This window comes from Rhodopila sp. (assembly GCF_965276935.1).
Lineage (GTDB): Bacteria > Pseudomonadota > Alphaproteobacteria > Acetobacterales > Acetobacteraceae > Rhodopila.
The window spans coordinates 739,631-854,352 of the sequence record NZ_CBDIBS010000004.1; the positions used below are offsets into that span (position 1 = coordinate 739,631).

Here is a 114,722-nt window from a genome sequence, read left to right on the forward strand (position 1 = left end):
CGAGATCGGGCCGATCTACGGCGACGCTACGGTGTTCCTGAACAAGGCGCGCCTGATCGCCTGCGCCATCGCGATCATTGTAGCGATCACGCTTTACCTAACCTTGGAATATACCCGCCTGGGCAAGGCGCTGCGCGCCGCGGCCGACAACCCGACGGCGGCCACCTACATGGGCATCGACGTCGAGCGCACCTATCGTATTGCCTTCGGCCTGGGCAGCGGCATCACCGCCATCGCCGGCGGCCTGATGGCGACCTATCTGTCTTTCGGGCCTTTTATTGGCCTGGACTACGTGATCATCATGTATTCTGGCGTTGTGCTGGGCGGCATGGGCAGCATCCTCGGCGCCTTCTGGGGTGGGCTGACCGTCGGCTTCGTGCAGCAGTGCTCCGCGCTGGTGTTGCCGCCGCAACTGCAGAACGCGGCGATCTTCGTCGTCTTCCTGCTGATCGTGTTGCTGCGCCCGCAAGGCCTGTTCGGCCGGTCGGCGGAGCGCGCCTGATGCGCCCGTGCGTCGCAGAGCGCGCATAAATGCGGTATGGCTCTGTCCCGCGCCTAAAGCGCGACCTGATCGCCCTTGGCATCGTCGCCGCCTTGTACCTGGCGCTGTCGAGCATTGTGACCAACAGCTACTATCAGTTGATCATGACCTTGGTGCCGATCTGGGCGGTGTTCGGCGTGTCGTGGAATATCCTGTCCGGTTACGGCGGACAGTTGTCGTTTGGCCATGCCGCGTTCTTCGGCATCGGCGCCTACGTTGTGACGCTGGCGCTGGTCTACTGGAACCTGACACCCTGGCTGGGCATTCCGCTCGGCATGGTCGTCGCCGGCATTGCCGCAGTGCTGATCGGCCTGCCCACCTTCCGGCTGCGCGGCCATTACTTCGCCCTGGCTATGCTCGCCTATCCGCTGGCGATACTTTACTTCATGCAATATCTCGGGTTCCAGGAAGTCTCGATGCCAATGCACCGGGACCATCCGGCGGCATTCCTGGAATTCACCAATCCAAGGCTCTATACGCTGGTCTCCGTCGGTCTGCTGGTCTGCGGCGTCCTGGTCTGCATGATCGTGGAGAATTCGCGCTTCGGGCTGGCGTTGCTGGCGGTCCGACAGAATGAACTGGCCGCCGAGGCGGCTGGCATCAACGCGCGTCTGTGGAAGATCCGGGCGCTGGTCGTCTCCGGCATGATCGCCGCCGCGGCGGGCGGTTTCTATGCCTGCGTGCTGCTGATCGTCACGCCGGACTCCGTTTTTGGCATGCTGGTATCCGCGCAGGCGGTGGTGGTGACCTTGTTCGGCGGCGTTGCCTCGATCTGGGGGCCGGTGATTGGTGCGGCGATCCTGGTGCCGCTGGCAGAATCGCTGAACGCTGAGCTGGGGAATATCCTGCCGGGTATCCAGGGCGTGGTGTATGGCGTGGCGATGATCGCCATCATGCTTGCCTCGCCGGACGGTCTGTTCTGGACCATTCGCGACCGGTTTTTCCGTCCACGGCCGGCGCCGTCGCTTCCGGCATTGGTGCCACTGCCTCGGCGGCCGGTTGCCGCGACCGCCGTTCCGCTGCTGACGGTCGTCAACCTGTCACGGTCATTCGGCGGCCTGCGCGCTGTCAGCCAGATCAGCTTCGAGGTCGCTGCCGGCGAGATCCTCGGCGTCATAGGTCCCAACGGCGCCGGCAAGACCACCCTGTTCAACCTGCTGAACGGCGTGCTGACCGCGGACGAAGGCACCGCCATGATCGCCGGCCACGACATGACCGGCCGCAAGGTGCATCAGATCGCCCGGCTGGGCGTTGGCCGCACCTTCCAGGTGGTGCGCAGCTTCCCCAGGCTGCCGCTGTTGGACAACGTCATCATTGGAGCCTACGGCGCCGGCCTGTCGGACGCCGATGCCATCGCCTCCGCCGTCCAGGCACTGCACCGCGTCGGCTTGGCCGCCCAGGCCGGGGTCGCCGCCGGGCAACTGACCAACAAGCAGCTTCGCCTGATGGAACTCGCCCGTGCCCTGGCCGGTAATCCACGGCTGCTGCTGCTGGACGAGACATTGGCGGGCCTTGGCCGCGACGAGTGCGATGACGTGCTGGCGGTGCTGGAACGGCTGCGCGAGGAGGGCACGACGGTAATCATCATCGAGCACACCATGCACGCCATGATGCGCATCGCTGACCGCTTCGTGGTGCTGGACCACGGCCGCGTGCTGACCAGCGGCTTGCCTCGTCAGGTGGTCGAGGACCGTAGTGTCATCGAGGCCTACCTCGGCAAGAAATGGGCGGCGAGACAGCATGCTTGAGGTCGCCGGCCTGTCTGTCGCCTACGGCGGCCTGCGCGCCCTGACGGACGTGTCGCTGGTGGTCAAGGAGGGCCAGTTCGTCACCGTCGTCGGACCGAACGGCGCCGGCAAATCAACCCTTTTCAAGACCATTTCAGGCATCGTCCCGCCAACTGGCGGGCAGATCAGCTTCATGGGCCAGAACCTGTCTCGCCTTTCCGCCGCACGCCGAGCGCACCTGGGCATTGCCCACGTACCCGAAGGCCGTCAGGTGTTCAAGACATTGACAGTACGGGAAAACCTGGAGATGGGCGCCTATCAGAAAGCCGGTCGCAAGGCCTGGCACCACACGCTGGACCGCATCCATGCCCTGTTTCCCATCCTGTCCGAGCGCGCCACGCAGTTCGCTGGCACCTTGTCGGGCGGCGAGCAGCAGATGGTGGCCATCGGCCGCGGCCTGGCCAGTGTGCCGCGCCTGCTGATGCTGGACGAGCCATCGATGGGCCTCGCCCCCACCGTCGCCGATACGATCTTCGAGCGCGTCTCGCAGATCCACCGGGAAGACGGCGTCACCATCCTGCTGGTCGAACAACGCGTCGCCGAGGCGCTGGAACTGTCCGATCACGGCTACGTCCTGGAAACCGGCCGCATGGTGCTGGACGGCAACTACGAGACGCTGCTGCGCGACGATCGCGTGCGGCGGTCGTATCTTGGGGTCGCTGATGGTTGAGCAAGGCGGGGACTCCGCCCCTCGACCCCGCCAAGGGCTGACACCCTTGGAACCCATTAAGGGGTTGGGAGGAGAGGGGGCCGCTCATTCGTTGCAACTGCCTCGGTCGCCCCCTCTCCTCCCAACCCCTGGACGGGGATCAAAGGGGCATCCGCCCCCTTTGCGGGTCCAGGGCAGCGCCCTGGCCTTCCTCAACTGTCGGAGAACCCCCATGAAACTGACCCGTCGCGCTGTGCTTGGCGCCACTGCGCTGCCTGTGATCCAGGCCCGTGCGCAGGCGTCGGCGGAGGTCAAGATCGCCATGCTGGTGCCGTTGTCCGGGCCTTGGGCCAGACAAGGGATCCTGGAGCAGATGGGTGCGCGGATGGCGGTGGACGACGTCAACAATGCCGGCGGCATCAAGTCGATGGGCGGTGCCCGTCTGAAGCTGATTGAGTACGATACCCAGGACAGTGCCGAAAAGGCCAAGGACGCGGCGCAACGTATGATCGCGCAGGAGCCTGACCTGGTCGGTGGCTTCGGTTGCTGGCTGTCCACCTTCACCTTGGCGGCGACCGAGGTAACCGAGCGGGCTGAACTACCTTGGTTGACGCTGTCATACTCCGACCTGATCACCGGGCGGGGGTTTCAGCACGTCTTTCAATCCTCGCCCACCGCCGCTCAGCAGGCGGAGGAGGAACTGCCGATGGTGGCGGAGCTGGCGCAGAAAGCCATTGGCAAGAAGCCGACGAAGATCGCCATCATCGGCGACAACACTGCGGCCTCGGTCAGCTTCATGAAGCCGATCCACGATCATGTCGTCAAGGACCTGGGCATGACGATCGTCGCCGACGAAGTCTTTACGCCGCCGTTAACGGACGCCACGACAATGATCCAGCACATCCGCTCTGGGCGGCCGGACCTCGTCCTGCTGCAAACCACCAATGTGCCCGACGACAAACTGCTGGCGGACAAGTTCGCCGAGTTCAACCTGCGCAGCGACCGGTTGCCGAAGATCGGCAACGGCGGCGCCTTCGCGGTGCCGGAGCTGCTGAACGTTGTCGGTGCCGAGAATCTTGAAGGTATTATGGTCGGACTGGCGAACTGGCCCGGCAAGCGGCAGGTGGACCTGGAAAAACGTTTCATGGCGAGGACAAAGGAGCCATGGCTCGGGCATGACTCGATCTTCGCCTATGTCCACGTGTTGATCCTGAAGGAGGCGCTGGAGCGCTGCGGCGTTGCCGATCGGCGGAAGGTCAACGCCGCGCTACATGCCTTGGACATGACAGACGGTCCCGCCCTTTTCTTTCCTGACGGCCATCTGAAATACGATGAGAAGGGCCGCCGCGTCGGCGCGAAGTTATGCGTTGTGCAATGGCGCGGCGGCCGGCCCGTACCGGTCTATCCGCTGTCGATCGCCACGCACGAGGTGATTTGGCCGAAGACATGAGGGCGGTTGCGGCCATCCTGCCGCGTTCAATGGTGCGGACAAAGCGGCTGCTGGTTCAGTCCGAAGAGCCGCCCTTGAAGCCCAGCGCCACGACATAAAGCTCACTGGATTCCTTGCGACTGGCCGGCGGCTTGGCATGGCGGACGTTGGTAAAATTCCGCTTCAGCGTATCGAGCATGCCACGCTCCGAGCCGCCTTGAAACACTTTCGCGACAAAGCCGCCGCCCGGCGCCAGAATTCGTTCGGCGAAATCCAGCGCCATCTCGGCCAGCCCAACGATCCGGATATGGTCTGTCGCGGCATGGCCCGTGGTGTTTGGCGCCATGTCCGACAACACCAAGTCCGCCGGCCCGCCCAGCGCCACTGTCAGGCGTCGCGGCATGTCGGGATCTGTGAAATCGCCCTGCATGATCACCGCGCCGTGGATTGGATCGATCGGCAGCAAGTCCAGGGCCAGCACCGAGCCGGCGTCCCGCCTCACTGTTACCTGGGTCCAACCGCCTGGCGCCGCGCCCAGGTCCAGCACGCGGGCGCCAGGCCGGATCAGCTTGAACCTGTTATCCAGTTCCAGCAGCTTGAACGCCGCACGCGATCGCCAACCCTGCTGCCGGGCGGCGGCCACATAAGGATCATTAAGCTGGCGTGCCAGCCAGCGCTGCGAGGCGGCGGTGCGGCTTTTCGCCGTCTTCACCGCAACGGACAGCCCGCGCGACGGCGGCACGACGGGGCGGGTCATAGCCGGCAAGGATCCCACCGCCGCCCATCATGACGTGCCTGACGCAGCTTGTCGGCCCGCATCAGGCGCAGCAGTACACCCTCACGCAGGCCCCGATCGGCGACGATCACGTGCGGCGCCGGCCATAGCCGGGTGATCGCGGCAAACACGGCACAGCCCGGCAGCACGAACTCGACCCGCTCCGGGCCAACACACGGGTGCCGCATTAGTCCAGTTCGCCCCAGCGCATGCAGCGACGCCACCGCATCAGAGGCTTCCCGGCTGGTAAGTTCAACGCCATCCACTGCTAGGCGGCGGTACCGCTCCAGGTTCAGCACCACGCTGGCCAGGGTGGTTACGGTCCCGCTAGTACCCAGCAGGCGGACCCCGCCGTTGCGAATTTCCCGGCCTATGCAATGCACCCGCTCGAACGGGCGGAGACGGTCGACGATGTCGTCCACCATCGCCTCGAACCCGGCCGGGGAGAAGCCAGCGTCACCCCAACGTTCCGACAGCGTCACCACGCCCATGGGCAGCGAGTCGAAACCGATCAGCTCGGGTCGGCCGTTCGTCATCCGCACCCAGGCCAGCTCGGTCGAGCCCCCGCCGATGTCGAACAGCAAGGCACGCCGCCCATCGCAAGGCAACAGCGATGCGCAGGACTCCAGGGCCAGTTCGGCTTCCTCCCGGCCGGTGATGATGCCGAAGTCGAAGCCGGTTTCCCGCTTCACGCGATCCAGAAACTCCAGGCCATTGGTCGCGCGCCGGCAGGCCTCGGTGGCGATGGCGCGCACCTGGCGGACGGGCCGTCGAAGCAGACGGACAGCGCAGTCGTCGAGGGCAGCGATCGCGCGGTCCATCGCCGCGACACTCAGGCGACCGGTGCCATGCAGCCCCTCTCCCAGGCGGACGATGCGGGAGAAGCTGTCCAGCACCCGGAACCCGTCGCCAAGCGGCGCAGCAACCAGCATGCGGCAGTTGTTGGTGCCGAGATCGAGGGCGGCGAAGGTCGGTCCAAAAGCCCGGCGCGGTGGCTCCGGCCGCGCCGAATCTAACAGCGCGGCGGCGTCAAGCACTGCGGGGGCATGCACCGGCAACATATTCAGATTGTTAACCGAGCGGGACCAAGGGGCAAGGGCTGAATGCAAAGGTATTGAGAGTTGTCAGTTTTTTCATGCCGGCGGATCAGATCGCCGGGAAAGGCTTGTCGGATGCGATACGCGCCAGCCACCCTGGCCCTTGACCTCTCGCGCCGCCCTGCGCGCCCGGCCGAGCAGGCTGCGCACAGTCTCCCTGCTGCCAAGACGGCGGCTGGCGATGCCAATCGCGACGGTCACCGTCTGGCCCGGGGGCAGCTCGGGAAACCGCATATGGGCACAGAGCGCATCGGCGCGTTCGGCGGCCGTCAAGTGGTCCATGCCATTCTGCCAGACGGCAAACTCCTCGCCGCCCACCCGTGCCAGGAGGTCGCCCGGGCGGATCGTGGCGCGAAGCTGGTTGCCCAGTTGCGCCAGCAGACGATTGGCATGATCGCGGCGGCCAAGCAGGGCGTTAAGCCGCCGGAGATCGTCGATGTCGACGAGGCAGAGCGTGCCGACCTGATCATCCAGGTCCAGGCGATCGATGTGCCGGTCCACCTCATCGAGAAACCATCGCCGATTTGGCAGGCCGGTCTGCCGATCGATGCCGATCTGGCCCGTGTCGCGGCTGATCAACGTCCGTAGCGAAACCGCCAGCGCCGCCGCCAGGCCTTGATCCGCTTGCGCCCATGGGCAGCCGCACTGTTTTCGCCAAAGCAGCAGTCCGCCGGGCGATCCGGGCGGGAGCACCCAGGGACAGGCCATGATGGATCGCTTGTCCAGCGCCATTGTATAGGTGGGGCCCGCCGAATTCGCTACCAGCAAGCCATGGCCGAGAGCAACGGTGTCCAAGCCGCCAACGCCGACACTGGCGGAGACAAAATATCCATCCTTCTCCTGGTTCAGCTCCAGGATTGCCACGCCCTCCAAGTCGGATGCGTCACGTACATCCTGCAAAAGCGCAACGATCGAACTGTCATAGCTCGTGTTGTTCAGCACATCGTCCTCTTTCTTGTACGGTAGCGTGTCGAGAATACCCGACAATGACCGTATACGCCAGGAAATCACAACCTGAAGTAGTATGGGTCGTGTGCGCTTGTCGCCGCGATTGGCAGTCTTCCAGCATTCCGCCATCTGGCATTCCGCCATAGAGTGAGCGATGACGAAGGAGGAGACATCTCATGCGTGCTGCATGGTACGATCGGCAGGGGCCGGCGGGTGAGGTCATCGTCACCGGCGAACTGGCGACACCGGAACCGGGACCTGGTCAGGTGCGGGTGCGGCTGGAGGCATCGGGGGTCAACCCAGCCGACACCTATCGCCGGCGCGGCGCGGTTCCGGCTGAGTATCCGCGCGTTATCCCGAACAGCGACGGCGCCGGCGTTGTCGACATGGTCGGCGAGGCGGTGGACAGCAACTGGATGGGCAAGCGGGTCTGGCTTTACAACGGTCAGCGCAATGGACGCTGGATGGGCACCGCGGCTGAGTTCATCGCGCTGGACGTGGACCTGGTGAGTGAACTTCCCGATCACATCTCGTTCGCCGAGGGCGCGACCTTAGGGATCCCGTGCATGACCGCGCATGGCTGCGTCTTTGCCGCCGGCGCCGTGCAGGGACGGACATTGCTGATCACCGGTGGCGCGGGCGCAGTGGGTCATTACGCGGTCCAGCTTGCCGCCTGGGCGGGTGCGCGGGTGATCTCCACGGTCAGTTCCGCGGCCAAGGCCGACCGGGCGCTGCGCGGCGGCGCGGAATGGGTCATCAACTACCGCTCGGAGGATGTGGCGGCACGGGTTGCGGCGATGACCGGGGGAGCCGGCGTGGATCACGTCGTCGACGTTGACCTCGGTGGCAACCTCGCGGCGGTGCTTGGCTCGGTGCGGGAGAATGGCAGCATTGCCTACTACGCCACCAATGGAGCGTTGGAACCGGCGGTCAACCTGCGCGCGCTCATGGGCCGCAATCTGACAGTGCGGGGTTTCGTGCTGCCGACCAGCCCGCACCCCAACCGTAAGCGGGCGCAAGCCGACATTGCCAGCTTCATTAAGGCGCCAAACCGGATCCTCGCAGTGGCCGAACGTTTCGCGCTTTGTGAGACAGCCGCCGCTCATGCTTGCGTGGAGACGGGCGGCAAGATTGGTACGGTCGTCGTGGAGTGCGCCCGCTAACGACCGACGGCACCCTTACGCCCCTTATTCGAGCAATGCCCGAATAAGGGGTTAAAAACCAGCTAGACCTCCACCTCCTGCTCCCGGTCGGCATCGCCATCGGGATCGCCTTCCGGCTTCGGTAAAACCGGCGCCGATGCCTCAGTGATCTCGAAGTCTAGCTTGTTGTCCTTGAGCGTCACCTTCACCGCGCCGCCCTTGACCAGCTTGCCAAATAACAATTCCTCGGCCAACGGCTTCTTGATGTGCTCCTGGATGACGCGGCCCAACGGACGGGCACCATACAGCCTATCATAGCCACGTTCCGCCAGCCATTCCTTGGCGGCCGAGGACAGTTCGATCGTCACGTTCCGGTCCGCAAGCTGGGCTTCCAGTTGCATGACGAACTTTTCCACGACACGGCCGACAATCTCCGGCGTCAGGCCAGCAAAGGTGATCGTGGCGTCCAGGCGATTGCGGAATTCCGGTGTGAACAGCCGCTTGATCGCGTCATCATCCTCGCCCTGGCGAACCTCCCGGCCGAAACCGATCGCCTCCTTGGCCATGTCGGATGCACCGGCGTTCGTGGTCATGATCAAGATGATGTTGCGAAAATCCACCGTTTTGCCGTTGTGGTCGGTCAGCTTTCCGTGGTCCATGACCTGCAGCAGGATGTTGAACAGGTCCGGGTGGGCCTTTTCAATCTCATCCAGCAGCAGCACGGCATGCGGATGCTGATCGATCGCGTCGGTCAGCATGCCGCCCTGGTCGAAGCCGACATAGCCCGGCGGCGCACCGATCAGGCGGGAGACGCTGTGCCGCTCCATGTACTCGGACATGTCGAAGCGGATCAACTCGATGCCCATGGTGGCGGCCAACTGGCGCGCCACCTCGGTCTTGCCGACGCCGGTCGGGCCGGAGAACAGGTAGTTGCCAATCGGCTTTTCCGGTTCACGCAGTCCGGCGCGGGCCAGCTTGATCGCGGCCGACAGCGCCTCGATCGCCTTGTCCTGACCAAACACCATTGACTTCAAATCGCGTTCCAGATTGCGCAGCGTTTCCTTGTCGTCGGCGGAAACGGACTTAGGCGGGATGCGGGCGATCTTGGCGACGATCTCCTCGACGTCCTTCAAGGTGACGGTCTTGCGGCGCTTGTGCTCCGGCAGCAGCATTCGGGAAGCGCCGACTTCATCAATGACGTCGATGGCCTTGTCCGGCAGCTTGCGGTCGTGAATGTATTTCGCCGACAGCTCTACTGCGGCGCGGATCGCCTCATCCGTATAGCGGACCTTGTGGTGCTTCTCGTAGTTAAGCTTAAGGCCACGCAGGATCTTCACGCTGTCTTCCAGCGAAGGTTCATTCACGTCGATCTTCTGAAAGCGGCGGACCAGGGCGCGGTCCTTCTCGAAGTAGTTGCGGAACTCCTTGTACGTGGTGCTGCCGATGCAGCGCAGGGTGCCGGACGCCAGGGCCGGCTTCAGCAGGTTAGAGGCATCCATGGCGCCCCCGCTGGTGGCACCCGCGCCAATCACGGTATGGATCTCGTCGATAAATAGGATGGCGCCAGGCTGGCTTTCCAGCTCGTTCACCACCGCCTTCAGGCGTTCCTCGAAGTCGCCACGGTAGCGGGTGCCGGCTAGCAGCGCGCCCATGTCCAGCGCGAAGATGGTGGACTTGGCCAGCACTTCCGGCACATCGCCCTCGACGATGCGCTTCGCCAAGCCTTCGGCGATGGCGGTCTTGCCGACGCCGGGATCGCCAACATACAACGGGTTGTTCTTGGTGCGGCGGCAGAGGATCTGGATAGTCCGTTCGATCTCCGAGTCGCGGCCGATCAGCGGGTCGATCTTTCCGGCGATCGCCTTCTTGTTCAGGTTGACGCAGTAGTTCGACAGCGCATCTTGATTGCGACGGCTGGGCTTTTCCTCGCGCTCCTGCTCCGGCGGAGTTTCCGGCTGCTGCGCATTGGTGCCGGTGACGGGGCGCTGAGCGGATCGTCCGGGCGCCTTGGCGATACCATGGCTAATAAAGTTGACCGCGTCCAGTCGTGTCATGTCTTGCAGTTGCAGGAAATAGACGGCGTGGCTTTCCCGCTCGCTGAATAGGGCGACCAGCACGTTGGCGCCGCTGACCTCATCCCGGCCGGATGACTGCACGTGGATGGCGGCGCGCTGCACCACGCGCTGGAAGCCGGCAGTGGGTTTCGGATCGCCCGGCCGGTCGGTCGCGAGGCCGGCAAGATCCTTGTCGAGGAATTCCGTCAGGTCGCTGCGCAGCTTGTCGAGGTCGACGCCGCAGGCGCGCAGCACGGTCGCGGCATCGGTATCGTCCGCGAGGCCCAGCAAAAGATGTTCCAGAGTTGCATACTCGTGTCGCCGCTCACTGGCGAGCGACAAGGCGCGGTGAAGCGTCTGTTCGAGGTTCCGTGACAGCATATTCGACGCTCCTACACACTAAGGTCCGGTCTGGACCCGATCATCACCGAACGGCGCCACCGTTCAGGCCTTCTGACGACTAATCCCGGTCTGGCGGTGCCGGAACCCCTTCGTCATTCCTTCTCAATAGTACATTGCAGAGGATGCTGATTTTGGCGTGCCAAGTCCATGACCTGAGTCACTTTTGTTTCAGCCACCTCATATGTGTACACCCCGCATACCCCGACACCCCGGCGATGGACGTGCAGCATGATCCGGGTTGCCTCTTCGCGGTTCTTCTGAAAGAACCGTTCCAGCACGTGAACGACAAACTCCATCGGTGTGTAATCGTCGTTCAGCATCAAAACCTTGTACATCGCCGGCTTGCGTGTTTTCGGACGGGTCTTGACCACGACCCCGGTGTTGGGACCTTCCGTCGTGCCGCCGCCACGTTTGTCGCTGTCGCTCATGGTATTCGCACCCAATTCATCGTCCCGCGCCCAACCGATCCATGACCAGCCGACCTGTGAAAGGCCCGCCCGCGGTCCGCCCGCTGCTTTGCGTCCTTGCATTCGCTACCCGAACCGTTCGGGCAGGACTTCATCGGTAATCCAGTCTTCCGCCTTCGTATCATGCCGGCCGGCATCCCTGCCTGCTTGTTTGATCAAGCCCGAACATAGTGGAAGGCCGAGCGGTGATGAAAGAGCCTTGCATTGCCGTCAGATGACGATTGCGCTGACTGGGCGCCGCCGCAAGAGGGCAATGGCCTCACGAGAATGGGATTTTTCTATTTCCGATGTCAGAAGGCTGTCAAATTGCTAATGTCTAAATGGGGCGGTAGGCCAGACAGCAAAGGCCCGGACAATTGCCCGGGCCTTTTTTCAGTCGCTGGATAAATTCGCTGGCAATCCTGCCGAACCGGAAGCCGCGGCAGAATGACCTTTGGCGGGTTGAATCAGGCCGCCTTGCCGAACGTCTCAACCGCCAGCGTGACGCGTGCGGTGATCGGCGCCAGGGCCTGCTCGGTCAATTTCATGGACGCATCGGTTAGCTTGCCAGACTCCGACATCGTCTTCTCAAAAGCGGACCGGGCGAACGCGGCCTGCAGTTCGAACACGTCCTTCAACGACTTCACTGCGGTGAAGGCCTTGAAGGTGGAGACGGTTTCCGCCAGGCTGTTTTGTGCCGTGGCGGCAACATGCTTGGACAGGTCCTGCATCCCGGCGGTCCAGATCTGACCGGACTTCACCACCGCTTCGACATTCCCCTGGCCGAACGTAACCATTTCTTCTGCTGTCTTCATAGCCTTTTCCATTCCTTCCTTGACTTTGGCCTGGGTTGTTTCAAACCCCGCGGTCGCCTTGGCCACGCCTTCCTTCAGGTTAGACACCGTGGCATCGATGGCTTTCTCGGAGGTGGCCGAGGCGGCTTCCATCGGCGGGGCGATTTCGGTCAGCTTTGTTTTCATGTCAGTCTCTCCTTTGAAGGCGCGAGCACGTCACGCCGGAAATCCCTGCGGCAGGCGGAGCTTTCGCTGCACTGCAACACAAAATTGATATAGAAGTGCGATTTGCCGATGGCAAGCGGTTTTTGTGCAGTGCACAAAATTTCTCGGCCCCATTTTGGCCTGCCTCGGACCGTTGCTATTTCGGCTTAATCGGCGCCACGTTAGGTTCGTCACGTAACGTCCTCACATTTTGCGTTTTTTCCGGATTTTCGTCTGGACATTTGACGTTGGGGAAACATAAAGTCTCGGCATCGCACGGAAAGGGATGTGAATGGCTGGCTTTTCGTTGCAAAGTCTCAGAAAATTGCCGAACTGGCGGTTGCTCTCCTGGGCTTTGTCGGCTGCCGCTCTCCTATCCATTTTCCTCGTCCGGCCGGCGCACGCCCAGATTGGGTCGGCGCGCTACAGTTCGATCATCGTGGACGCCGCCTCGGGCGACGTGCTGGAGGACGTGAATGCGGATCAGCCGCGGCATCCCGCCAGCCTGACCAAGATGATGACCCTGTATCTGACGTTTGAAGCTATGCGCGACCGCCGGATCACGCTTGATCAAGCCGTTCCCGTGTCGGGTCATGCCGCATCAATGGAGCCGACCAAGCTGGGCATTCTCCCCGGCTCCAGGCTGACGGTCCAACAGGCGATCCTGGGCTTGGTGACGAAATCGGCGAACGACGCCGCCGCGGCGCTGGGCGAACTGCTTGGCGGCAGTGAAGATCGGTTCGCCCAGATGATGACGCTCCGTGCCCGGTCGTTGGGCATGACCCATACCACTTTCCAGAACGCGTCCGGCCTGCCGGACCCCGAACAGTGGACAACGGCGCGCGACCTGGCGGTCCTCAGCCGGCACCTGATAACGGATTTCCCCGCCTATTATGGATACTTCTCCACGCCGAGCTTCGCCTGGCACCGGCAGATTATCTTCAACCACGACATGATGCTGCGGTCTTATCCCGGCGCCGACGGATTGAAGACCGGCTACACCGAGGCATCCGGCCATAATCTGGTCACCAGCGCCGTTCGCGGCGGCGTACGGCTGGTGGGCGTCGTGCTGGGCGCGGCCTCTAACGGCGAACGCGACATCCACATGGCCTCGCTGCTCGACCATGGCTTTGAGCAAATGGATGTGCCGATCGCCCACAAGCCTGTGCCGCTCGTCCCCCGGATCATGCTGATCTCCTCCGCACACGCCGCGGAACTGCCACGGCCGCTTGCTGGTATGCGCCTGCGGATCGCCGCGTCGAACTGGGCCATCCAGGTTGGCAGCTATACAACTGAACAGGCGGCCCGCGCGGCGGCCATTGCCGCCAGGCGGACGGTGGAGGACGGCGATATCAGGGTGGAACCCGCGGCCGTGCGTCGCAGAACCGTGTGGCGCGCACAGATCGCCGGACTGCGCAGCACCGAGGCTCAGGAAGCCTGCGCCAGCCTGAGCCATCGCCGCGGTCAGTGCATGGTGATCCGGCCCGATACGCACGTTCTGGCCAGCCGGTAGTACCAGGTAGCGAAAGTCTCGATCCTCCGCCGCGCATTAGTCATGCGGATGAAGGTCGGCAAGACGGGCGAACACGGTGGCAATTGGTCAGGCCCTGCGAGCCGTTCGCTCGGCAATGCGTCAACCGATCCTGCGCACGCCGCGCCGTTACATCGCATTCCGCCGGGCGAGGTCGCCTTTTAGAAAGTCGATGTGCCTGTCGATGGGGTCTGTCCAAAGATGCCGCGAAACACCGGCCACGAAAGCACGTTGACCTTGCGCCGCGGAAGCCGGTTGCGCATGTTACAGCGGGATTGAAGCCGAAAAAGGGTTCAGGGCGGAGCAGGACGATGGACGGCGGGACAGACTCAAGGCGCATTACCATTCACACGCCGGAGGATTTCGCCGGTATGCGCGCTGCCGGCCGTCTTGCGGCCGAGACTCTGGACATGATCGTGCCGCATGTGAAGCCTGGCGTGTCAACCGGCATCCTGGACCAGCTTTGCCATGACTTCATCTTGCAGCATGGCGCGACTCCGGCGCCGTTGAATTACCGCGGCTATCCCAAGTCGATCTGCACGTCGATCAACCATGTCGTCTGCCACGGTATTCCCAGTGACCGCAAGTTGGAGAACGGCGACATCCTGAATATCGATATCACGGTGATCCTGGATGGCTGGCACGGCGACTCTTCACGCATGTATGCCGCCGGGGTGCCGAATACCCGGGCCCGCAACCTGATCGAGGTGACCTACGAGTCCCTGCTGCGCGGCCTGCGGGCGGTCAAACCGGGTGCGACACTCGGCGATGTCGGCCACGCCATTCAGACCTTTGTTGAAGGCCACCGCTTCAGCGTGGTGCGTGATTTCTGCGGCCACGGCATTGGCCGCCGCTTCCACGAGCCGCCCAACGTGCTGCATTTCGGCCGGCCCGGCGACGGTCCCATCCTGCGCGCCGGCATGTTCTTCACCATCGAGCCGATGGTGAACGCCGGCCGGCCGGAGGTGAAGGTCCTTGATGATGGCTGGACCGCCGTCACCCGGGATCGCAGCCTGTCCGCGCAGTTCGAGCACATGATCGGCGTGACCGACAGCGGCTGCGAGATTTTCACGCTGTCCCCGGCCGGCCTGGACAAGCCGCCCTTCGCCGTTAGCTGATTAGCAATCATTTCGGCATAGCTTCGGCGGCGACCTGTTGCCGCGAGTGTGCATGACGAAACGCCCGAGATCGAATTGTATGGCGGACGAGGCTGCCCTGCCCGGCCTGCTGCCCAGTGACGCAATCGACGACAACGCCATCGGCGCCGACGGTCACCGCATGCGCATGCGGCAGCGGCTGCTGAAGACCGGCCCGGACTCGTTGGCGGATCACGAGATGCTGGAGATGGTGCTGTTCCTGGCGCTGCCTCGACGTGACACCAAGCCGATCGGCAAAGCCCTGCTGGCGAAGTTCGGGGACTTTGGCGCGGTCATCGGTGCGCCGGTGCCGGAACTGGCAACGGTTGAGGGACTGGGGGAGGCCGGAGCGGCGGCATTGAAGCTGGTGCAAGGCGCGGCGCTGCGCCTGTTGCGGCAAGAGGCCGCGGCGACACCCGTGCTGGCGAGCTGGGACCGGCTGATCGCATACCTGTCGGCCAGCATGGTGCATGAACGGATCGAGCAGTTCCGCGTGCTGTTCCTCGACACGCGCAACCGGCTGATCGCCGACGAGGTGCAAAGCCGCGGCTCAATCAACCACACGCCGGCGTATCCGCGGGAGGTGGTGCGACGCTGCCTGGAGCTGCACGCCAACGCGGTGATCCTGGCGCATAACCATCCCAGCGGCGAGCCCACGCCATCGCGGGAGGACGTAACGATGACCGCCGACATCCAGCGCGCGCTGGCGACGATGGGGATCGCCGTACATGACCACATCATTGTCGGCCGTTCGAAGTGTGTCAGCTTCCGTGAGGCCAAGCTGCTGTGAAGGGCGGCGTAGGCTTCACGTCCATCAGGATTCGGGCGATAGAGGTGTCGGCTCGGGGCGGCATGCGGCGCCCGCGGGTCGTTTGGGATTGGCCACCACGATCACCGCCAAGCGCGGCTTAGAAGAGCGTCCAGCGCGTTAATGATCCGGACATCCTCGCTGACGAGCGACATGACCGGCGTTAGGGCCGGCGTCCAGTCATTAGGCGGCTCGGCGCGGCAGGAAGCCGCGGCCGCCGTCGGGGCTGTAGACAAGCCCACCGACGCGAACAAGCGCGGCCAGCACGGCCTCGATCTGCGGCAGGATTCTGCGGCCCTGGCGGAAGCGGACGGCGAGGTCGGTGGCGCTGAGCGGCGCGGTGGCCGAGGCGAGGGCCGACAGCACGGCGGCGGTCTGTTCCAGTTCGCTGGTCGGAAAGGCTGGTTTCGGGCCGCTGACGGCAGCCTCGGCGGCCTGGTTCATCGCCCCGCCGGTCAGGCTGAGTTTTTCTTTTGAACTGCCGAAGCGAGGAATTTGGTAGTCGGGGCGAAGCCAGCGGACGTGGCCGGCGGCTTCCTCCCGCACCCGTTCCTGGTTGAGCGCGACCAGACGGGCCAGGATGTCGTTGTCGCTCAGGTCGGCGGCCCAGCCATAGGCGACGGCAACGGCGGCATCCAGTTCGTCGTGGTATTCCTTCAGGATCAGCACCAGGCCATCGTCGAAGATGCGGCGGTCGTCGGGAGCGAGGGCACTGGGCGCGGTGCCGGCGCGGAGCTTTTCCAGCACGTTGTAGAGGCCGGTCAGCGTGAGGTGCGGGTGCTCGGCCAGCACGCGCTTGCGGTGGGCGTCAAGGTTTTCGGCAACGACCCGAATGCGGTGTTTCTGGAGGTCGTCGGGAGCGGGAAAGGGAAAGGGATCGAAGCAACGGGTTTTTACGTAAACAGGATCATTGCCTATTCCAAGCCAACTCCCGGCGCGTGTAGCCCATGTCGTATGACTTCTCGAAGATAGTATGCCCAACAGGCAAGCGTCGTCACTTCCGATAGCAATAAGTTTGTTGTCTGGACAAATTGATGCTTCGAGGAACTGAAAAACACGATATTTCGCGGTTTCAACTGTGGCTGTATATCGTGGCAGCCGATCCAACGCAGGCCGCAGTTCCCGGCGAGGTTCACCGAAGACCCACCAATTCTGCCTGTAGGTCTCACGGTTATTAAGATCACGTTCCGGCTTCACAGTTGCGGCGACGTGCTGATAAACTTCCGGAAAGTTGCGCCGGACGTCTTCAATGCCCAAGCCGAATAGGTCGATTACCATGACCCCGCGCGGCCGAGCAGTCAGGTCACGGCCGTTGCGGTAGTTGCGAATGTGCTCTTCCAGTCCTGGACGTCGGCCAAGCCCTAGGTGTGCAGCGACATCTGGCGTGACGATAAAGCCAGCACCGTGAAGAGACATGCCGCGAGAGGACAAACCTTCGTTCGCCAGCAGTGGCAAACTTTCAGATACATTCACGCCGACCGTAAGGTCCGAATTAACTACCCCGCGAAACTCCCTGAACTCGATCACTGGCGCATCCGTATCCAGTCCAGCTTCGCGCACGACCTCCCGCAGCACCCCTTCCCGCGGTCCAGCCTCAACAACCGTCATGGCGATACGCACCGCCGCCGCGTCTCGTGTTGCCTTGGTCCAAGGATGGTCCGGAACGGCCATCACCAACGAAATCGGCGCCTTGGCAAGCAGGTGCCGCTCCATGACGCGGCGCTGGAACACCTGAGTGATGGAATTAGTCGTCACCAAGCCAAATCGGCGCAACACGGTGCCCTTGCGGGCCAGCAGGCCGGCAGCATGATTCCACCAGTACATCACGAAATCGGCCGACTCGTTCATGTCTGGATGGGCGGCCCAAAGCGCCTCCGTCCATTCGTCGCCCAGGCGCGCGCGAATGTCCTTGCCGCCGATAAACGGCGGGTTGCCGACAATGAACTCCGCCGCCGGCCAATCCGGCTTGTGCGGGTTGGTGTGGTGGTAAACCTCCGTCACCGACCCATCGCGCCCGCGCCTCGTCAGCGGCACACCGTGCGCATCGCGAGCCAGACTCACGTCCGCCGCCAGCACCGCGTCGAACCGGCCTTGGATATTATGGAACGCATGCAGGATTGGCTCCCCCGGCATCCCACCCTTGATCCGGAAGTGCCACTGCAAATACCCGATCCACAGCACCAGCTCGGCGATCGCCGCCGCCCGAGGGTTGATCTCCAGCCCCAGGAACTGGTGCGGGTCGACTGTGTGCCCCGCCAGCCCGGTCAGCGCCTCCTGCCCGCCCAGCGACGCCAGCGCCTCCAGCACCTCGCCCTCCAGCCGCTTCAGCAACTCCAGCGAGACGTACAGGAAGTTCCCGGTGCCGCAGGCCGGGTCCAGGATGCGGGTCCGGCACAGCGTGTCGTGGAACGCCCGCACCGTCGCCACCGCTTCCTTCGCTCGCCCGGCCGACTTCTGCCGCTCCGCCGTGGACAGCGCCTGCTCCCAATCTTCGCGCAGCGGCTCGATCACCGTGGCGACGACCAGCCGCTCCACATACGCCCGCGGCGTGTAGTGCGCGCCGAGCCGCCGGCGCTCGGCCTTGTCGAGCGCCTGTTCCAGCAGGGTGCCGAAGATCGAGGGATCGACTTCCTTCCAGTCGAACGACGCGGCGCGACGCAATTCGCCGATTTCCTCGCGGCCCAGCGGCAGGACGGTGCGGGTGCGGAAGAACTCGCCGTTGAAGCGGCGTACCTTGGCTTCCAATGCGAAGGCGAAGGCGCCGGTGTCCATCGCCTCCCACAACTGCCCGACCAGGTGGACGAAGCGCGACGGGTCCGCCTCGCAGCGTTGCAGCAGATCGCGAAACCCGTGCTCCGGCAGCAGCTCGATCCCCGGTGAGCAGGCGAACATGGTGAACAGGCAGCGCATCAGGAACATCGCCACCGCCTCCGGGTCGTGCTTCTGCTCTTCCAGCGCCTTCGACACCGAAGCCAGCCGCTCGGCGATCCCGCGCGTGACGCGCGCCGTCTCCCGCGCCGGGTCCAGGTGCATCGGCTCGGTCCAGATGCGTGCCAGCCGGTCGCGGATCTCCGGCCGGCGCAGGTCCTCCAGGTAGATGCGGAAGGACTGGCGGTCGGGGAACTGCGCGTAGTTCTTGCCCTGGCCGGAGAAGTCGGCATAGGTCTCGATCACGTGGCCGACGTCGCAGACCAGGATGAACGGCGGCCAGCCGTGGTCGGTCGGCAGCGCCCGCGCATAGCCCTCGGCCTGGCGGCGGGCGTTCAGCATCAGCACGTCCCAGGTCCGGCTGGCATCGCGCACGCCGCGCTTCGGCGGCTCCAGGCCCGGCAGATACTGGACCGCGAGTTCCTTCGCCCCGCCCGCCTGCCGTGACTGCTTGGCTTCCAGAACGAAGCAGTTGCGCTTGTAAAGGTCGATGCGGCCGAGGCCCTGGGTGCCGTCGGTAGCCTGTCGCTTGACCGCGCGCTCGAACACGTAGTCGTTGTCCTCGGTGTTCGCGGCCGCCGGTTCCGGGCGGCGTACGCCAAGCACGTCGCATAACTCGGTCAGGAACAGGGCATAGTTGGCACGCTCCTGGCCGCCTTCCTGGCCTTGCCAGCGAGCGATGAAGCGGTCGACCGGTGCGGAGTCGCTGGTCATGTGGCGTGATGAGCCAGGAGAATCATTACAGGAGCATAGAGGACAGGCGCCGCGCGGGCAACGCGGTTGTAAGGTTGAACCTACGCCTCGTATCGTGACGTGATTTCCAGAAACCTGTCGTACTGCAAGGTGCCGGAGAAGCGCGACCTTATCGCGCTGGGTGCCTAAAAGGACTAGGATGCTCATATCCGACGAGGAACAGCGCGAAGATCACCAGCGCAGGATGGACCAGATGGCTTTGAACATTGAGAAAATGCGGTCGGGTATGGCGTGGGAGGCGGCAAGTTCCTCGTCTCCACGGTGCTTGCTGCCGCGGCTCTCATTGGCGCCGGCGTGGCGATGGCAACTATCTTGGTCGACAACCGCCGCCCCCAGTACCGCGCCAGGTCATCTTTCAGCTTGGTTCCATTGTGGTAGCCCCGGCCGCACCCGCTGCCTCAATAAAGTGAATAAGCGATCCGTAAGGCGATTGAGCTTGGACGCCATGTCGCCGTTGTTGCCCGGTAGGTGCCAGTAAAATATAGCGTCCGCATGCAAGAGCGGCTCTCTGTCACGCATCGGCGGGCCGTGCCAAAATACCTGCATGATGGATCGCATTGATAGTTGGCTGAGGCTTTGTCCCGACGCTGCCATCGACCCGCTCCCCGGAATGCGGAAAGCCGGCCTGCTGGACCCGGTGCCCGACTATGCAACGATCGCGCGCCTAAAAGCTGTCCTGGTCGAGCGAACCGGACTGCTCGGCATCGGCAGCGTCTGGAGCGGCCGACATCTTGTCTTCCGCCACTTCCTTGGTTTCGGCACAGCCGCGCAAAGGGCGGAATGGGCCGCCCGCGGCCTGGCTGTCGGCATCTCCGAACCCGACGTCGGCGCGCATCCGAAGCGGCTGACTACCCGCGCGGACAGGACGGACACCGGCTTCCGCATCACCGGGCGGAAGGCGTGGGTCAGCAATGGCCCCTCGGCCGACGGGATCATCGTCTTCGCCATCACATCGGAAGTGGCGGGCCGCAAGCAGTACAGCGCCTTCATCGTGCCGCGTGACACACCGGGTCTTGGCATCGGCGAAATGCCCGGCTTGCACGCCCTGCGTCCATCACAGCACTGCCTGTTGACCTTGGACAACTGCCCGGTGCCTGCCGCCGCGATGCTGGGGGAGGCCGGTTCGGCCTACGGCCGCATGGCGCTGCCGTTCCGCGACATCGAGGACGCGGTCGGCAGCTTCGGCACCCTGGGCGCGCTCCGCCATTCCATAAGCCTGTTCTCCGGCGCAACGTTACCGGACCAGGCGGCGGACCTGGGCGCCATCGTCGCGCTGACGGCGGTGTTCGCGGCGGCCGCCGAACCCATGGTCGCAGCATTGGATGCCGGACGCTTCCGGACCGGCAACGCCACGCTGGTGGGGCTGCGCGTCCTGGCGACGGATATTGTGCATCGGCTACGGACCCTGTCGACGGGCCTCCACCGCGACGCGTTGATCGACATGATCGCCGACCTGGAGGCGACCCTTTCCGTCGCCCGTGGTCCTCGGATGGCACGCCAGACCTACTTGGGTGAGGCCGCTCTTCATACCGCCAGCCGCGCGGAATGAACCTGTCCCGTTGCCCCTGGGCCGAGATCTCGGACGCGAAGATGCAAGCCTATCACGACAGCGAGTGGGGGGTGCCGCAGCACGGCGACCAGGCACTGTTCGAACTGCTCACCCTGGAAGGCGCCCAGGCCGGACTTTCCTGGCGCATGGTGCTGCACCGGCGGGATGCCTACCGGGCGGCGTACCACGGCTTCAACATTTCCCGCGTTGCCGCGATGACCGATGCGGAACTGGAAAGCCTGTTGACCTGTTCGCCGCTGATCCGCAACCGGCTGAAGATCTTCTCCGTCCGCGCCAACGCCCACGCGGCGCGCGGGGCAATCGACGATCATGGCAGCCTGGACCGATATCTCTGGTCTTTCGTGGGTCACCAGCCGATCCGCAACCGGCCCAGTGGCCGCGCCCAGGTGCCGGCGACCACGCCGCTGTCCGACCGTATGAGCAAGGCACTGCGCAAAGACGGCTTCCGTTTTGTCGGCTCCACCATATGCTATGCCTTCATGCAGGCGTCCGGCATGGTGGACGATCATCTGACAAGCTGCTTTCGTTACACGCAGGAGGAACCCTGATGCAGAACACCGAGGAAATCTGGCGCCTGGTCGACACTAACCAGGACGACTTCATCGCCCTGTCCGACCGCGTCTGGGAAATGCCGGAACTCTGCTACGCGGAAGTTCGGTCATGCGCCGAACACACCGCCATGTTGGAGGCCAAGGGCTTCCGCGTCACCCGCGAGGTTGCCGGCATCCCGACCGCGGTGATGGGAGAGGCCGGCGAAGATGGCCCGGTGATCGCCATTCTGGGCGAATATGACGCGCTGCCCGGCTTATCGCAGGAAGCCGGGGTCGCACAGCAGAAGCCGTTGCCAGGACCCGGCTTCGGCCATGGCTGCGGGCATAATTTGTTAGGATCAGCCTCGATGCTGGCCGCCACGGCGGTGAAGGACTATTTGGACGCCAATGGCATACGGGGGCGTGTCCGCTACTATGGCTGTCCGGCCGAGGAAGGTGGCGCGGCCAAGGGCTTCATGGCCCGCGCCGGCGCGTTCAGCGATGTAGACATTGCCATCTCCTGGCACCCGTCGTCGTTCTCCGGTGTCAATCCGGCGAACTCGCTAGCGAATACGCGCATTGATTTTTCCTTCCAGGGGCGAGCCTCGCACGCCGCGGCGTCGCCGCACCTGGGGCGCAGCGCGCTGGACGCGGTGGAGCTGATGAGCGTCGGCGTCAACTACATGCGTGAGCACATGCCGTCCGACGCACGAGTGCATTCCGCCATTCTGGATGCCGGCGGTGTGGCGCCGAACGTGGTACAGGCTTTCGCCAAGGTGCGCTACTTGGTCCGCGCCGCGACCCTGCCGGAGCTGTCCAAGCTGGTCGAGCGGGTCCGCAAGATCGCCGACGGCGCGGCGCTGATGACGGAAACCAAGGTCACAAGCCAGGTGGTCAGCGCGGTGTCTAACCTGCTGGCCAACACGCCGCTGGAGCGCGCGATGCAGGACAACCTCGACCGCCTCGGGCCGCCGCCGTTTGACGAAGCCGACCGCCGCGCCGCCGCCGAATTCCAGGCGACGCTGTCGGACGAGGACATCGAGGCATCGTATCGGCGGGCCGGGGTGCCGGTGCGGCCGAATGCGCCGCTGTGCGACCTGATCATCCCCGCGGATGCGATGGCGGCGGGTGGCATCGGCTCGACCGACGTCGGCGACGTAAGCTGGGTGGTGCCGACGGTGCAGGCGCGTGGTGCAACCTATGCGATCGGCACGCCGGGCCACTCCTGGCAGTTGACGGCGCAGGGCAAGATGCCGGCCGCGCACAAGGGTTTGGTGCATGTGGCGAAGGTCATGGCCGGCACTGCGCTGGACGCGCTGCGCGACGAGACCTTGATGGCGCGCGCCAAGGCGGACCATCAGGCGCGGATCGGCCGCACCCCATATGTCTGTCCGCTGCCGGCCGACCTCGATCCGCCGATCAAGATGTCGGCCTGATGCGGACACCGCTCTGCCGCATGCTCGGGGTGGACTTCCCGCTGCTGGCGTTCAGCCATTGCCGCGACGTTGTGGCGGCGGTCAGCAAGGCCGGCGGGTTCGGAGTATTTGGGGCGGCGGGGTATGCGCCGGAGCAGCTCGAGACGGAACTCGGCTGGATCGACGCACATGTGGATGGGCGGCCTTACGGCGTCGATCTGCTGGTGCCGGAGAACCTGTTGGTACGCACCGATCCCGGCGCCACCCTGGCTGATCTGGTCGCCCGCATCCCTGATACCCACCGCGCCTTCGTGCACGACCTGCTGCGCCGCCACGACGTCGATCCCACCCAGGGTGCCCAGGCGCGGGAGGACCCGAACCGTCCGCCGCCCTATCAGACAGAGACGGCTGACCGGCTGATGGATGTCGCCTTCCGCCACCCAATCCGGCTGATCGCCAACGCGCTCGGCGTACCACCAAGCAGCATGCTGGAACGCGCCCGCCGCTTCGGCATTCCCTGCGCCGCGCTGGTCGGCGCGCGCGAACATGCGGTGCGCCAAGTCGCCGCGGGCGTCGACATTCTGATTGCCCAGGGCGGCGAGGCCGGCGGCCACTGCGGGGAGGTGTCGACGCTCGTGCTGGTGCCGGAGGTGCTGCGCGCGGCGCAGGGCAAGGTGCCGGTGCTGGCGGCCGGCGGCATCATGACCGGGCGGCAGATGGCGGCCTGCATGGCAATGGGGGCGGCCGGCGTGTGGACCGGCTCGGTCTGGCTGGCGACGACGGAGGCGGAAACTTCCCCGGTATTTCGCGACAAGATGGTTGCCGCCCGATCCCGCGACACTGTCCGGTCGCGCGGCCGCACCGGCAAGCCGGCGCGCCAGTTGCGCTCCGCCTGGACCGACGCCTGGGAGGCGCCGGACAGTCCCCGCCCGCTGCCGATGCCGCTGCAAGGGCTGATCAGCGAGCCGGCGATGGCACGGGTGAACCGCGCGGCGGAGGCAGGGAACGCCGACGCGGTGGCGCTGGTCAGCTACTTCGTTGGCCAGGGAGTCGGGCTGGTGGACAGCATTCCAAGCTGCCGCCAGGTGGTTGCCGGCTTTATGACCGAGTTCGCCGAGGCGCTGGACGACATGCGGACATTATCCGAAACAGGAGACTGAGATGGCGAAGAAACTGACCGACGCGGAGCGCGCGACCTTGGGCACGACCGTGCCGCAATGGACGCCGGCGCTCGACAAGGACGCGATCCGGCGGGAATTCAAGTTCGCCGATTTCAGCGCCGCGTGGGGCTTCATGACACGGGTTGCCCTGCTGGCGGAAAAGCTCGATCACCACCCGGACTGGTCGAATGTCTGGAACACCGTGCGTATCGAACTGACGACGCACGACGTAGCCGGTCTTTCGGACAATGATGTCCGGCTGGCGCAAGCGATCGACGCGCTGATGTTTTGACGGCCCGACGGGATGGATGGCATCGGCATGGATGCGGTCAGCTTTCTTGAACGCACCAGCCGCATCCGCCGCGCCGCGTCCCGGCTGTGCCTGCGGCTGGGCTGGGCGCCGCTGCATGAAGTCCGGCTGGCCAACGGCCGGCGTGCCGACATCCTGGCGCTGCAGCCCGGCGGCGGCTTTATCTGCATCGAGGTGAAGTCCGGCCTGCGCGATTACCTGGCTGATGAAAAATGGACCGAATACCAGCCGTTCTGCGACCAGTTCTTTTTCGCTGTGGACAGCGATTTTCCGCGCGAAATCCTGCCGGCCGAAACCGGCCTGATCGTCTGCGCCGACCGCGACGCCGACCTGCTGCACGAGCCGCTGTGCGTGCGGCTGCCATCCTCTCGGCGCAAGGCGCTGATGGAGCGGTTCGCCTGGCTGGCGGCGGGGCGGCTGGCGGCGCGGGAGGATCCGATGGGGGTATCAGATCTGATGATGGCGCTGAACGATGATTGAAGACCCGACGACGAGCCCCAACAGAGGCTGAGCGCAATAGTCGGCGGCGACAGCGTGGCGGACGGAATCTTTATCAACGGACAGAAGGATCGACGGGTCGGCACGGCCTTATCGTCGTCATGGCCAGGCAACCGAACGCGCGAAGGAGGATGTGACCTGCCTATCCGTGCCGGCCAAAGTCGTTGGGATACAACAACCTACCCTCCTGCACGCGTGCCTTGGTCAGGCCAAGCATGACCGTGGCGGCGGCACCGAATGTTCGATGTTCACAGGCTGTCTCGGCGCCGGTCGGCTTCACCCCAACCGTCACCGCGCCGCGGATCTTGCCCCCACTGGCGCCCCCACCGGTGCCTTGTCCGGCAGCCAGACATCGGTCCAGCCCGACCCGCCGGTCTGCGCATTGGTCATCCTGACTTCGGTCTTGCCCGGTCCCTTGCGCTGCAGGATGGTGATGGCTGTCGGATCGCGCACCACCTGGCAGTCAACCGGTCCGGTGACATCCTCGCCATGGCGGCGCGCGGTCAGGCGGTCGAGGTCGGTCTCGCTCTGACACAGCACAGCCCCTGGGTCCAGGCGTGGCCAGGCCTGCGGCTGCGGCTTGACGTCCGGCAGGCCGGGCTTGGGCTTCTTTGGCAACAATCCGGACTCGAACCTGATGTTGCTGTCCTGCGCGCGTGCGCCCGTGGCAAACGCCAGAGCCCCAAGACAGGTTGCCATCAACAATATTCTTGCCAACGAGTTCATTGTCGTCTCCGCCCGTTTCAACCATCCTGTCTATGCGACCGACGCCAGCGTGGAGCAAGCCTTCCAGCGGACCAGGCGGGGACCAACCGCGATGGACCGGGCAGGCTGGTGATCAGGGCGGTGTCATTCCCTTTGCCGCCAGAACCGGCCGAACCACCGGATCGGCCATGGTCGCAAGGAATGCCTGGGCCACCTCCGGCTGCGCCGAATCAGCAGCAATCGCACCGGCATAGGTCGTCTGCGACTGGATCGCGGCCGGCAACGGGCCGACCAGGGTGACGCCGGGGACGGCGATGATCTCGCTGATCTGTTGCAACGCCAGATCGGCTCGGCCATCGAGCAGCGTATCGGCGGCAAGGCCGCCTTTCACCAGCACGGATTTCGGCGCCATCGCATCGGCGATGCCCATCGTCTGGAACAGCTTCGCCAGATACCAGATATATGCCGCTGGAGCCGCCGGATGCTGGGTCGACATAGGCGATCGCGCGCGCGTTCAGCAGCGTCGCCTTGAAGGCCGCGACAGTGCCGATATCGGGCGCCGGCGTGCCGGTCTTCACGCCGACGCCGATGCCGACCCGGGCCAACGTCTTCGCCGAACCGGCGACGATCTTTCCGGCCTTTGCCAGTTCATTTAGACCTGCCGGCGACATCAGCACGACATCGAACCGCTCGCCGTCCGTGATCCGTCGGACCAGCCCGCCAACGGTGTCGTTGCGCCGGATGACAGTGGTGCCGGTGCTGAACTGGAACGCCGGGATCACGGCGACGGCGACGCTGTTGATGGCACCGGCACTGAGCACGGTCAGCTCCGCTGCCTGAGCGGGCGCGGCCAGCATCAGGCACAGGACGAGCCAGCAGATCACGGAAGGCGCCGCACCGCCGACGACGGGTTGGCAGCCGGCTAGCGCATCAGGCGGCTTCGGCGTGGGCACGTGTAACCTCTGCCTTCGGTGCCGCCGCGGCTTCACGATGCAAGACGAAGTCGAAGCTGATCTCGGCGAATGGCGCGTTCAGTCCACGGGCACGGATCGCCGCCGGATCGGTTGACCGCCGGATCCGCGGGATCAGGTCGTTTCGGGTGGCGAAGGCAACGTCGTCGTGCAGATAGGCGTCGCCGTCGATGTTGATCTGCGTCGTCAGCTTGCGATAATTCGATGCCGAAACGAAAAAGTGGATATGGGCCGGACGACGGCCATGACGACCGAGCTGATCGAGCAGTTTCTGGGTTTGACCAGCGGGCGGCATTCCGTAGCCGCCGGGCAGGATGGAGCGGAAGCTGTAGCGACCCTCGGCGTCGGTTTCGATGCGACGGCGCAGGTTGAATTTCGGTTGAGACGGATCGAAGAACGAGTAGCCGCCCAGCGTGTTGGCGTGCCAGATATCGACAATGGCGCCAGCGACCGGCTGGCCGTCCATGTCGCGGACCTGGCCATTCATGAACAGCACTTCCCCTTGTTCATTCGCCTCATCCAGGCGAGCCTCAGTTTTTGAGAGCGGGGCGCCGGCGATATACAACGGACCTTCGATCGTGCGCGGCGTGCCGCCTTCAATGCCGGCTTGCTGCTCCGCCTGATCCATCCGCAAATCGAGGAATGCTTCAAGTCCGAGACTCGGCACCAGCAGGCCGGCCTCGCCCGCTTGACCGACCGCCGTCAGGTAGCTGACGGCGGACCAGAACTCGTCGGGCTGCACATCGAAGTCCTCGATCACACGGCACAGGTCGGAGACCACGCGGTGGACGATGTGCTTCATGCGCGCATCACCGTTTTCGTTGCCGAGGCCGCCGACCTTGGCCAGCAGGTCTTTCACGTCCTGGGTGTTCAACAGGGATTCGGGCATGTGTTTCCTCGATTATTTGCGTTTTGTCTCATTTCCGCGTTGCCAGCCGCAAGGGCGCCGCCGATGTGTCACTTCGTTCGCCGGTTGATATTACCACGTTGTTCTCCCTACGCCCACACTGGGGCTATAATCCACGCACAGGCGCGGATGCCCTGCTGATGTCGTCTACTGGCAAGGTCGCGCCAAAGGGGGTCGCGCGAAGAGTCGGTGTCGAAATGCGGTACGGCGAGCGGCACCCAGTGGTTCAAGACGTCCGCCGCACCGCTGCCGCCGGGTGGCTTCCCGGCAGGCGCGGGCCGCGGCCGAACAGCTTTTCCCGCAACGTCCCTGGCGCGTAGTCTTGCTTGAACAGTCCGCGGGTTTGCAGTTCGGGCACCACCAGGTCGGCCACGTCGGCGAAGCTGCCCGGCGTCAGCGCATAGGCGAGGTTGAATCCGTCGACATCGGTTTTCTCCACCCAGGATCGAAGCTGCTCGGCAACCTCCGCCGCCGATCCGATCAGCACCGGGCTGCGGCCGCCAATCGCGGCGTGGCGGGCGATCTGCGCAACGGTCCATTCGCGGTCCGGGTCAGCGGTGGTGAAAGCCTCCAGCGCAGAGGTCTGGGCGTTGGCCTTGTCGTCAAAGCGGACGACGTCGTTGGGCCGCATGGCGCCAAAATCGACGCCGGTCCAGCCGGACATCAGCGCCAGCGCGCCTTCCTCCGATACGTAGCCAAGGTAGTCCTGATACTTGTCGCGCGCGGCCTTGCCGGTAGTGTCGGTGATCACCGTGATCATGGTAAAAATCACCAGATCGCTCGGCTCCCGCCCGGCCTGGGCGGCACGCTGGCGCAGGTCGGCCACGATGCCGCCGACGATTTTCTTTGATGGGCCGTTGATGAACACACACTCGGCATGGCGGGCGGCGAAGTCGCGACCGCGTTTCGATGCTCCGGCCTGGAACAGCACTGGCGTGCGCTGCGGTGACGGCTCGCACAGGTGGATCGCGTCCACCTTGAAGTGCGGCCCCTCGTGCAGGATGCGATGGATCTTGTCGGCATCGGCGAAGCGGCGGCCGGCCCGCTCGCGCAGCACGGCGCCGTCTTCCCAGCTTGCCTCCCACAGCTTGTAGACCGCCTGCATGTAGTCCTCGGCCACGTCGTAGCGATCGTCGTGCGCGACCTGCCGCGGCATCCCCATGCCGCGGGCGGCGCTGTCGAGGTAGCCGGTGACGATGTTCCAGCCGACGCGGCCCTTGGTCAGGTGGTCCAGCGTGCTCATGCGACGGGCAAATGGATAGGGCAATTCATAGGACAGCGCGCAGGTGATGCCGAAGCCAAGGTACTCGGTCACCGCCGCCATGGCGGGGACGACCATGAGCGGATCGTTCACCGGCACCTGGACGGCCTGCTCCAGCGCGGTGCGCGGTGAGCCCTGGTAGACGTCGTAAATTCCCAGCACGTCAGCCAGGAACAGCGCGTCGAACTTCCCTCGCTCCAGCGTGCGGGCCAGGTCGGTCCAGTACTCTAACGTGTTATAGCTGTCGGCGCGGTCGTCAGGATGGGTCCACAGGCCGGGCGACTGATGGCCGATGCAGTTCATGTCAAAGGCGTTCAGGCGGATCTGTCTAGGCATGATCATCTGGGCATGATCGGTGAAGGGGGAACTGCATGGCGATGACCTGGGCGCCATCCGGACCGGCAATGGCCTGGAACGATGGATCATCAGGATAGACGAAGGCGCAGGACAGTTTCGGCAGTTCCTGGCCGGCGTGGGTCAGGCTGCCGACGGTTGGAACCCAGTATTGACCGCGACCGGCGGCGGGATCGGCGCCGGTAACCGCCTCGCCTGGTGCAATCGTGTAGCGCCAGGCGGTCATGCCGTCCGGATCGGGGCCGAGCAGCGTCTCGGTGGGAGAGGTCGGGGTGGAGAGCGGGCCGGCGACGGCCTCACGGTGGCGGCGCCCCGGAATGGTGCGCAGCGCGACACGGTTCCGCGGCATGGTCATGAAGCGGGCGCCGGGATCGAAGCCATTGCGCAAGGTGAAATACCAGACGCCCTCGTCCTGGCTGGCGCGGATCGGGCCGTACGCGGTGTGGGCGCCGGTAAAGTGAACGGTGACCGGGCGGATTTCGTGTAAGCCGAGCGTGCCGTGGCCGCCGACGACAAGCTGGAACTGGTCCTGCTGGTGGTAGTGTGCGTTGGCGGTGCTGCCGGGGTCCTGCTCGACCAGGAAGGCCATCGGGAACAGCGCTTCGGCGTCTGGGTCAGGCGTGTCGGGCGCCATGTTGTAGCGCGTCGTGCCGAGGTACAGGGTGTGCCAGAAGGTCACGCCGTCGGGTGCGGAGCCGCGGCGGCGGTTGGCGCGGGCGGTTTCGGCCGGGGCGACGAGGACCATGGGAAAGCCTCCTTGCGGGCGTAGCGGTCGGCGGAAGCGAAGCTTGGCACAGGACGTGTCCAGGTCAAACCACGACGGTTTGGCCAATCGGGTCCATCCAGAGTTCCGCGACGGACGAAGCAGGCCATTCCTGCCACAAACAAGTCGATGTGCCTGCGATTTTCGACCATGACGGACCTTCAGCGCATGCACTTGCGAAAGCTGATCGCGCGGCACCACGGCCGTAGAATGGATTGGATTACCTGTTCCGATGGTCATGCGAAGAAGAAAGCCATTCCCATCACGACGTAGACGCCGATCAGCAATACGCCTTCAAACCACGTCGTCTCGCCGTCGCTGGTGATCACGTTAACGATGAACACCGTTGCGGTGATGGCGAACAGGTCAAGTGGGTCCTTGAATACCAACGTCATCGGGCTGCCGATCAACCAGGACAGGATCACCAGCAGCGGCGCCACCACTAGGGCCACCTGGATCGCTGACCCAATGCAGATGCTCATGACCAGCCCCATCCTATCCTGACGCGCGAACCACACGGCGGAGAACAGGTCGGACACCGTTCCGACCAGCGCCAGCACGATGACGCCGAGGAAGATTGGCGACAGGTGCAAGGTGCTCGCCGCTTCCGTCAACGCGGCGGAGATCAGCTCGCTCTCCAGCGCCGCGCCAAGTGTTGCGGCGATCAGCACGCCGAGGCACAGCAATAGCGACCAGGCCGGCGCGTCCGCGTGTTCCGCCTCGGTCGCGAACACGTCGCGATGGGTTACCAGCGTATAGATCAGGTTGGCCGCGTAGAGCAGCAGCAGCACACCCGAAACCACCAGGCTCAGTGCTTCATCGCTGACACGCACGTTATCGGCGCGGACGACGCTGCGCTCGGTGAAGTCGAAGATCGCCGGCAGCAGCAGCGCGATCACCGCCAGGAACAGCAGGGTGGACAGCAAACCCGCACGCTCCCGCTTGAACGTCTGTCGCTCGCGTGAGACGCCGCCGGCGACGATCGCGAGTCCCAGGCCGAGCAGGCTGGTGCCGATGATGGACCCGGTGATCTGTGCGTGCACCACCTCGGCCTCGCCCTGCGCCACCACGAACAGGGCCAGCATCAGTTCCGCCAGACTGCCCAGGCTGATCGTCAGCAAACCGCCGACCGCCGGGCCGGTATGCTTGGCAAGCTGCTCGGTTGCGGCCCGTACCCAATCAGCCAGCACGCCGACGCCGAGGATGCCGGACAGGAACACCCAGATCGGTGCCAGGCCCAGCGCGTAATGCAGTAGCGGGGCGATCGGCACCAGGGCAAGCAGGGCCAGCCGGATCACCGGGCCGCACCCCGTTCGCCGAAACTGACCGGATGCATCGTGCCGGTCGCGCGGTGTGCGACGACCGGAGGCGCTGCGGCGAAACGAGCGACAGGCCAGGGCGGGTTTTTCGCGGCGTCGATAGGCGCTACGGCTGCGCCTGTCGGCCGAAGCCGACTGCTAACAGGATTTTCATGCCGCCGGCCCTGCGGCAGGCCGATAGCGGGGTCGACCAGGCAGAACCCGCCAGGTAGACAGGGAAGCAGGATGACCATACAGCATGCCCGATTGAAATGAGGAGCCGGGGGCAGTCCCTCTCGGCACGCCGACAGATATGCACGCCGCCAGCATGTCACTGATATGACCGGCGCACGATCACGAACCTGGGATGGAGCAGGACCTGAAGTATACGTTCCTGTCCACATTGGCCGGGTAGTCTCGGCACATGAAGGTCTTCCAAACCGGATGCCGCTCAAACACACCGGTCATCCATCGGCGTCTGCCCACGCGGGCTGCTTCGGATGGCAGCTGCGTTACCTATGAACGAGCAGTGGACGACAGCCGGTCCGGAGAATGCGGCGTCAGATGGTTGTCGCGACACCAGCGGCCGGTCCATGTACCGACCTTCGCACGGCTCATCGTCTGATTGAGATTCTTGTGAACGCGCGTCTACGCAAGCTTTTCAGCGACCTTGGCGAAACCTTCTGGCTGCTGCCCGCCGTCATGGTGGCAGCCGGCATCGTGCTGGCTGTCGGCCTTATCGAAACCGACCGCAGTGGCGCGGTGCCGGCATGGCTCATCAACAGTCGCTGGCTCTATAACGGCGGAGCCACGGGAGCTCGCACCTTGCTAGGCTCAGTGGCGTCGTCCACCATCGGCGTGGCGGGCACTGTATTCTCGATAACCATCGCCGCATTGTCCTTGGCTGCCGGCCAGATGGGGCCGCGGCTGCTACGCAACTTCACCCGCGATCGCGGTAACCAGCTTACCCTGGGGACCTTCCTCGGCACCTTTTCCTACGTACTTATGCTATTACGCAGCGTCCGCACCCATAGCGAGGGAGAGTTCGTTCCACATCTCTCCCTGAGCGTCGGCATCCTGCTGGCCTTGGTCTGTGTCATCACACTGGTGCTGTTCGTCGGCCATATGGCAGGGCGTATCAGTGTTGATACCGTGATTGACCTGGTCGGCAACGACGTTTGTTCTGCGATCCAGCGGTTGACGGTCAGCCAGCCACCGCCGCCAGCGCCCACGACCATCAGTTGGCACGACGCGGTGCCGGTGGTCGGCATCCGGCGTGGCTATCTGCAGCAACTGGATGCGGAGACCCTGGCCGACTAGGCCGCCGCGAAGGGCACTGCGGTGCGGCTGCTGGTCCGGCCTGGCGACTATGTGTTTCCTGGTGCCCCGATCGCGCTGATCTGCCCGGCGGTCGAGGGCGCCCAGACCGCCATTCAGGATGCGACGGCGCTCGGGTTGACGCGGGTAAGCTCGGCCGACCTCGAGTTCGCCATCCGTCAACTGGTGGAAGTGGCGGTGCGGGCGCTGTCGCCGGGGATCAACGACCCGCACACGGCGATGACGGTGTTGGACCGCCTCGGCACCGCGTTGTGCGACATTGTGCCGGTCTACCTCACGTCTGGCATCCTGCTCAGGAACGGCCGCCCCGTGCTGGTCGTGCCGACGGTAGACTATGATGGCCTGGTGGACGGAATGTTTCACATGATCCGACAGAACGCGGCTGGCACGGCGGCGGTGCTGATGCGGCTGCTGGAGGTGCTGATTGCCGCGGTAAGCTGTGAGCATGAAACGCGTCGAGTCGCGACGCTGCGGCGCCATGCCTGCCTGGTTCTGGCCGATGCGGAGCGCGACATCTCCAATCCCGACGACCTGGCTGACGTCCGCACGCGTTATTCCGGTTTCGAGGCGATGCGGCAGTGCGGCGCCGTCGCCTACTTCAGCACGCTGATAAATTGACCATTGGTCAACGCGCAGCGATCACGCCATCCGCTCGGCTCGGCAATGTCTCTGCACGAAGGAAGACCAGTATTCGCCTCCTGGGCAGTCCACCATGGCGGCGGCCACGCCGAACACCTAGATATCGTCGATGATCAAGAATGCCACGCACCCTGATGCCGTCCTGGCAGCGATCCGCTTCGACACCAATGGCTTGGTTCCGGCGATCGCGCAGCAGCACGACACCAAAGACGTCCTGATGATGGCCTGGATGAACGCCGACGCGGTGCGCGAAACCCTCGCCACAGGCCAGGTCTGCTACTTTAGCCGCAGCCGCGGCAAGCTGTGGCGCAAGGGAGAGACTTCCGGTCAAACGCAGCACCTGCGGGAACTCCGTGTCGATTGCGACGGTGATACCCTGCTGCTGCTGGTCCACCAGGATGGCGTCGCCTGCCACACCGGCCGGCGCACCTGCTTCTTCCGCTCCGCCCGCGACGGCGCCCTGCGGGAGATCGCCGCGCCGCAGGTTTCCCCTGACCTGCTGTACGGCCATAAGCATGGCTGAGACCACGCCAGTGACCGTGCTGACCGGCTTCCTGGGTGCCGGCAAGACCACGCTGCTGAACCATCTGCTGCGCCAGCCGGGTCTCGCCCGCACCGCCGTGCTGGTGAACGAGTTCGGTGAGATTGGGCTGGACCACCTGCTGGTGGAAACCCTCGACAATACCACCGTGCTGCTGAACGCCGGCTGCCTGTGCTGCACCATCCGCGGTGACCTGGCACGGGTGCTGCGGGAAATGCTGCCGCGCGCCCGCCGCGACGAAATCAGCCGCATCATTATTGAAACCACCGGCCTAGCCGACCCGATGCCGATCCTGACGACCTTGATGACCGATCCCGTCGCCGCCTCGGCCTACCGGCTTGACGGCATCGTCACGGTGGTCGATGCGGTGAACGGTCTCGCGCATCTGGACACGCAGGCGGAAGCGGTGCGCCAGGTGGCGGTCGCCGACCGGATTGTGATCACGAAAACCGACCTAGCCGACCCCGCACCGCTGCGAGCCCGCCTGCGGACCTTGAACCCTGGTGTCCGCGTAAGGGAAGCCACGCAAGGCGCGATCGACGCGGCTGCCATCCTGAACGCTGGCCTGTTTGATGCGGCAAGTAAAATACCTGATGTGCACGGCTGGCTAGATGCGGCCGCGTTCGCGGATGCGGAACAGCATCATTACCACGATCCCAACCGGCATGACGCCGGAACTGAAGCTTTCTGCCTGACCTTCGATGAACCCCTGCACTGGGCCGGCCTGGCGATGTGGCTCGAGATGCTGGTAGCCTCCCAGGGCGAGCACCTGCTACGGATCAAGGGCATCCTTAACCTGGAGGATGAGGACCGCCCGGTGGCGATCCACGTGGTCCGGCACCTGATCCATCCACCGACGAAACTCAACGCGTGGCCGTTAGGTGATCGACGAACCAGCCGGCTGGTGTTCATCACCCACGATCTCCCTCGCGCGGTGGTCGAGAATGGACTGCGTGCTTTCCGGGCTGCCGCGGTGATGCCGGGGCGGGATCATGCTTAGAGGCAGGCACAGGTTGATCCGATGCAGTTCGTCAGGTAGGCGCATCAGCAAGCGCCTCGCTTGGCCAATACGAGACACTGCCGGCCGAGATGCGCTACGGCGGACCAGATACCGGACCGGCATGTGACGACCGGCAACAGCGTTCATTTCTAGCTGCGATCCCCGTATATCCCAACCAAGCGAGCGTTTGCCGCATCGCCCGACACCGGTCGTCACACGGATGATATCGTCCCCCGCAAGCAGGGACGGTATTATCTATGCCTATATCCCTATTGCCGCGCCCGCCTGATTGTGTTTTCCAGCAGAATTACGACCAGGCCAACAAACAGAATGATGCCGGTCCAATTCGGCGCTACGCCCAACATGGGTAGCAGCACAGCAACGAGCAGCAGCCAAGCCACGATAGCGCCAGCAAGGCTGCCGTCATCCACAAATAACCCGAACACCTCGTTCAGGACCGTCCTGATTAAAGCCATGTCCGCTCCTCACTACACTCTGACCCCCGCGCCGCCTCGCCCGGGCCGCATCCGGCAAAGCGGAACCGCCAGCAAGGCAACAGCGAGGAAGCCGACGATGAGAGCCAGGATCGACCAGTCCGATCCCGGCCAGGCCACGCCGATCCCTTCGCCAAACCAGAAGCTGCCGAACGCCGAAAGCAGCACGCCGACGATGAATTTGAGGCTGTTCTCAGGAACACGAGACAATGGCCGGTGGACCACCAGGCCCAATATCATCACAATCAGCAGCGCCGTAAGCGCGCCGAGGCTTGCCGGCAGCAGCAGGCCGGTGCCGCCCGCGCCAATCGCAATCACAATGAACACGACCTCGGTGCCCTCCAGCATGGTGATCTGGAATGCCGCCCCGAAGGCGATCCGGTCCCAGCCCTTGGCAATGCTGCCGTTGGTATTGCCATGGCCGCGCATCGCCTCGATCTGCTTGGCGAACACCGCCGCTTCGTCATGCAGCGGAATAACGCCGGCAGACCGCAGGATTGCCTTGCGCAACCAGCGCAGGCCAAACAGCAGCAGCAGTGCCCCCACCGCGAGCTGAATAACGTCGAGCGGGACGCTAGCCAGCGCGGTGCCGAATATCGAAACGAGGAGCAGGAGCACGCCAAGCGCGACGGCGGCACCCAGCAACGTGTCACGCCAGTTCCGGACGCTGCCGACCGCGAGGATAACGGTCAGCGCCTCGACGAACTCGACCGTCGAGGCGAGGAAGGCTGCTAGGATCGATGGCCCGGCATGGGCCCAGGCAAGATCAACCATGTGATACCCCATATGAAGGCACCTGCTTGTAGCGAATGCCACAGAAACCGGAGAGTTATAAAGTGTCCACTACAGCGTGATGGAGACGGGCATCGAAGATCTCTTTGGCCAGCGGCTGGCGATCCTGGGCGACTCGCTGTCGCCGGCCAGCCGCCGCGTGGCCCGCTATATTAACGCCAATCGTGCGGCGGTGCTGGCCAGTTCGGCCATGGATCTCGCCGCCGGAGCCGGGACGTCGGACGCAACGGTGGTCAGGACCGTGCAGGCGCTTGGCTTCGCCGGTTTGGGTGCGCTCAAGCAGGCCCTGCTCGCCTCGGTCGAAAGACCGACCACCCTTGCGGATGATATGCGTCGCACGCTTGGCGATGTCGGCGAGAACACTAGCCGAGCGGTTGAACTGGTGTTCGAGGCGCATGAAGAGGCTCTTGCGCAGCTTCGCCAGCCTGACGCGCGAGCGCGGATCATCGCTGCGGTCTCGGCGCTCCATCCCGCGTCGCGAATCGCGATTTTCGGCATCGGACCATCGGCGGCGCTCGCCGGCTATGTGGCCATGCTGCTGAGCCGCGCCGGGCGGCGGAGCCTGAACCTGACCGTGACCGGCGCCATGCTGGCCGACCAGTTGCTGGACCTGCGCGCTGGCGACGCACTGCTGATTTTGGCCTATGGCCGAGCTTATCGCGAAGTCGTCGCGGTCTTTGCCGAGGCCAAGCACCTTGACCTGCCTATTGTACTGGTTACCGACAGCCTCGACCCAAAGCTCGCGCGCTTTGCGAAGGTCGTCTTGCCGGCGCGCCGTGGCCGCGCCGAGCGGGTCGCGCTGCATGGCGCCACCCTGGTCTGCCTGGAAGCGCTTGTGCTCGGCCTTGCCGCCGCCAGCAAGAGCACTGCGGTCGCGACGCTTGAGCGCCTGCATCGGTTGCGCGGTGCCATCCGCGGAGGCTGAGGTATCTTTTTATGCGTGGTCGAACGTTCGGTTCCTCCGCTGCCGGCATCCCTTTCGTCGTTCTCCGGCGCGGCTTGTTGCTTTCCAACCGACGGCACTATCACGAGCGCGGTGACCGGGGGACGGCAACTTGTTCAGCTCGTTGAAGAGATCCTCGCGTTCAGGCAGACACATAAGGATGTAACCATTCGCTTTGTGTTGGGCAGCTCGCGCACCGCCAGCCGGACACTCTATGGTCTTTAACGGCGCTTGAGAAGGAAGCCAGGACCAGCATGTCGGATCAAGCGCTTCCTCAAGCCGGACCACTGCTCGTTCTACCCGGCTTCATGCCGGATGCCGTGGGCTTCGCGTTCCGCTTTGCCTTGGCGCTGTTGCTCGCCTACCTGATCAGCTTCTGGATCCAGCTCAGCAGCGCATCCAGCGCCGGCGTGTGCGTCGCCATCGTCATTCAGGCTTCGCCAGGCATGGCGCTCAACAAAGCCTTCTACCGCTTCATCGGAACGATTGCTGGAGGCCTGATGGCGCTGGTTTTCGCCAGCGCCTTCCCGCAGGACCGGATCATGCTTTTGACCGCCTTCGCGCTCTGGCTTGGCGCCTGCACCTTCGTGGGCTCGCTGCTGCGGGACTTTCGAGCCTATGGCGCGGTCCTCGCCGGGTACACGGTCGCGATCATCGACATTTCCGGGATCGATGACCTCAGCGGAGCGTTGCTCAGCACGCTCGACCGCGTCGCCGCGATTGTCATCGGCATCCTCTGCGTGGCTGTGGTCAACACCGTTTTCGGCGCCAATACCGCTCAGGCGAACGCATTGATGCATCTCAGGCAACATCTTGAGGCGATGCGACAGATCGCGCTTGACGCCCTGAGCGGCAGGATGATGGCGGACGACGAGACCTGCGCCCGAAAGGCAGCCGAAGTGCTCGCCTTCCGGACCGAGGCGACATATGGCTCCGCCGAGCTTCCGGACGGGCGCCGGCGCAACGCGGCCATGGCCGCCGTGATCGCCGCACTGCTGGCCATGCTGGCGGCGAGCCGCGCGATCGCGCGTACCTTGTCGCTGCCTGCTTCCGATGGCATCGCCCCCGCGACCCGCGCCTATTTGGACGCGATTTCGTCCGCGATTCGAGAGGACGGTCCGATGCCCATACCCGGGCAGCTTCCCCCCGAGCCGCTCGACGCACTGCTGATCGAGCGCGCTTGGTCACTGGCCGCCGAACACCGCACCGCACGCGCCGGGTTGACCGCCGCCTTGACCGGCCAGATGGACAACGCGCCGCCGAGGGTCACGCTCGGCAGCCACAACGACTATGTCGGCGCGCTGCTGAATGCCATCCGCACCATGATCGCCGTCGGTCTTGGCGCGACCTTCTGTATCTACGCGGGGTATCCAGGTTCGACGCTGCTTCTGGTGCAGCAATCCGCCATCACCGCATTGCTGGGCTTCCAGCCCAATCCGTCGGCTGCCGCGAAAGGTTTCCTTATTGGTCTCCCCGTCCCGGTGCTCATGGCTGCACTGATCGACTATCTGCTGCTGCCTTCGGCATCGGGTTTCGTGCCATTTGCGATCGTGGTCGGTGGCTCGGCTTTTTTACTGGCCCTTGCGGCGCGGCATCCACGTACTGCAAACTTTGGGCCCCCGCTCCTGCTGTATCTGACCCTCTTGCTGGGACCATCGAACACACAAGGTTTCGATCTTATAACATTCTTGAATGAGGTTGTCGAACTCGGGCTCACCACCGTGTTTGTCATGATCACCTTCCGCCTGGTGCTGCCGGTCTCGCCGCGCCGGCGCCTGTTCCGCCTGACGAATTCAACCCGGCGATCGCTGCGTCACACCCTGCGCCGCGGCCGGCCACTGGATCAGCCAGCTCTATTATCGCGCAACGCCGATCGGCTGTCTCAGGCACTCATCTGGATCGGCAGTCCGTATCCCGCGCGCCGCGCCGTCCTGAGCCGCATCTACATTTTCTGTGATCTCGACGTGGCGCTGCGCCGCGCCTGGTCGGGCATGATGAATTCTTATCTGGCCGCGCCCGAGCTGGCACAGGCGGTCCAGATCGGACGTGAGGCCCTGACAACCGCCGTGCCAGAAGCATTGGAGCACGCCGCGCGTGTCCTGCTGGCGCATCCGCGGGCATCGATCAGTCCGGATGAGGTGCTACGCGGCGCCTCCGGCCTGTATGGCGTCAAACTGTTGCTTGAGCGTGAGCATCGTGCCCTGTCGCACTACGCCGTGCTGGGGGATTGAACGCGATGTGGCGGGAGACCAACCTGTTCGGCATCTTTATATCGCCGCTTATTGTTTATATGGTGGCTGCCGCCCTGATCTATCTTCCGATCCGGTTTGTACTCATCCGTCTGCGGGCGTTTCGTTGGGTCTGGAACGCCGCGCTGACGGAGGCAGGGATCTATGTCAGCATCCTGGGCGCGCTGGTTCTGTGGTTGTAACGCAAGCATAGGGAAGCGAGGCGGATGTTTCGGAGACCAAATTATGTGTTCCGCTTCATCCTGACGTTCACGATCCTGGCCGTCGCCGTGCTCGCCGGCGTGGCGATCTGGAACCATTATCTCACCGGCCCGTGGACGCGAGACGGACAGGTTCTCGCCTACGTTGTCGACATGGCACCCGAGGTCTCCGGTCGGGTCGTCAAGCTGAACGTCGCGGACAACCAGTCGGTTCACAAGGACGACGTGCTGTACCAGATCGACCCAGTGGACTACCAGGTCGCTGTCGCCAATGCGGAGGCGAATGTCCAGGGCAAATTGACCGCCCTGCAGAACAGTCAGGCGCAGGCCACGCGACGGGATCATCTCACCACACTGACCACTTCGGAGGAAGAGAAGCAGACCTACACGAGCAATGCCAATGCCGCGGTCGCCAGTTATGCCGCGGCTGTTTCGCAGCTCAATCAGGCGAAGATCAATCTGGAGCGCACGACAGTGCATTCCGAGGTGAATGGTTATGTCACGAACCTTCAATTGCGGGTGGGTGATTACGCGACCGCGGGCACGCGCAACCTTTCACTTCTGGACAGCGACAGTTTCTGGGTCGTCGGCTATTTCGAGGAGACCAAGATCGCTGGCATTCATGTCGGTGATCCGGCCTACGTGGCCCTGATGGGCTATCGAGATGCTATTCGTGGCCATGTCGAAAGCATCGCGCATGGCATCAATACACCCAACACGGCACCGGGGTCGCTTGGTCTCGCATCGGTCGACCCGGTCTTCACGTGGGTGCGACTGGCGCAGCGGGTTCCAATACGCATCCACATCGACTACGTCCCGGACACGGTCCTGCTTGCCGCCGGCCTGACCGCGACAATCACCGTAGGGCCGCAGAGCAATCCGCACTCCAACCATGGCCTGATCTCGCGGCTGCTCACCATGGTCGCCGGCTGAAGGCCGCTGTTGCCCAGGTGTCGCTCGCGGCCCAGCGGCGGCGCCGGGTCTATCGGATGCGCTACCTGTTGGCTGAGAACGATTGCCAGGACTGCGGTGCGGCCTCAGCCTTCATCCGGTCAGACCTTACGCCGACTGATCTCACAGTCCCTCAAACAGTGTCGTGGTAATATAGCGTTCGGCAAACGACGGGATGATCACCACGATCCGCTTGCCAGCATACTCCGGCCGCTTGCCGACGGTCAGTGCCGCCGCCAGCGCCGCACCGGATGAGATACCGCCGGGAATGCCTTCGGTTCTGGCCAGCTTGCGAGACCAGGCCAGGGTCTCCTCGTTTGACACCTGGATGACCTCGTCGTAGGCCTCGGTGTCTAGTACCTCCGGCACAAAGCCGGCGCCGATGCCCTGGATCGGATGCGGTCCGGGCTTGCCGCCGGACAGGATGGGACTGGCGTCCGGTTCCACCGCGAAGAACTTCAGCCCAGGCCGCCGCGGCCGCAGCGCGTGCGCCAGACCGGTGATGGTTCCGCCGGTGCCGACGCCGGCCACGATCGCGTCCACCTCGCCGGCGGTGTCGTACCAGATCTCCTCGGCCGTGGTCCTGGCGTGGATTTCCGGGTTGGCCGGGCTGCCGAACTGGTTTGCGGTCACCGCGCCGGGATGGTCCGCCAGCAGCGCATTGGCGCGGGCCACCGCCCCGTTCATTCCTTTCTCCCGCGGCGTCAGCTCCAGTTCCGCACCCAGGTAGGCCAGCATCTTGCGGCGTTCCATCGATACCGATTCCGGCATGGTCAGGATCAGCCGGTAGCCGCGCGCGGCGGCGACGAACGCTAGGCCGATGCCGGTGTTGCCGGAGGTCGGCTCGATGATCGTCCCGCCTGGTTGCAGCTTACCCTCGGCCTCCAGCGCCAGGATCAGGTTTACGCCGATGCGGTCCTTCACGCTGGCGACCGGGTTGAAGAACTCCAGCTTCAGGACGATGTCAGCGGTGATGCCTTCCTCGGCCAGGATTTTTGGGATGCGCACCAATGGCGTGTTGCCGATCGTCTCGGCGATGCTGTCATAGATCCGACCGCGCAAGGGGCGATCAAAGACGAGTGGCTTGTTTCCGGTTCCCATGGCGCGTGTTCCTTTTCTTTGCCGGGTGGCACGGCGTCGCCGAGCGCATGGTGCGGCGACGGATGATGGCCATCAAAGACAAGATTCTTGTATCATGGCAAGGCTGCGGCGGAAACGACAGGAACTTCCCGTTGTCTTGGCTGCGCTTATCGCGCACGCCCATGCCACACCATGCGTTACGAGCGGATCGTCCCGGCGATGCACTGCAAAAGCTTTGTTGGCATCACGGTTCGTGAAACAAACCGCTGTTGGCTGATTGGCAATTCCCGTGGCGCATGCACATGGTGCCGACATGCAAACCCTAATCGCCTACCTTTTCAATGCTCCGCCTTACGAACCTGCGTCGCCGCCGGCCGCGGCCGTACCCGTTGACTTGCGGGATCTCGCCACCGCCGGCTATGATGAAATAGGACATTTTGCTTGGTGCGCCAAGCCATGAGCCTAGTCGGCGTGGCCCGACGGACGGCCTCGGTCCGCTTCATCCTGGCGACCCTGGTAATCGACGCGCTGGGCTTCGGCCTGGTGGTGCCGATCGTGCCGGAGCTGGTGCTGCATCTGTCGGGGCTGACCGCGTCCGGCGCCTCGATTTGGGTTGGCGCGCTGCTGACCGGCTTCGCAGTGATGCAGTTCGCCTGCGCGCCGCTGCTGGGTGCGCTAAGCGACCGGTTCGGCCGTCGGCCGGTGCTGCTGCTGTCGCTGACCGGGATCTGCGTCAATTACTTGCTGCTGGCGTGGGCGCCATCGTTGGTCTGGCTGTTCATCGGCCGGCTGATCGCGGGTGCGACGGCCGCCAACGCCTCCACCGCCACCGCCTATATCGCCGACGTGACGCCGCCGAAACTGCGTTCCAGCCGCTTCGGGCTGATCGGCGCCATGTTCGGCATTGGCTTCATACTGGGTCCGGCGCTGGGCGGGGTGCTGGGCGCCTATGGCCTGCGCCTGCCCTTCATGATCGCAACGGCCCTCGCCGGCTGCAATGTGCTGTATGGCCTGTTCGTGCTGCCGGAGAGCCTGCCGGTCGAGCGGCGCCGCAAGATCAACTGGGGGCACGCAAATCCGCTCGGCTCGCTGCGGGTGGTGACGGCTGACGGCAACCTCTGGCGCCTTGCAGTATCCTGGGGTTGCATGTGGTTCGCCCTCGGCGCGCTGCAGACCACCTTCGTGCTGGCCAACCAGCTTCGCTTCGGCTGGGATACCCGCCACAATGGCCTGGCCTTGGCGCTCGCCGGCCTGGGGTCGGCGGTGGTGCAGGGGCTGCTGGTGCACCGCATCGTGCCACGCCTGGGGGAGCGGCGGTCGGCGCTGATCGGCAGCGCGCTGGCGTTCTGTGCTTACCTGCTGATTGCGTTCGCGCCGTTCGGCTGGGTCGTGCTGCTGGGCATCATGGTGCAATCCGCCGGCGCGATCAGCAATCCGGCGGTGCAGGGGATAGTCTCGGCCGCCGTACCCGCGGACCGCCAGGGGGAGACTCAGGGCGCGCTGTCGTCGGTGCAGGGGCTGACGGCGATTGTTTCTCCGATCGTTGCCGGCTGGGTTTTTTCCCACTTCACCGGGCCGGCCGCGCCGATCCTGTTGCCGGGTGCGCCGTTCGTCGCCTCCGCCCTGGCCTACGGCGTGTCGATCTGGGCGGTGGCGGGGGTGCGGCCGCCGCCGGCACTGGCGCGGGCCGAGGCGGCCGCTACACTCGTCGCGCGACCCGAAGAAGCAGGAGGAACCTGATGGACATGCGTGCCCCGAGGCAGAGGGCCCCGGCGCTGAGCACCGACTGTCACTTCCACATTTTCGGCCCATTCGACCGGTATCCCATGAGCCCCGGCCGGCACTACACGCCGCCCGAGGCCCTGCTGCCACGCTACCTGGCATTGGCGGCGACGCTCGGCATCCAGCGCATGGTGGTGGTGCAGGCCAGCATCTACGGCACCGACAACGCGGTGACCCTGGACGCAATCGCCCAGTTCGGGTTGCATCGCGCCCGTGGCGTGGCGGTGATCGACGACAGCTTCGATGATGCGGCGCTGCGACGGCTGCACGAGCAAGGCATCCGCGGCGTGCGGTTCAACATGGTCTCCGGCAACGGCACGCCGGAGGACCAGTTGCAGGCGCTGGTTCGGCGCGTGGCGCCATTGGGATGGCACATCCAGATCTATGCCGATGGACCAAAGATGCGGGAGATCGGGCCAATGCTGGCGAAACTGCCGGTGGCGGTGGTGATCGACCATTGCGGCGGCGTGAAGGCGGCGCTGGGAACCGATCATCCGCAGTTCCAGGCGCTGCTGCGGCTGCTGGACAGCGGCCGGTCGTGGATAAAGGTGTGTTCGTATCGGGCCTCGTCCGCCGGTCCGCCGTTTGCCGACATGGCGGCCAATGTCAAGGCGCTGGTCGCCGCCGCGCCGGACCGCTGCGTGTGGGGGTCCGACTGGCCGCACGCGCAGATGAACCCGGTGCCGGAGGCCGGGGTGCTGCTGGACCAGTTCTTCGACTGGGTGCCGGACGCGGCAGCGCGGCAGAAGATCTTAGTGGACAATCCGTCAAGGCTCTACGGGTTCTGATACGGGTCAGGTTCAATGCGCCCCGGATAACCCGGCTGGATACCGGTATGAGCCAGGCGCGGACGTCGCAACGCCTGTACCCCTCGGTGCGAGCCCTTGACTAAAGTCGACAATCCGCGCCGCCGGCTGTTCTGGCGCAGGCTGTTAAGCAGTTCTTAAAGGTTTGCCCGCACGATCAGGCCATGCACCGGTTTGCCCGCATACGCCTACGTAAGGACCATCGCGCCGCGACGGCGATCGAATTCGCGCTGGTCTGCGCGCCCTTCACCATCTTCCTTCTGTCGATCATGGGTGCCGGCCTGCATTACTACGTTCAGCAGGCGCTTGAGTATGCGACGCAGGCGGCTGTTCGCCAGGTGCAGCTTGGTCAGATCGCGCCGAACTACACAGAGGCCGACTTCGTCAACAAGGTGCTCTGTCCCGCGTTTGGACAATTTCAAAGCTGCACCAATCTGTATGTCGACCTGCGGCCGGTGACCGATTACGAGCAAGTGACCAACTCGCCAACGGATGCGCCAAACAGCACGTCGACCACCGGATTCGTGTTTTGCCCCGGCACGCCCGGGCAGCTCATGTACGCACACGTCATCTACCTCTTACCCTCGATCGCCGGGACGCTGCTTGGCAACACGGCTGGCGGTGGCGCGATCATCGCCAATGCCGCCTTCGCCAACGAGAACCCGACCGGCGTCGCCGTCGTTCAGGCGAATGGCTGCTGACATGATTCGTATCCGACGCACCCGCGGCGGTGTAGCGGGCTTGGAATTCGCGCTGCTGTCGCCCATCCTGCTGGTGTTGTTGCTTGGCACCATCGACCTGTCCGGCGCGTTGATCACCGCGCGACGGATGGAGGCCGTGGCTGGCTCGGTCGTCGAGATCGGCACCACCGCGGCGGCCCAGACACAGGCGTTGAACATGCTGACCGGGGCACAGGCGTGGCAGGCGACAACCGCCCCATTCGCGCTGTTTCCCGGCTGGACCGGGCGCACCGCCAGCAAGACGTTCGCGATAACCTTGTCCGCGGTTGCCTTCACCCCGACCCAGGCCGGCTGCACGGAAGGCTGCTCCTACACCGCCAATGTCGTGTGGAGCGTCGCCAACGAGCTTGGCACGCCGACCCTGCGCGCCTGCGGCAAGCTGCAGAGCGTGCCGAACGAGAACGCAACGTCTTATGCAACGCTGCCGGTCGGCAACTTCGGGCCGACGGCGGTGCTGGTCGCCGACATCGCCTATACCTATCAACCCACCTTCTTCGGCTTTCTGATCGGTAATATTCCGATGATGCAGTCCGCTTATCTCTCGCCGAGGATCGACAACGGCATCGCGCTTTCGGACACCAGTGGCGCCGGCGTCAGCGTCAATTGCGAGTCGCCTTCATGATGCAGCCGTTTCGCATCCGGCGCCGATTGGGGCGCGCCGGCAATATTCTTCTTCTTACGGCATTGGCCGCCGTTCCACTGATCGGTATGGTTGCACTTGCAGTCGACTTTGGCCAGGCAAGCCTGGTCAAACAGAAGCTTGACCTGGCGGCCGACTCAGCGGCATTGCTTGGGGCTACCGCCGCCTCGAATGCCTGGAAGGCGGGCCAGACTGACGCCGTGCAGGTCGGGATTGCCGCTGGCCAGGGGCGATTCATGGCACAGAGCGCCAGTCAGACACACGTTGTGACCAATCCGCCGGCTGTCGTGGTGACACAGAACGGCGGCCTGTTCAACGCCAGCGTTACCTACACCGCGGCGACGCCGACGACCTTCGGGCGAATACTGGGGATCACCGTGCTGCCGATCGGCGGTGAATCGAACGCGAGCCTGTCGCTCAATCCGTTCGCCGATATCCAGATTCTGATGGACGTGTCATCCTCGATGACGCTTGCCGCAACGCCGGAGGCGGTTGCCGCCATGGAGGCGCTGGCGGCGCATTTCAAGGCGCCGAAGGGCGAGCCGGTGCCGGGCAATGTCAGCACGACCTGCACCTTCGCCTGCCACTGGACCGCGACCGGCGTGGACTACTACACGCTGGCGGTGAAACAAGGCATCCAGCTTCGCATCACGGTGCTGCAGGCGGCGGTCGCCAACCTGATCAACACGCTGACCGGCCTCGATGCGAACAATTACTACCAGCTTGGACTTTACACCTTCAACCAGGGTTTCAACCCGATCTATCCGCTCAGCCAGGATGTCGCGGGCGCATCAGCCTCGCTCACCACCATCGCGCCTAGGGTCAATTTCTGTGCCGACGATGTAACATGCCCCGACACCTACTTCTCGAATGCCATGGCGCAACTGACCGCGATAGATGCATCGCTGCCGCAACAACAGGGCGCGCAGGCGGCGCAGCGGTTCCTGTTCCTGGTGAGCGACGGCGTCTACGATCAGTACATCAACGGACAGCGACAACTCGGCGCGTTCAATCCGGCGGATTGTGCCGCATTGAAGACACAGGGCGTCAGCATATTGGTACTCTACACGCCGTACACGCCGATCCCGAGCAACAGCTACTACATGCAGCACGTCGATCCCGAAGCGAGCCAGATCGTGCCGAACCTGCAGGCTTGTGCCTCGTCTCCAAGTTATTACTTCGTCGCGAACGATGCCGCCGATATTAATACGCAATTGCAGGCCATGCTGCAGCTTGTGATACAGGCGACGAGCCATCTGATCAAAGGACCCGATACGGCTAAGCCGGCCCCAAAACCTCACTAAGTAAAGGGCGGGTCCGAGGATCCTGGCGGCGCAGTCTCCAAGTGGTGACGACAATCGGGCAGCACAGCGTGATCCGCCTATCCAGCATGGCCGAGCGGCCTGGGACTGTCTATCGTGGCGGGCGGGATGAAGCCCGGTCCCGCGCCTCCAGCCCCAAGTCGCCGCCTGGGTGGCATCTGTCCGCGGCCTGTTGTCAGCCGACAGGCATGCTCGAATGGTGGTGGACAAAGTCGGTGCGCGGAGCAGGTCGGAGATACCGCATGCCCAAGATTTCAGTACAATTGCATTTTTCCCGGGCAATCGATTTCCGCTGCTAGCAGAGCCGTGGAGGGTCCGTCCGTGCCGCGCAAGTCCCGCGGCTGCCCCGATTGCACGGGCAGACCAAAGCTCTCGGGGAGCTAGCGTGGACACGAGGCTGTCTTGCACACAGGTTTCGCGACAGCACCTATAACGCTCGCAGTCCGCTTGTCTCGATGGCGGCACCAGCCGGGCATGCGCGCATACGCCTGTACTGTTTCGCACTGCGGCGTTAACCATTTGTTAACCATTTCCACGATATCAGCGCCGCCGACGCATGTTTCCGCCTCGTCCGGATCACCCGTCTCCTCATCGGCGGCTCGCCCTGGCTGACGACCGTACCCGGCTTCCCGATTGAATTCCATAGGTGAACTTCATGCCGACCCCGACCGTAAGCACTGTCACCGCCGCTTCATCCACACCGCCCGTTCTCGAAAACCAGATTGTCACCCTGACGGTGAACCTCAACGAAGCGGTGACGGTCGACACCACCGGCGGCACACCGACCCTGTCGCTGAACGACGGCGAGACAGCAAGCTACGTCTCCGGCTCCGGCAGCAGCGCGCTGGTGTACAGCTACACGGTGGCACAAGGTGATTACACGCCGAACCTCCAGGTGACCGGCGACGCCCTGAACGGCGGGACGATCCAAGACGCCAGCCTCGCCGCCGCCGACCTCTCCGGGGCGACCAATGCGCTTGCGAGCGGGCTGTCGGTCGACGGCGTTGCCCCGACAGTAACCGGGCTAACTACCACTTCGAATAAAACCGGACCGGACGTGCTCGCGGGCCAGACGGTCACTCTGACAGTCACGCTTAGCGAGGCGGCCACAGTCGATACCGGCGGCGGCGTACCAAGCCTGACGTTGAACGACGGCAGGTCAGCGAGCTACATGTCCGGCTCGGGCGGCACTGCATTGGTGTTCAGCTACACGGTGGCCGAAGGTGACACCGCCTCCAACCTCCAGGTAATCAATAACGCCCTGAACGGTGGAACGATCCTGGACGCCATTGGCAACCCAGCCGACCTGTCCGGTGCGAACGGCGGGATTCCGAGTGGGCTGGTGGTCAATGGCGTTGTCCCGACGGTGACCGGGGTAGCCGCGTCGGGCAGCGGCATCACCGCCGGCTCGGGCGACCTGAACGCCGGCAACACCGTCCTATTGACGGTCAACCTCAGCGAGGCGGCGACGGTCGACACCACCGGCGGCACACCGACGCTGACCTTGAACGATGGCGGGACAGCAAGCTACGTGTCCGGCTCGGGCAGCAACGCGCTGGTGTTCAGCTACACCGTGGCCAATGGACAGAACACCGCGTCCCTGGCGGTGACCGGCAGCAACCTGAACAGCGCGACAATCCTGGACGGCGCCGGCAACGCCGCTGACCTGAGCGGTGCCAACGTCAATCCGCCAGGCACGCTGCAGATCGACACCATCACACCGACGGTAACCGCGGTGGCAGCCTCGGGCCCCGGCATCACCGCCGGCACCGGTGACCTAGACGCCGGTCACACCATCCTGCTGACCGCCAGCTTCAGCACAGCAGTGACGGTTAATACCTCCGGCGGCACGCCGACGCTGACACTGAACGACGGCGGCACGGCGAGCTACGTCTCCGGCTCGGGCACCGGCGCGCTGGTGTTTAGCCACACCGTCGCCGGCGGGCAGAACGTCGCGGACCTCGCGGTGACCGGCAGCGCCCTGAACAGCGCGACAATCCTCGACGGCGCCGGCAATGCCGCCGACCTGACCGGCGCGATCGTCAATCCGCCAGGCACCTTGCAGATCGACACCACCGCCCCGACAATCACCGCCGTGGCCGCCTCGGGCCCCGGCATCGTCGCCGGCTCGGCCGACCTGGGCGCCGGCAGCATCGTCACATTGACCGCCAGCTTCAGCACGGCGGTCACCGTCGCCGGCGGCACGCCGACGCTGACCTTGAACGACGGCGGGATCGCGAGCTACGTCTCCGGCTCGGGCAGCAACGCGCTGGTGTTCAGCTACACCGTCGGCAGCGGACAGAACACCGCGGACCTGGCGGTGACCGGCAGCAACCTGAACAGCGCGACAATCCTTGACGGCGCCGGCAACGCCGCCGACCTGAGCGGCGCCAACGTCAATCCGCCTGGCACGCTGCAGATCGACACCACCGCACCGACCGTGACCAGCGTGGCCGCCTCGGGCCCCGGCATCGTCGCCGGCACGGGTGACCTGGACGCCGGCAGCATCGTCACGGTGACCGCCAGCTTCAGCACGGCGGTCACCGTCGCCGGCGGCACGCCGACGCTGACCTTGAACGACGGCGGGATCGCGAGCTACGTCTCCGGCTCGGGCAGCAGCGCGCTGGTGTTTAGGTACACCGTCGCCGGCGGGCAGAACGTCGCGGACCTGGCGGTGACCGGCAGCGCCCTGAACAGCGCGACGATCCTTGACGGCGCCGGCAACGCCGCCGATTTAAGCGGCGCGGCCGTCAATCCGCCAGGCACGCTGCAGATCGACACCACCGCCCCGACGGTGACCGCGGTGGCAACCTCGGGCCTCGGCATCACCGCCGGCACCGGTGACCTGGACGCCGGCCACACCGTCCTGTTGACCGCCAGCTTCAGCACGGCGGTCACCGTCGCCGGTGGCACGCCGACGCTGACGCTGAACGACGGCGGCACGGCGAGCTACCTGTCCGGCTCGGGCAGCAGCGCGCTGGTGTTCAGCTACACCGTTGCCGGCGGGCAGAACGTCGCGGACCTGGCAGTCACCGGCAGCGCCCTGAACAGCGCGACGATCCTTGACGGCGCCGGCAACGCCGCCGATTTAAGCGGCGCAGCCGTCAATCCGCCAGGCACGCTGCAGATCGACACCACCGCCCCGACGGTGACAGCATTGACAGCCTTGGGCAGCGGCATCACCGCCGGCACCGGTGACCTGGACGTCGGTAACACCGTCCTGTTGACCGCCAACTTCAGCACAGCGGTGACGGTCGCCGACGGCATTCCGACGCTGATCCTGAACGACGGTGGGACAGCAACCTATCAGTCCGGCTCGGGCAGCAACGCGCTGGTGTTCAGCTACACCGTCGCCAACGGGCAGAACACCGCCGACCTGGCGGTGACCAGCAGCAACCTGAACGGCGCGACGATCCTGGACGCGGCCGGCAACGCCGCCTTCCTGGCCGGAGCAGTCGCCAATCCACCGGGCACGCTGCAGATCGACACCATCGCGCCGACGGTGACCACACTGACAGCGTCGGGCAGCGGCATTATCGCCGGTTCGGGCGATCTGGACGCCGGCAGCACAGTCCTGCTGACAGCCAGCTTCAGCACAGCGGTGACGGTCGCCGGCGGCATTCCGACGCTGAGCCTGAACGATGGCGGGACGGCGAGCTACCTGTCCGGCTCGGGCAGCAACGCGCTGGTGTTCAGCTACACCGTCGCCAACGGGCAGAACACCACGGACCTGGCGGTGACCGCCAGCAACCTGAACAGCGCGACGATCCTCGATGGCGCCGGCAATGCCGCCAATCTAGCTGGCGCAGCCGTCAATCCGCCAGGCACGCTGCGGATCGACACCATCGCACCGATCGTGACCGGCGTGGCAGCCTCGGGCAGCGGCATCACCGCCGGCACTGGTGATCTGGGCACCGGTCACACCGTCACGTTGACGGCCACCTTCAGCAAGACCGTGATCGTCGACACCACCGGCGGCACACCAACGCTGACCTTGAACGACGGTGGGACAGCAAGCTACGTCTCCGGCTCGGGCAGCAGCGCGCTGGTGTTCGACTATGCCGTCGGCAGCGGGGAGAACACCGCGGACCTGGCGGTGACCAGCAGCGCCCTGAACAGCGCGACAATCCTGGACGCAGCCGGCAACGCCGCCGACCTGAGCGGCGCGGCCGTCAATCCGCCAGGCACGCTGCAAATCGACACCATCGCACCGATCGTGACCGGGGTGGCAGCCTCGGGCAGCGGCATCACCGCCGGCACGGGCGACCTGAACGCCGGCAATACGGTTCTGTTGACGACCACTCTCAGCAAGGCGGTAACAGTCGACACTACCGGCGGCACGCCCACCCTGACGCTGAACGACGGCGGGACAGCAACCTATCAGTCCGGCTCAGGCACCAGCGCATTGGTGTTCAGCTACATCGTTGTCAGCGGGCAGAACACCCCGGATCTGGCGGTGACCGGCAGCGGCTTGCACGGCGGGACGATTTCCGATGTGGCCGGCAACGCCGCCGACCTGACTGGTGTGGCCTTTAATCCACCGGGCACGCTGCAGATCAACACTATGACGCCGGCGGTGACCGCGGTGGCAGCCACGGGCAGCGGCATCACCGCCGGCTCAGGCGACCTGGACGCCGGCCACACCGTCACGTTGACGGCCACTTTCAGCGAGGCTGTGACGGTCGCCGGCGGCACCCCGACGCTGACGCTGAACGACGGCGGGACCGCGAGCTACCTATCCGGCTCGGGCAGCAATGCGCTGGTATTCAGCTACGCCGTCGGCATTGGGCAGAACACCACGGCCTTGGCGGTGATTGGCAGCAACCTGAACAGCGCAACGATCCTGGACACGGCCGGCAACGCCGCCAATCTGGCTGGGGCCAACGTCAATCCGCCTGGCACGCTGCAGATCGACACCACCGCCCCGACGGTGACCAGCGTGGCCGCGTCGGGCAGCGGCATCACCGCCGGCTCGGGCGACCTGGACGCCGGCAACACCGTCACGTTGACCGCTACCTTCAGCAAGACCGTGACGGTCAACACCACCGGCGGTACGCCATTGCTGACCTTGAACGATGGCGGGACAGCAAGCTACGTGTCCGGCTCGGGCAGCAACGCGCTGGTGTTCAGCTACACCGTGGCCAATGGACAGAACACCGCGTCCCTGGCGGTGACCGGCAGCAACCTGAACAGCGCGACAATCCTGGACGGCGCCGGCAACGCCGCTGACCTGAGCGGTGCCAACGTCAATCCGCCAGGCACGCTGCAGATCGACACCATCACACCGACGGTGACCGGCGTGGCCGCCTCGGGCCCCGGCATCACCGCCGGCTCGGGCGACCTGGACGCCGGCAGCACCGTCCTGCTGACCGCCAGCTTCAGCACAGCAGTGACGGTTAACACCGCCGGCGGCACGCCGACGCTGACCTTGAACGACGGCGGCACGGCGAGCTACGTCTCCGGCTCGAGCAGCAACGCGCTGGTGTTCAGCCACACCGTCGCCGGCGGGCAGAACGTCGCGGACCTCGCGGTGACCGGCAGCGCCCTGAACGGCGCGACGATCCTCGACGGTGCCGGCAACGCCGCCGACCTGAGCGGCGCCAACGTCAATCCGCCAGGCACGCTGCAAATCGATACCACCGCGCCGACGGTGACCGGCGTGGCCGCCTCAGGCAGCGGCATCGTCGCCGGCTCGGCCGACCTGGGCGCCGGCGGCATCGTCACGTTGACCGCCAGCTTCAGCACGGCGGTGACGGTCGACACCACCGGCGGCACACCGACCCTGACGCTGAACGATGGCGGGACCGCGAGCTACCTGTCCGGCTCGGGCAGCAACGCGCTGGTGTTCAGGTACACCGTCGGCGGCGGGCAGAACGTCGCAGACCTCGCGGTGACCAGCGGCAACCTGAATAGCGCGACGATCCTGGATGGCGCCGGCAATGCCGCCGACCTGAGCGGCGCGGCCGTCAGTCCGCTAGGCACGCTGCAGATCGACACCACCGCACCAATGGTGACCGCAGTGGCAGCGTCGTCGGCCTCGACAGACCTTGGCGCCGGTCAGGTGGTCCTGTTGACCGCCAGCTTCAGCACGCCGGTGACGGTCGACACCACCGATGGCATGCCGACCCTGACGCTGAACGATGGTGGTACAGCACACTATCAGTCCGGCTCGGGAACCTCCGATCTGGTGTTCCGCTACACGGTGGCGCCCGGCGACAACACGACGCAACTTGCGGTGATGGCCAGCGCTCTGAATCAAGCGACAATCCTGGACAATGCCGGCAACGCCGCCGACCTGACCAATGCGGTAGGCGTTCCCACCAGCGCGCCGCGGATCGACACCATCACGCCGACGGTCAGTTCGGTGACGGGATCATCAACCTCGGCGGACCTTGGCGCCGGCCAGGTGGTCCTGCTGACGGCCACGTTCAGCGATCCGGTGACGGTCGACACCACTGGCGGCACGCCGACCCTGACGCTGAACGACGGCGGAACGGCCCGCTATCAATCCGGCTCGGGCACCGATGCTCTCGTGTTCAGCTACATCGTGGGGCCCAGCGACAATACGCCGCAACTCGGAGTAACCGGCAATGACCTGGCCGGAGGGACGATCACATCTGGCGCCGGCAACCCGGCCTATCTGGCCGGATTGGTCGGTGTTCCGGCCGGCGCGCCGCGGATCGACACCACGCCACCCACGGTCACCGCGGTGACGGCTTCACCCGCCGCTGGCGTCCTCGGTGTCGGCGCGGTGGTCGCCCTGACCGTGGACTTTAGCAAGGCGGTCAATGTCGATGCCACGGGCGGAATGCCGACGCTGACACTGAACGACGGCGGGACGGCAACCTATGCGTCCGGTTCAAGTACCAACGCACTAGTGTTCGACTATATCACCGCAGCCGGCCAGACGGTTCCGGCGCTGGCGGTGACCGCTGCCAACCTGAATGGCGCAACCGTCAGCGACGCCGCGGGCAACATGGCCAATTTGACCGGCGCGGCGACTGCCCTGGCCGGCACCTTGGCTATCGAGCCCAGCAGCATTTCCGCCTTCAGTACCTCCAGTAACCAGGCGATCCCCGTGGTCGCCCAAGCCTACACCGGGCCTGTCGCCGGCCTGCAGGACCAATACGTCAATATCACGAGCAGCAACCTGAACATTACAGTGACGACACCAAACTGGTTCCTGCATTCCGGCAACGGCGATGACGCACTCGCGGTCACCAGCGGCAACAATGTGCTGGACGGCGGCGGCGGGTCCAACTTCCTGACCGGCGGCACCGGATCCGATACATTCTTCGTGGATGGTCGCGGTGCCACGGCGGATATCTGGAGCACCGTCGTCAACTTCCACGCGGGCGATGCCTTGACGATGTTCGGCGTGACGCCGACCAGCTTCACGTTCGACTTCGAGGACGGTCAGGGCGCGGGCGGCTACACCGGCCTCACCCTGCACGCGACGGCGCCAGGCAGCCCAACATTCTCCGCGACATTCGCCGGTTTAACCAAGGCCGACCTCACCAATGGCAGGCTCTCGGAAAGCTCCGGCACCGAAGCGGATGGCAGCACCTACACCTATTTCCACGGGAATGCCTGATAAGGCGACAATGACGGACTGTGTAGCGCCGCGGACGCAGCAGTGACAGGCAACTTATCGCGCGGCAAGACGGCGTTCCACTTGGATGATCAAGTAGGGCTTCTGGTTGATCAACTGCTGGAAGACCCGGTCCGTCATGCGTGCGTGGATTTAAATCCCTCCGCCTGCTGCATATGCGATGGGTCGCCTGTCATACTGCCCGAACAACCTCGGCGATCTTCGTGTTGAGCGCCCGATACCGCGCGATGTGCGACGCGTAGGCCTCCACCAGGGCGGGATCGGGAACGATGGTCTCCGCGCGCACGGGCGGGGTGCACACCGCCTCCGGCGCTTCCCCGGTCACCGCCATGCGCGCCAGCCGAGCTGCGCCAAACGCGCCGCCGGTCTCGCCCGCCGACAACCGGTGCAGCGGAAGGTTCAAGGCCGCCGCGATGATGCCGATCCAGGCGCGGGAGCGGGATCCGCCGCCGATTACGTCAGCCGTGCCGATCCGCGTGCCGGAGGCAGCCAGCGCGTCCAGGCAATCGCGCAGCGAGAACGCCACCCCCTCCAGCACGGCCTGGGTCAGAAGGCGACGGCCGGTGTCGTGCGACAGCCCGGCGAAGGCGCCGCGGATCTTGCCATCATTATGCGGCGTCCGCTCACCACCGAGATACGGCAGGAACAACGCTGTGCTCGGTGCCGCGGGCATGCCAACCTCCGCCAGCAGCGCCGCTTCGTCATGTCCGGTGACGCCGGCCCACCAGGTCAGCGAGTCCGCCGCCGACAGGGTAACGCCCATTTGGTGCCACGTGTCGGGCAACGCGTGGCAGAACGCATGCACCGCCGCTTGCGGATAGGGCCGAAACCTGTCGGTGACGGCGAAGAGTACGCCGGAGGTACCGAGGGAGACGAAGGCGTCGCCAGGATGGATCGCCGACAACCCGATGGCGCCCGCGGCGTTGTCCCCTGCCCCGCCGGCCAGGATGGGCCGCCGCGTCATGTGCCAGCGCGCCGCGAGTTCCGGACGAAGCGTGCCAGCCTGGGCATTGCCTTCGACTAGGCGCGGCATGAAGTCGCGAGACAGCCCGGTAGCCGCCAGGGCGGCATCCGACCAGTCGCGCGCGCCGACATCAAGCCACAGAGTGCCGGATGCGTCGGACATCTCCTCGATCATCTCGCCGGTGAGGCGGTAGCGGATATACGCCTTGGGCAGCAGCACGGTGCGCAGCCGGGCGAACACCTCCGGCTCGTGCTTTCGCACCCACATCAGCTTGGGGGCGGTGAAGCCGGGCATGGCGAGGTTGCCGGTCACCTGGCGCAGCGCCGGAAACGCCGCCTCCAGCGCCGCGCTTTCGGCAGCCGACCGGACATCGTTCCAAAGGATCGCCGGACGCAGCACAGCACCAGCTTGGTCCAGCAGCACCGCGCCGTGCATCTGCCCGGACAGCCCGATACCCTCCACGCTTGACAAGGCGCCGGCGTCCGCTCGGCCCAGCGCGTCGATCGCGTCCAGCATTGCCTGCCACCAGGCATGCGGATCCTGCTCGCTGTGCCCAGGCAACGGGCGCTGCACCGACAGCGGGACGGTCGCGCTGCCGACCACATGCTGGTCCCCATCCACCAGCAGCGCCTTGACCGCCGAGGTACCGAAATCGAGCCCGATGAACATGCGCCGGCTGTCCGGTCAGGCGGCCAGCGGATGCCGGTCCAGTCGCGGCAGGGCCTGACCGGCCTTGTCGAACAGATGGCAGGCGCCGGAATCGATGGCGAGCCGGACGGTCTCATGCGCCCGTGTCGGATCGCTACCCTCGATCTGCACCGTCAACGCCTGGTCGCTATCGGCCTTGAGATGCAGCAGGGTCAGGCCGCCGAGGCGCTCGACCAGCGTCACCGACGCGGTGACGGGCCCGGCTGGGTCGATGTGCAGGCCCTCCGGACGAATGCCGAGCGTGACGGCATCGCCGGGACGGGCGGTGCCGGCGCGCACCGGCACCGCGATGCGCTGGCCCGACGTCAGCGCAACGGTGGTCTGCGCGCCGCCGGCTTCGGCCACCTGGGCCGGCAGCATGTTCATGCGGGGCGAGCCGATGAAGCCGGCGACGAACAGGTTGGCGGGCGTGTGGTAAAGCTCGAGCGGCGAGCCGACCTGCTCGACCCGGCCGGCCTGCAGCACGACGATCTTGTCGGCCATTGTCATCGCCTCGATCTGGTCGTGCGTGACGTAGATCATCGTCGCGTTCAGCTCTTCATGCAGACGCGATAGCTCGATCCGCATCTGGCCGCGCAGCGCCGCGTCCAGATTGGACAACGGCTCGTCGAACAGGAACACCTTGGGCTGGCGCACGATCGCCCGGCCAATGGCGACGCGCTGGCGCTGTCCGCCGGACAGGTCCCTGGGGCGGCGTTCCAGGTAGGGTTCCAATTGCAGGATGCGGGCGGCCTCCTCGACCTTGCGGTCGCGTTCGGCCTTCGGCACGCGCGCCAGGCGCAGGGCGAACCCCATGTTCTGCCGCACCGTCATGTGCGGATACAGCGCGTAGGACTGGAACACCATCGCCAGGCCGCGATCCGCCGGCCCGACCTGGTTCACCCGCCTGCCGTCGATCTGCAATTCGCCGGCGGTGATCTCCTCCAGCCCCGCGATCATGCGCAGCAAGGTGGACTTGCCGCAGCCGGAGGGTCCGACGAACACCACGAACTCACGGTCGGCGATGGCGAGGTCGATGCCCTTGATGACCTCGGCGGAACCAAAGCTCTTGCGTAGGTCGCGCAGCGTCAGGGTTGCCATGGGATAGGCTCCTAAACTCTCTTTGGATCGGATAATCCACGCGCTCTGAACAGTCTGCCGGGCGCGATCATGGTCATTTTTGATCGCATGATTCACGCGCTCTCGACATTCTGCCAAGCGCGATCATGCTCATTTCACCGCGCCGAAGGTTAGGCCCTGCACGAGCTGGCGCTGGCTGAACCAGCCGAACACCAGGATCGGTGCCACCGCCATGGTCGAGGCCGCCGACAGCTTGGCGAAGAACAGTCCTTCCGGGCTGGAGAACGAGGCGATGAAGGCGGTCAGCGGCGCGGCGCCGGCCGAGGTCAGGTTCAGGCTCCAGAACGCCTCGTTCCAGCACAGGATCAGCGACAGCAGCCCGGTGGAGGCGACGCCGGGCAGGGTCAGCGGCAGCAGCAGGTGCCAGACCTCGCCCCAGGTGCGCGCGCCGTCCATGCGGCCGGCTTCCAGGATCTCATTCGGCACCTCCTTGTAGAAGGTGAACAGCATCCAGACGATGATCGGCAGGTTCATCAAGGCATAGATCATCACCAGCCCGCTGCGGGTATCCAGCAATCCGGCAGTGCGGAACAGCAGGTAGATCGGCACCAGCACGCCGACCGGCGGCAACATCTTGGTCGACAGCATCCACAGCAGGGTGCCGCGGGTTCGCTGAGTCGGGTGGAACGCCATCGCGTAAGCAGCCGGGATCGCGAACCCCAGGGCCAGCACGGTGCCGCCCCCCGAGACGACGATGCTGTTCAGCGCGAAGGTGAAGTAATTCGCCTGGGCCAGCACGTTGCGGTAGGACTCGAGCGTCGGCGAGAACAGCAGCCTGGGGCTGATCGCGTCGCCTTCCGACTTAAAGCTGGTTAGCACCATCCAGGCAATCGGGAAGAACAGCAGCAGTGCTGCCCCCCAGCCGAAGATCGCGGCGAGCAGGCGTTGCAGCGGGGTCGCACGCATCCCTACACCTCCAGTCGGCGCGCGATGCTGCGCACCAGGAAGAAGGCGACGATGTTGGCCAGGACGATGGCGACCACGCCGCCGGCCGAGGCGCCGCCGATGTCGTACTGCAGCAGCGCCCTGGCGTAGATCAGGAAGGCCAGGTTGGTGGTGGCGTTGCCCGGACCGCCGGATGTGGTGACGAAGATCTCTGCGAACACCGTCAGCAGGAAGATCGTCTCGATCATCACCACCACGCTGATGGCGCGGGACAGGTGCGGCAAGGTAATGAAGAAGAACTGCGCCACGACACCGGCGCCGTCCATGCGGGCGGCCTCGCGCTGCTCGTGATCGAGCGACTGCACCGCGGTCAGCAGGATCAGCAGCGCGAAGGGCAGCCACTCCCACGCCACGATGGCGATGACCGAAGCCAGGGGGAATTGCGCGAACCAGTCGACCGGCTGCAGTCCCACGCTGCGTGCCAGCGCGCCGAACACGCCGTAGATCGGGTGCATCAGCAGGTTCTTCCAGACCAGCGCGCTGACCGTAGGCATGACGAAGAACGGCGAGATCGCCAGCACCCGGGCGATGTTACGTCCAAGAAACGGCTGGTTGAACACCACCGCGAGCAAGGTGCCCAACACCACGGTCACGACAAGAACCGCGGCAAGCAGGATCATGGTATTTTCCAGCGACACCCAGAAATCCGGATCGGTTACCAGGTAACGGTAGTTGTCGAGGCCGGCGAACCCGCCCGTGCCAGGGTTCACCAAGTTGTAGTATTGAAACGAGAACCACAGCGTCATGACCAATGGGACGATCATCCAGGCCAGCAGAACCACTACGGACGGCAGTAGCAGCAGCCTGCCGACAGCACGCGGCATCGGCCCCAGTGCCGTGTCGGATGTCGCCGCCTCTGCGGCAGGGGTCAGGGTCGCGGACATGCCGCCTGCTACTGCCGCTTGGGGTAGCCGGATTGACGCATCGTGCGCTCGGTCGCGGACTGTGCGGCCCTAAGTGCCTGATCGACCGTGGTCTGGCCGGTCAGCGTCCCGGCGATGGTCTGGCCGACCTGGGTGCCAATGCCCTGGAATTCTGGAATGGCGGCGAATTGCGCCCCGGCATACGGCCGCGGCTGTTCGGTCTGTCCGTCCGGATTGGCGACCTCGATGGCCTTGTGGACAAACGCCGCGAAGGGCGCCGCCTTCTGGTAGTCAGGATTGTCATAGGTCGAATCGCGTGTGCCAGGCGGCACCGAGACCCATCCATTGTTCTTGGCGACGAGCTGGATGTACTCCTTGGACGTTGCCCAGGTCACGAAGGTGCGCGCCGCGTCCTTCTGCTTCGAGGTGGCGGGAATAGCAAGGTTCCAGCTCCACAGCCAGGTCGGCGCACCCTTGAAGCTGCCGGTGGGCATCGCGGCGAAGCCCACCTTGTCGGCGACGGTGGACTGTTTCTTGTCGTACAGCAGCCCGCCGGCGACGGTGGCGTCGATCCACATGCCGCAATGGCCGCTGGCGAACAGCGCCAGGTTCTCGTTGAAGCCATTCGACGTCGCTCCGGGCGGCCCATCAGCCTTCAGGATGTCATCGTAGAAGCTGACCGCCTTGTGCCACGCCGGCGTGTCGATCGCCGGCTTCCACTGCATGTTGAACCACTGGCCGCCCTCGGCATTCACCAAGGACGTGACGTAGGCCATGTTCTCGCCCCAGCCGGGCTTGCCGCGTAGGCACATGCCGTAGATCTGGTTCGGCTTGTCGGTGATTTTGTCAGCAAAGCCGCGGATTTGGTCGTAGGTCGGTGCGTCCGGCATCTTGATGCCGGCCTTGGCGAACAGATCAGTGCGGTAATAGGTCATCGCGCTCTCGCCGTAGAATGGCAGGCCATACAGCTTGCCGTCATAGGTCAGCCCGGCGCGAACCGGCTTCAGCAGATCATCAACCGCGTAGGAGGCCGGCAGGTTGTCCATCGGCGTCAGCCAGCCTTGCTTCGCCCAGATCGGCACTTCGTAGTTGCCAATCGTCAGCACGTCGAACTGGCCGGCCTTGGTGGCGATGTCCGTGGTGACACGCTGGCGCAGCACGTTTTCCTCCAGCACCACCCAGCGCAGGTGGATGTCGGGGTGCTGCTGCTCGAACTGCGTGGACAGCCGCTGCATCACCACCATGTCGCCATTGTTCACGGTTGCAATAGTGATCGTGGAATCCGCGCGGGCGATGCCGGCGCCGGTCAAGACCAGCATGGCGGCGGATACGACAGCGGTCAGGCTGCCTCGGAATGCATGAGCGATGGCACATCTCCCCATTGGCGTGTTCGATCCGCCTAGCCGTTATGGACTTGTGCAACGATCTCATTGTCCAGCGCCGCCGTCAACGCCCCTGCGCCACGGGCGGCTGGAAATCAGAAGCCGAGCGTGCCTGACGCCTCCGTCAAGGTGGCGCGGCTGCCCTTGGCGTAGAGCAAGGCAAGCCAGTGGCCGACCGGCTCGACCAGCCGCGCGTCGGTGCCGCTGGAGCCGAACAGTTGTTCGATCCGCAGCAGCGGACGCGGATCAGGGCCGCCCTCTATCGCCTTAACTCGCAACTGGTCGGCCAGCGGATGGCGTATATCGATCGGCTGCCCCTGCTCGTCGTCGCCACGCACCCGGCGCAGCCAGGCGGCCAGAGCCAGGGCCAGCAACGCCACCGGTTCCCCCGTCCGCAGCCGGTCGCGGATCGGGTCCACCAGGACATTCAGTGGCGCATCGCTGTTGACCCGCTCCACCGTGTCACGGATGGCAGGATTGGCGAATCGGTCGATCAACGTCGTCTTGTAGCCCGGCAGGTCGATGCCGGGGATCGCCGGCAAGGTCGGCCCCGTCTCCCGGTCCATCAGCGCGGCCATGTAACGCGCGATCAGGGGGTCGGCCATCGCCTGATCGATGGTGACGTAGCCGGCCAGCCGCCCCAGTCCGGCGACGGCGAGGTGGCTGGCATTGAGCAGGCGCAGCTTCATGAACTCGTACGGCGCGACGTCGTCGACGAATTGTGCCCCCACCGCCTCCCACATCGGACGGCCGGCGATGAAGCGATCCTCGATCACCCACTGGGTGAACGGTTCGCAGAACACCGGCCAGCGGTCGATGATGCCATGGGTGGCGGCCAGCGCCGCGATATCCTGCTCCGTCGTGACCGGCGTGATGCGGTCCACCATCGTGCTGGGGAAACAGCCGTTGTTCGCGATCCAGTCAGCCAGCGTGGGATCGCGCAATCCCGCCAGGGCCAGCACCGCCTGCCGCAGGATCGTGCCGTTGTGCTGGATGTTGTCGCAACTGAGGGCGGTGAATGGCAGCAGGCCCACGTCCCTGCGGCGGCGGTAGGCCTCCACGACGATGCCAATCGCGCTCGACGGCTGTTCAGGATGGACAAGGTCCTGACGGATCAGCGCATGGTCCGGGTCAAGCTGCTTGGTGGAGCGGTTCAGGCAGTAGCCATGTTCGGTCACCGTCAGGCTGATGATGCGGATGTCCGGCTGGGCAATGGTCTCCAGCAGGCCAGCGCTGGAGTCGCCCGCGAACACCACGTCGGCCAGCGAGCCGATGACCGTCACCGTCTCGTTCGTCGCATCGCGCTCCACCAACGTGTAGAGATTGTCCTGCGGCGCCAGGCTTTCCCGCATCCGGCGATCGGCCGGCATCAGGCCGGCGCCGACGATGCCCCAGGCCAGGGCGTCGGGCCGCAATTCCATCAGGTCGTGCGTGTAGCGCGCCATGTGCGCCCGGTGAAAGCCGCCCAGCCCGAGATGCACGATGCCGGGCGCGACATGCGCCGGATCGAAGCGTGGCACCCACACCGGCGACGGCAGGTGGCCGAGATTCAGGCGGTTGAGCGCGACGGGTTGCAAGATTTCCTCCCTTGGTCACGAATCTGGTAAGCTTACCGAGCCTGCGGGCATCTTCCATGTGCCCAGCCTTTCGCCCGGGAACCGTGGTCGCGCCGGTCGGGCGTCATCGCGGCGAACGCTGCATTACAATGCGTCATACACCGCCGTCTCGAACGCCTCGAACGTCTGCAAGGCCTTCTGATCGAAGAACGGTAGCACCTGCGTCGCGTAGACGCCTGCCACTTTGCGTGCCGGATCGATCCAGTAATATGTGTTAGCCAAGCCGGCCCAGGCCAGACTGCCCGCCGATCGGCCAGTTGGCAGCTTCTCCGGGTTGATCAGAAAGCTCAAGCCCCACTTCATGCCGGCAAGGAAATCCAGACTGTTCGAGGAACCGGGCATCGCGGTCTCCATTGCATTGCACCCCAGGCTGCCCATGGCATTTCGCGACATCATCGCGACCGTTTGCGGTTGCAGCACCTGGACGCCGTTAAACGTGCCGCCGTGCAGGATCATCTGAGCGAACTTCAGATAATCCGCAACCGTCGAATACAGGCCACCGCCGCCCATGTGGAACTCCGGGTCCTGCGGAAGTTCCGTATTGGTCGAAACCAGTCCATCGGGCGTGCGCACGTGGATCTTTGCCAGGCGATGGCGCTGACCCTCGCCAATCCTGAACGCGGTGTCGGTCATGCCGAGCGGCTGGAGGAGGTTGTTGTTCATGTATCCGGCTAGTTTCTGGCTTGATACGGCTTCGACCGCCTTGCCGGCCCAGTCGATCGAAATCCCGTATTCCCACTTCTCGCCAGGATCGGACACAAGGGGAAGCGCCAGCGCAGCGTTCTCGCAGGAGACGATACCCGGCGTGCCGGTCACCTCCCTGTAGCGGACAATTTCGGCATTCCAGATGTCGTAGGCAAAGCCGGCGGTGTGCGTCAGCAGGTGGCGCAAGGTGATGGCTCGCTTCGGCGCTCGCAGCCGCGGCTTGCCGTCCGCGTCGAAGCCTTCCAGCACCTGCACGCGGCCCAGCTCCGGCACAACCTCGGCGATCGAGCCATCAAGGGAAAGCCTGCCGTGCTCGACCATCTGCATCGCACAGGCGCCGGTAATCGCTTTAGTCATCGATGCGATCCAGACGACCGTATCGGCCGTCATGGGTGCGCCGGTCGCAAGATCGCGACTGCCAAAGCCGCCCTCGAAGATGACGCCATCAGTTGTGGCGGCGGCGGCGGCGACGCCCGGCACATCACCCGAGTCGGCCGCTTTACGGAGAATGTCCGTTATCCTGCTTGTGTCGACCATGATGTCCTTCTGTCCATATCAGCTTTCTGCTCTGGCCAGCGCGCCCGTGGTTGATGCGTCCCCATAGCGCAGATTCAAGCAAGCCCTGGAAGCCTGCCGCGCTCGGCTCGTGCGTCAGCTCCGGACCGCTCAAGCCGGGTTGCCCGATCGGCCCGCTGGAACAGCCGAACCAATCGGACGCGCCCGTTGTGCCGCCAGCGCGATCGCCACCTCCCGGCGTTTTTGCAGTTGCCGATCGGCCAGCACGCCCAGCAGGATGACAGTCCCCATCACCGCGAAATTCAGCGAACTCGGGATGCCCAGGATGTTGACCAGGTTCTGCAGCACCTGAAGCAATGCGGTGCCGAGAACGATGCCGAGGATCGAGCCTTCGCCACCGCGCAGGCTGCAGCCGCCAAGGACCGCGGCGGCGATGGCATATAGCTCGTAGAAATTGCCGAACGTGGAGGGCGAGACGGAGTTGGTGTAGAACACCAGGAAGATCGTCGAGATGCCGGCGAGCAGGCCACTGAGTATGTAAGCCCCGGCGATTACCACGTTTGTGCTTATACCGGAATAGCGCGCCGCTTCCTCGTTCTTGCCGACGGCGAACAGATAGCGGCCGAAGACCGACTTGTGCAGCACCACGCCCAGCACCAGCGCCACGACGATCAGGAAGATGAAGCTGTGCGGGATGCCGAGACTGCGGCCGGACGCGAGCCAGCTTAACGTGTCGGCGGCGTTGCCATAGCCGAATCCCATGGTCGAATCGTCGGTGTAATAACGTGCCGCGCCGCGATAGATCAGCAGGCCGCACAGCGTCACGATGAAGGGCTGCATGCGCGCGCGGGTGATCAGCAGCCCCTGGATCGCGCCCAGCAGCAGGCCGCCGGCCAGCACCGCCAGCAGCGCGAGCGGCCAGCCGACATTCCGGTTGGCGATCAGATCAATGAAGATCACGCCCAGCAGCGAGAACATCGAGCCAACGGAAAGATCGATCCCGCCGGTGATGATGGTCAGCCCCTCGCCGATCGAGAAGATCCCGAACAGACCGATCAGGTTGGCCATGTCCAGCAGGTTGACGCCTGACAGGAACAACGGGTTCAGGACCTCGGTGATGGCGCTGATGACCACCAGCAGCAACAGCAGGCCAAGTTCCTTCCTAGGCAGCATCAACCCGCCTCCGCCGGTTCCAGCGTCTGGCCGATCGCCAGTTGGAGCACGTTGGTTTCGCTGAAGTCCGGGCGCTGCAGAATGCCGCTGACGCGACCCTCGTGCATCACCGCGATGCGGTCGGAAACGCCGATCACCTCCTCCATGTCCGACGAGATCATCAGGATGGCGACGCCGCGATCGGCGAGTTCGCGCATCAACGCATAGATCTCGTTCTTGGCGCCTACGTCCACGCCACGCGTCGGCTCGTCGAGGATCACCAGCTTCGGCTGCATGGACAGCCACTTCGCCAGCACCACCTTCTGCTGGTTGCCGCCGGAAAGCGTCACGACCTGCGTCCCATCGCCCGGCGCGCGGATCGACAGCCGTGTTCTCTGCAAGCGCGAAACCGCTGTCTCCGAAGCCCGGTTCACCAATGAAAGCCGCGCGTAGGCCAGCAGGCTGGCGAGCGTGATGTTCTGCGCCACCGGCATCTCCAGGATCAGGCCGGAGCGCTTGCGGTCCTCCGGCACCAGATAGATGCCGTGGCGGATCGCTCGGCGTGGCGAGGCGAGGTCCACCGGCGCCCCGTCCAGCCGGACCTGACCGCTTAGGATCGGATCGATCCCGAAGACCGCCCGCGCCAGTGACGTGCGGCCGGAGCCGACCAAGCCGGCCAGTCCCAGGATTTCCCCATGGCGGATCGACAGGTTGACCTGCCGGTCCGGAAAGGCGCTGGTCGCGACGGCCGTCATGTCGCAGCCGCCGAACCGTGGTTCCGCATTGGGCGGAATGTACAGCGCCTTCAGGTCGCGCCCGATCATCAGCCGAATCATCGCGGCGTGGGTGATCGCCTCGCGCCTCAGTTCACCTGCGATGCGGCCGTCGCGCAGACAGACCACGCGGTCCGCGCAGGCCTTCACCTCGTGCAGCCGATGCGAGATATAGATGATCGACACGCCGTCCGCCCGCAGTTCCGCGATCACCCGCAGCAGCCGCTCGGTCTCGCGCAGCGTCAGGCTGGACGTCGGCTCGTCCATGATGATGACGCGCGCATCGATCGACAGCGCCTTGGCGATCTCCACCAACTGCCGCTGGGCGATCGACAGGCCCTGGATCGGCGTGTCTGGCCCGAAATCAGTCCCCAGCCGTTCCAGCAACGGTGCCACGCGGTCCCGCAAACGCCGCCGGTCCACCAACCCGAAGCGGCTCGGCTCACGCCCGATGAAAACATTCGCGGCGACATCCAGGTTGTCGAACAGATTGAGCTCCTGGTGGACGAAGGCGATGCCGGCGCGCATCGATGAGGTCACGCTGAACATCGCGCGGTCGCGCCCGTCGATGCGGATCGTGCCGGCGGTCGGCGCCACGACGCCCCCCAGCACCTTCATCAAGGTCGACTTGCCGGCGCCGTTCTCGCCAATCAGGCCCAGTACCTCGCCGCGCCCGACGCGCAGGCTGATGTCGTCCAGGGCGGTGACACCTGGATAGACCTTGGTGATCCCGACAAGTTCAAGCAGCGTATCGGACATCGGGATCGCCCCGGACCAAACCTACTTCGCCATGAGCTGCTTCATGGTGTCCTGGAACCGCGCGACGTTCGACTTGTCGATCACCTGGGTCGGGATGATGATCAGCTTGTTCTGCGGGATGAACGACCTGTCGCCGCCGATGTACTTGATCATGTCGATCATCGACTGGTAGCCGAACTCGAACGGCTGCTGCACGATGGTCGACTGGATGGTGCCGTCGGCGATGCCGCGCAGGGTCTGCGGGTCCTCATCGAACCCGACGACCTTGATCTTGCCGGCCTTTCCCGCCTCCTTCACCGCCGAGTAGATCTGCGGCGTGTTGTAGGAATACAGCCCGACCAGGCAGTCGATGCCGCCCTTCGCCAGCGCATCCTGCACGTTCGACTTGGCCTTGGCGAAATCGACGCCGTCGGTGCGGATGTCGACAATCTGGATGTTGCCGCCGGCCAGCACGTCCTTGATGCCCTGCACACGCTCCCGCGCGTTGTCCGCGTCCATCGTGCCGACGAACATCATGACCTTGCCGCCGTTCGGCAGCGCCTGCTTGATCTGCGCGCCCGCTTGCCGGCCGGCGGCGACGTTGTCGGTGCCGATGTAGACCGCCCGGTTGGACTGCGGCGCGTCGCTGTCGGTGGTGAACAGCACCGCCTTCGCCGCGACCTTGTTGAACTCCGCTGTCGAGTTCATCGGGTCGATGGCGGAGATCGAGACACCGGCGACGCCGCGTGCGAGCAGGTCATCCAGTTCCCGCCGCTGCTCCGCCGCGGTGGCCTGCCCGGTGATCACCACCTCCATGCTGTAGTCGGGATGCTCCTTCTGGGCTTTCTCGACGCCGCGCCGGGCGATGGTCCAGAAATCAGCGGCGGCGTTGGTGACCAGGGCGAGCTGCTTCCTGCTCTGCGCCATGGTCGGCGACAGGCACAGCACGACAATGCAGATACCCGCGAGCGCGCGGGCGGAGAACCGTTTCATTTGTTGTATCCCGAACGTTTCCAGCCTCGGCGAAAGCTTAACGGTCTTCGTCGGTGCCTGGCAACCGTACGGCGTCCGGGCAGCCGCATCCGCCGGATTGGGACTTGCCTGGCATTGAACGCGCTGTCCACGCCGGCGCCTGACTCGCGATTGTTCATCGTCCCGTGATCCGAGCATGCGGAATAACAGCCGGCAGCCCGTGAGAGCCAATCGTGCCTTGATGGGGGCTGGTCACCGCGAAAGATGGCGCAGCATGGGCGGGTGGCCGCCCTCTTTCAGTGCCGTATCGGGGGGTGTAACACACTATTAGAGGAGCAAGTCCATGGACATGCCGACACTGTCACGGCGGCAGGCCGCGTTCCGCACGGCGTTTCGCGCGGGCATCGCCCCGGCCTATGCCGGCTGGGCGCATGTTGCCCTGATCTATGCGCTGGGCGGCGCCGCGATCTGGTATTGCGCGCGACAGATCGGCCATCCCGTCTGGTATGAATTCCTAGTCATCCCGCTCGCCTTCTGCCTTTCCAACGCCTTTGAGTGGTGGATTCACCGCTACGTCATGCACCGCCCGGTCAAGGGCCTGATGGGCATCTACAACCGGCACACCCTGGCGCATCACCGGTTCTTCACGCATCTGGAGCCGACGATCGACAGCACACGGGACTTCCGCATCGTGTTCTTTCCGCCCTATGCGCTGGTCGCGTTCATTGTGCTGTCGCTGCCGCCGGCTGCCTTGCTGGGGGCAATTGGGTTGGCGAACGCCGGCTGGCTGCTGCTGATCACCAACGTCGCGCTGTATTTGAACTACGAGCTGTTCCACTACTGCTGTCACGTCAAGAACGACCGGCTGGTGCGGCTGATGCCACTGGTCAACTCGATCCGCCGCCATCACATTGCCCATCATGATCCGGCAATCATGATGGAGCGCAACTTCAACCTGACATACCCGGTCGCCGACTGGTTCTTCGGCACCTCCGACCTGCGCTGCGGCTTGCTGAAGCACATCTTCAACGGCTATGACTCCAGTACGCTACGTGACGACCCGCGCCGCGTGCACGGATGAGGACGGCGGGCAAGGCCAGCCTGATCGGCGGCATCGTCGTCGGGCTCGCTTGCCTGGCGCTGTGGATGGCAATCGCGCACGACCTTGGTGGCAGCACGCTGCCCTGGTTCGGCGCCGGCTGCGTCGTCGCCCTAGCCATCGGCACCTGGATCCGCCTCGCCGACCTGTAGCGCATGGCTCGGCTTCGACGCTGGCGCGGCGACGTCGTGATCCAGAGATTCACCTCATGCGCAAGGATCGCATTCCAGTGTTCGGCCGGCGTCGCGTCAGAAGACGCGCCATGACATCGCCGTTGCCTGAACCGGTGGCGCACCGGCCATGCCATTGCCTCAAGCCGCCGCCTGGACAATCCTGCCGACAACACCGGCAAGGAAACCGATCCATGTCCACCGACACGGCGGCCTTCGACTACATCGTTACAGGCGCCGGATCCGCCGGCTGTGCGGTGGCCAGTCGGCTGGCGGAGTCGGGCAAACACCGCGTCCTGCTGCTGGAAGCCGGACCGCCCGACCGCAACCCCTGGATCCACATCCCGCTTGGCTATGCCAAGACCTACGTCAATCCGGCGGTGAACTGGAAGTTCGAAACCCAGCCGCAGCCGCAGATGGCTGGCCGCAAGCTTTATCTGCCGCGCGGCAAGACACTCGGCGGCTCCAGCTCCATCAACGGCATGGTCTACATTCGCGGCCATCATCGCGACTACGACGAATGGCGCCAGCGCGGCTGCGTCGGCTGGGACTGGGATCAGGTGCTGCCGTTCTTCAAGAAAGCCGAGAACCAGACGCGCGGCGCCGATGCCTTCCATGGCGTCGGCGGCCCGTTGCAGGTCTCCGACCAGGCGGAGCAGGGCGAACTGTCGCGCGCCATGCTGCAAGCTTGCGTGCAGGCGGGGATTCCGCCCAACCCCGACTTCAACGGCGCGCAACAGGAAGGCTGCGGCTACTACCAGACCACCACCAGCAACAGACGCCGCTGGAGTGCGGCGAAAGCCTATCTGAGCAACCCGCCGAACAATCTGGTGATCCAGACCGGAGCACACGCGACTCGCGTCGTAATCGACCACGGCAGAGCGGTCGGTGTGGAATACCAGACGACGGTGGGACGCAAAATCAGCCGAGCGCGGCAGGAGGTGATTGTCTCGGGCGGTGCCTATGGCTCGCCGCAACTGCTGCTGCTGTCCGGGCTGGGGCCGGCGCAGCATCTTCAGGACATTGGCATCCCAGTGCTGCGCGACATGCCGGCGGTGGGCGCCAACCTGCATGACCATTTCAACACCACGGTCAGTTGGCGCTGTAGCCGGCCAATCACGCTGAACGATCTGCAAAACAGCGCGCTGCGCAAGGCCGCGGCGGGCGTTCGCTACGCGCTGTTCCGCTCCGGCCCGATGGCGAGCAACGGGATCACCGCCGGCCTGTTCACCCGATCCGATGTTCGGCTGGAACGACCCGACATCCAGGTCAACCTGTTCGAGTGGAGCACCAGGGAACGCACCCGCGACAGGGTCACGCCGCACGACTTCCCCGGCTTCAGCATGACCCCTGTGCATCTGCGGCCCGACGGACGCGGAACGGTGCGGCTGGGCAGCCCCGACCCGTTCGCCCCGCCCGCAGTGCTGTTCGACTACCTGCGCACCGACTACGACATCCGGACCGCGCTGGCGGGCATCCGCCTGGTGCGCCGGATCGCTGAGCAACCGGCCTTGCGCCCGTACGTGGTGAACGAGATCCTGCCCGGATCGCCAATCAATAGCGACGCGGATGTGCTGGAGTACGTGCGGCAGACCGGTGTATCGAACCAGCATCCGACCAGTTCCTGCGCCATGGGGACCGGGCCGAACACGGTCGTCGATCCGCGCCTGCGCGTGCACGGGGTTGACGGCCTCAGAGTCGCCGACGCCTCGATCATGCCGGTCGCTGTTGGTGGCAACACCAACGCGCCGACAATCATGATCGGCGAGAAGGCGGCGACGATGATCCTGCAGGACGCGAAGGCGGCAACTGCTTCGCTCGCGGCGTAACGCGGCAGCGGGAACAAAGCGGCGGAACCTCATCGCGTCCGTGGATCATGCCTAATCTATTTCCGCATCCTCCGAGACGCTGCCCACCCGGACGACACCGCCAATACCGGCCAGTCGTGCGATCAAATGAGAGACAGGTCTCTTGCCTTTCACCTGCATACTGAGGCTGACGATACCTTTCGCGGGTCGTTCGGGTTCGGCCCCTTCCAGATCGGCCAGATCCTCCGATTCCTCACGAACGCCCGTCAGGCCACTTTCGCGTTCCACGTCCACATGGTCGACAGCGAACCGAAGCTGCGTGCACGCCACCAGAATGGTCTGCAACAGGCCACGCCCCGCCTGATAGGAAATCCGCAGTCTTGTCGTGGCCCGCCGCTGTCGCGGCAGGTATCGAAGCAGCTTGGGAAAGACGAACATGATGATGAAGTGGCCAATCGTCGTCGCGACGGCCAAAACCGGCAGTCCAGCGCCGCAGGCCATGCCAAGCGCGGCGGTAAGCCAAACCGATGCTGCCGTCGTCAGTCCGCGCACGATGTCGCGGCGCATGAAGATGACGCCGCCGCCGATAAAGCCGATACCGGAGACAATCTGGGCCGCGACACGAGAGGGATCGACCACGACCCGGCCGTTTTCCAGCACGTCCATGAACCCGTATTTCGAGATAAGCATGAACAAGGCTGCCGATACGCCGACAAGAGTATAGGTCCTAAGGCCGGCGCTCTTGTTGCGAATCTCGCGCTCCAGCCCGACTAAGGCGGACAGCACAAAGGCCAGTGTCAGTTCTTTGAGCTGCAACCAGCCCTGTCCGGTCAAATCCAGCAAACCCGACATTCGCCCATTCCCGTTTACCGGCAAAAGGCTACCCGTTATGGCCGAGTTGTGACATGCACGGCTTCGATGGGCGGTGATTCGGTCAGGCAGCACCATGCCGCACCCCCCTCATCTGTCGAACGACAGGTGAAACGGCCCGACCGATCTTCCAACCCTTCGATTGCCAACACGTTCATCCCGCGCGATCTTGTCCGAAACAAGCTTGGGGACAGGACATGGCGGCCGAAGCGGACACCTACGACTTCATCGTCACTGGCGCCGGCTCCGCCGGCTGCGTCCTGGCTGCTCGTTTGTCCGAGTCCGGCCGCTACCGTGTGCTGCTGCTGGAAGCTGGCGGCAAGGACACCAACCCCTGGATCCATGTGCCGATGGGCTACGCCAAGACCTTCGTTGATCCAAAGGTCAACTGGATGTTCGAGAGCGAGCCGGAGAAGGAGCTGAACAACCGCACCATGTACCAGCCGCGCGGCAAGGTGCTGGGCGGCACCAGTTCCATTAACGGCATGATCTACATGCGTGGCAACGCAGCCGACTACGACCAGTGGCGGCAACTCGGCAACGCAGGCTGGGACTACGATTCGGTGCTGCCGTATTTCCGCAAGGCCGAGGACAATGAACGCGGCGCCGACGCGCACCATGGCGCCGGCGGACCGTTGCGGGTGTCAAATCAGCCATATGACTGGGAGATCGCCAAGGCGCTGCTGGAAGCCTGCCAGCAGGCCGGCATCCCGCCCAACCCCGACTTCAACGGTGCTCGGCAGGAAGGCTGTGGCTACTACCAGACCACCACGAAGGACCGGCGCCGCTGGAGCACCGCCGCAGCCTATCTGCGGGTGGCGAAAAACCGGCCGAACCTGGTGATCAAGACCGGCGCGCACGCCACCCGCCTGCTGTTCACGCAAGGCCGAGCATCCGGGGTGGAGTTCATAACGGGGCGCGGACGCGAAACCGCCGATGCGGGGCGGGAGGTGATCGTTTCGGGTGGCGCCTACGGCTCACCGCAGTTGCTGCTGCTGTCTGGGATTGGTCCGGCGCAGCACCTGGCGGATACTGGCATCGAGGTGGTGCGGGACCTGCCAGGTGTCGGCTCGAACCTGCAGGACCACTTTAACACCTTCTGCACCTATCGCATCGCGAAGAACCTGTCGCTGAACGCGCTGCAGTACAGCCTGCCGCACCGGCTGGTGGCGGGGGCGCGTTACCTGTTCCTCCGCTCCGGCCCGATGTCGGGAAATGGCCTGTATGTTGGGGCGCTGGTACGCAGCGACAAGCGTCTGGACCGGCCGGACCTGCAGATGAACATCTCCGCTTGGAGCACGATCGACCGCACCCGCGCCGGGATCATTTCCCATCCGCATCCCGGCATCTCGATCAGCCCGGTGCATCTGGCGCCCGAGGGTCGCGGCACGGTGCGCCTGAAGACCAACGATCCGCTGGCGCCCCCCGAGATCAAGTTCAATTTCCTTCGGTCGGAGAACGACATGCGGGTGATGATCGCCGGCGTGCGGATAGCCCGCAGCATCGTCCGCCAGCAGGCCATGCAAAAGCTGATCGTGGAGGAAACCGCGCCCGGCGTCGCGACCTGCACGGATGAGGAGATCGCCGCCGATGTTCGCCGGCGTGGCGTGTCGAACCTGCATCCGGTGGGAAGCTGCGGCATGGGGCACGGACCGATGGCAGTGGTCGATTCACGGCTGCGGGTGCATGGGGTGCCAGGACTACGCGTGGTGGATGCCTCGATCATGCCGGTGATCGTCGCCGGCAACACCAACGCGCCAACCATCATGATCGCGGAGAAGGCAGCGGAAATGATCCAACAGGATGATCAAGCGGCGGCATGAAGGTTAGAGCCATTTCTAATCATGTTGCACCAATTCGTCATCGCCACGCGACCGAGCACGCAAGGGAGGATTGCCCCGGCCATCGGCTTCAGGCCGTTGATGCTAAAAATAGTTAGGACGAGACCAGCCATGACGAGTTGAAGTTGAAACGGCCTGATCGCAAGCCGCTTTCAAGCTGACTATGCGGCCTGAAAAAAGTCTGACCCTTTATGTGATTGCATATGTTATTTTCTCGAACGTCCCGTCTGCACGATGATGCTCTACGCCGCGTCGTGGAAAATCAGGCCCAGCGTGTGCCGCTGGCCGGAGCGGATGCGGCTCACGCCATGCCGCATGGTCAGGCGATATGCGCCGCGCGTGCCGAGCCCGGGCCGATGATGTACCGGAAAGATCACCGCCTCCCCCTGGCGAAGCGGCACCACCGCCGGGCGTGACTGTGCCCTGGGACGCTGCTCCACCAGGATGAACTCGCCACCGGTGAAATCCTTATCTGGCGCGTTGAGCAGCACAGTTGCCTGCAGCGGAAACACCATCTCGCCATACAGATCCTGATGCAGGCAATTGAACCCGCCGGGGCCGTAGCGCAGCAACAGCGGCGTCGCGCGCGTCTGTCCGGCGGCGTGGCATCGTGCGAGGTAGTCCTGTAGCCGCGATGGAAAAACCTCGGGTTCGCCTAACATCCGCCGCCAGGCATTGGCCACGACGGCTAGCGGCGGATAGAGTGCTTCCCTCAGCGCGCTGACAGGTTCAGGCAGATCATAGCCGAAATACTTGTACTCGCCGCGGCCATAGGCATGATGCTCCATCACCACCCGCTTGCGGAATGGTGCATCGAGGTCATACAGCGCCGCCAACTCGCGGCAGCCATCGGGCGGCAACAGCATCCGGGTGGCGAAGCCCTCGGCCGCCAGATCGTCGACCAATGTCTCGGCACTGATGGGTGGAATGTCGATTGTTCGCATAGAGGCATCATAGCGGATTTGCGTGCTCAGGCATCCTGGTTGGTGCTCTGGTCCGTTGCCCGATAACGGCTGCAAATCAGGCACGGGTCGCTGACCCCGTGATGACGAACAAAGCAGGCTGTGACGAAAGGCACAAAAGCCGCCTGCGGAATACGATTTTGACGATGATGACGCCTGCCCCTCCCTTGCGTGCTCGGGAGCCCACGATGACGTTCAAAGCATGGTGCGCCACTGCAAACAGCACGTTTCGTCATGAACAAGCATGTCGTAACGGCCAGCGCGTGAGCGTGTGTCCCGCCTTACATTCGGACAAGAATGGCATTATCGTCCAAGTTCAATGCTCAAGGCAGCGGTCAGCCGACCCAACGGTTCATCCCAAGCGCCTGGTCTTTGCTGGCGGAACAGCCGAGCCGAGGGATACCAGAGGCTGTCGTCACGGTTGAGTAACCAGCGCCAGTCGGCGGCTTTCGGAATTAGGATCCAGACTGGTTTTCCCAAGGCACCAGCCAAATGCGCCGTGCCGGTATCTACGGTTACGACAAGGTCCAAGTTCTCGACCAGAGCCGCCGTCTCTCCAAAGTCCGTCATCTCCCCGGATAAGTCGGTCATACCTGGAAACAACGGCATGGCCGCAGTGTCCCCGGACGGCACCGGCTTCTGCAAGGACACGAATGCGGCGGGTCCCGCGGCGGCGATCGGTGACAGCAGGGACAGCGGCACGGAGCGGCGGCGATCGTTCGGATGCGTTGGCCGGCCGGTCCAGGCCAGACCGATACGCTTGCGCCCGGCCGGCAGCATCGCATCGAGCCGGGTCCGCCAGTGGGCGATACGCGCCGGGTCAGCTTTCAGGTATGGGATCTGCGCCGGAATTGAGCCGACCCTCGTATGAAACAGATAGGGGAGACTGGACAACCGGCAATGCACGGCGTGGTTCGGCACGTCGTCCCATCGATGGAAATATCCTGCCACGCCGGGAATTTTGCTCAGCAGCGGTTCCATTTCGGCACTGCAACCCATGATCAGTTCCTGGCACCGTTCCGCCACCAGCGGAATATAACGGGCGAACTGAATCGTGTCGCCGTAACCTTGGTCACCAACCAGCAGCAGCCGTCCGTTCGGAATGCGCATGCCGTTCCAGGGCGCCGAGGTCATTGCCGGCATGGTGACCTTGCCCGCCTCAGTCATGTTCCGCCACTCATATTCCAGCCAGCCCGGATCGAAATCACCCTGCGCCAGAAGAGCTTGCGCCAGCGCCAGATGCGCATCGGCGTGATCGTGCTTCAAGCCCAGCGCGCGCAGCAGACAAATCCTCGCGCGCTCCCGGTCATCCGCATCCATAAGGATCAGCGACAGGTTGACTAGATGCTCGGCGTTGTTCGGGTCGAGACGAACCGCCTCCTGCCCCATGGCCAAAGCTTCCTCGATACGATAGGTCATGCGGCAAAGCGAGCTGAGGTGCGCATACCAGGTGGCGTTGCCAGGCCGAACGTTGATCGCACGGCGGAGCAGTCCGACGCTGCGGTCCAGGTCGCCCGACATCGCGGCTATGATGCCTTGCAGCGCGAGCGCAGCGGGATGGTCGGGAACCGTGGAGAGCACATCGGCGCAGATGCCGGCTGCCTCATTCAACCGCTTTGCCTGCGCAGCCGCCTGGGCGCGAACCAGTGCCTGTTCCGCGGTCTCACCGCCAGCCACATCTGGCACGGCGGCGGGTTTGGTCGCGGCTTGTGTGGTTGCAGCGGTTCCGCTCGGCATCTCGTTCCCGCCGGGCCGTTGGCCAGCCTTGATTGCGCTCATGCAAGCGAAATTGCCCTGCCCGAGGGCTTGGCGGCAAGGGAGAAGACGTCCAGATCGTGCCAGCTTATCATTTCCGCGGCACGTTCGCGCTGGATCACGACCGAATCTTGACGAAGGTGCCGCGAGCGGCTTACACCGCGCCCCTTGATGGCGGGCGTAGCTCAGTTGGTAGAGCGCCAGGTTGTGGTCTTGGATGCCGTGGGTTCGAGCCCCATCGCTCGCCCCATCCCCTTCTCGTGACGAACCGTTGCAAGAAAGTGTTCCGGATCGGCGCCGTTATTCTTGCGGGCGGTCAGGCTCGGCGGATGGGCGGCGGCGACAAGACCCTGCTGACGCTGGGCGACCAACCAATGCTGGCCGCTGTTATCAAGGTTTTGGATGTTCCCGCTGTCGCCATCAGCGCCAATGGCGATCCCGCGCGGTTCGCGCGATTTGGCCTGCCGGTACTGCCGGACGGCATGTTCGCCGGTGAGGGACCGTTGGCAGGTGTGTTGGCGGGATTGAATTGGGCCGCCTCGGTCGGCATGACGGCGTTGTTGACGGTTCCCGGAGATACGCCGTTTCTGCCGGAGGGACTTGCCAAGCGTCTGGTGCCGGCGCCGAGGTGCGCGGCCAGCGGTGGCCGGCGGCACCATCTGGTTTCGCTCTGGCCGGTGGCATGCCGCAAACACCTTTCGCAAATCTTGTCGGTGCCCGGAAGACGAGACGTTGCGTCTTTTGCGGCACTCATTGGTATGCGTTACATTGATTTTCCGGTGCGATCACCGGATCCCTTCGCTAATGTAAATACGCCTGACGATCTTGCCCAAGCACGCTCAATCCTGGGCGGTCTCTATAACACCCCGCCAGGCATTGACTAATCCGGCGGCAAGGATAATGGGTATGAGCAAGACTGTCGCGATCGCCGGTCTGGGTGCCATTGGCTTGCCCTTGGCACGCGCCCTCGACGCTGGTGTCGAGGGATTGCGGCTGATTGCGGTGTCCTGCCGCGATGAAGTCAGGGGACTTGCGAACCTAGCCGATTTCCACGACGCGCCACGTATCGTGGAAGTTGCGCAACTGGCGGATGCCGACATCGTCGTCGAGGCCGCGCCGGCGGCGATTTTCGAAAGGATTGCCGTGCCTGCGCTGGAAGCCGGACGGATTTTCATTCCGGCCTCTGCCGGGGCGCTGCTGCCGCGGATGCACTTGGTGAAGCTGGCCAGAAGAACCGGCGCCCAGATCATCATCCCGACGGGCGCTCTGCTGGGTCTGGATGCGGTACGCGCCGCGGCCGAAGCATCTATCGCCAGCATCTCGATTGAGACCAGAAAGCCGCCGCGGGGGCTGGTCGGCGCACCATATCTGGAGAAAAATCATATCGACGTGATGGAGTTGATTGATCCAAAGCTGGTTTTCGAGGGCAACGCGCAGGAGGCCGCGGCTGGATTCCCGGCAAATGTGAATGTCGCCGCGGCCTTGGCACTGGCCGGCGTGGGACCGATCCGCACCCAGGTGCGAATCTGGGCCGATCCCGGCCTGACCCGCAATGTGCACACGATCCATGTTGAAGCCGATGCCGCCCGCTTCACCATGACGATCGAGAACGTCCCCAGCCTGGAGAACCCGAAGACCGGGCGCCTGACACCACTGTCGGTGCTGGCCTGTCTGCGCGGCCTGGTTTCGCCGCTCAAGGCGGGGAGTTAGAGTCTGTCGAGACATCACCCGAGGATCGCTTCATCGAGGCGCTGACCTACCTGTCCACTCTGGCATTGTTCAGCTTCGTGATTGTCGCAGCGGCAATGATCCGGCATGAGATGCTGATCTTGGTCAGCATCCCGCCGGTGTTCGTGGCGTTGATCACCGGCTTCGTCATGGCGCTTTATGCCGCGGACAGTTTCGGACTCGGTTCTGTCGGAGCGGCGCTGTTGCTGGCCGTTCCGCCGGCTTGGTGGTTGGGCCGCCGCTTCAGCTCACGCGACCTGCTGATCGTGATTTATCTCGCCTGGGCGCTCGGCATGGTGCTCGCGCTGGTCGCCTTCAGCTTTCCTGATCGGGCTTGATCATGTATGTTACATATCGACAACCACATATTGTTGTTCGACGGTGACAGGAATTGTTTCGGCAACATAGGGTCCCTGAACGACGTGCTGACCGTCCGCCACCTCGACCGGATAGCTGCGGACACTAATTTTTGAGGGATCGCAGAAGCTCTGGCCTGTGCGGACATCGAATTCCCAACCATGCCACGGGCAGCGGATGATTTCGCCAGCGCGGGAGTATTGGTAGTGGCCTGGCTCGTTCGACTCAATAAGGCCGGTCAGAATGCCTTCGCACATCGGGCCGCCCTGGTGGGGGCAGCGGTTGAATAGGCCGAAGAACTCGCCGTTCAGGTTGAAAACCGCGATCTGGCGTCCGCGAATCGTCACTAGTTTGCGCTGCCCTGGCGGGACTTCGGCCACTGTCGCGACCACATGCTTGCTCATGATCCGGCACTTCGATTTTGTCGGCAGGACGGTACTAAAGGCTGGTGATTGCCGCAACCAGTGCCTTTGTATGCTTTAGGTCATCCGCGTCAGACTGCCGCCCTACGACGACAAGGGTCTCGCAAGCACAGCCGAACGGAACATTTAACCAAAAATTTACCCCGGGCCGTATACCGAGAGATCGCCAGAGACGGGACCGGGGTTCCGATTGCAAGGCCGATCCCGGCGAGGCGCCTCATGATCCAGGACGAGCGGCTGGAAGATGCCATATCGCACGAGCGGTTCGGCCGCTACCTCGCGTAGGCATGCGGTGAGCGCACGAGCGCTGGAACTGTATGCGCTCAACATCCGCTTGTCCGAGGCGCTCTATACGCCATTGCAGATGCTGGAGGTGGTGCTTCGCAACCGCATCCACATCACCCTGTCGGGGGTGCAAAGCCCCTTCTGGTTCGCGAATGAGGTTTCCTCGTGGCGCGGCATCAGGCCAATCAGGTCCAGGAAGCACTCGCCAATCTGAGGAAGGAGCACAAGCAGCCGACATCGGGCAGCCTGGTGGCAGCCCTCACCTTCAGTTTCTGGACCGCCATGCTCGGCGCCGCCTACGAAACGCTCTGGCAGACCGATCTTCACCGCATCGCCCAATGTGAGGATGGCAAAGGGCTGCCGCGCAAGGCGTTCTCCGGCCCACTGACGCCGATCCGTCTTCTGCGCAATCGGATCGCGCACCACGAGCCGGTCCTAACCTGAAACCTGCCAGGGCATCATATGGCCATGCTGCGACTGACCAACTGGCTATCAGCCCCGGCGGCGATCTGGTGCGACGGCCTTAACCGCTTCGACACCGTCTATCCATTCGCCAGGATCGCATTGCACAACAACTGAATCCCGTTAGATCCGCCGCACCGGCAGCCACCAGGCGAACAGCATACCCATCGTCGTGAAGCAGCCGATGGTCAGGAACGCGGCGCGGAACGCATCGGCAATCTCGCCTCGTACTACGACACGCCGCGCCGCCGGCAGGCCATCCAGCGCCCGCGGCCCCTCCTGCACCAGCCTGGCGAACAATCCGGCGATCTGCGGATCCCGCCCAACCAGCACGGCGAACAGCACCGCCCCCACCAGCGCAGTGCCGATCGAGGCGCCGACCGATCGGGAAAACTGCACGGACGCCGCCGCCGAGCCCAGGAACCTGGGGCCGGCAACCACCTGCACCGTCATCTGCACCGTCGGCATCGCGGTGCCAGAGCACAACGCCGCAATGGCCAGCATCGCGGTGATCATGGTATTATCCAGCCACGGCGCCAAGGCCGCCAGCGACAGCAGCAGGCTGGCGCTGACCGCCAGCCCCACCGAGGGCAGGATTGCCGTGCGGCCCGTTGCGGCGATGATCCGGCCGGTGAACAGCGATCCCAACGCGATCCCCAGCGTCAACGGCAGCAGCAAAAGGCCGGAGTTGGCGATGCTGGCGCCTCTGACCACCTGGAGGTACATCGGCAGGAACGATACCAGCGACACAGTCTGCGCCGCCACGCAAGCCGCCATCGTGTCCGTCCGCCAGATGCCCGCCTGGCGGAAAAGCTGGATTGGCAGCAGCGGCGCCGCGGCGCGCTTCTCCTGCCGGATCAGCAGCGCCAGGGAGACGACCGCCAGTGCCAGCAGCGCCAGCACCGACGGCAGAGACCGGGTATCGAAATGCTGCGCCCGCTCCATCGCCAGCAGCACCGGCGCAATGAAGCCGGCGAAGAACACCGTGCCGAGGACATCAAAGCGCACCGCGCCGCCACGGATCGGCTGGATCGGCAGGCGAATGACCAGGAAGACCGCCAGCAGGCCAAGCGGCACGTTGACCAGGAAGACCGAGTGCCAGCCGAACGCCTGGGTCAGCCAGCCACCCGCCACCGGACCGAAGGTGGCGGCCGAGGCATACATGCCGGACAGATAGCCCTGGTACTTGCCGCGTTGGCGGGGCGGCACCGCCTCGGCGATCAGCGCCTGGGACAGCGTCATCAGCCCACCGCCGCCCGCCCCCTGCAGCAGCCGAGCAGCGGTCAGCATGAGGATCGAGCCGGACAGCGCGCAGAGCACGGAGGCGCCGACGAACACGGTCAGCGCCACGAACATCATTTTCTTACGGCCGATGGCGTCGCCCAGCCGGCCATAGACCGGCGCCGCGATGGTGTTCGCCACCAGGTAGGCCACCACGATCCAGGATACACGCTCCACCTGCCCCAGCGAGCCGGCGATCGCCGGCAGCGCCGTGGCAACGATCGTCTGGTCCGCCGCCGCCATGAACATCGGCAGCATGATGGACGGAAAGACGGTCAGGAAGACCGATCGCGTCGCGCGAACGGCATCTGGGGCGTCCGGTGGCGCCGCGTCAGTGGTTGTCTCGGACGGCATCAAAGCAGGTTACGTGCATGCACGGCCGGGCGACACCCCGCCGGTCGCGCGGCAGGCATGATTATCGGCCCCTGCCAGGGGTTTCGCGATGTTGTGTCAGGGCGTCGGCAACGCCGTGGCTTCAAGCCCGCCCTTGCGCCCATCCTTGCAGGGCCAGTCCTTGCGGGGCATCTGTCCAGCAGAACAGCTAAAGGGGACCGCTATGCGTGCCATTGGTTACCAGGACTCGCTGCCGATCGAGGCGGCCGCCGCGCTGGTCGACATCACATTGCCGAAGCCGGAACCGACCGGACGCGATCTGCTGGTCGAGGTTCGGGCCATATCGGTCAATCCCGTCGACACCAAGGTGCGCCGCAGGTCAGAACCCGAGCCGGGCGATTGGAAGGTCCTCGGTTACGACGCGGTCGGCACCGTCGCCGCGGTCGGCAGCCAGGCAAGCCTGTTTAAGCCAGGCGACGCCGTCTTCTACGCCGGTGACATCAGCCGCCCAGGCACCAATGCCGAATATCATCTGGTCGACGAACGCATCGTCGGACGAAAGCCGGAAAGCCTGGACTGGGGCGCCGCCGCGGCGTTGCCACTGACCGCGATCACGGCGTGGGAGGCATTGTTCGACCGGCTGACCGCGACAAGACCTGTTCCTGGTGCCGCACCAGCGATCCTGATCATTGGCGGCGCGGGCGGCGTTGCCTCGATCGCGATCCAGATGGCTCGCCGACTGACCAACCTGACGGTGATCGCCACCGCGTCCCGACCGGAGACGCGGGCCTGGGTGCGCGACCTCGGCGCGCATCACATCGTCGATCACGGCAGACCGCTGGCCGATCAGGTGGCCGCGCTGGAGCTGGGCGAGCCGGGCCTTGTGTTCTCTACCACCCACACCGACCGGCACCTGTCGGAGATCGCGGCATTAATCGCCCCTCAGGGCCGATTTGGATTGATCGACGATCCGCCGGCGCTCGACATCAATCCGTTCAAGCGCAAGAGCGTGTCGGTGCACTGGGAGCTGATGTTCACGCGCTCCTCGTTTCAGACTGCGGACATGGCGGCGCAAGGCGATCTGCTGAACGAGGTCGCCCGGGTGGTCGACAACGCAACGCTGCGTACGACACTGGGCGACCACCTCGGCTCAATCAACGCGGCGAACCTGAAACGGGCGCATGCGCTGATCGAGAGCGGACGCGCGTGCGGAAAGGTGGTGCTGGAAGGGTTCGCCGGCTGACGGTGGTATCAACCTGTCACGTCGTCAGAGGGGTTCTGGCGGGCGTCGAACCGGCGGGACTGCTTGGGCTGACAGCCTCGAGGATCCGGCCGGTCGTCCGGGGGCCGAAACAGCCGTAGGCGACCGCGCAGATCAGGTAGCAGCCGGCCACGAACACGAAGACTGCGGCATAGCCGAAGCCGGAATACAGTGCCGCGACAATCAGTGGACCAATTACGTTGGCCAACCGCCCGACGCCATAGGTCAGCCCGACCCCCAGTGAGCGAACATCGGTCGAGAACAGTTCCGAGCTGTAGATATACAGCCCGGTCGCACCGCCCTGCAGCGCAATCACGACGACCGCGCCGACTAGCATGATCAGGCCCGGCGTTCCGACGACGCCATACAGCAGGACAGCAGCGGCGACGACCGCGCAGACAAGCGTGTTGAACCACTTGCGGTCGATTCGCTCCATCAGGTCAGCCGCGATCAACGCGCCAATTGGGTTGCAGATCGCGATGACGCTTGTGTAGGTCAGCGACTTCGTGACGGAAAATCCATGCTCATACAGCAGTGTCGGCACCCAGGCCATGAAGCCATAGAAGCCGAGCGTACTACATACGCCGATCAAACCGATGAGACCGGTGCGTGCGAGGTGCGGCGGCCGAAGCACCGCGAGGTATGACGGATGCGGCGCCGCCCGTGCATCGGGCTCCGGCCGCAGCGGCGTCACTACGCTGTGCATATCCGCAGCCGTTTCGAGCATGGCGAGAATGCGCTCTGCCTCCTGCGTTTGTCCGCGCATGCTCAGCCAACGTGGCGATTCGACCATCCGTGTGGCGAGAACCGCGGCGATGGCACCAAGGGCGCCCCAGATGAAGATCAATCGCCAGGCCCAGGGTGCGGCAGGCACGACAGCCCGCGCCACCCAGGCGGTCGCCGGGATGCCGATCAGGCCGATCGCCATTGTCAGTCCCATGTAGCGGCCGCGAACGCGCGAGGGGAAGAACTCTCCAATATAGGTGTTGGCGATCACCGTCATGCTGGACAGGCCGACACCGGTAAGGAAGCGCAGCAGCGCCAGCGAGAGCACATTCCAAGCAACCGCATTGAGCAGGGAAAAGCTTGAATATACCGCCACCGAAAGGATAAAGGCTGATTTTCGCCCGATGCGGTTTGCCAATACGCCGCCGGACATCGCGCCCAGGAACATGCCGGCGAAACTCATGGACGTGATGACCGCGACGGTGTGGACGTTGACGTGCCATTCCCGGATTACGGCGGGCGCGGCATAGGCAAAGGTATTGAGGTCGCCAAGCTCGAAAAAGTAGGCGAAGGCCAGGGCAATGAAGGCCGACCGATGGATGGACGTGATGGGCAACTGGTCGAGACGTATGCTGATGCCGGGCATCGCTATATTCCTCCTTCGCCGGCCGCCGATGTGGAAGTCGGACTAGCGGCAGATTATCATTTCGCTTTGCATCCAAGCGGTGAATTTGATTGGTAGTCGTGCAAGCACTTTGACGCCGAATACCTGAGGTGTCCACTGGCCCCACGTCTGTTTTCCCGGGCCTGTGAGCCGCCGTGGCCGCGACACTTTAGGGTCTTTTAGGAAACAAATGCCACAGGTGTTGACCGAGTTGTGTCCGTCAAGTTGTGCAAAAGCGGTTTGCCCTGGTGCCAGTGATGTTTCTTGGTTCGGCTGAAGCGGGCCGTTTCTTTGTCCCGGCCTGATGTTCCTGAGGCGGCGCGCGCAACCGCGGTCAAGCATGGCCACAGGCCACCGGCGCAGCCGGCGCGCAGCGTGCTTGACGGCGGTGAGCACGCCGCCAGCCTCGGGCAGAGCGGGACCAGCGTCATGCCGCCTGCCGCATCGGCTGCTTCTTGTGCTCGCGCAGGTGTTCCATGTTCAGATAGCGCGGGCTTTCCAACCAGCCTTCGTGCGTCTCGACCGCCAAGGCACGCACCAGCCGCAGGCAGCTTGCGGTGTTCGGGAAGATCCGCACCACCTGCGTACGCCGCTTGATCTCCTGGTTCAGCCGCTCCAGCATGTTGGTCGACTTCATGTGCTTGTGGTGTGCCAACGGCAGTCGGTAGTAGGTCAACGTCTCCTCGATGTTTCTTCGACCCAGGTGCACAGACGGGCGTATTTGCCGCTCCATTTGCTCAGCCAAGCCGCGAGATCGCGTCGCACCTCAGCGAGGTCCCGCCGGTCGTAAATCCAGCGCAGCTCCTGCAGGCAATCGTCGGTCGCCCGTCGCGGCAGGTAATCCAGCGCGTTGCGCAGCAGGTGCACGATCCGTACACAATCGACGCGGTTCGCTGTGCTGTTTCGGTTCCCTTCGTCGGTGCTGGTCCGACTCTGCGGCGCCGACGGCGGGACGCGCGGTTTCCCTGAGCAGAATGTGGTGCATTCGGTTGGGTCCAGTCCCTGCAAAGGTCCAGCCCAATGCCGCGTCCATCATGCGCCAGGGCGGGGGCGACCTGGACGATCCACTCGGTGCCCATCCGCACACGGGATGGGCCCGAGCGGCTGGATCAGGTCTACCGCCGTCTTCTGGATGACACGTCCACCTCCCTTTATCCCATCCCTAATACAGAGGTCAGTCCGCCATGCGCATCGCCCTCTACGCCCGCGTCTCAACCGAGCGCCAGGAACGTCAGCAGACCATTGACAGCCAATTCACCACGCTGCGCGCCTGGGTCGCAGCCGGGGATCACCACCTCGCCGAGGCGCATATCTTCCGTGACGAAGGATACAGCGGGGCACGGCTCGACCGACCTGGTCTCGACGGCCTGCGTGACGCTGTCCGAGACGGCGCCGTCGAGCACATCGTCGTGCTGAGCCCTGATCGCCTGGCGCGCCGCTACGCTTACCAGGTTCTGCTGCTTGAAGAGTTCCGCCGCGCCGGCTGCCAGGTGACGTTCCTGCAGCACCCGATCTCGGACGATCCGAACGACCAGTTGCTGTTGCAGATCCAAGGCGCCATCGCCGAATACGAACGCGCCGTTCTTGGCGAACGGTTCCGCCGCGGCAAGCTGCAGAAGGCGCGCGATGGACACTACTTGGGCGGTCGTGCCCCGTATGGCTACCGCTACGTTCCACGACATGAGGCGGTGCCTGGGCATCTCGTAATCGATGACGCGGAGGCCGAATTGGTGCGCCTGCTCTACGGCTGGCTCGTCGACGAGCAGATGACCATCCGGCAGATCCTCAAACAGCTGAACCATGGGCCGCACTACCCGCGCTCCGGCCGCCATCCCTGGTCGCCCACGGTCGTGCACCACATCCTCGCGGACCCGGTCTATGCCGGTATCGCCTACGCCAACCGCTACAATTTTGTGCCGCCAAAGAAGCCACGTCGCAACCGCGGCCCGCACAGTCATGAGGCATCGTGCCGCCAACTCAAGCCGCGTGAGCAGTGGATTGCCATTTCTGTGCCGGCGCTCGTCGATCCCGACCTTTGGGATCGGGCAAAGGCGCAGCTTGCGCGCAACGCTTCACTGTCGTTTCGTAACAACAGCAAGTACAGCTATCTGCTGCGTTGCCTACTCACTTGCAAGATCTGCGGCTTGGCCATGTTCGGACGCACTTATCCGGCGCGAGCAGATCAACCGGAACGGCGTTACTATCAGTGCCATGGTAAGGACTGCATCATGACGGCTCGTCCAACGGCTTGCCCAAGCCGCAACGTCAAAGCTGAAGAGATCGAGACGGCCGTGTGGGATCACGTCGCCGGCCTGCTGTCCAATCCAGACCGACTGGTGGCGCAATTCGAGCATCTCGCCGCGACGGCGGAAGCCGGCACCACCCGCGATCGTGCTGCCGATCAGCAACTCCGCACGCGGCTGGACCGCATTGCCCGGGCTGACAAGCGCCTGCTGGACGCCTACGAAGCCGACGCTATCAACTTGGCGGAGCTGTCCCAGCGCCGACACCACCTTGCTGAGCAGCGGCGTGGCCTGGAGCGACAGCAGCAGGAGCGAGATCGGCTACGCCAGCAGCGCGTACAGGCTGAAGTCGTGCGGACCAACCTGACGGCGTTCTGCTCGCGCATATCTACCCGCCTCGATGAAGCGACACTCTTCGAAAAGCAGGCGATCTTGCAGCTGGTCATCGAGCGCATCATCGTCGGCGAAGACAGCTTGGAGATCCGCCATGTCATTCCGCTGTCTGCTAACCAGCCTGGCGGCGACGGCCCGCATATCGCCGACGCGCAATTGCGTTCGGATCGTGTGCACGATGCAGCGCTGCCAGGCCGCCTCGCTCAGCACCTCGCGGATCGCCTGCTTTAGTCCAGAGTGGTTGTCGGACACCACAAACTCCACGCCATGCAGGCCGCGCTGCTTCAACCCGAGCAGGAAGTCCCGCCAACTCGACGTGCTCTCGCGGTTGGCCAGCTCCACGCCGAGGATTTGCCGCCGACCCTGGCCATCAACCGCCACCGCCACCAGCACCGCCTGACTAGCGATCACGCCACCCTCGCGCACCCGCTCGTAGCGCGCGTCCAGGATCAGGTAAGGATAGGGTTCCGCCAGACGACGGGTCGAAAACGCCGTCAAAGCGGCATCCAGCGTCTGGTTCATCCCGCTGATCGCCGCGGCCGAGAAACTGTGCCCGCACAGCGTCTCGCTCACCGCCTTGACCTTGCGGGTCGACACGCCCTGCACATACATCTCGGCCAGCGCGCTCACCAACGCCTTCTCAGAACGCTGGTAGCGCTCGAACAACTCTGTCGAAAATAGCCCCGACCGGTCGCGCGGCACGCGCAGTTCGATGGTGCCTACCCGGGTGATCAGCGAACGGCTGTAGGAGCCGCTGCGGTAACCTCGCCGTTCACCCGCACGCTCGCTGCGCTCCGCCGACAGCGCGTCCGTCATCTCTGCCTCCAGCGCCGCTTGCACCGCGGACTGCACCGCTGAATGCAGAAAATCACCGTCCGCCGCTAGCAGCGCTTTGATGTCCGCACCTTCGCTTGTCTTATGACTTGCCCCAGGTTTTGCGGAACAATGGTTCACCAGCGGCGGGTTGCAACCCGCCGCTGGTGAAGCGGGATGGATCGAGATCACGCCGGTCGGGTAGGACCGAGTTAGAGTGGGATCGCCCGCTTCTTTTCCTCAAGGCCCGAACGGATACCTGGGTGTTGCACGCCCCGGATGACAAGCATGGGACAGGAAAAGATGAGCCACGCCATAGCACCAACCGCGGATCACGTCACCCTCGGCATCGATGTCGCGAAAGACAGCCTCGAGGTCCACCTCCACCCGCAGGGCCTCGCCCAGCGGTTCACCAATGATCGCCAAGGCCACGCCAGGCTGATCGCCTGGATCACCCCCTACCAGCCAACCCGCATCGTCTTCGAGGCCACCGGCGCCTATCATCGTGGCCTCGAAATGGCGCTGGGCCAGGCCGCGCTGCCGGCCGTCAAGCTCAACCCGTTGCAGGCCCGCCGCTTCGCCGAGGCCACCGGCAAGCGCGTCAAGACCGATCCCGTCGATGCCGCCATGCTGGCCCGCTTCGGCGCCCTCCTGCAGCCCGACATCCCCCCCGCCCGGGATCCAACCGTTGATCAGCTGGCCGAACTGCTGGCCGCACGGCGGGCCTTGGTGAAGGACCGCACCGCAGCACTCAACCGCGCCAAGACCCTCACGCTGGCCCTGCTCAAGCGCCAAAGCCAGCAACACCTCAAGCAAATCGACACCCAGATCCAGGCCATCGATCGCCAGCGGACAACCATTCTGGCCGCCCATGACAGGCTCAAGGCCCGCTTCGACATCCTTGTCAGCATCCCTGGCCTGGGCGCCGCCACCGGCCTCGCCTTGCTTATCGACATGCCAGAACTCGGCTCGATGGACGCCAAGCAGGCCGCCAGCCTCGCTGGCCTGGCGCCGGTCACCCGACAATCCGGCACCTGGCAAGGCAAAAGCTTCATCCAGGGCGGCCGCGCCAACCTCCGGCAGGCGATCGACATGCCCGCCCTGGTCGCCATCCGCTTCAATCCGCCGCTGAAGGCCAAATACCAGGCGCTGCGCCAGGCCGGCAAACCCGCCAAGCTCGCCATCGTCGCCATCATGCGCAAACTCGTCATCATCGCCAACGCGCTGCTGCGGGATCATCGCACATGGACGCCAGACGTCGCTTGACCAAAACGGATACTCTTACTTTCTGTCCTGGTCATGGTGTGTGCCCTCTCCACAGGGTTGGTGACGTCAAACATCACTCGCATACCATGGCCGCTTGCCCGTTTAGGATTTTGCACAACAGTCCAGACAGTATCGTTGACCGGCCACTACCAATGTTCGCCTGTCACCACGGGCGCCGGCCCCAAGTGCGTCAAAACTAGGATCGGCGCGTATCGCTTAGACTCGATGTCACGGCTTGCGGAGGCCGACCATGACGCAGGGGCGCAAAGGGCACCTTCCGGGCATCGGTTTGCGCCAATGGGGCGCAGGCGCGTCATCCGCGTTGTTATACGGAGAAGGCGTAGTGCCGGCTGATGAACGCGTACTGAAAGTCGGTGCGGCGGTAGGGAGGTGTACATTATAAGCGGCCACACGGCTCAGGTAATCGATGCGTCTGCATTTCTACTTGGTCAAGGCTCCAATTTCTTTTTCATGGGCTGTGGCGCTATCGCGCAAAGGTCAGTGCGTTCGCACTGATGTTCAGAACAGCCCGCGTGGTCTGCGACGGACCTTCACCACGAAGTGGTATCTCGTCTCCTGCAAACACAACTAGTCTCGTCGGTGCGGATTCGCACCAGAAACATGGGACGTTTCCGGCACGGGCGCACCGGTCCTGGCAAGGATCGATTGAATCCGCCGCGCGAATGCATCAAGATCGAATGGCTTTCGGATGACTTCGGTTGCCGATGGCAGCGTGGTGCCCGCATAGCCGGTGATGAACAACACGGGCACTCCGGACCATTGCTGACGCACGGCCTCAGCCAGTTGACGTCCATTCATTCCGTTCGGCAACCTGACATCGGTGATCAGCAGATCGAGACGCGAGATGGAGTTTAGGATGTGCAACGCCGTGAAGCCGTCCGCTGCCTCCAATACCTGATAACCCAGCTCACGCAGGTGCTCGGAAGCTGGCTCGCGGACGCCCGCCTCGTCATCCACCAGCAGCACCGTCTCACCGAGGCGCGCCTGCTCGGGTGCCGGTAACGGCGCCGGTTCAGCGGCTATCGCGGTGTTATCTTGCCGGGGCAGGCAAAGCCGGACCGTGGTGCCTTGTCTCGGCGTGCTTTCAAGCTGCACGACGCCACTGGACTGCCGGACAAAGCCATAGACCTGACTCAACCCCAGGCCGGTGCCTTGACCAAGCGGCTTCGTCGTAAAGAATGGTTCGAAGACCCGCGCCATCACCTCTGGTGGCATACCCTCCCCCGTATCGGCGACCGAGATCGCCACGAATTCGCCCGGCGTGGCTTCCTCCTGCGCGGCGATGTCCACCGCGAACAGGTGTGCATCGTCCGTGCCGATTGTCAGCTTGCCACCCTCGGGCATCGCATCACGCGCATTGATGCAGAGATTGAGCAGCGCGCTTTCCAGCTCGTTCGGGTCGCATAACACGCCCCAGGCGCCGTCGCGCAGGTTCAGCTCCACCCGGATCCCGGGGCCCATCGTACGGCGGATCAGTTCGGCCATGCCAGCGACCAGCCCGTCGGGATCCACTGGCCGCGGGTCCAGCCGCTGCCGGCGGGCGAAAGCCAGCAGCCGGTGCGTCAATGCCGCCGCCCGGTCCACCGCCGCGCGGGTCGTATCCAAGAAGCGGATGGCATCCGCGGCGCGCGCCTCGCCAATCCGGCGTCGGGCGATTTCCACGCTGCCGGCGATGCCCTGCAGCATATTGTTAAAATCATGCGCGATACCGCCGGTGAGCTGTCCGATAGCCTCCATCTTTTGGCTCTGACACAACGCCTCTTCGGCGTGACCGCGTTCCGCCGCCTCCGCGCGCAAGGACTCCAGCGCGAGAGCCAGGTCGCTGGTGCGCGCGACTACCAGCCTTTCCAGTTCCTCGCGCCCACGCGCCAGCGTCTCACGGATACGGACCTGATCGTCGATATCCGTCGCGGTTCCCAACCACTCCATAATATGCCCCACCCCGTCACACACCGGTGTGGCTCGACTTTGGAACCAGCGGTAGACGCCATCGGCCGCACGGCGGACGCGGTAGTCGACGGCGAAGGCGCCAGATGTCTCCGCTTCAGCCCAGGCCGCCACGGTTGCCACGCGGTCGTCCGGGTGAAGCGCATCAAGCCAGCCCAGATCCAGGCTTTGCGCTTCCGACAGCCCGGTATAGGCGATCCATTGCGGGCTACCCCAGGTGCACTCACCGGCGCTGCGCGAGCGCCAGACGAGCTGCGGGATACCCTCGGCCAGGCTACGGAAGCGCTCCTCGCTCGCCCGCAAACGCTCTGCCGTCACACGCTGCTCGGTGTGGTCACGCAGGATCTTGAGGTATCCGGTCAAGCCGTTGTCAAATAGCGGCGTCAGTTGGCCGCTGCCCCAGAACAACGTGCCGTCGCGCTTCACGTACCAGCGTTCGTCGGCGGCGCGGCCGGTGGATAGAGCCTTCCGCATATCAATTTCGGGCTGCCCGGCGGCGCGGTCCTCGGGCGTGAAGATCAAATCCGCCGGTTGTTCCAAGACCTCCGCCGCCTTCCAGCCTAGGACCGCAGCCGCGCCGTGGTTCCAGCCGCTAATCCGTCCGTTCAGGTCGAGGGTGAAGATGGCATAGTCGGTCGCGCTTTCCACGATGGCGCGATAGCGCTGCTCGCTCTGGCGAAGTGACGCCTGCGAACGAACGGCCTCGGCACTTATGCGCAAGCGTTCAACCGCAGCGGCAATTAAGTTGGCGTAGCTACGCAGAAAATTTATGTCGTTTTCGCTGAATTCGCGCGGCTGACGGCTGTCTACCTGCAGAATGCCATACGGCCGGTCATTGTCGCGGCCGATGATGATCACATTCACCAGCGCCTTGACGCCGGCATCCTTGATGAACGCGGCATACTCGAACCGGTCTTCGGTATCAATATTCGCCGAAATGACCGGCTGGCCGTTCTGCAGGGCATGACCCTCGGAAGAGCCATCATCAACCTTGACAGTGACCTCGCCCACCACACCGGGCTGCCAGCCGACGCCAGCGCGTATCCTCAAGTTGAAGCCGTCGTCCTGCAGCTCCATGACCTTGGCCAGGTCAGTGCCCAGGGCATCGCCTGCCAGACAGCACGCTTCATACAAGATCTCATCAAGATCCCCGGATTTGAGTGCCCGCTCGCCGAACCGCGCAAGGACGTTTTGTTGGCGGAGCAGTTCGGCTTCGCGGGTTGTGACCACCTCGGTCATGCTCCTTGGCACCGTAAGCCAAGAATCTTTACGCATCACCACGCAGGTTGGTTGCGGCTGGGATGTGGATACGGTCTGGCAGAGACCGTCACCGATCTGGCGGCGGCCGATATGGTCGAGGATGATAGCCCGTCGGTGGTGCTGTCGCTTTGAAAAATGGGCTTGCCAACTAACCGACTTGGTGTTCTCTCCGGATGCCGGATGGCTACCGGCATCTACTAGGTCTCCCAAGTCGCGAACGACCTGGCGCCAGCAACAGTCGCCGTGATGGATTTTTCAGGTGCGCCAGCCGTTTCTGAAAAAAGACGCCTGCCGGAAACGAGCTGCCTCGGGAGGGCGAATCGTTTCGTGCAAATTATTGCCTTGAAGGCCTTCGCGCCGTCAGGAAACCTAGTTTATTATGACGATCAATTGGCGTTTGGTCACGATCGGGCGGCGCCACGGGGGACTGGCCAAGACGGCCTTTCCCGCGCTCACCGGCGTTCACGGTGATCAGGCGTACCACGGCAGATGCGCTTCGACCTCCCGTCTCTTTTGCATCTTTGTCACGGCCTAGAACGGGATCTCGTCATCCAGGTCACCACCCTTCGGCGCATCCCAGGACGGACCACCTGCGCCGCCTCGGCCCGCGCCGCCGGTCCGACCGGCACCGGCGGCGACTGGCGTGCGTTCGCGTGGCGCGTAGCCGCCGCCGGACGTGCTGACACCGACCTCCGGTCCGCCGCCGTAGCCGCTGGCCTCACCGCCGCCCGACCTTGTGTCGAGCATCGTCAGTTGTCCGTTGAAGCGGCCGATCACAACTTCCGTCGTATAGCGCTCCTGGCCCTGCTGATCGGTCCACTTGCGCGTCTGCAGCGACCCTTCCACGTAGATCTTCGCGCCCTTCTTCAGGTATTTCTCCGCCACATCCGCAGTGCGGTCGTTGAAGATGACCACGCGGTGCCACTCCGTCTTCTCCTTCCGCTCGCCGGAGGCGCGGTCGTTCCACGTCTCGCTGGTCGCCAAAGTCAGGTTGACGATCTTGCTGCCGTCCTGTGTGGAGCGGACTTCTGGGTCCTTACCCAGATTCCCCACCAGGATCACCTTGTTGACGCTGCCAGCCATTGAACCAATCCTTTCCGAACAACCCAACCCTAGCTCAAACCCCACATGCGGGCCACATGGTTAAAAAAGTTCGAACGATCCCCCGGAAAATACCCTATAAGCTGGGAACATCGATAGAACAGATATAAGTCACCAACCCGGGATAACAGCATACATGGCCGGCTCTATCCACGTGCGCGGCGCACGGGAACATAATCTGAAGAACGTCGACGTGGTCATTCCGCGCGACTCGCTGACTGTCATCACTGGCCTGTCGGGGTCCGGCAAATCATCCCTCGCCTTCGACACCATCTACGCCGAGGGTCAGCGCCGCTATGTCGAGTCGCTGTCCGCCTATGCCCGCCAGTTTCTGGAACTGATGGGCAAGCCGGACGTCGACAGCATCGACGGCCTGTCGCCGGCGATCTCCATCGAGCAGAAGACCACCTCGAAGAACCCACGCTCCACCGTCGGCACGGTGACCGAGGTCCACGACTACATGCGCCTGCTGTGGGCCCGCGTCGGCGTGCCGTACTCGCCGGCGACCGGCCTGCCGATCGAGGCGCAGACCGTCTCGCAGATGGTCGACCGAGTGATGGCGATGCCGGACGGCACGCGCCTGCTGCTGCTCGCTCCGGTGGTGCGCGACCGCAAGGGCGAGTACCGTAAGGAGCTGGCCGAGTTGCAGCGCCGCGGCTTTACCCGGGTAAAGGTCGACGGCACGCTGTATGAAATCGGCGATGTCCCGACCCTGAACCGCAAGACCAAGCACGAGATCGAGGCCGTGGTGGACCGCGTCGCCGTCCGCGCCGGGGTCGAAACGCGCCTGGCCGACAGCTTCGAGACGGCGCTGGCGATGTCCGATGGCGTGGTCTACGCCGAGAACGCCGACGGCGGCGAACGCACGGTGTTCTCCTCGCGCTTCGCCTGCCCGGTCAGCGGCTTCAGCATCGAGGAGATCGAGCCGCGGCTGTTCAGCTTCAACTCGCCGCACGGCGCCTGCCCAGCCTGTGACGGCCTGGGCCTGGAAAGCTTCTTCGATCCGGACTTGGTGGTGCCCGACGACCGCGCCGGCCTGGCCGATGGCGCCATCGCACCCTGGACCGGGGCGCAATCGCCATACTACGACCAGACGCTGCAAAGCCTGGCGCGCCACTACAAGCAGACCACCAAGACCCCCTGGCGCGACCTGCCGGCTGATGTCCAGCACGCCATCCTGCACGGCTCCGGCGATGAGCCGATCGCCTTCACCTACAAGGACGGCGTCCGCGCCTACACGGTAACCAAGCCGTTCGAGGGCGTGCTGAAGAACCTGGAACGTCGCTGGCAGGAAACCGACAGCGTCTGGGTGCGGGAGGAAATGACCCGCTATCAGGCGGAGAAACCCTGCGCCGTCTGCAACGGCGCCCGCCTGAAGCCGGAGGCGCTGTTGGTTCGCGTCGCCGGCCGCAACATCGCCAAGGCCTCCGACCTCTCGATCCGCGCCGCGCTTGGCTGGTTCCAGGCCGTGCTGCCGCAACTGACCCCGCAGCGGCAGGAGATCGCCGGGCGCATCCTGCGGGAGATCGTCGACCGGCTGCGCTTCCTGGTCGATGTCGGGCTGGACTATCTGACCCTGGCGCGCGGATCGGCCACCTTGTCGGGCGGTGAATCGCAGCGCATCCGGCTGGCCAGCCAGATCGGTTCCGGCCTGACCGGCGTGCTCTACGTGCTGGATGAACCGTCGATCGGCCTGCACCAGCGCGACAACGAGCGCCTGCTGGGCACCTTGCGGCGGCTGCGCGACCTCGGCAACACCGTGCTTGTGGTGGAACATGATGAGGACGCGATCCGCGCCGCCGACCACCTGATTGACATGGGTCCGGCCGCCGGCATCAACGGCGGCCACGTCATTGCCGAGGGCACGCCGGCGCAGGTTGCCGCCAACCCGAAGTCGCTGACCGGAGACTACCTGTCCGGCCGCCGCCGGATCGAGATCCCGCCGCTGCGCCGCCCGGTGCTAACCGACCGCGTGCTGCGGGTCGTTGGCGCGCGCGGCAACAACCTGAAATCGGTGACGGTGGATTTCCCGCTGGGCGTGTTCACCTGCGTCACCGGCGTGTCCGGCGGCGGCAAGTCCACCCTGGTGATCGACACGCTGTACAAGGCCGCCGCGCGCCGGCTGATGGGCGCCGGCCTGGTGCCGGCGCTGCACGACCGGATCGAGGGGCTGGAGCAACTCGACAAGATCATCGACATCGACCAGTCGCCAATCGGCCGCACGCCGCGCTCGAATCCGGCGACCTACACCGACCTGTTCGCGCCGATCCGCGACTGGTTCGCCGAACTGCCGGAGTCACGCGCGCGCGGCTACAAGCCCGGCCGGTTCAGCTTCAACGTCAAGGGCGGCCGTTGCGAGGCCTGCCAGGGCGATGGCCTGCTGAAGATCGAGATGCACTTCCTGCCGGACGTCTTCGTCACCTGCGACACCTGCAAGGGTCGCCGCTACAACCGCGAAACACTGGAAATCAAGTTCCGCGACAAGTCGATCGCCGAGGTGCTGGCGATGACGGTGGACGAGGCGGTGCCCTACTTCAGCGCGCAGATGCGCATCCACGACCGGCTGAAGATCCTCCAGCAGGTCGGCCTGGGCTACATCGCGCTGGGCCAGCAGGCCACCACGCTGTCCGGCGGCGAGGCCCAGCGCATCAAGCTGTCGAAGGAGCTGGCTCGCCGCGCCACCGGCCGGACGTTGTATATTTTGGACGAACCCACCACCGGCCTGCATTTCGAGGACGTGCGAAAGCTGCTGGAAGTGCTGCACGCGCTGGTGGACCAGGGCAACACGATTGTGGTGATCGAGCACAATCTGGAGGTCATCAAGACCGCGGACTGGATCCTGGATCTAGGTCCCGAAGGCGGCGACGGCGGCGGACGGATCGTGGCGGAGGGAACGCCAGAGGATATCGTTGCCAATCCAGAAAGCTATACCGGGCGCTTCCTGGCCCCGATGCTGCCGGTTGTAGAGGCACCGAGGACGCGGCGGCGGCGGGCGTAGGATCGGCTGTCCATAACCGGCTGTTATGACGGCGGGTGCAGTCGCGTGTCCAGCGCGAACGCGTTCTGCGACGCCAAGGCATACCAGCCCTCCGCCGATACGCCATCAAAAATGAGGTTCCAGCTAAGCGTGGAGACCGCGCTGGGCATCAGAATGATCACATGACGCGCAAGCAATGCGGTCCCGAATGCCTGCTGCCCCGCACCGGGTATTCCGGACTGTAGCCAGTTCGGATTGGGTACCCTTGCTGGATCGACCACATGCACCGAGTTGGGATCGGCTATGGTCAGCGACGTCAGCACATGCGGGACTGTATCCAAGGTTCGAAAACCTTTGTGCACCGCCACTTCCAGGATTGCGGTCGAGGGATCGACCGAACAATAGACCGCTCTTGTCCCCTTGCTGTTCCAGCGCCCACCAACCCGAAACGCCCCCTCTCCACTATTCCAGCTTTCAGCGTGCCTGGCATCGTCCAGCCGCCACGCCGTCAGCGGTCCGCTTCCAAGCGGCGCGGGCAGAGGCGTCACGTATAGACGCCATACTCAAGCCGCTCCAGAAACGCCTCGACCAACGCCATGCCCGCCGGCGTCGATAACAAGTCGATAGGCCGCCGCTGGTCCAGACCCATGGCGGGCCGCTCCAGCCATTGCTCCGCTGCTTCCCGAGAACCCAGCAGGGATGTCGCCCTGGCCAGAACCTCGGCAAGCTTCCAAGTGCGTCCACTCTGCTCCCGGCTAAGCATTTGAATGGGCGTGCCTCTTCGGCGCTGGATTGTGCGCAGGCTTATTCCGGTGGCTTGCTCAAACACTACACGCCGGCGGAGAATTTCGAAGCTCTCCACCAAATGCAGAAGCGCTTCACCAGGCAGCCCCGTCACCAGCATCTCATGAGCATCAAGCGGCGTCTCAAGATGGCGCCGCAACACCCGGTCGCCGCCCAGAAGGGCAGCGATGAGTCCGATCGGGTTGGCGGCTGTCCCAACACTAGACATCTCAACCATGGTTCCCGCCGTCCTCTGACATGTGTCGTCAGGAATATGACAGGTGACGGGCCAGGCTTCAATACCACCGTTTCATGTGTTTACCGGTTTAGGCGCCGCCGCTTTCTCACCTTCCACCACGTCCCATCCGTTTCATCCAGGCCCCCGCCATCGCCACTGCGTCCCGCGCCTTGCGCACCGACGCCGTCGCCCGCAGGAAGCCGTGCACGACGCCGCCGAATGTCTCCGTCTCCACATCCACCCCGGCCGCGCGCAGCTTCGCCACCAGCGCCTCGCCTTCCGACCGCAGCACGTCCAGTTCCGCCAGCAGCACCATCACCGGCGGCAGTCCGGTCAAGTTAGCCCGCAACGGCGCCGCCAGCGGATGCAGCCGATCGATGTCGTGCGGCAAATAGACGCTCCAGTAGAACGCCATCCGCTCGGTGCTCAGCCCGTAGCCGCCGGCGCCGAATTGCCGGTAACTTTCGGTGTCGAAGCGCGAGTCCGCCACCGGGTAGTTTGCCAATATCCCGCGCAGCGCCGGCCCGCCGGTGTCGCGCAGCAGCAGCGCCGTCACCAGCGCCAGATTGCCGCCCGCCGAATCGCCGCCGAGGAAGATGCGTAACGGATCCAGCCCCCAATCGGCTCCCCGCGCCGAGATGAAGCGTACCACCGCGGCACATTCCTCTAGCGCCTGAGGAAACTTCGCCTCCGGCGACAGCGCATAGTCGACGCTGACGACCGCCACATCGCCGGCCGCCGCGTATTCGCGCGCCATCCGGTCATGCGTGTCGACATTAGCCCACACCCAGCCGCCGCCGTGGAAATATACCAGCGTCGGCAAATTCCGCTCAGTCCCGGGCCGGTCGCTCACCGGGCGGTACACCCGGCAGAAAATCCGCCGGCCGCGCGCGGTCACGAAGCGCTCCGTGGTTTCCGCCATCTCCGGCCCGCCATCGGCGGTCAGCATTCCCAGCAGATCATTGACCCGCCGATGCGGCTCCAGCGGCAGTTCCACCTTCACCGGCGGGTAGTTCGCCGCCGCCGCCTCCGCGTTGGCGGTGAACGCCGCCATTTCCGGGTCCCAATGTGACCGATCCGGCATCCTGCGCCTCCCTCTGCTGCCATTCGCGATCTATGCAACGGCACAAGCCAGCAGAATGCAACTTGCGTCCGGCGTTTGCCGACGCCTAATGCCGCACTGCAACATGCCATACGCTCAATGATGGTCCCGCGATTCAACGCCACTGGCCGCTTCGATCCAGTCAACCTGTTCCGCCCGGCCTCCATCGCCGTCATCGGCGCGGACACGCAGGCCGGCGGCGAGATCCTGGCGAACCTCGCGATGGGCGGTTTCCAGGGCGACGTCCACGTGGTGCGGAACATGGCGGAGCTGCCGGACAACACGGCCCTGACGGTGCTGGCTGTCCCAGCGGAGCAGATCAGTTCGGCGATGACTGACCTGTCTAGAAAAAAATGTTTCGCCGCCATCGTGCCGGGCCCTGCCCCTGGTCTTGCCGCTGATTCCGCCCGCAGCGGCGTCCGCGCGCTTGGCCCGCATTCTTTTGGCTTGGCGGTTCCCCACCTGAACCTGAACGCCTCACGCGCGCACATCGCCCCACCGGCCGGCCGGCTTGCGCTGATCTCGCAGTCCGCTGCCCTCAGCCGCGCTGTGATCGACTGGGCGGCGCCGAACGGGGTCGGGTTCAGCCACATCGTCGGCCTGGGCGGCAGCGCGGACATCGGCTTTTCATCGACCCTGGACTGGCTGTCGCGCGATGCCAACACCGGCGCCATCCTGCTGGACATCCGCCGCATCAAGGACCGCCGCCAGTTTCTGTCCGCCGCCCGCGCGGGCGCTCGCCTGCGACCGGTGGTGGCGATCCACGCCGGCCTGCGTCTGCGGGATACCGACGGCGCCGCCGTCCGCGCCTTTGAAGCGGCGCTGCGCAGAGCCGGGGTGTTATGCGTCGACCGGCTGGAAGATCTGCTGGCAGCGGCCGAAACACTGTCCCGCGCTCGCCCGCTGGCGCGCGACACCATCGCGATTGTCAGCAATGGGATCGGCCCGGCCAGGCTCGCCGCCGACACGGTGCTGCGCAACGGCCTCTGCCTGCTGACGGACGACGCACTGGATCACGACACCCTGCATGTGGCTTCCGCCGATCTGGCCGCCGCCGCGCACCGTCTGGCCAAGCGGACGGACCTCGGCGGCGTACTGGTGGTGCACGCCCCGCAAGGTGCCGCGGATGAGGCGGCCATCGCCAGCCTGTGCGCCAAATGTCCCGATCAGCACGCCGCCCTGCTGGTCTGTGCCATGGGCGAGACCACCGGCGCGCCGCATCGCGCCACGCTCGCACACTTCGGCCTGCCGGTGTTCGCCACACCCGCCCAGGCGATCGACGGCTTCGCACATCTGGTGCGGGACCATCGCAACCGCGAGGCCGCGCGGGAACTGCCGGCCAGCACGGTGCTGGCCCTGGTCCCCGACCGCGCCTGGGTGCGCCGCGTCTTCGCCCATGCCCGAGCCGCCGGCCATATGGCCCTGACCCAGGATGAGGCGCTGGATGTTCTTGGCGCCTACGGCATCCCCACGGTGCCCACCCGCCGCGTCGCCGCGCCTGCGGACGCCGCCTCCGCCGCACGGATGCTCGGCTTTCCAATCGTGGTGAAGCCGCGTGAGACCACGCCACCCGCCGAGCGCGCGCTTTGCGGGCTGATCTTCGACCTGCACGATATGGACGCGGTCGTTGCCGCCGCGCGGCGTCTGGCGGCGCGGCAGGATGACCAAAGCGAATTGCTGGTCCAGCGCCAGGTCGGCAGGGCGCGGGAGATGGCGATCAGCATGGCGGACGATGCGATGTTCGGGCCGATTATTACCTTTGGTGCCGGCGGCACAGTCGCCAGCGCCATCGACAAGGCCGCCGATCTGCCGCCGTTGAACCTGACCCTGGCGCGGGCGCTGATCCAGCGCAGCGCCACCGGCGCGCTGCTGTCTCAGCCGCTGCGCGACCGCCCGGCCGCCGACGCTGGCGCGGTGGCCGAGACGCTCGTGCGTATGAGCCAGCTTGTCGTGGACTTCCCGGAGATCGCGGCGCTGGACGTGCCGTCCCTGTTCGTCGATCAGGCCGGCGTGCTGGCCGCCGACGCCTGGCTGCTGCTGCGCGGACCGGATGAACCGCCGGCTGCCATGGCGATCGCACCCTATCCGGCCGAACTGATCGAGCACGCGCTAATCGGCGCCGAATCCATGACGATCCGCCCGATCCGGCCGGAGGACGCGGCGGCCCATGGCGCCTTCTTCGCGCGCCTATCGCCGCAGGACATCCGCTATCGTTTCTTCAGCGCCGTGCGGGCGCTATCGCCCGAGCAGATGGCCAGGCTGACGCAGGTCGATTACGACCGAGAGATGGCGTTCATCGCAGTGCGGGATGCCGATGCGGACACCGTGGGCGTCGCCCGCCTGGTGTGTGAGGCGGATACGGCCAGCGGCGAATTCGCGGTCATCGTGCAGGCCGACATGAAAGGCCGCGGCCTGGCCTCCCGGCTGATGCGCCGGTTGATCGACTGGGCACGGACGCGGGGGGTGAAGCAGATTGTCGGGCAGGTGCTGGCCGACAATCCGCCGATGCTGGCGTTCGTCCGGCACCTAGGGTTCAGCGTGAAGCGGATGCCGGAGGAGCCGGATGTGATGGAGGTGCGGCTGGCGGTTTGATCCGCTCCGCAACCTAACGTCAGGCGGAGAATACCATGGCCGAGGGCGCTGGGCTTGCCAAAGCCAGTTTGAATGCCTTCAACAAGTGTGGTCCGATGATACCGCTGTCCATGGCGCGTTCGACGGCCGGCACCATCCGCCGGCCCCTGATGCTTTCCGCACGGGCAGAACTGGCATGGTTCAGCGCGACCATGCCATTCTTGACCGCGCCAAAGGCGATCACAGATCTGCGTAATGCCGGCGCGGCCGGCAGCAGGGTTCGTGCATTTGCGCGCGGTGGTCGAGGCTGAAAGCCGGGGGATGTCATGACTGGCACGGCAGTGAAGAATGGCTGGAACCTCGCCGATGCGCCCGATCTGCACGGCAAGGTCGCGATCGTCACCGGGGCGACCGGCGGCCTAGGTTACGAGACGGCGCTGGGGCTCGCTCGGCGTGGCGCGACGACGATCGTTGCCGGTCGCAATCCGGACAAGGGTGCGCGGGCGCTATCGCGCATCCGGCGCGACCTTCCGGCCGCCACGGTTCGCTTCGAAATGCTCGACCTCGCCAGCCTGGCCTCGGTGGTCCGGTTCGCGGCAGCGGTCACCGCGGCGCAGGACGGCGTGATCGACATCCTGGTGAACAACGCCGGGGTCATGGGCATGCCCAGGCGCCGGCTGACGGAGGATGGCTTCGAGCAGCAGATCGGGGTGAACTATCTCGGGCATTTTGCCCTGACTGCACGACTGAAGGACGCGCTGCGCGCAGCCCCTGGTGGCGGCCGTGTCGTCAGCGTGGCCAGCCTCGCGCACCGCCGCGCGGCCCTCGACCTGGATGATCCGCAGTCGGAGCGGTCATACAGCCCGATGCGCGCCTACGGCCGCAGCAAGCTAGCCATGCTGGTGTTCGCGATCGAGCTGCAGCGCCGAGCCGAACGGAACCAATGGAATCTGCGCAGTATCGCGGCGCATCCGGGCTGGGCGAGGACCGAGATCATCGGCAATGGCATGGGCGGCGGCGCGCCCGGAATCAAGGAATGGGTGATCGCCCAGGCCTTCGGATTGGTGGCGCAATCAGCGCGGGACGGCGCACTGCCCTCGCTGTATGCCGCCATGGCACCGGCGGCGAAGGGCGGCGCCTATTACGGCCCCACCGGTCCGGGCGAAACCCGCGGCGCGCCCGGCGTATCGCGGATCAGCCCGCAGGCGGCGGACCCGGCCGTCGGCAACCGGCTTTGGTCGCTGTCGGAGAAATTGACAGGCCTGACTTTTAACTGAGGCAATGACATACCTAGAGCGTTTTCCATTCGCCTTGGCTCACAGACTCCGCTCTAGCTCATTGTTTGATCGCGTGATCCACCGTTTCGGTGATGCCACCTGCTCGGATCGCGCTCTAGCATTACATGCAGGCAGCAGCAGCCCTTTTCCGAAATCCCGCTACAGGCTGTTCCAGCCCCACCAGTAATCCTTTTCGGTCTTGCGCCGTCTGTCAACGTTAGCCAGTCGTGCCCGAGCGGCGGCGCAACCCTGCCGCCAGCCGACAGTGCTGTCCGGCTCTCCGGAGCACGATGGCGGAAATTTCAGGCTGCGGTTGCTGGCCCAGAACATGACCCCATCCCGGTAAGAACCATCCGGTAGAGCGGCATACCACTGTTCATAGGAAATGCGGGCTTGCCGCCCCTCGACATAAGCGGCCGTCGTGGTTGATGCTAGCGGTGGCGGACCCATTGTCGCCGATCCGCTGGGCGGGGCGGCAATGCCGGGCGTCGGTTGGGCCGGAAGCGACAATGCTTCGCCGACGGCTGATGGCGCGTCTATGTGGTTTAATAACACTGAACCGTTTTCAGATATGATGAGACCGCCGGTTTCTGAACCGGTTGGGACGATCTTGAGGACGAAATTCGCGGCACCGACCGAATGGGCGCCACGCTCGACGCTGCTGACATCCCATTCGACTACGCCGGTCACTGAACACGTATCAGAGCATCGCACGTAAAGCGTGTTGATCCTGACGGTGTAATGTCTGACCGGCCACCGTGTGGAAAATCTTGCTTTTTTACCCATCACGTCTGCGCGCGACACGTTTGTCCCATAAAAACTTAATGTATCACTGTAGTATGCAGAAAGAGCACTTGCATCTACTTTTGTATCCGACCAACTGGCGTAGTAACTCAACACCAAATTTATCATACGCTGCTCCAACGGTGATCCGTCCGGCAACGCCTGCGCCACCCGCGCTGCCGGCGCCGGATGTGGCTCTTGGGGTTTCGGATCAGGCAGCGTGATGCACGGGATGCCGATTTTTTCGGCGTCCTCCGGGTGCAACCACCGTATCTCGTTTGGGCTTGCCGAGGTCGCGAAAGCAACGGCTTCGTATGAGAGACCAAGCTTTGCGAGGTAGGCGCCAACCAAGGCGTTACCCACGCCGGTCTCCTTCACGTCATCACCGCTTCTGATATACGCCGCATGGAAACCGATGCTTGCCGATCTGCCGACAAGACGGGGGGTTCCGGCCAACCAGATCAGGCCGCAGGCCGATGCGCATTCGGCGTCATTGGTGACGGCGGTGGCATAACCCTTCTCCCGAATCAGCTCGCCTATCATCATTCCTTGCAGGATCACGCCGCCTTTGCTGTTCAGCACCACCACGGTCGGGCCAGTTATCGAAAGAGCGGCGCGCGCGAAGCTGTCAGCGTCGCCGGCGACAATCTCACCTGAAATGGAGATTGAAGTTAATCCATCGGCCACGTCGTACTTGATGACGGCGGCTTGGCCGGGCGCGGATACAAAGATCATGATCGAGACCATCGCCAGAAGGCGGATGAGATACGACACCGGACAAGCTCCAAAACGTCAATTCCATTTTGGATTTGCCACTATGTCGATTTTGCACATTACCTTCATCTGGTCAAGGAAATGACATAGCTCCGGCGAAGTCATGGGCCAATGGCCACCGGCAAGCCTGCCCAATGTCGATTCTGATCGTCGCCAACATGGCCGAAGCGGGCGAAATCTGTCGCATTGAGAATTCGCTTAACGAGTCCCCGGTGACATGCAGCCGCTCCGGTCACGGCGGCGGCGGGCAAGGCATCCTCTGTAGCGTTAATCCGAAACTAAACCACCGGACTCGCCCCGCCATCCATGTTGATCGCCGTGCCGGTGGTGAACCCGGCATGGTCAGAGCACAGGAAGCACGCCATCGCGGCGAATTCTTCCGCCTTGCCCATGCGACCGATGGGAACCCCGGTGCCAGCCTTGGCGACATAGCTCTCGAAAGGCTCATTGCTGCCGTCAGCCTTGTAGCGGCGGGCGATCTGGTCGGACACGATCTGTCCCACCAGCATGCCGTTTACCAGAATCCCGTGCGGCGCGCCCTCACCTGCCAGCACTTTCATCAGCGCCATGCCGGCGGCGCGCGAGACCGCAGTTGGCGCGCCGTTCGCGCGCGGCGCCTTAGCCCCGGTGTTCAGCACGTTGATGATCCGCCCCCATTTCCGCTGCTTCATCCCCGGCCAAACCAGCCTGGCCAGCCGAATCGCCGCGAACAGCTTTAGATCCAGATCCTCCTGCCAGATGTCGTCGGTAATCTGCTCCGACGGCATCGCCCGCGACAGGCCGGCGTTGTTGATTAGGATGTCCACCTGGCCGAACGTCCCGATGACGGCCTCGAACGTCGTCTGGATATCCGCCGCCTTCGACACGTCGCACTGGAAGCCTGCCACCTTGCCGGAAGCACCATCCGACGCGGACGCCTCGGCCTCGGCCAATGCTTCGGCGCCACGGGCCAAGATCGCGACATTGGCGCCGGACGCGGCGAACTCCTTCGCCATCGCCAGCCCAAGGCCCTTGCTGGACCCGGTGATGATCGCGGTGCGGCCGTCGAGACGGACTTCCATGGCATATTTCTCCTGTATGCCCCACCATCTTGGGCAAGATGCCGGCTCCATGCAACGCATCGCCCATCCGATAAGAGAGACCGCACCCGCCATGTCATCCTTCGCCTTCGTCTCCCTGCTTCTACTGCTGGCTGCCGCGCTCGGTTCGGTCAATCACCTGTTCTTCCGTCTGCCCAGAACCATCGCCCTGATGGCGGGATCGCTGCTGCTGTCCGTCATCATCCTGATCCTTGATCCGCTGATCAGCAGCCTAGCGCTCCGTCACTGGTGGGAGAACCAAGTCGTCATCAAGGACCTGCCGCATGTGTTCCTGAATGGCGTTCTGGCCTTCATGCTGTTCGCCGGCAGTCTGCATGTGGATGTCGACCAGCTACGGGAACGGAAATGGGCGGTGCTGTCGCTGGCGACACTTGGCGTGCTGCTGGCGACCGCGCTCTATGGCGGCGGCATCTGGCTGGTGTTCGCCGGTAGGCTGCCGCTGCCGTGGTGTTTCGTCCTCGGCGCGCTGCTGGCACCGACCGACCCGATCGCGGTTGGCGGCCTGCTGCGCGAAGCCGGCCTGCCAGATGGCCTGCTAGCGGTGGTGAATGGCGAAAGCCTGTTCAACGACGGCGTCGCCGTGGTGGTGTTTGCCACCGCACTCGACTGGGCGAACGGCCAGACCACCACGCTGGCGACCGCCGGTCTAAACATGCTGGCGCAGGGCGGCGGCGGCATGGTCCTGGGCCTGGTTACTGGCTACCTCGCCTACCGTGCCATCCGCCTGATCGACGATGCGGGGCTGGAGCTGACCATTACCCTGGCACTGGTCACCGTCACCTATAGCCTGGCGGAGGCGATCGGCGTCTCCGGCCCGCTGGCCGTGGTGGTGGCCGGCCTGCTGACCGGCCACCATGCCACCCGCTTCGGCATGACCGACCTGTCGCGCCAGCAGGTGGTGATGTTCTGGGACCTGATCGACGAGTTGCTGAATGCCGTGCTCTTCCTGCTGATGGGCTTCGCGCTGCTGACTGTGGATATCAGTTGGCTGGTGCTGGGTGCGGCGGCGGGGGGCATCGTGCTGGCGCTGCTGACCCGGCTAATCAGCGTCGCCATTCCTACCACGCTGGTGCATCTGCGGCGGCTGCCCTGGCTGCGCGGCGTCGCGGTGCTCACCTGGGGTGGCCTGCGCGGCGGAATTTCCGTCGCGCTGGCCTTGACGATGCAGGCGTCACCCTATCGCGGCGCCCTACTCACGGTCTGCTACGCGGTCGTGGTCTTCACCATCCTGGTGCAGGGCCTGTCAATGCCGGTGCTGATCCGCTGGCTATATAAGGATCGCGCCATCACAGCAGTCCGGCGATGACGACGGTGATCAGCCCAAGGATCAGGTTGACGCCAATCAGCTTGCGGATGCTGTCCAGGTTTCCAGCCATCCGTGTGCGGTCGGTGGTGCGGCGGAACCGCCGGTACGGGCCGAAGAAGGTCGCCAGGAACACCGCCGCCATGACCAACCCCAGCCCAAGCATGGCATGGACTTGCCAGGCGGCGTTAGCCATGCCGCCAAGCAGCCCTAGCATGGCGAAGCCGGTGATGATGATCAGCGGCATTGCATGCCAGATCACCAGGAAGAATTTTCGAAAAACCTGCGTGTGCAGCAGCATCCGCTGCGGCGGGTCGATCGCCGCCAGGCTCGGCCTCAACACGACATAGGCATAGAACAGCCCACCCACCCACAACACCGCGCACAGCAGGTGCAGCGCCTTCAACCCCGCGTAGACCGTCATTCCATCAGCTCCAGCAACTCAGCGAGCATGGCGCGTAGCTCATTTGCCGCGATTGATCGAGGGGTGGCCTCGGTCACGCCCAGTCCCGCGGCGAAGGCACTGGCGAAGCCGGTGCGGTTGCCGATCGTAGCGGTCAGCAGCGGATGCCTGCTTTCACGCAGCGATGCGACCATGGTTTCACGCAGCTTGCCAGAGGCGGGCAGACGATTGAGCACCACCGCCGAACGCCGCTTTTCCGCCGCCGCCAGATTCAACGTTCCCTCCGCCGCCCAGATGTCCGGCGGACTTGGCTGCACCGGAATCAGCACCAGATCGGCGGCGCGGATCGCCAGGCGGGCATCGGTGTCGATCTGCGGCGGGCTGTCGATCAGCACCACGTCGTGGGCTCGCTTCAGCCGGTCCAGTTCCGCCGTCAGCCGCCAGCCGGACACGTTGGAAAAGGTCAGCGGCGCCGCCTTGTCCGGGCGAAGCTGATGCCAGCGGGTCAGGCTGCGCTGCGGGTCGATGTCCAGCAGCACGACCTTGCGTGACGGCGCCAGTGCCGCGGCAAGATTTGCCGCCAGAGTAGTCTTGCCGGTGCCACCCTTCTGCTGGGCGACAGTGATAACGATCGCCATGCCATCCGACTCCGAAGCGATGATGCGTTACTGGATCAGAAGATTGGTCGCGATGCCAGGACACTGTCGCGCATGACCACTCGCTTTCAGGCCGGCAGTCGCCTAGTGTTGCGTGACGTCCTTGATCGGGACGGGCATTAGGAAAACCAGGGACCGGCAGAATGCCAATCGATCGGTCACGGAGCGCAAGCCGTTATCGTCTGGATCCGCCGCGATGCGGGCAGGATTGGCAGGCGTATCACGGTATTCGGCGTAAGGTGTTCAACCTGCCGCGCCCGGATGAGGCGACTGACCCTGGCTGCCACCCGCTGTTGCTGTGGCTGGAAGACCAGCCGATCGGCGCCATTCAGATCGACGACCTGCGCAACGCCGCGGCCGCCCTGCGGCTGGTGGCGATCGACCCGGCCTGGCAAGGCGGTGGTCACGGCCGGGTCATGCTGCAGCGGGCGGAAGATTTCGCCCGCGAGATAGGCTGCCAGAAGGCAGTGGTCTACGCAACGCCGGAGGCCGCCGGCTTCTATGCCCAGGCTGGTTATGACGAGGAAGACTGGGACGAGGTCTGCATGGGCGGCATTGTGCAAATGCTGAAGACGCTGGCGTAGAGTATCCGTCTTGGTCAAGCGACGTCTGGCGTCCATGTGCGATGATCGCGCAGCAGCGCGTTGGCGATGATGATGAGTTTGCGCATGATCGCGACGATGGCGAGCTTGGCGGGTTTGCCGGCCTGGCGCAGCGCCTGGTATTTGGCCTTCAGCGGCGGATTGAAGCGGATGGCGACTAGGGCGGGCATGTCGATCGCCTGCCGGAGGTTGGCGCGGCCGCCCTGGATGAAGCTTTTGCCTTGCCAGGTGCCGGATTGTCGGGTGACCGGCGCCAGGCCAGCGAGGCTGGCGGCCTGCTTGGCGTCCATCGAGCCGAGTTCTGGCATGTCGATAAGCAAGGCGAGGCCGGTGGCGGCGCCCAGGCCAGGGATGCTGACAAGGATGTCGAAGCGGGCCTTGAGCCTGTCATGGGCGGCCAGAATGGTTGTCCGCTGGCGATCGATGGCCTGGATCTGGGTGTCGATTTGCTTGAGGTGTTGCTGGCTTTGGCGCTTGAGCAGGGCCAGCGTGAGGGTCTTGGCGCGGTTGAGTGCTGCGGTGCGGTCCTTCACCAAGGCCCGCCGTGCGGCCAGCAGTTCGGCCAGCTGATCAACGGTTGGATCCCGGGCGGGGGGGATGTCGGGCTGCAGGAGGGCGCCGAAGCGGGCCAGCATGGCGGCATCGACGGGATCGGTCTTGACGCGCTTGCCGGTGGCCTCGGCGAAGCGGCGGGCCTGCAACGGGTTGAGCTTGACGGCCGGCAGCGCGGCCTGGCCCAGCGCCATTTCGAGGCCACGATGATAGGCGCCGGTGGCCTCGAAGACGATGCGGGTTGGCTGGTAGGGGGTGATCCAGGCGATCAGCCTGGCGTGGCCTTGGCGATCATTGGTGAACCGCTGGGCGAGGCCCTGCGGGTGGAGGTGGACCTCGAGGCTGTCTTTCGCGACATCGATGCCGAGGGTGACGTGATCCGCGGTTGGTGCTATGGCGTGGCTCATCTTTTCCTGTCCCATGCTTGTCATCCGGGGCGTGCAACACCCAGGTATCCGTTCGGGCCTTGAGGAAAAGAAGCGGGCGATCCCACTCTAACTCGGTCCTACCCGACCGGCGTGATCTCGATCCATCCCGCTTCACCAGCGGCGGGTTGCAACCCGCCGCTGGTGAACCATTGTTCCGCAAAACCTGGGGCAAGTCATAAGACAAGCGTGATCGCGCTCAGCGGAACGTTCAACGCGTCAATTGTGCAATCAAGCAAAGAACAAGACCGCGTTCAGGTTGTATAGTCAGCCTGAACCCAGGCCAGTGGTAAAAATTTAACGCTTGGAAACGATCTGTCGAAGGTAATCCATAGCTGTAAAGCGGGTAGTCGCCAACATCGCCGTCAATCAGATTGATGCCGCCAAAGACTTTTATGGTGACGCTCTTGGGATGATCGTGGTCATGGACATGGGATGGAACATGACTTCCGCAGCTGATCACTCCGCCCCGCCGCAGCTCAGCGTAGCAACCGAAGGTGCCTCAGGAACGCCGGTGCCTGATCTGTCGATAGAGGTAGACGATCTCGCCAACGTTCATCGAAAAATGCAGGCTGCTGGGTTCAGAATCGAGTATGGCCCAGTGACCGAACCGTGGGGCGTCGGACGTTTCTACGTCCGCGACCCATTTGGGCGTCTTATTAACATCCTGGCGCATCTCTGATAAGCGCGATGATGGTATCAAGCGTCAGATTTCCACCCCTACACTACGCGCGCAGCGGCTCCGGCGGCGTTGACGGCGGGATAGGGATCGGCTGCGGCGGCTCCTCGATCGGCGCCGGCTCGTCGGGGTCGGGCGGCACCGGCGGGTCGCCAGGGGGCGCCGGCGGGTCTGACGGCGTCATAGGCTTACTCCGTCGGCCAATGCTCGGTCCGCTTCCGGGCCGGTTTCCAGTGTGGCGACCGGGATTGGCCGTTCTGCCATCTGGCGAAAGCCCTCGATCGCGCGACGCAGCGCAACCGACCGCTGGTTTTCCGGTTCCAGAACGAACAACACGACCGAGCGGCCAGTGATGCCGTAGCTGTCGCCAGTGCGGAACGATTCACGCTTGCTGTCGTCCGGAATGTTGGTGTCTAGCAGGCAGCGCCAGACCTGGCCGCCGACAACCTCGGGCAGGATGAAGTTCACCATGTCGTGGAACGCGTTCAGCACCAGCAGGGCGGTGGCATCCATCGCCGGCCGCTTGATGCCGCTGGCCTGTGCCCGCCCGTCCAGCAGCATGCCGAAGCACCTTGCGTTGACGTCATCCCATTGCGCGTCCTCAATATCCTGGCCCGTAGGTGACAGCCAGCGCACATCCCGAACATCGAGATCCGGGTTATAGGCTCCGGTCAGGAAGCGAGAGCGGCGGAGGATCGGGAAGGACTGCCGCAGCACGATCACCTTGCGAACGAACTCGGCGAGTTCGACCTCCTTCTCGCCGAAATTCCAGTCCACCCAACTGATATCATTATCCTGGCAGTAGGCGTTGTTGTTGCCTTCCTGGCTACGGCCGAACTCGTCGCCGGCCAGCACCATGGGGGTGCCCTGCGACAGCAGCAGGGTTGCCAGCAGGTTGCGCTTCTGGCGCTCCCGCAGTTCCACGATCTCGGGGTCGTCGGTCGGCCCTTCGACGCCGAAGTTCCAGGAGTTGTTGTCGGAATGGCCGTCGCGGCCATCCTCGCCGTTCGCCTCGTTGTGCTTCTCGTTGTAGGAGACCATGTCGTTCAGGGTGAACCCGTCATGCGCGGTGATGAAGTTCACGCTCGCCCAGGGCTTGCGGCCCCGGCGGTTGAAGCAATCGGCCGAGGCCGCCAGACGGGTCGCCATCGCCGCCTGCTTGCCTTCGTCGCCTTTCCAGTAGCCGCGAACGGTATCGCGGAACTTGTCGTTCCATTCGGCCCAGCCAGGGGGAAAGCCGCCGACCTGATAGCCACCGGGACCGATGTCCCAGGGTTCGGCGATCAGCTTGGTATTCGACAGCACCGGATCCTGCAGGCAGCTCTGCAGGAAGCCATGCGCTTCGTTGAAGCCATCGGACTCGCGCGCCAGAATAGTTCCAAGATCGAACCGGAATCCATCGACCCGCATCTCGGACGCCCAGTAGCGCAGGCTGTCGGTGACCATCTGCACGACGCGCGCGTGGCTCATGTTCACCGTGTTGCCGGTGCCGGTATCGTTGATGTAGTAGCGCGGATTATCCGGCATCAGCCGGTAATAGGAAGCATTATCGATGCCGCGGAACGACAGGGTGGGGCCGCGTTCGTTGCCTTCAGCGGTGTGGTTGTAGACCACGTCCAGGATGACCTCGAGACCGGCGTCGTGCAGCCGAGCGACCATCTCCTTGAATTCCGAGAAGACGAAGTCCGGCACGGCGGAATAGCGCGGGTCAGGGGCGAAGAAGCCAATCGAGTTGTAGCCCCAGTAGTTTGTCAGTCCCTTGTCCAGCAGGTAGCTGTCGTTGACGAAGGCATGCACCGGCAACAGCTCCACCGAGGTGACGCCAAGGCTGCGGATGTAGTCCACGACCTCCTTCCGGCCAAGGCCGGAAAATGTGCCGCGCAGATTTTCTGGCACTGCGGGATGGCGCATGGTGTAGCCGCGGACATGGGTTTCATAAATAATGGTGCGGTCCCAGGGAATCGACGGCGCGCGTTCGCGGCCCCAACTGAACGCCGGATCTATGACACGGGACTTTGGCATGAAAGGCGCGCTGTCGCGGGTATCGAACGTCAGGTCAGCGGCTTCGGCGTCAAGCGTATAGCCGAAACAGGCATGATCCCATTTCAACGCCCCCACATGGGCCTTCGCGTATGGATCCAGGACAAGCTTATTGGGATTGAAGCGATGGCCGGCTTCCGGCTCGTAAGGACCATGGACGCGGTAGCCGTAGGTGGTGCCAGGGCGCGCATCGGGAAGATATCCATGCCAGACTTCGTTGCTGTACTCCGGAAGTTCAATGCGCTCAAGTTCTTGTTCGCCGGCGTCGTCGAACAGGCACAGCTCGACTTTCGTCGCGTGGGCGGAAAACAGCGCGAAGTTCACCCCGAGGCCATCCCAGGTCGCCCCGCATGGATTGGGGGAGCCTTCACTGACACGTGACTTCATGATCCCTGGCGGCATGGGCTTCCTCATAGCGGTGGCGACAAAAAAGGGGGCTTTCGCCCCCTTTTCAACAAATCTGCTTTAGGACGTCAAACGCCCGAGGATATAGCCGACGCCCACGGCGAGCAGGGTCGCGACGATCGGCTGCTCCTTGATCAGGTCGCTGACCTGAGAAGCCGCCTGTTGTGCCTGTCCGGCGGCCTGGTTGTACATGCCTTGCGCCTGCGTCTTCGAATCGCCCGTCACATTGCCGACGGTTTCCTGCACGCGGCCGCCAAAATCACGGGCGGTGCCTTCAATGCCATCGTCCATTTCCAATCTCCTGGGTTAACCGAGACGCCTAAACGCCTGAAGTCCCCATGAGTTCCATAACGATATGATGAAAAGGCCGCCGCTTGCACCCGGCGATGCCTCGCTTCAGCCATAATTCAGCTTCAGCCCCGGCTCCGGCCACTGCATCTTGCCCAGCCGGCCGCTGTCCGACAGGGTAATGTAGGCGGTGCGCATGTCGGCCCCGCCAAAGCAGATGTTCGTCGGGTAGGTGTCCGGCATCTTCACCGCCCGCACGATGTCTCCAGCCGGGGAAATTTCCGTAATATAGCCGGTATTCAGCGTCGCCACCGCGATGTTGCCGCTCGCCATCACCGCGAGGCTGTCGAAGCGGGCGTTGCCGGGCAGGCCGGCGATGATCCGGCCGGCGTGATGGCCATGCGGCGGGGGTTCGCGCAGCACGCCCGGCGCCTCGATGTCGAAGGCCCAGAGTCGGGCGCCTTCGGTGTCGGCGGCATACAGGACCTTGCCGTCAGGCGACAGCCCACAGCCGTTGGGACTGAGGATCGGGTGGGCGATTTCGGTGATCCGGGAGCCGTCCGGCAGGGCATAGTACAGCCCGCCGTGGTCGCGATGCCGAGCGTGGCGCTTGCCGAGGTCGGTGAAGTAGAAGCCGCCCTGGGCATCGAACACCAGGTCGTTCGGGGCCGACAGTTTGTGGCCGTCCACCTCGATGTACAGCGTCCTGGCCTCGCCGGTGTTCGGGTCGATCCGCTGGATATAGCCGAACCTGTAGTCGGGATGCGGCGCAATCCCCATCGAGTAGCCTTCGACATAGCGGCTGCCGCCGTTGTTGCAGAGGTACAATGCGCCGTTGGGGCCGAATGCCAGACCGTTCGGCCCGCCGCCGCAGCGGGAGAGCACGCTGGTGGCGCCATCGGGAGCAATTCGGGAAAGCTGGTTGTTGCGGATTTCCGTCAGGATGATGCTGCCGTCCCGGCAGACCACCGGGCCTTCCGGAAAGCCCAAGCCCGTGGCCAGGATTATCACGTCATTCATTTGTCGTGTTTCCCCCATTTCTCGTGTTTCCCCATCTCTGGAGTTTCCCCATCTCTGGAGTTTCCCCATTGCTGGAGTTCCCCTTATCTGGCGGTTGCGGCAGTGTCGTCCGATTGGCCGGCGCGTCAAGCGAGGCCAGCAACGCACCGGGGGCATCATGAAGGCTGTCAGGATCACCCGCTTCGGCAAGCCGGATGTGCTGGCGGTGGAAGACATCGCGGCACCGCCGGTGAATCCGCACGAAGCGCTGGTGCGGATCAAGGCCGCGTCGATCAACCCCAGCGACGTGAAGAACGTGCAGGGGATGATGTCGCAGACCACGCTGCCGCGCACGCCGGGGCGCGACTTCGCCGGCGTGGTCGAGGCCGGGCCACCGGAGTGGATCGGCGCTGCGGTCTGGGGCACCGGCGGCGATACCGGCTTCACCCGGAATGGCTCGCATGCGGAACGGATCGTCGTGCCGGTAGCCAGTCTGCGGCGCAAGCCGGCGGCACTGGAATTCGATCAGGCGGCCTCCGTCGGGGTCAATTTCATTGCCGCGTGGCGGGGCCTGGTGGACGGCGCCGGTCTGCGCGCGGGCGAAACCGTTCTGGTCATCGCCGCCAGCGGCGGCGTTGGCAATGCCGCTGTGCAGATCGCCCGCCGTCTCGGTGCCCGGATCATTGGGACGGATCGCCGGCCGCCAATCCCCGGGGCCGCAATCCTGCGGGCCGGCGACGCCCGCATCGCCGATGCTGCGGATGTTCCGGCGGCGGTGCGAGCGGCGACAGGCGGGCGCGGCGCCGATGTGGTGCTGGACTGCGTCGGCGGCGTGATGTTCCGGCATGCGTTCGACTGTCTGGCCTTGCGCGGCCGGCTGGTCGAGCTGAGCGCCACGGGTGCGCGCGACGTGACGTTCAACCTGGCGGATTTCTACCATAACGAAAGCCGGTTGATCGGGGTCGATACGCTGAAGCTCGATCTGGTGGCTTCGGCTGAGGTGCTGGAGGCGTTGCGGCCCGGGTTTGAATCAGGAGACTACCAGCCGGCGCGGATCACACGGCGATTTCCGCTGAGGGATGCGGTGGCGGCGTACCAGGCTGTCGCGGATGGGGCCGACGGACGGGTAGTGCTGCGGCCGTGAGGTAATCTGGACGACCTCAGCCAGCCGCCAGCATCTCGTCTAGCGTCACCGGGCACACATCCGGCACCGGCAACGGCGGCTGGCCGTCGATCGTGTCCGGCATGACGCGCAACGCCTTGGCGTAAAGCTCGGTCACGTCGATCCGCCGGCGCATCGACGGGGTGTAGGCGTCCGCCGCGTTGACGCGCGCCACCCGAGCCTCCGAGCGCCAGTGCGGCACATCGCGGGACAGCGGCCACGCCTCGGCCTTAAGGTCGTGCAGCAACGCCTGAAGCAGCAGCGACCGGCAGGCCCGCAAGCTATTGCGTCCCACGTCCGCCACCTCCTCGATGATGTTGGGCCAATCTAGATTTGCGTCGTTGAGCCGTTCGCCGGCCGCATGTCGGCGCAGCAACTCGGCTTGGTGCTCGGACCAGATCAGGATGTCGGTGTCGTAGTCGCTCATTTTTCCTGAAACTCCGCATCGACAAGACTGAACCCTGCCAGTAACGACGCGGCTGTGTCGCCACTGCCTTGGCACAGGACCGGCACGCCGATGACGTGAGGGGTTCTTATACCGACAGCAACAGAGCCTCCAGCCTTTCTGACTGCCTACGTGCATTCAAATGCGCACCCACCGCCGTGAATCCAGCCGACCCCAGCGCGACTCGTAGCCCCGGCTCGACCACGATCCGGCGCATCGCGCTGGCCAGCGCGGCGGCGTCGCTGGGGGGAACCAGCAGCCCGGTCGCCTCATGCCGCACCGTCTCTGCAATGCCGCCCTGGTCGGACCCGATCACCGGACAGGCCTGCGCCATCGCCTCAGGGATCACACTGGGCAACCCCTCGGCATCCCCATCCCGCGCCACCACGCTCGGCACCAGCAGCGAGATCGCGCCGGCCATGTGGGGACGTATGGCGGCCGGGTCCAGCCAGCCGGTCAGCGTGACGCCAGGCACCGCCCGCGCCAGCGCTTCCAGCACCGGCCGCAGCGGACCGTCACCGATGCAGACGACCGGCGTGGCATCCCCCGCCGCCCGGGCAAGGCGGATCGCCTCGGCGAGCACCAGGACGCCTTTCTTCTCGACGAAGCGGCCGACGAACAGATGCGCGGTCGGCGCCCCCGCGACGGGCGGATGGTCCGGCACCTCCACGCCGATCGGCAGCACCACCAGTTTGCCCGCCGGCACGCCCCGCGCGGCGGCGATTGCCGCCACTGCGGTGGAGACGCAGACGAACCGCTCGGCCTGCTCCACCAAGGCCGGCCAGCGTCGCACCAGCACCGTGCCCTGCCAGTTCTTCCGCTTGCTGACATCGCCGCCGTGCAGGGTGACGACCAGCCGCAGCCGCAGCGACCGCGCCAGCGGCAGGGCCAGCGCGCCCCCGCGCGCGAACTGCGCGTGCAGCACTGGGGCGAAACCCGACGTCCCAAGTGGCGGACGCAGCCGTGGAACCTGCCCGAAGTGCCGGAACAGCAGCCGGTGGAGTGGACCTGTAACCCCGTTGCCGCCCAGGCGCAGCCGCGTCTCGCCCACCGCCGGCGCCGCCGGCAGCAAGGTGCGGCCGATCCAGACCGGGTGCAGCCGGGTAAAGCCCACATACTGGCGACGCAGGAAGGAAATCTCGGACGGGACGCCGATCCGGTCTCGATACACCAGGAAGGGCTGGAACTCTTGCATCCGCTCCGGCGCCATGTGACAGGTCCGCCGCATGTTGGCAAGAAACCTGGGCATGATCCTTCTGACGGCGCTGCTCTGCGCCCCCGGGCGCGCCGCCGAACCCTTGCGCCTCGGCCTGCTCCACACGCTGTCGCCGGCGCCGTTGTA

95 protein-coding genes, 1 tRNA gene and 4 pseudogenes (2 of these 100 running past the window's edge) are annotated in these 114,722 nt (G+C 64.6%); 49 read left to right on the forward strand and 51 right to left on the reverse strand.

The features are described 5' to 3' along the window. The 4 genes from ACQY4S_RS19730 to ACQY4S_RS19745 form a co-directional block, all read left to right on the forward strand. On the forward strand, positions 1-502 hold the 3' portion of the coding sequence (locus ACQY4S_RS19730; RefSeq protein WP_428486916.1) for a branched-chain amino acid ABC transporter permease. The gene continues 455 nt to the left of window position 1, outside the view; only the last 502 of its 957 coding nucleotides appear in the window; its start codon lies beyond the left edge, outside the window; its stop codon occupies positions 500-502. A 29-nt stretch (positions 503-531) separates the two neighbouring features. Then, entirely contained in the window at positions 532-2,289 is a 1,758-nt protein-coding gene (locus tag ACQY4S_RS19735) for an ABC transporter permease subunit (RefSeq protein ID WP_428486917.1), read from the forward strand. Then, complete coding sequence (locus ACQY4S_RS19740) at positions 2,282-2,998, forward strand: ABC transporter ATP-binding protein (protein WP_428486918.1); 717 nt, start codon at positions 2,282-2,284, stop codon at positions 2,996-2,998. Before ACQY4S_RS19735 ends, ACQY4S_RS19740 begins: the two co-directional genes overlap by 8 nt. Positions 2,999-3,209: 211 nt before the next feature. After that, positions 3,210-4,427, forward strand: coding sequence for an ABC transporter substrate-binding protein (locus ACQY4S_RS19745; protein ID WP_428486919.1), 1,218 nt, complete (start codon positions 3,210-3,212; stop codon positions 4,425-4,427). Positions 4,428-4,482: 55 nt separating this feature from the next. On the opposite strand, the gene ACQY4S_RS19750 is transcribed toward ACQY4S_RS19745, so the two are convergent. The 3 genes from ACQY4S_RS19750 to ACQY4S_RS19760 form a co-directional block, all read right to left on the reverse strand. Then, positions 4,483-5,163: an RlmE family RNA methyltransferase gene (locus tag ACQY4S_RS19750; protein ID WP_428486920.1), complete on the reverse strand. Its 681-nt coding sequence runs from the start codon at positions 5,161-5,163 to the stop codon at positions 4,483-4,485. Further along, entirely contained in the window at positions 5,160-6,233 is a 1,074-nt protein-coding gene (locus tag ACQY4S_RS19755; protein WP_428486921.1) for a Ppx/GppA phosphatase family protein, read from the reverse strand. Before ACQY4S_RS19755 ends, ACQY4S_RS19750 begins: the two co-directional genes overlap by 4 nt. A gap of 81 nt (positions 6,234-6,314) precedes the next feature. Further along, positions 6,315-7,265, reverse strand: coding sequence for a GGDEF domain-containing protein (locus ACQY4S_RS19760; RefSeq protein ID WP_428486922.1), 951 nt, complete (start codon positions 7,263-7,265; stop codon positions 6,315-6,317). 137 nt (positions 7,266-7,402) lie between these two features. Between ACQY4S_RS19760 and ACQY4S_RS19765 the strand changes: the two genes are divergently transcribed. Continuing rightward, on the forward strand, positions 7,403-8,389 hold the full coding sequence (locus tag ACQY4S_RS19765) for an NADPH:quinone reductase (protein ID WP_428486923.1): 987 nt from the start codon (positions 7,403-7,405) through the stop codon (positions 8,387-8,389). 62 nt (positions 8,390-8,451) lie between these two features. On the opposite strand, the gene clpA is transcribed toward ACQY4S_RS19765, so the two are convergent. From clpA to ACQY4S_RS19780, 3 genes are all read right to left on the reverse strand, one after another. Beyond that, the gene (gene clpA, locus ACQY4S_RS19770) at positions 8,452-10,803 is read right to left on the reverse strand and encodes an ATP-dependent Clp protease ATP-binding subunit ClpA (RefSeq protein ID WP_428486924.1); all 2,352 of its coding nucleotides are present in this window, start codon (positions 10,801-10,803) and stop codon (positions 8,452-8,454) included. A gap of 113 nt (positions 10,804-10,916) precedes the next feature. After that, positions 10,917-11,252, reverse strand: a complete 336-nt coding sequence (gene clpS / locus ACQY4S_RS19775) for an ATP-dependent Clp protease adapter ClpS (RefSeq protein ID WP_428486925.1) — start codon at positions 11,250-11,252, stop codon at positions 10,917-10,919. 485 nt (positions 11,253-11,737) lie between these two features. After that, positions 11,738-12,250, reverse strand: a complete 513-nt coding sequence (locus tag ACQY4S_RS19780) for a phasin family protein (protein WP_428486926.1) — start codon at positions 12,248-12,250, stop codon at positions 11,738-11,740. Positions 12,251-12,560: 310 nt separating this feature from the next. On the opposite strand from ACQY4S_RS19780, the gene ACQY4S_RS19785 reads away from it, so the two are divergent. The 3 genes from ACQY4S_RS19785 (at position 12,561) to radC (ending at position 15,725) form a co-directional block, all read left to right on the forward strand. Continuing rightward, a complete protein-coding gene (locus ACQY4S_RS19785; RefSeq protein WP_428486927.1) occupies positions 12,561-13,781 on the forward strand; it encodes a D-alanyl-D-alanine carboxypeptidase family protein in 1,221 nt (406 codons plus the stop codon). 329 nt (positions 13,782-14,110) lie between these two features. Beyond that, the gene (gene map, locus ACQY4S_RS19790) at positions 14,111-14,917 is read left to right on the forward strand and encodes a type I methionyl aminopeptidase (protein WP_428486928.1); all 807 of its coding nucleotides are present in this window, start codon (positions 14,111-14,113) and stop codon (positions 14,915-14,917) included. 79 nt (positions 14,918-14,996) lie between these two features. Then, a complete protein-coding gene (gene radC, locus ACQY4S_RS19795; RefSeq protein WP_428486929.1) occupies positions 14,997-15,725 on the forward strand; it encodes a RadC family protein in 729 nt (242 codons plus the stop codon). A gap of 201 nt (positions 15,726-15,926) precedes the next feature. On the opposite strand, the gene ACQY4S_RS19800 is transcribed toward radC, so the two are convergent. Further along, on the reverse strand, positions 15,927-19,385 hold the full coding sequence (locus ACQY4S_RS19800) for a class I SAM-dependent DNA methyltransferase (protein WP_428486930.1): 3,459 nt from the start codon (positions 19,383-19,385) through the stop codon (positions 15,927-15,929). A 583-nt stretch (positions 19,386-19,968) separates the two neighbouring features. Between ACQY4S_RS19800 and ACQY4S_RS19805 the strand changes: the two genes are divergently transcribed. The 6 genes from ACQY4S_RS19805 to ACQY4S_RS19830 are packed head-to-tail and all read left to right on the forward strand — an operon-like array spanning position 19,969 to position 24,889. After that, positions 19,969-20,973 (forward strand): acyl-CoA dehydrogenase family protein, encoded by a 1,005-nt coding sequence (locus tag ACQY4S_RS19805; protein WP_428486931.1) that lies wholly within the window; start codon positions 19,969-19,971, stop codon positions 20,971-20,973. Then, positions 20,970-21,542: a DNA-3-methyladenine glycosylase I gene (locus tag ACQY4S_RS19810; protein ID WP_428486932.1), complete on the forward strand. Its 573-nt coding sequence runs from the start codon at positions 20,970-20,972 to the stop codon at positions 21,540-21,542. The genes ACQY4S_RS19805 and ACQY4S_RS19810 overlap by 4 nt, the downstream gene beginning before the upstream one ends. Next, positions 21,542-22,960 carry a M20 family metallopeptidase gene (locus ACQY4S_RS19815; RefSeq protein ID WP_428486933.1) on the forward strand — a complete coding sequence of 473 codons (1,419 nt, stop codon included), beginning with the start codon at positions 21,542-21,544 and terminating at the stop codon, positions 22,958-22,960. Before ACQY4S_RS19810 ends, ACQY4S_RS19815 begins: the two co-directional genes overlap by 1 nt. Further along, positions 22,960-24,099: an NAD(P)H-dependent flavin oxidoreductase gene (locus ACQY4S_RS19820; protein ID WP_428486934.1), complete on the forward strand. Its 1,140-nt coding sequence runs from the start codon at positions 22,960-22,962 to the stop codon at positions 24,097-24,099. The genes ACQY4S_RS19815 and ACQY4S_RS19820 overlap by 1 nt, the downstream gene beginning before the upstream one ends. 1 nt (position 24,100) lies before the next feature. Beyond that, the gene (locus tag ACQY4S_RS19825) at positions 24,101-24,391 is read left to right on the forward strand and encodes a 4a-hydroxytetrahydrobiopterin dehydratase (RefSeq protein WP_428486935.1); all 291 of its coding nucleotides are present in this window, start codon (positions 24,101-24,103) and stop codon (positions 24,389-24,391) included. Positions 24,392-24,418: 27 nt separating this feature from the next. Next, entirely contained in the window at positions 24,419-24,889 is a 471-nt protein-coding gene (locus tag ACQY4S_RS19830) for an MmcB family DNA repair protein (protein WP_428486936.1), read from the forward strand. Between the two features lie 306 nt (positions 24,890-25,195). On the opposite strand, the gene ACQY4S_RS19835 is transcribed toward ACQY4S_RS19830, so the two are convergent. The 7 genes and pseudogenes from ACQY4S_RS19835 to cax all read right to left on the reverse strand — a co-directional run bounded on the left by ACQY4S_RS19835 (position 25,196) and on the right by cax (position 31,166). Then, positions 25,196-25,606, reverse strand: coding sequence for a hypothetical protein (locus tag ACQY4S_RS19835; RefSeq protein ID WP_428486937.1), 411 nt, complete (start codon positions 25,604-25,606; stop codon positions 25,196-25,198). 139 nt (positions 25,607-25,745) lie between these two features. Continuing rightward, positions 25,746-26,108 carry a molybdate ABC transporter substrate-binding protein gene (locus ACQY4S_RS19840; RefSeq protein ID WP_428486938.1) on the reverse strand — a complete coding sequence of 121 codons (363 nt, stop codon included), beginning with the start codon at positions 26,106-26,108 and terminating at the stop codon, positions 25,746-25,748. A 34-nt stretch (positions 26,109-26,142) separates the two neighbouring features. Further along, positions 26,143-26,469 (reverse strand): annotated as a pseudogene (locus tag ACQY4S_RS19845) (substrate-binding domain-containing protein); the annotation flags it as partial. A 73-nt stretch (positions 26,470-26,542) separates the two neighbouring features. After that, positions 26,543-27,472, reverse strand: coding sequence for a catechol 1,2-dioxygenase (gene catA, locus ACQY4S_RS19850; RefSeq protein WP_428486939.1), 930 nt, complete (start codon positions 27,470-27,472; stop codon positions 26,543-26,545). Positions 27,473-27,716: 244 nt separating this feature from the next. Continuing rightward, positions 27,717-29,087 (reverse strand): LLM class flavin-dependent oxidoreductase, encoded by a 1,371-nt coding sequence (locus ACQY4S_RS19855; RefSeq protein ID WP_428486940.1) that lies wholly within the window; start codon positions 29,085-29,087, stop codon positions 27,717-27,719. Continuing rightward, on the reverse strand, positions 29,080-29,850 hold the full coding sequence (locus tag ACQY4S_RS19860) for a hypothetical protein (protein ID WP_428486941.1): 771 nt from the start codon (positions 29,848-29,850) through the stop codon (positions 29,080-29,082). Before ACQY4S_RS19860 ends, ACQY4S_RS19855 begins: the two co-directional genes overlap by 8 nt. Before the next feature lie 254 nt (positions 29,851-30,104). Beyond that, a complete protein-coding gene (gene cax, locus ACQY4S_RS19865; protein ID WP_428486942.1) occupies positions 30,105-31,166 on the reverse strand; it encodes a calcium/proton exchanger in 1,062 nt (353 codons plus the stop codon). A 564-nt stretch (positions 31,167-31,730) separates the two neighbouring features. Here cax and ACQY4S_RS19870 point away from each other — a divergent pair. From ACQY4S_RS19870 to ACQY4S_RS19880, 3 genes and pseudogenes are all read left to right on the forward strand, one after another. Further along, a pseudogene (locus tag ACQY4S_RS19870) lies at positions 31,731-33,122 on the forward strand (DUF2254 domain-containing protein). A 130-nt stretch (positions 33,123-33,252) separates the two neighbouring features. Further along, positions 33,253-33,666, forward strand: a complete 414-nt coding sequence (gene hisI / locus ACQY4S_RS19875) for a phosphoribosyl-AMP cyclohydrolase (protein WP_428486943.1) — start codon at positions 33,253-33,255, stop codon at positions 33,664-33,666. Then, positions 33,659-34,684, forward strand: a complete 1,026-nt coding sequence (locus tag ACQY4S_RS19880) for a CobW family GTP-binding protein (RefSeq protein WP_428486944.1) — start codon at positions 33,659-33,661, stop codon at positions 34,682-34,684. The genes hisI and ACQY4S_RS19880 overlap by 8 nt, the downstream gene beginning before the upstream one ends. Positions 34,685-34,953: 269 nt before the next feature. On the opposite strand, the gene ACQY4S_RS19885 is transcribed toward ACQY4S_RS19880, so the two are convergent. Beyond that, positions 34,954-35,160 (reverse strand): hypothetical protein, encoded by a 207-nt coding sequence (locus ACQY4S_RS19885; RefSeq protein ID WP_428486945.1) that lies wholly within the window; start codon positions 35,158-35,160, stop codon positions 34,954-34,956. A gap of 12 nt (positions 35,161-35,172) precedes the next feature. Next, entirely contained in the window at positions 35,173-35,952 is a 780-nt protein-coding gene (locus ACQY4S_RS19890) for a COG4280 domain-containing protein (RefSeq protein ID WP_428486946.1), read from the reverse strand. A gap of 79 nt (positions 35,953-36,031) precedes the next feature. On the opposite strand from ACQY4S_RS19890, the gene ACQY4S_RS19895 reads away from it, so the two are divergent. The 4 genes from ACQY4S_RS19895 to ACQY4S_RS19910 all read left to right on the forward strand — a co-directional run bounded on the left by ACQY4S_RS19895 (position 36,032) and on the right by ACQY4S_RS19910 (position 40,295). Then, positions 36,032-36,895, forward strand: a complete 864-nt coding sequence (locus ACQY4S_RS19895) for a MurR/RpiR family transcriptional regulator (protein ID WP_428486947.1) — start codon at positions 36,032-36,034, stop codon at positions 36,893-36,895. Between the two features lie 272 nt (positions 36,896-37,167). Then, the gene (locus ACQY4S_RS19900; RefSeq protein WP_428486948.1) at positions 37,168-39,144 is read left to right on the forward strand and encodes an FUSC family protein; all 1,977 of its coding nucleotides are present in this window, start codon (positions 37,168-37,170) and stop codon (positions 39,142-39,144) included. A 5-nt stretch (positions 39,145-39,149) separates the two neighbouring features. Continuing rightward, entirely contained in the window at positions 39,150-39,344 is a 195-nt protein-coding gene (locus ACQY4S_RS19905; RefSeq protein ID WP_428486949.1) for a DUF1656 domain-containing protein, read from the forward strand. Positions 39,345-39,368: 24 nt separating this feature from the next. Next, positions 39,369-40,295 carry a biotin/lipoyl-binding protein gene (locus ACQY4S_RS19910; protein WP_428486950.1) on the forward strand — a complete coding sequence of 309 codons (927 nt, stop codon included), beginning with the start codon at positions 39,369-39,371 and terminating at the stop codon, positions 40,293-40,295. A 141-nt stretch (positions 40,296-40,436) separates the two neighbouring features. Here the strand turns inward: ACQY4S_RS19910 and cysK are convergent, their stop codons facing one another. Next, the gene (cysK, locus tag ACQY4S_RS19915; RefSeq protein ID WP_428486951.1) at positions 40,437-41,414 is read right to left on the reverse strand and encodes a cysteine synthase A; all 978 of its coding nucleotides are present in this window, start codon (positions 41,412-41,414) and stop codon (positions 40,437-40,439) included. 450 nt (positions 41,415-41,864) lie between these two features. Here cysK and ACQY4S_RS19920 point away from each other — a divergent pair, with 450 nt between their 5' ends. From ACQY4S_RS19920 to ACQY4S_RS19945, 6 genes are all read left to right on the forward strand, one after another. Next, positions 41,865-43,133 (forward strand): TCR/Tet family MFS transporter, encoded by a 1,269-nt coding sequence (locus ACQY4S_RS19920; protein ID WP_428486952.1) that lies wholly within the window; start codon positions 41,865-41,867, stop codon positions 43,131-43,133. After that, on the forward strand, positions 43,133-43,963 hold the full coding sequence (locus ACQY4S_RS19925; RefSeq protein ID WP_428486953.1) for an amidohydrolase family protein: 831 nt from the start codon (positions 43,133-43,135) through the stop codon (positions 43,961-43,963). The genes ACQY4S_RS19920 and ACQY4S_RS19925 overlap by 1 nt, the downstream gene beginning before the upstream one ends. 182 nt (positions 43,964-44,145) lie before the next feature. Further along, the gene (locus ACQY4S_RS19930; RefSeq protein WP_428486954.1) at positions 44,146-44,682 is read left to right on the forward strand and encodes a TadE/TadG family type IV pilus assembly protein; all 537 of its coding nucleotides are present in this window, start codon (positions 44,146-44,148) and stop codon (positions 44,680-44,682) included. A gap of 1 nt (position 44,683) precedes the next feature. After that, positions 44,684-45,343 carry a TadE/TadG family type IV pilus assembly protein gene (locus tag ACQY4S_RS19935; RefSeq protein ID WP_428486955.1) on the forward strand — a complete coding sequence of 220 codons (660 nt, stop codon included), beginning with the start codon at positions 44,684-44,686 and terminating at the stop codon, positions 45,341-45,343. Further along, positions 45,343-46,665: a TadE/TadG family type IV pilus assembly protein gene (locus ACQY4S_RS19940; protein WP_428488460.1), complete on the forward strand. Its 1,323-nt coding sequence runs from the start codon at positions 45,343-45,345 to the stop codon at positions 46,663-46,665. The genes ACQY4S_RS19935 and ACQY4S_RS19940 overlap by 1 nt, the downstream gene beginning before the upstream one ends. Before the next feature lie 673 nt (positions 46,666-47,338). Continuing rightward, positions 47,339-54,277 carry a hypothetical protein gene (locus ACQY4S_RS19945; protein ID WP_428486956.1) on the forward strand — a complete coding sequence of 2,313 codons (6,939 nt, stop codon included), beginning with the start codon at positions 47,339-47,341 and terminating at the stop codon, positions 54,275-54,277. A gap of 190 nt (positions 54,278-54,467) precedes the next feature. On the opposite strand, the gene xylB is transcribed toward ACQY4S_RS19945, so the two are convergent. The 10 genes from xylB to ACQY4S_RS19995 form a co-directional block, all read right to left on the reverse strand. Continuing rightward, a complete protein-coding gene (gene xylB, locus ACQY4S_RS19950) occupies positions 54,468-55,928 on the reverse strand; it encodes a xylulokinase (RefSeq protein ID WP_428486957.1) in 1,461 nt (486 codons plus the stop codon). Positions 55,929-55,943: 15 nt separating this feature from the next. Further along, the gene (locus ACQY4S_RS19955; protein WP_428486959.1) at positions 55,944-57,047 is read right to left on the reverse strand and encodes an ABC transporter ATP-binding protein; all 1,104 of its coding nucleotides are present in this window, start codon (positions 57,045-57,047) and stop codon (positions 55,944-55,946) included. Between the two features lie 129 nt (positions 57,048-57,176). After that, the gene (locus ACQY4S_RS19960) at positions 57,177-57,992 is read right to left on the reverse strand and encodes a carbohydrate ABC transporter permease (RefSeq protein ID WP_428486960.1); all 816 of its coding nucleotides are present in this window, start codon (positions 57,990-57,992) and stop codon (positions 57,177-57,179) included. 2 nt (positions 57,993-57,994) lie between these two features. Then, complete coding sequence (locus ACQY4S_RS19965) at positions 57,995-58,855, reverse strand: carbohydrate ABC transporter permease (protein ID WP_428488461.1); 861 nt, start codon at positions 58,853-58,855, stop codon at positions 57,995-57,997. Between the two features lie 68 nt (positions 58,856-58,923). Next, positions 58,924-60,213 (reverse strand): ABC transporter substrate-binding protein, encoded by a 1,290-nt coding sequence (locus ACQY4S_RS19970; protein ID WP_428486961.1) that lies wholly within the window; start codon positions 60,211-60,213, stop codon positions 58,924-58,926. Between the two features lie 158 nt (positions 60,214-60,371). Next, entirely contained in the window at positions 60,372-61,853 is a 1,482-nt protein-coding gene (locus ACQY4S_RS19975) for a mannitol dehydrogenase family protein (RefSeq protein ID WP_428486962.1), read from the reverse strand. A gap of 123 nt (positions 61,854-61,976) precedes the next feature. After that, complete coding sequence (locus ACQY4S_RS19980; protein ID WP_428486963.1) at positions 61,977-63,134, reverse strand: serine hydrolase domain-containing protein; 1,158 nt, start codon at positions 63,132-63,134, stop codon at positions 61,977-61,979. Between the two features lie 129 nt (positions 63,135-63,263). Next, complete coding sequence (locus ACQY4S_RS19985) at positions 63,264-64,286, reverse strand: ABC transporter permease (protein WP_428486964.1); 1,023 nt, start codon at positions 64,284-64,286, stop codon at positions 63,264-63,266. Further along, complete coding sequence (locus tag ACQY4S_RS19990; RefSeq protein WP_428486965.1) at positions 64,286-65,797, reverse strand: sugar ABC transporter ATP-binding protein; 1,512 nt, start codon at positions 65,795-65,797, stop codon at positions 64,286-64,288. Before ACQY4S_RS19990 ends, ACQY4S_RS19985 begins: the two co-directional genes overlap by 1 nt. Before the next feature lie 21 nt (positions 65,798-65,818). After that, the gene (locus tag ACQY4S_RS19995) at positions 65,819-66,769 is read right to left on the reverse strand and encodes a sugar-binding protein (protein WP_428486966.1); all 951 of its coding nucleotides are present in this window, start codon (positions 66,767-66,769) and stop codon (positions 65,819-65,821) included. 322 nt (positions 66,770-67,091) lie between these two features. On the opposite strand from ACQY4S_RS19995, the gene ACQY4S_RS20000 reads away from it, so the two are divergent. The 3 genes from ACQY4S_RS20000 (at position 67,092) to ACQY4S_RS20010 (ending at position 69,846) form a co-directional block, all read left to right on the forward strand. Then, positions 67,092-67,829, forward strand: coding sequence for a sterol desaturase family protein (locus tag ACQY4S_RS20000; protein WP_428486967.1), 738 nt, complete (start codon positions 67,092-67,094; stop codon positions 67,827-67,829). Then, entirely contained in the window at positions 67,826-67,999 is a 174-nt protein-coding gene (locus ACQY4S_RS20005; protein ID WP_428486968.1) for a hypothetical protein, read from the forward strand. The genes ACQY4S_RS20000 and ACQY4S_RS20005 overlap by 4 nt, the downstream gene beginning before the upstream one ends. Positions 68,000-68,211: 212 nt before the next feature. Beyond that, the gene (locus ACQY4S_RS20010; RefSeq protein ID WP_428486969.1) at positions 68,212-69,846 is read left to right on the forward strand and encodes a GMC family oxidoreductase; all 1,635 of its coding nucleotides are present in this window, start codon (positions 68,212-68,214) and stop codon (positions 69,844-69,846) included. A gap of 51 nt (positions 69,847-69,897) precedes the next feature. On the opposite strand, the gene ACQY4S_RS20015 is transcribed toward ACQY4S_RS20010, so the two are convergent. After that, complete coding sequence (locus ACQY4S_RS20015; protein WP_428486970.1) at positions 69,898-70,677, reverse strand: MgtC/SapB family protein; 780 nt, start codon at positions 70,675-70,677, stop codon at positions 69,898-69,900. 215 nt (positions 70,678-70,892) lie between these two features. On the opposite strand from ACQY4S_RS20015, the gene ACQY4S_RS20020 reads away from it, so the two are divergent. Then, positions 70,893-72,518, forward strand: a complete 1,626-nt coding sequence (locus ACQY4S_RS20020) for a GMC family oxidoreductase (protein WP_428486971.1) — start codon at positions 70,893-70,895, stop codon at positions 72,516-72,518. Between the two features lie 260 nt (positions 72,519-72,778). Here ACQY4S_RS20020 and ACQY4S_RS20025 read toward each other — a convergent pair whose 3' ends face one another. Next, positions 72,779-73,480 carry a 2OG-Fe(II) oxygenase gene (locus ACQY4S_RS20025; protein ID WP_428486972.1) on the reverse strand — a complete coding sequence of 234 codons (702 nt, stop codon included), beginning with the start codon at positions 73,478-73,480 and terminating at the stop codon, positions 72,779-72,781. Between the two features lie 321 nt (positions 73,481-73,801). Next, entirely contained in the window at positions 73,802-75,277 is a 1,476-nt protein-coding gene (locus ACQY4S_RS20030; RefSeq protein ID WP_428486973.1) for a tetratricopeptide repeat protein, read from the reverse strand. Positions 75,278-75,427: 150 nt separating this feature from the next. On the opposite strand from ACQY4S_RS20030, the gene ACQY4S_RS20035 reads away from it, so the two are divergent. From ACQY4S_RS20035 to ACQY4S_RS20050, 4 genes are all read left to right on the forward strand, one after another. Then, positions 75,428-75,503, forward strand: a tRNA-His gene (locus ACQY4S_RS20035). A gap of 31 nt (positions 75,504-75,534) precedes the next feature. Then, on the forward strand, positions 75,535-76,137 hold the full coding sequence (mobA, locus tag ACQY4S_RS20040) for a molybdenum cofactor guanylyltransferase MobA (protein WP_428488462.1): 603 nt from the start codon (positions 75,535-75,537) through the stop codon (positions 76,135-76,137). A 22-nt stretch (positions 76,138-76,159) separates the two neighbouring features. Next, a complete protein-coding gene (locus ACQY4S_RS20045) occupies positions 76,160-76,963 on the forward strand; it encodes an aspartate dehydrogenase (protein ID WP_428486974.1) in 804 nt (267 codons plus the stop codon). 110 nt (positions 76,964-77,073) lie between these two features. Next, the gene (locus tag ACQY4S_RS20050; RefSeq protein ID WP_428486975.1) at positions 77,074-77,319 is read left to right on the forward strand and encodes a hypothetical protein; all 246 of its coding nucleotides are present in this window, start codon (positions 77,074-77,076) and stop codon (positions 77,317-77,319) included. Between the two features lie 9 nt (positions 77,320-77,328). Here the strand turns inward: ACQY4S_RS20050 and ACQY4S_RS20055 are convergent, their stop codons facing one another. After that, a complete protein-coding gene (locus ACQY4S_RS20055) occupies positions 77,329-77,742 on the reverse strand; it encodes a Rieske (2Fe-2S) protein (RefSeq protein WP_428486976.1) in 414 nt (137 codons plus the stop codon). A gap of 310 nt (positions 77,743-78,052) precedes the next feature. On the opposite strand from ACQY4S_RS20055, the gene ACQY4S_RS20060 reads away from it, so the two are divergent. Beyond that, complete coding sequence (locus tag ACQY4S_RS20060) at positions 78,053-78,259, forward strand: hypothetical protein (RefSeq protein ID WP_428486977.1); 207 nt, start codon at positions 78,053-78,055, stop codon at positions 78,257-78,259. Further along, entirely contained in the window at positions 78,211-78,489 is a 279-nt protein-coding gene (locus tag ACQY4S_RS20065; protein ID WP_428486978.1) for a hypothetical protein, read from the forward strand. The genes ACQY4S_RS20060 and ACQY4S_RS20065 overlap by 49 nt, the downstream gene beginning before the upstream one ends. A 141-nt stretch (positions 78,490-78,630) precedes the next feature. Here the strand turns inward: ACQY4S_RS20065 and ACQY4S_RS20070 are convergent, their stop codons facing one another. Next, complete coding sequence (locus ACQY4S_RS20070; RefSeq protein WP_428486979.1) at positions 78,631-80,142, reverse strand: MFS transporter; 1,512 nt, start codon at positions 80,140-80,142, stop codon at positions 78,631-78,633. Positions 80,143-80,344: 202 nt separating this feature from the next. On the opposite strand from ACQY4S_RS20070, the gene ACQY4S_RS20075 reads away from it, so the two are divergent. Further along, positions 80,345-81,364: a zinc-binding alcohol dehydrogenase family protein gene (locus ACQY4S_RS20075; protein WP_428486980.1), complete on the forward strand. Its 1,020-nt coding sequence runs from the start codon at positions 80,345-80,347 to the stop codon at positions 81,362-81,364. A 16-nt stretch (positions 81,365-81,380) separates the two neighbouring features. Here the strand turns inward: ACQY4S_RS20075 and ACQY4S_RS20080 are convergent, their stop codons facing one another. Together ACQY4S_RS20080 and ACQY4S_RS20085 are read right to left on the reverse strand one after the other, a co-directional pair. Further along, a complete protein-coding gene (locus tag ACQY4S_RS20080; RefSeq protein WP_428486981.1) occupies positions 81,381-82,754 on the reverse strand; it encodes an MFS transporter in 1,374 nt (457 codons plus the stop codon). Between the two features lie 445 nt (positions 82,755-83,199). After that, a pseudogene (locus tag ACQY4S_RS20085) lies at positions 83,200-83,639 on the reverse strand (transposase); the annotation flags it as partial. A gap of 317 nt (positions 83,640-83,956) precedes the next feature. Here ACQY4S_RS20085 and ACQY4S_RS20090 point away from each other — a divergent pair. Then, complete coding sequence (locus tag ACQY4S_RS20090) at positions 83,957-85,639, forward strand: recombinase family protein (RefSeq protein ID WP_428486982.1); 1,683 nt, start codon at positions 83,957-83,959, stop codon at positions 85,637-85,639. Here the strand turns inward: ACQY4S_RS20090 and ACQY4S_RS20095 are convergent. Then, positions 85,562-86,362, reverse strand: a pseudogene (locus ACQY4S_RS20095) (IS256 family transposase); the annotation flags it as partial. The gene ACQY4S_RS20090 and the pseudogene ACQY4S_RS20095 sit on opposite strands and share 78 nt — an antisense overlap. A 162-nt stretch (positions 86,363-86,524) precedes the next feature. Here ACQY4S_RS20095 and ACQY4S_RS20100 point away from each other — a divergent pair. After that, positions 86,525-87,487, forward strand: a complete 963-nt coding sequence (locus ACQY4S_RS20100) for an IS110 family transposase (RefSeq protein WP_428488463.1) — start codon at positions 86,525-86,527, stop codon at positions 87,485-87,487. A gap of 588 nt (positions 87,488-88,075) precedes the next feature. Here the strand turns inward: ACQY4S_RS20100 and ACQY4S_RS20105 are convergent. Continuing rightward, positions 88,076-90,694, reverse strand: a complete 2,619-nt coding sequence (locus ACQY4S_RS20105; RefSeq protein WP_428486983.1) for a PAS domain S-box protein — start codon at positions 90,692-90,694, stop codon at positions 88,076-88,078. A gap of 552 nt (positions 90,695-91,246) precedes the next feature. Then, the gene (gene ssb, locus ACQY4S_RS20110) at positions 91,247-91,798 is read right to left on the reverse strand and encodes a single-stranded DNA-binding protein (protein WP_428486984.1); all 552 of its coding nucleotides are present in this window, start codon (positions 91,796-91,798) and stop codon (positions 91,247-91,249) included. Positions 91,799-91,952: 154 nt separating this feature from the next. On the opposite strand from ssb, the gene uvrA reads away from it, so the two are divergent. Further along, positions 91,953-94,814, forward strand: coding sequence for an excinuclease ABC subunit UvrA (uvrA, locus tag ACQY4S_RS20115; protein ID WP_428486985.1), 2,862 nt, complete (start codon positions 91,953-91,955; stop codon positions 94,812-94,814). Positions 94,815-94,837: 23 nt separating this feature from the next. Here the strand turns inward: uvrA and ACQY4S_RS20120 are convergent, their stop codons facing one another. The 3 genes from ACQY4S_RS20120 to ACQY4S_RS20130 form a co-directional block, all read right to left on the reverse strand. Next, positions 94,838-95,341: an RES family NAD+ phosphorylase gene (locus tag ACQY4S_RS20120; RefSeq protein ID WP_428486986.1), complete on the reverse strand. Its 504-nt coding sequence runs from the start codon at positions 95,339-95,341 to the stop codon at positions 94,838-94,840. Beyond that, a complete protein-coding gene (gene parS / locus ACQY4S_RS20125) occupies positions 95,338-95,814 on the reverse strand; it encodes a type II RES/Xre toxin-antitoxin system antitoxin (protein ID WP_428486987.1) in 477 nt (158 codons plus the stop codon). The genes ACQY4S_RS20120 and parS overlap by 4 nt, the downstream gene beginning before the upstream one ends. A 106-nt stretch (positions 95,815-95,920) precedes the next feature. Then, positions 95,921-96,898, reverse strand: a complete 978-nt coding sequence (locus ACQY4S_RS20130) for an alpha/beta hydrolase (RefSeq protein ID WP_428486988.1) — start codon at positions 96,896-96,898, stop codon at positions 95,921-95,923. Between the two features lie 117 nt (positions 96,899-97,015). Between ACQY4S_RS20130 and ACQY4S_RS20135 the strand changes: the two genes are divergently transcribed. Genes ACQY4S_RS20135 through ACQY4S_RS20145 form a run of 3 tightly spaced genes read left to right on the forward strand, consistent with a single transcriptional unit; the run spans position 97,016 to position 100,764 of the window. Next, on the forward strand, positions 97,016-99,508 hold the full coding sequence (locus ACQY4S_RS20135) for a GNAT family N-acetyltransferase (protein WP_428486989.1): 2,493 nt from the start codon (positions 97,016-97,018) through the stop codon (positions 99,506-99,508). A 35-nt stretch (positions 99,509-99,543) separates the two neighbouring features. Continuing rightward, positions 99,544-99,798, forward strand: coding sequence for a hypothetical protein (locus tag ACQY4S_RS20140; RefSeq protein WP_428486990.1), 255 nt, complete (start codon positions 99,544-99,546; stop codon positions 99,796-99,798). A gap of 15 nt (positions 99,799-99,813) precedes the next feature. Further along, on the forward strand, positions 99,814-100,764 hold the full coding sequence (locus ACQY4S_RS20145) for an oxidoreductase (RefSeq protein ID WP_428486991.1): 951 nt from the start codon (positions 99,814-99,816) through the stop codon (positions 100,762-100,764). Positions 100,765-100,923: 159 nt separating this feature from the next. Here the strand turns inward: ACQY4S_RS20145 and ACQY4S_RS20150 are convergent, their stop codons facing one another. Further along, the gene (locus ACQY4S_RS20150; protein WP_428486992.1) at positions 100,924-102,321 is read right to left on the reverse strand and encodes a hypothetical protein; all 1,398 of its coding nucleotides are present in this window, start codon (positions 102,319-102,321) and stop codon (positions 100,924-100,926) included. Between the two features lie 278 nt (positions 102,322-102,599). Then, the gene (locus tag ACQY4S_RS20155; RefSeq protein ID WP_428486993.1) at positions 102,600-103,382 is read right to left on the reverse strand and encodes an SDR family oxidoreductase; all 783 of its coding nucleotides are present in this window, start codon (positions 103,380-103,382) and stop codon (positions 102,600-102,602) included. Between the two features lie 49 nt (positions 103,383-103,431). On the opposite strand from ACQY4S_RS20155, the gene ACQY4S_RS20160 reads away from it, so the two are divergent. Continuing rightward, entirely contained in the window at positions 103,432-104,727 is a 1,296-nt protein-coding gene (locus ACQY4S_RS20160; RefSeq protein ID WP_428486994.1) for a cation:proton antiporter, read from the forward strand. Here the strand turns inward: ACQY4S_RS20160 and ACQY4S_RS20165 are convergent. Together ACQY4S_RS20165 and parA are read right to left on the reverse strand one after the other, a co-directional pair. Further along, positions 104,708-105,148 carry a CopD family protein gene (locus ACQY4S_RS20165; protein ID WP_428486995.1) on the reverse strand — a complete coding sequence of 147 codons (441 nt, stop codon included), beginning with the start codon at positions 105,146-105,148 and terminating at the stop codon, positions 104,708-104,710. The genes ACQY4S_RS20160 and ACQY4S_RS20165 overlap by 20 nt on opposite strands. Further along, a complete protein-coding gene (gene parA / locus ACQY4S_RS20170; protein ID WP_428486996.1) occupies positions 105,145-105,765 on the reverse strand; it encodes a ParA family partition ATPase in 621 nt (206 codons plus the stop codon). Before parA ends, ACQY4S_RS20165 begins: the two co-directional genes overlap by 4 nt. Before the next feature lie 161 nt (positions 105,766-105,926). Between parA and ACQY4S_RS20175 the strand changes: the two genes are divergently transcribed. Beyond that, positions 105,927-106,367: a GNAT family N-acetyltransferase gene (locus ACQY4S_RS20175; RefSeq protein WP_428486997.1), complete on the forward strand. Its 441-nt coding sequence runs from the start codon at positions 105,927-105,929 to the stop codon at positions 106,365-106,367. 14 nt (positions 106,368-106,381) lie between these two features. Here the strand turns inward: ACQY4S_RS20175 and ACQY4S_RS20180 are convergent, their stop codons facing one another. Then, complete coding sequence (locus tag ACQY4S_RS20180; RefSeq protein ID WP_428488464.1) at positions 106,382-107,344, reverse strand: IS110 family transposase; 963 nt, start codon at positions 107,342-107,344, stop codon at positions 106,382-106,384. A gap of 376 nt (positions 107,345-107,720) precedes the next feature. On the opposite strand from ACQY4S_RS20180, the gene ACQY4S_RS20185 reads away from it, so the two are divergent. Further along, positions 107,721-108,044, forward strand: coding sequence for a VOC family protein (locus tag ACQY4S_RS20185; RefSeq protein ID WP_428488465.1), 324 nt, complete (start codon positions 107,721-107,723; stop codon positions 108,042-108,044). Positions 108,045-108,087: 43 nt separating this feature from the next. On the opposite strand, the gene ACQY4S_RS20190 is transcribed toward ACQY4S_RS20185, so the two are convergent. The 4 genes from ACQY4S_RS20190 to ACQY4S_RS20205 all read right to left on the reverse strand — a co-directional run bounded on the left by ACQY4S_RS20190 (position 108,088) and on the right by ACQY4S_RS20205 (position 111,794). Next, positions 108,088-108,225, reverse strand: coding sequence for a hypothetical protein (locus tag ACQY4S_RS20190; protein WP_428486998.1), 138 nt, complete (start codon positions 108,223-108,225; stop codon positions 108,088-108,090). Further along, positions 108,222-110,483 (reverse strand): glycogen debranching protein GlgX, encoded by a 2,262-nt coding sequence (glgX, locus tag ACQY4S_RS20195; RefSeq protein ID WP_428486999.1) that lies wholly within the window; start codon positions 110,481-110,483, stop codon positions 108,222-108,224. Before glgX ends, ACQY4S_RS20190 begins: the two co-directional genes overlap by 4 nt. A gap of 63 nt (positions 110,484-110,546) precedes the next feature. Next, positions 110,547-110,777, reverse strand: a complete 231-nt coding sequence (locus ACQY4S_RS20200; protein WP_428487000.1) for a CsbD family protein — start codon at positions 110,775-110,777, stop codon at positions 110,547-110,549. Positions 110,778-110,882: 105 nt separating this feature from the next. Beyond that, complete coding sequence (locus ACQY4S_RS20205; protein ID WP_428487001.1) at positions 110,883-111,794, reverse strand: SMP-30/gluconolactonase/LRE family protein; 912 nt, start codon at positions 111,792-111,794, stop codon at positions 110,883-110,885. 157 nt (positions 111,795-111,951) lie between these two features. Here ACQY4S_RS20205 and ACQY4S_RS20210 point away from each other — a divergent pair, with 157 nt between their 5' ends. After that, on the forward strand, positions 111,952-112,917 hold the full coding sequence (locus ACQY4S_RS20210; RefSeq protein ID WP_428487002.1) for a quinone oxidoreductase family protein: 966 nt from the start codon (positions 111,952-111,954) through the stop codon (positions 112,915-112,917). 16 nt (positions 112,918-112,933) lie between these two features. Here the strand turns inward: ACQY4S_RS20210 and ACQY4S_RS20215 are convergent, their stop codons facing one another. After that, on the reverse strand, positions 112,934-113,362 hold the full coding sequence (locus tag ACQY4S_RS20215) for a DUF29 family protein (RefSeq protein WP_428487003.1): 429 nt from the start codon (positions 113,360-113,362) through the stop codon (positions 112,934-112,936). Between the two features lie 106 nt (positions 113,363-113,468). Next, positions 113,469-114,629, reverse strand: coding sequence for a glycosyltransferase (locus ACQY4S_RS20220; RefSeq protein ID WP_428487004.1), 1,161 nt, complete (start codon positions 114,627-114,629; stop codon positions 113,469-113,471). Between ACQY4S_RS20220 and ACQY4S_RS20225 the strand changes: the two genes are divergently transcribed. Then, positions 114,628-114,722 carry the beginning of an ABC transporter substrate-binding protein gene (locus tag ACQY4S_RS20225; RefSeq protein WP_428487005.1) on the forward strand. Its footprint extends 892 nt past the window's final position, so the window shows 95 of its 987 coding nt (coding positions 1-95); its start codon is at positions 114,628-114,630; its stop codon lies beyond the right edge, outside the window. The genes ACQY4S_RS20220 and ACQY4S_RS20225 overlap by 2 nt on opposite strands.

Bases quoted from the DNA above. Each gene is read 5' to 3' on its own strand.
- ACQY4S_RS19840 (WP_428486938.1), bottom strand. From the start codon at position 26,108: ATGTCGACCCAGCATCCGGCGGCTCCAGCGGCATATATCTGGTATCTG.
- parA (WP_428486996.1), bottom strand. From the start codon at position 105,765: ATGGCGATCGTTATCACTGTCGCCCAGCAGAAGGGTGGCACCGGCAAG.
- ACQY4S_RS20080 (WP_428486981.1), bottom strand. From the start codon at position 82,754: ATGCCCGGCATCAGCATACGTCTCGACCAGTTGCCCATCACGTCCATC.
- ACQY4S_RS19810 (WP_428486932.1), top strand. From the start codon at position 20,970: ATGAACCTGTCCCGTTGCCCCTGGGCCGAGATCTCGGACGCGAAGATG.
- ACQY4S_RS19970 (WP_428486961.1), bottom strand. From the start codon at position 60,213: ATGCTGGTCTTGACCGGCGCCGGCATCGCCCGCGCGGATTCCACGATC.
- ACQY4S_RS19750 (WP_428486920.1), bottom strand. From the start codon at position 5,163: ATGACCCGCCCCGTCGTGCCGCCGTCGCGCGGGCTGTCCGTTGCGGTG.
- ACQY4S_RS20205 (WP_428487001.1), bottom strand. From the start codon at position 111,794: ATGAATGACGTGATAATCCTGGCCACGGGCTTGGGCTTTCCGGAAGGC.
- clpA (WP_428486924.1), bottom strand. From the start codon at position 10,803: ATGCTGTCACGGAACCTCGAACAGACGCTTCACCGCGCCTTGTCGCTC.
- ACQY4S_RS20160 (WP_428486994.1), top strand. From the start codon at position 103,432: ATGCAACGCATCGCCCATCCGATAAGAGAGACCGCACCCGCCATGTCA.
- ACQY4S_RS19825 (WP_428486935.1), top strand. From the start codon at position 24,101: ATGGCGAAGAAACTGACCGACGCGGAGCGCGCGACCTTGGGCACGACC.
- ACQY4S_RS20000 (WP_428486967.1), top strand. From the start codon at position 67,092: ATGGACATGCCGACACTGTCACGGCGGCAGGCCGCGTTCCGCACGGCG.
- catA (WP_428486939.1), bottom strand. From the start codon at position 27,472: ATGCCCGAATCCCTGTTGAACACCCAGGACGTGAAAGACCTGCTGGCC.
- ACQY4S_RS20105 (WP_428486983.1), bottom strand. From the start codon at position 90,694: ATGACCGAGGTGGTCACAACCCGCGAAGCCGAACTGCTCCGCCAACAA.
- ACQY4S_RS20100 (WP_428488463.1), top strand. From the start codon at position 86,525: ATGAGCCACGCCATAGCACCAACCGCGGATCACGTCACCCTCGGCATC.
- ACQY4S_RS19945 (WP_428486956.1), top strand. From the start codon at position 47,339: ATGCCGACCCCGACCGTAAGCACTGTCACCGCCGCTTCATCCACACCG.
- ACQY4S_RS19780 (WP_428486926.1), bottom strand. From the start codon at position 12,250: ATGAAAACAAAGCTGACCGAAATCGCCCCGCCGATGGAAGCCGCCTCG.
- ACQY4S_RS19830 (WP_428486936.1), top strand. From the start codon at position 24,419: ATGGATGCGGTCAGCTTTCTTGAACGCACCAGCCGCATCCGCCGCGCC.
- ACQY4S_RS20180 (WP_428488464.1), bottom strand. From the start codon at position 107,344: ATGAGCCACGCCATAGCACCAACCGCGGATCACGTCACCCTCGGCATC.
- uvrA (WP_428486985.1), top strand. From the start codon at position 91,953: ATGGCCGGCTCTATCCACGTGCGCGGCGCACGGGAACATAATCTGAAG.
- hisI (WP_428486943.1), top strand. From the start codon at position 33,253: ATGATCAAGAATGCCACGCACCCTGATGCCGTCCTGGCAGCGATCCGC.
- ACQY4S_RS19940 (WP_428488460.1), top strand. From the start codon at position 45,343: ATGCAGCCGTTTCGCATCCGGCGCCGATTGGGGCGCGCCGGCAATATT.
- ACQY4S_RS19995 (WP_428486966.1), bottom strand. From the start codon at position 66,769: ATGAAACGGTTCTCCGCCCGCGCGCTCGCGGGTATCTGCATTGTCGTG.
- ACQY4S_RS19745 (WP_428486919.1), top strand. From the start codon at position 3,210: ATGAAACTGACCCGTCGCGCTGTGCTTGGCGCCACTGCGCTGCCTGTG.
- ACQY4S_RS19985 (WP_428486964.1), bottom strand. From the start codon at position 64,286: ATGCTGCCTAGGAAGGAACTTGGCCTGCTGTTGCTGCTGGTGGTCATC.
- radC (WP_428486929.1), top strand. From the start codon at position 14,997: ATGGCGGACGAGGCTGCCCTGCCCGGCCTGCTGCCCAGTGACGCAATC.
- ACQY4S_RS19815 (WP_428486933.1), top strand. From the start codon at position 21,542: ATGCAGAACACCGAGGAAATCTGGCGCCTGGTCGACACTAACCAGGAC.
- ACQY4S_RS19925 (WP_428486953.1), top strand. From the start codon at position 43,133: ATGGACATGCGTGCCCCGAGGCAGAGGGCCCCGGCGCTGAGCACCGAC.
- ACQY4S_RS19905 (WP_428486949.1), top strand. From the start codon at position 39,150: ATGTGGCGGGAGACCAACCTGTTCGGCATCTTTATATCGCCGCTTATT.
- ACQY4S_RS19900 (WP_428486948.1), top strand. From the start codon at position 37,168: ATGTCGGATCAAGCGCTTCCTCAAGCCGGACCACTGCTCGTTCTACCC.
- ACQY4S_RS19885 (WP_428486945.1), bottom strand. From the start codon at position 35,160: ATGGCTTTAATCAGGACGGTCCTGAACGAGGTGTTCGGGTTATTTGTG.
- ACQY4S_RS19935 (WP_428486955.1), top strand. From the start codon at position 44,684: ATGATTCGTATCCGACGCACCCGCGGCGGTGTAGCGGGCTTGGAATTC.
- ssb (WP_428486984.1), bottom strand. From the start codon at position 91,798: ATGGCTGGCAGCGTCAACAAGGTGATCCTGGTGGGGAATCTGGGTAAG.
- ACQY4S_RS19910 (WP_428486950.1), top strand. From the start codon at position 39,369: ATGTTTCGGAGACCAAATTATGTGTTCCGCTTCATCCTGACGTTCACG.
- ACQY4S_RS20050 (WP_428486975.1), top strand. From the start codon at position 77,074: ATGCTGATCTTGGTCAGCATCCCGCCGGTGTTCGTGGCGTTGATCACC.
- ACQY4S_RS20165 (WP_428486995.1), bottom strand. From the start codon at position 105,148: ATGACGGTCTACGCGGGGTTGAAGGCGCTGCACCTGCTGTGCGCGGTG.
- ACQY4S_RS20070 (WP_428486979.1), bottom strand. From the start codon at position 80,142: ATGCCGTCCGAGACAACCACTGACGCGGCGCCACCGGACGCCCCAGAT.
- ACQY4S_RS20030 (WP_428486973.1), bottom strand. From the start codon at position 75,277: ATGAGCGCAATCAAGGCTGGCCAACGGCCCGGCGGGAACGAGATGCCG.
- ACQY4S_RS20220 (WP_428487004.1), bottom strand. From the start codon at position 114,629: ATGCCCAGGTTTCTTGCCAACATGCGGCGGACCTGTCACATGGCGCCG.
- cysK (WP_428486951.1), bottom strand. From the start codon at position 41,414: ATGGGAACCGGAAACAAGCCACTCGTCTTTGATCGCCCCTTGCGCGGT.
- ACQY4S_RS20020 (WP_428486971.1), top strand. From the start codon at position 70,893: ATGGCGGCCGAAGCGGACACCTACGACTTCATCGTCACTGGCGCCGGC.
- ACQY4S_RS20140 (WP_428486990.1), top strand. From the start codon at position 99,544: ATGGCCGAGGGCGCTGGGCTTGCCAAAGCCAGTTTGAATGCCTTCAAC.
- ACQY4S_RS19765 (WP_428486923.1), top strand. From the start codon at position 7,403: ATGCGTGCTGCATGGTACGATCGGCAGGGGCCGGCGGGTGAGGTCATC.
- ACQY4S_RS20145 (WP_428486991.1), top strand. From the start codon at position 99,814: ATGACTGGCACGGCAGTGAAGAATGGCTGGAACCTCGCCGATGCGCCC.
- ACQY4S_RS19965 (WP_428488461.1), bottom strand. From the start codon at position 58,855: ATGCCGCGTGCTGTCGGCAGGCTGCTGCTACTGCCGTCCGTAGTGGTT.
- ACQY4S_RS20010 (WP_428486969.1), top strand. From the start codon at position 68,212: ATGTCCACCGACACGGCGGCCTTCGACTACATCGTTACAGGCGCCGGA.
- ACQY4S_RS20200 (WP_428487000.1), bottom strand. From the start codon at position 110,777: ATGGACGATGGCATTGAAGGCACCGCCCGTGATTTTGGCGGCCGCGTG.
- ACQY4S_RS19860 (WP_428486941.1), bottom strand. From the start codon at position 29,850: ATGGTCCTCGTCGCCCCGGCCGAAACCGCCCGCGCCAACCGCCGCCGC.
- ACQY4S_RS19960 (WP_428486960.1), bottom strand. From the start codon at position 57,992: ATGCGTGCGACCCCGCTGCAACGCCTGCTCGCCGCGATCTTCGGCTGG.
- ACQY4S_RS19895 (WP_428486947.1), top strand. From the start codon at position 36,032: ATGGAGACGGGCATCGAAGATCTCTTTGGCCAGCGGCTGGCGATCCTG.
- ACQY4S_RS19955 (WP_428486959.1), bottom strand. From the start codon at position 57,047: ATGGCAACCCTGACGCTGCGCGACCTACGCAAGAGCTTTGGTTCCGCC.
- ACQY4S_RS20055 (WP_428486976.1), bottom strand. From the start codon at position 77,742: ATGAGCAAGCATGTGGTCGCGACAGTGGCCGAAGTCCCGCCAGGGCAG.
- ACQY4S_RS20090 (WP_428486982.1), top strand. From the start codon at position 83,957: ATGCGCATCGCCCTCTACGCCCGCGTCTCAACCGAGCGCCAGGAACGT.
- ACQY4S_RS20135 (WP_428486989.1), top strand. From the start codon at position 97,016: ATGATGGTCCCGCGATTCAACGCCACTGGCCGCTTCGATCCAGTCAAC.
- ACQY4S_RS20215 (WP_428487003.1), bottom strand. From the start codon at position 113,362: ATGAGCGACTACGACACCGACATCCTGATCTGGTCCGAGCACCAAGCC.
- ACQY4S_RS19805 (WP_428486931.1), top strand. From the start codon at position 19,969: ATGATGGATCGCATTGATAGTTGGCTGAGGCTTTGTCCCGACGCTGCC.
- ACQY4S_RS19890 (WP_428486946.1), bottom strand. From the start codon at position 35,952: ATGGTTGATCTTGCCTGGGCCCATGCCGGGCCATCGATCCTAGCAGCC.
- map (WP_428486928.1), top strand. From the start codon at position 14,111: ATGGACGGCGGGACAGACTCAAGGCGCATTACCATTCACACGCCGGAG.
- ACQY4S_RS19980 (WP_428486963.1), bottom strand. From the start codon at position 63,134: ATGGTCGACACAAGCAGGATAACGGACATTCTCCGTAAAGCGGCCGAC.
- xylB (WP_428486957.1), bottom strand. From the start codon at position 55,928: ATGTTCATCGGGCTCGATTTCGGTACCTCGGCGGTCAAGGCGCTGCTG.
- parS (WP_428486987.1), bottom strand. From the start codon at position 95,814: ATGGTTGAGATGTCTAGTGTTGGGACAGCCGCCAACCCGATCGGACTC.
- ACQY4S_RS20210 (WP_428487002.1), top strand. From the start codon at position 111,952: ATGAAGGCTGTCAGGATCACCCGCTTCGGCAAGCCGGATGTGCTGGCG.
- ACQY4S_RS20130 (WP_428486988.1), bottom strand. From the start codon at position 96,898: ATGCCGGATCGGTCACATTGGGACCCGGAAATGGCGGCGTTCACCGCC.
- ACQY4S_RS19735 (WP_428486917.1), top strand. From the start codon at position 532: ATGCGGTATGGCTCTGTCCCGCGCCTAAAGCGCGACCTGATCGCCCTT.
- ACQY4S_RS20155 (WP_428486993.1), bottom strand. From the start codon at position 103,382: ATGGAAGTCCGTCTCGACGGCCGCACCGCGATCATCACCGGGTCCAGC.
- ACQY4S_RS20025 (WP_428486972.1), bottom strand. From the start codon at position 73,480: ATGCGAACAATCGACATTCCACCCATCAGTGCCGAGACATTGGTCGAC.
- ACQY4S_RS19835 (WP_428486937.1), bottom strand. From the start codon at position 25,606: ATGGCAACCTGTCTTGGGGCTCTGGCGTTTGCCACGGGCGCACGCGCG.
- ACQY4S_RS20005 (WP_428486968.1), top strand. From the start codon at position 67,826: ATGAGGACGGCGGGCAAGGCCAGCCTGATCGGCGGCATCGTCGTCGGG.
- ACQY4S_RS20175 (WP_428486997.1), top strand. From the start codon at position 105,927: ATGCCAATCGATCGGTCACGGAGCGCAAGCCGTTATCGTCTGGATCCG.
- ACQY4S_RS19855 (WP_428486940.1), bottom strand. From the start codon at position 29,087: ATGCCTAGACAGATCCGCCTGAACGCCTTTGACATGAACTGCATCGGC.
- ACQY4S_RS20045 (WP_428486974.1), top strand. From the start codon at position 76,160: ATGAGCAAGACTGTCGCGATCGCCGGTCTGGGTGCCATTGGCTTGCCC.
- ACQY4S_RS19820 (WP_428486934.1), top strand. From the start codon at position 22,960: ATGCGGACACCGCTCTGCCGCATGCTCGGGGTGGACTTCCCGCTGCTG.
- ACQY4S_RS19990 (WP_428486965.1), bottom strand. From the start codon at position 65,797: ATGTCCGATACGCTGCTTGAACTTGTCGGGATCACCAAGGTCTATCCA.
- glgX (WP_428486999.1), bottom strand. From the start codon at position 110,483: ATGCCGCCAGGGATCATGAAGTCACGTGTCAGTGAAGGCTCCCCCAAT.
- ACQY4S_RS19800 (WP_428486930.1), bottom strand. From the start codon at position 19,385: ATGACCAGCGACTCCGCACCGGTCGACCGCTTCATCGCTCGCTGGCAA.
- ACQY4S_RS20190 (WP_428486998.1), bottom strand. From the start codon at position 108,225: ATGACGCCGTCAGACCCGCCGGCGCCCCCTGGCGACCCGCCGGTGCCG.
- ACQY4S_RS20015 (WP_428486970.1), bottom strand. From the start codon at position 70,677: ATGTCGGGTTTGCTGGATTTGACCGGACAGGGCTGGTTGCAGCTCAAA.
- ACQY4S_RS19785 (WP_428486927.1), top strand. From the start codon at position 12,561: ATGGCTGGCTTTTCGTTGCAAAGTCTCAGAAAATTGCCGAACTGGCGG.
- ACQY4S_RS19740 (WP_428486918.1), top strand. From the start codon at position 2,282: ATGCTTGAGGTCGCCGGCCTGTCTGTCGCCTACGGCGGCCTGCGCGCC.
- clpS (WP_428486925.1), bottom strand. From the start codon at position 11,252: ATGAGCGACAGCGACAAACGTGGCGGCGGCACGACGGAAGGTCCCAAC.
- ACQY4S_RS20075 (WP_428486980.1), top strand. From the start codon at position 80,345: ATGCGTGCCATTGGTTACCAGGACTCGCTGCCGATCGAGGCGGCCGCC.
- ACQY4S_RS19930 (WP_428486954.1), top strand. From the start codon at position 44,146: ATGCACCGGTTTGCCCGCATACGCCTACGTAAGGACCATCGCGCCGCG.
- ACQY4S_RS19880 (WP_428486944.1), top strand. From the start codon at position 33,659: ATGGCTGAGACCACGCCAGTGACCGTGCTGACCGGCTTCCTGGGTGCC.